Origin of the sequence: Streptomyces sp. ISL-87, assembly GCF_018614095.1 — a bacterium.
Lineage (GTDB): Bacteria > Actinomycetota > Actinomycetes > Streptomycetales > Streptomycetaceae > Streptomyces.
In genome coordinates this window covers 330-106,110 of sequence record NZ_JAGGOY010000029.1, presented here as the reverse complement: position 1 = coordinate 106,110, position 105,781 = coordinate 330, and the positions used below count along the sequence as shown (strand labels likewise).

The 105,781-nt window shown below is 71.3% G+C and carries 88 protein-coding genes, 2 tRNA genes, 5 pseudogenes and 1 riboswitch; of the genes and pseudogenes, 37 read left to right on the top strand and 58 right to left on the bottom strand.

The window, feature by feature from the left end; translation table 11 throughout:
* Window positions 1-187: 187 nt before the first annotated feature.
* Window positions 188-1,453 carry an ATP-binding protein gene (locus J7I97_RS11220; protein WP_214933358.1) on the bottom strand — a complete coding sequence of 422 codons (1,266 nt, stop codon included), beginning with the start codon at window positions 1,451-1,453 and terminating at the stop codon, window positions 188-190.
* Between the two features lie 62 nt (window positions 1,454-1,515).
* Window positions 1,516-2,193: a response regulator transcription factor gene (locus J7I97_RS11215; RefSeq protein WP_214933356.1), complete on the bottom strand. Its 678-nt coding sequence runs from the start codon at window positions 2,191-2,193 to the stop codon at window positions 1,516-1,518.
* A 494-nt stretch (window positions 2,194-2,687) separates the two neighbouring features.
* On the opposite strand from J7I97_RS11215, the gene J7I97_RS11210 reads away from it, so the two are divergent.
* From J7I97_RS11210 to J7I97_RS40245, 5 genes and pseudogenes are all read left to right on the top strand, one after another.
* Window positions 2,688-4,181 (top strand): peptide MFS transporter, encoded by a 1,494-nt coding sequence (locus tag J7I97_RS11210; protein ID WP_214933354.1) that lies wholly within the window; start codon window positions 2,688-2,690, stop codon window positions 4,179-4,181.
* Between the two features lie 278 nt (window positions 4,182-4,459).
* Entirely contained in the window at window positions 4,460-4,888 is a 429-nt protein-coding gene (locus J7I97_RS11205) for a transposase (protein ID WP_214933352.1), read from the top strand.
* 137 nt (window positions 4,889-5,025) lie between these two features.
* Window positions 5,026-5,667, top strand: a complete 642-nt coding sequence (locus J7I97_RS11200; RefSeq protein ID WP_214933350.1) for a hypothetical protein — start codon at window positions 5,026-5,028, stop codon at window positions 5,665-5,667.
* Window positions 5,668-5,982: 315 nt separating this feature from the next.
* Window positions 5,983-6,186 (top strand): annotated as a pseudogene (locus J7I97_RS40250) (transposase family protein); the annotation flags it as partial.
* Window positions 6,187-6,241: 55 nt separating this feature from the next.
* Window positions 6,242-6,358, top strand: a pseudogene (locus tag J7I97_RS40245) (helix-turn-helix domain-containing protein); the annotation flags it as partial.
* Window positions 6,359-6,394: 36 nt separating this feature from the next.
* Here the strand turns inward: J7I97_RS40245 and J7I97_RS11190 are convergent.
* The 8 genes from J7I97_RS11190 to hutU all read right to left on the bottom strand — a co-directional run bounded on the left by J7I97_RS11190 (window position 6,395) and on the right by hutU (window position 16,497).
* Window positions 6,395-7,795, bottom strand: coding sequence for a hypothetical protein (locus tag J7I97_RS11190; protein ID WP_308369231.1), 1,401 nt, complete (start codon window positions 7,793-7,795; stop codon window positions 6,395-6,397).
* Between the two features lie 221 nt (window positions 7,796-8,016).
* Entirely contained in the window at window positions 8,017-9,105 is a 1,089-nt protein-coding gene (locus tag J7I97_RS11185; RefSeq protein ID WP_374195462.1) for a hypothetical protein, read from the bottom strand.
* On the bottom strand, window positions 9,102-10,097 hold the full coding sequence (locus J7I97_RS11180; protein ID WP_214933346.1) for a DUF916 domain-containing protein: 996 nt from the start codon (window positions 10,095-10,097) through the stop codon (window positions 9,102-9,104). Before J7I97_RS11180 ends, J7I97_RS11185 begins: the two co-directional genes overlap by 4 nt.
* 17 nt (window positions 10,098-10,114) lie before the next feature.
* Window positions 10,115-10,789 (bottom strand): LPXTG cell wall anchor domain-containing protein, encoded by a 675-nt coding sequence (locus J7I97_RS11175; protein ID WP_214933344.1) that lies wholly within the window; start codon window positions 10,787-10,789, stop codon window positions 10,115-10,117.
* 200 nt (window positions 10,790-10,989) lie between these two features.
* Window positions 10,990-12,168 (bottom strand): imidazolonepropionase, encoded by a 1,179-nt coding sequence (gene hutI, locus J7I97_RS11170; protein WP_214933342.1) that lies wholly within the window; start codon window positions 12,166-12,168, stop codon window positions 10,990-10,992.
* 41 nt (window positions 12,169-12,209) lie between these two features.
* Window positions 12,210-13,553 (bottom strand): formimidoylglutamate deiminase, encoded by a 1,344-nt coding sequence (locus tag J7I97_RS11165; RefSeq protein ID WP_214933381.1) that lies wholly within the window; start codon window positions 13,551-13,553, stop codon window positions 12,210-12,212.
* Window positions 13,550-14,740 carry an allantoate amidohydrolase gene (locus J7I97_RS11160; protein WP_214933383.1) on the bottom strand — a complete coding sequence of 397 codons (1,191 nt, stop codon included), beginning with the start codon at window positions 14,738-14,740 and terminating at the stop codon, window positions 13,550-13,552. The genes J7I97_RS11165 and J7I97_RS11160 overlap by 4 nt, the downstream gene beginning before the upstream one ends.
* 74 nt (window positions 14,741-14,814) lie before the next feature.
* Window positions 14,815-16,497, bottom strand: a complete 1,683-nt coding sequence (gene hutU, locus J7I97_RS11155) for a urocanate hydratase (RefSeq protein ID WP_214933340.1) — start codon at window positions 16,495-16,497, stop codon at window positions 14,815-14,817.
* A 104-nt stretch (window positions 16,498-16,601) separates the two neighbouring features.
* On the opposite strand from hutU, the gene J7I97_RS11150 reads away from it, so the two are divergent.
* Window positions 16,602-17,942, top strand: coding sequence for a diaminopimelate decarboxylase (locus tag J7I97_RS11150; protein ID WP_214933338.1), 1,341 nt, complete (start codon window positions 16,602-16,604; stop codon window positions 17,940-17,942).
* A 62-nt stretch (window positions 17,943-18,004) separates the two neighbouring features.
* Here J7I97_RS11150 and J7I97_RS11145 read toward each other — a convergent pair whose 3' ends face one another.
* The 3 genes from J7I97_RS11145 to J7I97_RS11135 all read right to left on the bottom strand — a co-directional run bounded on the left by J7I97_RS11145 (window position 18,005) and on the right by J7I97_RS11135 (window position 19,440).
* Window positions 18,005-18,418 carry a DNA-binding protein gene (locus J7I97_RS11145; protein ID WP_214933336.1) on the bottom strand — a complete coding sequence of 138 codons (414 nt, stop codon included), beginning with the start codon at window positions 18,416-18,418 and terminating at the stop codon, window positions 18,005-18,007.
* A complete protein-coding gene (locus J7I97_RS11140; protein ID WP_214933334.1) occupies window positions 18,400-18,684 on the bottom strand; it encodes a hypothetical protein in 285 nt (94 codons plus the stop codon). Before J7I97_RS11140 ends, J7I97_RS11145 begins: the two co-directional genes overlap by 19 nt.
* A 222-nt stretch (window positions 18,685-18,906) precedes the next feature.
* Entirely contained in the window at window positions 18,907-19,440 is a 534-nt protein-coding gene (locus J7I97_RS11135) for an NUDIX hydrolase (RefSeq protein WP_214933332.1), read from the bottom strand.
* A gap of 343 nt (window positions 19,441-19,783) precedes the next feature.
* Between J7I97_RS11135 and J7I97_RS38355 the strand changes: the two are divergent.
* Both J7I97_RS38355 and J7I97_RS38350 read left to right on the top strand, forming a co-directional pair.
* Window positions 19,784-19,918: pseudogene (locus tag J7I97_RS38355) on the top strand (FAD-dependent monooxygenase); the annotation flags it as partial.
* A 251-nt stretch (window positions 19,919-20,169) separates the two neighbouring features.
* Window positions 20,170-20,928 carry an NAD(P)/FAD-dependent oxidoreductase gene (locus J7I97_RS38350; RefSeq protein ID WP_308369234.1) on the top strand — a complete coding sequence of 253 codons (759 nt, stop codon included), beginning with the start codon at window positions 20,170-20,172 and terminating at the stop codon, window positions 20,926-20,928.
* Between the two features lie 26 nt (window positions 20,929-20,954).
* Here J7I97_RS38350 and J7I97_RS11125 read toward each other — a convergent pair whose 3' ends face one another.
* The gene (locus J7I97_RS11125) at window positions 20,955-21,797 is read right to left on the bottom strand and encodes a MurR/RpiR family transcriptional regulator (RefSeq protein ID WP_214933330.1); all 843 of its coding nucleotides are present in this window, start codon (window positions 21,795-21,797) and stop codon (window positions 20,955-20,957) included.
* 731 nt (window positions 21,798-22,528) lie between these two features.
* Window positions 22,529-23,917: a cystathionine beta-synthase gene (locus tag J7I97_RS11120; RefSeq protein ID WP_214933379.1), complete on the bottom strand. Its 1,389-nt coding sequence runs from the start codon at window positions 23,915-23,917 to the stop codon at window positions 22,529-22,531.
* A gap of 134 nt (window positions 23,918-24,051) precedes the next feature.
* Here J7I97_RS11120 and J7I97_RS11115 point away from each other — a divergent pair, with 134 nt between their 5' ends.
* From J7I97_RS11115 to J7I97_RS11105, 3 genes are all read left to right on the top strand, one after another.
* Complete coding sequence (locus tag J7I97_RS11115; protein WP_308364527.1) at window positions 24,052-25,146, top strand: SGNH/GDSL hydrolase family protein; 1,095 nt, start codon at window positions 24,052-24,054, stop codon at window positions 25,144-25,146.
* Window positions 25,147-25,196: 50 nt separating this feature from the next.
* A complete protein-coding gene (locus tag J7I97_RS11110) occupies window positions 25,197-26,417 on the top strand; it encodes an acetyl-CoA C-acetyltransferase (RefSeq protein ID WP_214933326.1) in 1,221 nt (406 codons plus the stop codon).
* Window positions 26,418-26,956: 539 nt separating this feature from the next.
* A complete protein-coding gene (locus J7I97_RS11105; protein WP_214933377.1) occupies window positions 26,957-27,772 on the top strand; it encodes a hypothetical protein in 816 nt (271 codons plus the stop codon).
* Here J7I97_RS11105 and J7I97_RS11100 read toward each other — a convergent pair.
* A complete protein-coding gene (locus J7I97_RS11100; RefSeq protein ID WP_308369230.1) occupies window positions 27,756-28,157 on the bottom strand; it encodes a hypothetical protein in 402 nt (133 codons plus the stop codon). The two genes, J7I97_RS11105 and J7I97_RS11100, sit on opposite strands and share 17 nt — an antisense overlap.
* A gap of 101 nt (window positions 28,158-28,258) precedes the next feature.
* Here J7I97_RS11100 and J7I97_RS11095 point away from each other — a divergent pair, with 101 nt between their 5' ends.
* The gene (locus J7I97_RS11095) at window positions 28,259-28,489 is read left to right on the top strand and encodes a DUF4287 domain-containing protein (RefSeq protein ID WP_214933322.1); all 231 of its coding nucleotides are present in this window, start codon (window positions 28,259-28,261) and stop codon (window positions 28,487-28,489) included.
* A 142-nt stretch (window positions 28,490-28,631) separates the two neighbouring features.
* Here the strand turns inward: J7I97_RS11095 and J7I97_RS11090 are convergent, their stop codons facing one another.
* Together J7I97_RS11090 and J7I97_RS11085 are read right to left on the bottom strand one after the other, a co-directional pair.
* The gene (locus J7I97_RS11090; RefSeq protein WP_214933320.1) at window positions 28,632-29,489 is read right to left on the bottom strand and encodes a Bax inhibitor-1/YccA family protein; all 858 of its coding nucleotides are present in this window, start codon (window positions 29,487-29,489) and stop codon (window positions 28,632-28,634) included.
* Between the two features lie 136 nt (window positions 29,490-29,625).
* Window positions 29,626-29,707: transfer RNA gene (locus tag J7I97_RS11085), tRNA-Leu, on the bottom strand.
* Window positions 29,708-30,128: 421 nt separating this feature from the next.
* Between J7I97_RS11085 and J7I97_RS11080 the strand changes: the two genes are divergently transcribed.
* Window positions 30,129-30,893, top strand: a complete 765-nt coding sequence (locus J7I97_RS11080; RefSeq protein ID WP_214933375.1) for an ABC transporter ATP-binding protein — start codon at window positions 30,129-30,131, stop codon at window positions 30,891-30,893.
* Between the two features lie 69 nt (window positions 30,894-30,962).
* Window positions 30,963-33,515: an ABC transporter permease gene (locus J7I97_RS11075; RefSeq protein ID WP_214933318.1), complete on the top strand. Its 2,553-nt coding sequence runs from the start codon at window positions 30,963-30,965 to the stop codon at window positions 33,513-33,515.
* A gap of 93 nt (window positions 33,516-33,608) precedes the next feature.
* On the opposite strand, the gene J7I97_RS11070 is transcribed toward J7I97_RS11075, so the two are convergent.
* A complete protein-coding gene (locus J7I97_RS11070) occupies window positions 33,609-34,949 on the bottom strand; it encodes a cyclopropane-fatty-acyl-phospholipid synthase family protein (RefSeq protein ID WP_214933316.1) in 1,341 nt (446 codons plus the stop codon).
* A 146-nt stretch (window positions 34,950-35,095) separates the two neighbouring features.
* Window positions 35,096-36,481, bottom strand: coding sequence for an NAD(P)/FAD-dependent oxidoreductase (locus tag J7I97_RS11065; protein WP_214933314.1), 1,386 nt, complete (start codon window positions 36,479-36,481; stop codon window positions 35,096-35,098).
* A gap of 514 nt (window positions 36,482-36,995) precedes the next feature.
* Here J7I97_RS11065 and J7I97_RS11060 point away from each other — a divergent pair.
* Window positions 36,996-37,265: pseudogene (locus J7I97_RS11060) on the top strand (type II toxin-antitoxin system Phd/YefM family antitoxin).
* A 33-nt stretch (window positions 37,266-37,298) separates the two neighbouring features.
* Here J7I97_RS11060 and J7I97_RS11055 read toward each other — a convergent pair.
* The 7 genes from J7I97_RS11055 to J7I97_RS11025 all read right to left on the bottom strand — a co-directional run bounded on the left by J7I97_RS11055 (window position 37,299) and on the right by J7I97_RS11025 (window position 44,710).
* Window positions 37,299-38,270, bottom strand: coding sequence for a Ppx/GppA phosphatase family protein (locus J7I97_RS11055; protein ID WP_214933312.1), 972 nt, complete (start codon window positions 38,268-38,270; stop codon window positions 37,299-37,301).
* Window positions 38,267-38,848 carry a DUF501 domain-containing protein gene (locus J7I97_RS11050; protein ID WP_214933310.1) on the bottom strand — a complete coding sequence of 194 codons (582 nt, stop codon included), beginning with the start codon at window positions 38,846-38,848 and terminating at the stop codon, window positions 38,267-38,269. The genes J7I97_RS11055 and J7I97_RS11050 overlap by 4 nt, the downstream gene beginning before the upstream one ends.
* A 52-nt stretch (window positions 38,849-38,900) precedes the next feature.
* A complete protein-coding gene (locus J7I97_RS11045) occupies window positions 38,901-39,389 on the bottom strand; it encodes a septum formation initiator family protein (protein ID WP_214933308.1) in 489 nt (162 codons plus the stop codon).
* A gap of 90 nt (window positions 39,390-39,479) precedes the next feature.
* A complete protein-coding gene (eno, locus tag J7I97_RS11040; RefSeq protein WP_214933306.1) occupies window positions 39,480-40,766 on the bottom strand; it encodes a phosphopyruvate hydratase in 1,287 nt (428 codons plus the stop codon).
* A 270-nt stretch (window positions 40,767-41,036) separates the two neighbouring features.
* Window positions 41,037-41,759 carry a transglycosylase family protein gene (locus J7I97_RS11035; RefSeq protein ID WP_214933304.1) on the bottom strand — a complete coding sequence of 241 codons (723 nt, stop codon included), beginning with the start codon at window positions 41,757-41,759 and terminating at the stop codon, window positions 41,037-41,039.
* Window positions 41,760-41,761: 2 nt separating this feature from the next.
* Window positions 41,762-41,934: riboswitch (cyclic di-AMP (ydaO/yuaA leader) on the bottom strand.
* A gap of 276 nt (window positions 41,935-42,210) precedes the next feature.
* A complete protein-coding gene (locus J7I97_RS11030; RefSeq protein WP_214933302.1) occupies window positions 42,211-43,296 on the bottom strand; it encodes a transglycosylase family protein in 1,086 nt (361 codons plus the stop codon).
* 103 nt (window positions 43,297-43,399) lie between these two features.
* Entirely contained in the window at window positions 43,400-44,710 is a 1,311-nt protein-coding gene (locus J7I97_RS11025) for a cytochrome P450 (protein WP_214933300.1), read from the bottom strand.
* A gap of 148 nt (window positions 44,711-44,858) precedes the next feature.
* Between J7I97_RS11025 and J7I97_RS11020 the strand changes: the two genes are divergently transcribed.
* Window positions 44,859-46,043, top strand: a complete 1,185-nt coding sequence (locus J7I97_RS11020) for a globin domain-containing protein (RefSeq protein ID WP_308369229.1) — start codon at window positions 44,859-44,861, stop codon at window positions 46,041-46,043.
* 95 nt (window positions 46,044-46,138) lie between these two features.
* On the opposite strand, the gene J7I97_RS11015 is transcribed toward J7I97_RS11020, so the two are convergent.
* Both J7I97_RS11015 and J7I97_RS11010 read right to left on the bottom strand, forming a co-directional pair.
* Window positions 46,139-47,116: a nucleoside triphosphate pyrophosphohydrolase gene (locus J7I97_RS11015; protein ID WP_214933297.1), complete on the bottom strand. Its 978-nt coding sequence runs from the start codon at window positions 47,114-47,116 to the stop codon at window positions 46,139-46,141.
* A 28-nt stretch (window positions 47,117-47,144) separates the two neighbouring features.
* Window positions 47,145-47,765, bottom strand: a complete 621-nt coding sequence (locus J7I97_RS11010; RefSeq protein WP_214933295.1) for a SurA N-terminal domain-containing protein — start codon at window positions 47,763-47,765, stop codon at window positions 47,145-47,147.
* Between the two features lie 192 nt (window positions 47,766-47,957).
* Between J7I97_RS11010 and J7I97_RS11005 the strand changes: the two genes are divergently transcribed.
* Window positions 47,958-50,312 carry a YfhO family protein gene (locus J7I97_RS11005; RefSeq protein ID WP_214933293.1) on the top strand — a complete coding sequence of 785 codons (2,355 nt, stop codon included), beginning with the start codon at window positions 47,958-47,960 and terminating at the stop codon, window positions 50,310-50,312.
* On the opposite strand, the gene J7I97_RS11000 is transcribed toward J7I97_RS11005, so the two are convergent.
* A complete protein-coding gene (locus J7I97_RS11000; RefSeq protein ID WP_214933373.1) occupies window positions 50,272-50,463 on the bottom strand; it encodes a DUF397 domain-containing protein in 192 nt (63 codons plus the stop codon). The genes J7I97_RS11005 and J7I97_RS11000 overlap by 41 nt on opposite strands.
* Before the next feature lie 95 nt (window positions 50,464-50,558).
* Here J7I97_RS11000 and J7I97_RS39555 point away from each other — a divergent pair, with 95 nt between their 5' ends.
* Complete coding sequence (locus J7I97_RS39555) at window positions 50,559-50,690, top strand: hypothetical protein (RefSeq protein WP_285441064.1); 132 nt, start codon at window positions 50,559-50,561, stop codon at window positions 50,688-50,690.
* A 44-nt stretch (window positions 50,691-50,734) separates the two neighbouring features.
* On the opposite strand, the gene J7I97_RS10995 is transcribed toward J7I97_RS39555, so the two are convergent.
* The 4 genes and pseudogenes from J7I97_RS10995 to J7I97_RS10980 form a co-directional block, all read right to left on the bottom strand.
* The gene (locus J7I97_RS10995) at window positions 50,735-51,127 is read right to left on the bottom strand and encodes a hypothetical protein (RefSeq protein ID WP_214933291.1); all 393 of its coding nucleotides are present in this window, start codon (window positions 51,125-51,127) and stop codon (window positions 50,735-50,737) included.
* A 213-nt stretch (window positions 51,128-51,340) separates the two neighbouring features.
* Window positions 51,341-51,601, bottom strand: a pseudogene (locus tag J7I97_RS10990) (serine/threonine protein kinase); the annotation flags it as partial.
* 25 nt (window positions 51,602-51,626) lie between these two features.
* On the bottom strand, window positions 51,627-51,818 hold the full coding sequence (locus J7I97_RS10985) for a DUF397 domain-containing protein (protein ID WP_214933289.1): 192 nt from the start codon (window positions 51,816-51,818) through the stop codon (window positions 51,627-51,629).
* A 13-nt stretch (window positions 51,819-51,831) separates the two neighbouring features.
* Window positions 51,832-52,683 carry a helix-turn-helix transcriptional regulator gene (locus J7I97_RS10980; RefSeq protein ID WP_214933287.1) on the bottom strand — a complete coding sequence of 284 codons (852 nt, stop codon included), beginning with the start codon at window positions 52,681-52,683 and terminating at the stop codon, window positions 51,832-51,834.
* A gap of 98 nt (window positions 52,684-52,781) precedes the next feature.
* Here J7I97_RS10980 and J7I97_RS10975 point away from each other — a divergent pair, with 98 nt between their 5' ends.
* On the top strand, window positions 52,782-52,949 hold the full coding sequence (locus J7I97_RS10975) for a hypothetical protein (RefSeq protein WP_214933285.1): 168 nt from the start codon (window positions 52,782-52,784) through the stop codon (window positions 52,947-52,949).
* Between the two features lie 168 nt (window positions 52,950-53,117).
* On the opposite strand, the gene J7I97_RS10970 is transcribed toward J7I97_RS10975, so the two are convergent.
* From J7I97_RS10970 to J7I97_RS10960, 3 genes are all read right to left on the bottom strand, one after another.
* Window positions 53,118-54,620, bottom strand: a complete 1,503-nt coding sequence (locus tag J7I97_RS10970) for a serine/threonine-protein kinase (protein WP_214933283.1) — start codon at window positions 54,618-54,620, stop codon at window positions 53,118-53,120.
* Window positions 54,617-55,279: a hypothetical protein gene (locus tag J7I97_RS10965; protein WP_214933281.1), complete on the bottom strand. Its 663-nt coding sequence runs from the start codon at window positions 55,277-55,279 to the stop codon at window positions 54,617-54,619. Before J7I97_RS10965 ends, J7I97_RS10970 begins: the two co-directional genes overlap by 4 nt.
* Window positions 55,280-55,446: 167 nt before the next feature.
* Entirely contained in the window at window positions 55,447-57,534 is a 2,088-nt protein-coding gene (locus J7I97_RS10960; RefSeq protein ID WP_214933279.1) for an N-6 DNA methylase, read from the bottom strand.
* Window positions 57,535-57,747: 213 nt separating this feature from the next.
* On the opposite strand from J7I97_RS10960, the gene J7I97_RS10955 reads away from it, so the two are divergent.
* Together J7I97_RS10955 and J7I97_RS10950 are read left to right on the top strand one after the other, a co-directional pair.
* Window positions 57,748-58,527: a hypothetical protein gene (locus J7I97_RS10955; protein WP_214933277.1), complete on the top strand. Its 780-nt coding sequence runs from the start codon at window positions 57,748-57,750 to the stop codon at window positions 58,525-58,527.
* Window positions 58,528-58,621: 94 nt separating this feature from the next.
* Entirely contained in the window at window positions 58,622-59,458 is an 837-nt protein-coding gene (locus tag J7I97_RS10950) for a hypothetical protein (protein ID WP_214933276.1), read from the top strand.
* Between the two features lie 115 nt (window positions 59,459-59,573).
* Here J7I97_RS10950 and mfd read toward each other — a convergent pair whose 3' ends face one another.
* The 3 genes from mfd to J7I97_RS10935 all read right to left on the bottom strand — a co-directional run bounded on the left by mfd (window position 59,574) and on the right by J7I97_RS10935 (window position 66,693).
* Window positions 59,574-63,128, bottom strand: a complete 3,555-nt coding sequence (gene mfd, locus J7I97_RS10945) for a transcription-repair coupling factor (protein WP_214933274.1) — start codon at window positions 63,126-63,128, stop codon at window positions 59,574-59,576.
* 209 nt (window positions 63,129-63,337) lie between these two features.
* The gene (locus J7I97_RS10940; RefSeq protein ID WP_214933272.1) at window positions 63,338-65,920 is read right to left on the bottom strand and encodes an ABC transporter permease; all 2,583 of its coding nucleotides are present in this window, start codon (window positions 65,918-65,920) and stop codon (window positions 63,338-63,340) included.
* A complete protein-coding gene (locus tag J7I97_RS10935; protein WP_251049983.1) occupies window positions 65,917-66,693 on the bottom strand; it encodes an ABC transporter ATP-binding protein in 777 nt (258 codons plus the stop codon). The genes J7I97_RS10940 and J7I97_RS10935 overlap by 4 nt, the downstream gene beginning before the upstream one ends.
* 371 nt (window positions 66,694-67,064) lie before the next feature.
* Here J7I97_RS10935 and J7I97_RS10930 point away from each other — a divergent pair, with 371 nt between their 5' ends.
* Together J7I97_RS10930 and J7I97_RS10925 are read left to right on the top strand one after the other, a co-directional pair.
* Window positions 67,065-68,654 carry an MFS transporter gene (locus tag J7I97_RS10930; RefSeq protein ID WP_308369228.1) on the top strand — a complete coding sequence of 530 codons (1,590 nt, stop codon included), beginning with the start codon at window positions 67,065-67,067 and terminating at the stop codon, window positions 68,652-68,654.
* 127 nt (window positions 68,655-68,781) lie between these two features.
* Window positions 68,782-69,702: a hypothetical protein gene (locus tag J7I97_RS10925; RefSeq protein ID WP_251058704.1), complete on the top strand. Its 921-nt coding sequence runs from the start codon at window positions 68,782-68,784 to the stop codon at window positions 69,700-69,702.
* Here J7I97_RS10925 and J7I97_RS10920 read toward each other — a convergent pair.
* The 3 genes from J7I97_RS10920 to J7I97_RS10910 all read right to left on the bottom strand — a co-directional run bounded on the left by J7I97_RS10920 (window position 69,692) and on the right by J7I97_RS10910 (window position 73,211).
* Window positions 69,692-69,886: a hypothetical protein gene (locus J7I97_RS10920; RefSeq protein WP_214933267.1), complete on the bottom strand. Its 195-nt coding sequence runs from the start codon at window positions 69,884-69,886 to the stop codon at window positions 69,692-69,694. The two genes, J7I97_RS10925 and J7I97_RS10920, sit on opposite strands and share 11 nt — an antisense overlap.
* 102 nt (window positions 69,887-69,988) lie before the next feature.
* Window positions 69,989-70,879 carry a DivIVA domain-containing protein gene (locus tag J7I97_RS10915; protein WP_308369233.1) on the bottom strand — a complete coding sequence of 297 codons (891 nt, stop codon included), beginning with the start codon at window positions 70,877-70,879 and terminating at the stop codon, window positions 69,989-69,991.
* A 187-nt stretch (window positions 70,880-71,066) separates the two neighbouring features.
* Complete coding sequence (locus J7I97_RS10910) at window positions 71,067-73,211, bottom strand: SUKH-4 family immunity protein (protein ID WP_374195461.1); 2,145 nt, start codon at window positions 73,209-73,211, stop codon at window positions 71,067-71,069.
* On the opposite strand from J7I97_RS10910, the gene J7I97_RS40240 reads away from it, so the two are divergent.
* Window positions 73,210-73,470: a hypothetical protein gene (locus J7I97_RS40240; protein ID WP_374195460.1), complete on the top strand. Its 261-nt coding sequence runs from the start codon at window positions 73,210-73,212 to the stop codon at window positions 73,468-73,470. The genes J7I97_RS10910 and J7I97_RS40240 overlap by 2 nt on opposite strands.
* A gap of 72 nt (window positions 73,471-73,542) precedes the next feature.
* On the opposite strand, the gene J7I97_RS10905 is transcribed toward J7I97_RS40240, so the two are convergent.
* Entirely contained in the window at window positions 73,543-74,556 is a 1,014-nt protein-coding gene (locus J7I97_RS10905; protein ID WP_214933261.1) for an SMI1/KNR4 family protein, read from the bottom strand.
* A 230-nt stretch (window positions 74,557-74,786) separates the two neighbouring features.
* Between J7I97_RS10905 and J7I97_RS10900 the strand changes: the two genes are divergently transcribed.
* Both J7I97_RS10900 and J7I97_RS10895 read left to right on the top strand, forming a co-directional pair.
* The gene (locus tag J7I97_RS10900) at window positions 74,787-75,329 is read left to right on the top strand and encodes a YwqJ-related putative deaminase (RefSeq protein WP_214933259.1); all 543 of its coding nucleotides are present in this window, start codon (window positions 74,787-74,789) and stop codon (window positions 75,327-75,329) included.
* Window positions 75,330-75,340: 11 nt separating this feature from the next.
* Window positions 75,341-75,850, top strand: coding sequence for an SUKH-3 domain-containing protein (locus J7I97_RS10895; RefSeq protein WP_214933257.1), 510 nt, complete (start codon window positions 75,341-75,343; stop codon window positions 75,848-75,850).
* Window positions 75,851-76,377: 527 nt separating this feature from the next.
* Here J7I97_RS10895 and J7I97_RS10890 read toward each other — a convergent pair.
* Window positions 76,378-77,661 carry a sensor histidine kinase gene (locus J7I97_RS10890; protein WP_214933369.1) on the bottom strand — a complete coding sequence of 428 codons (1,284 nt, stop codon included), beginning with the start codon at window positions 77,659-77,661 and terminating at the stop codon, window positions 76,378-76,380.
* A gap of 131 nt (window positions 77,662-77,792) precedes the next feature.
* Between J7I97_RS10890 and J7I97_RS10885 the strand changes: the two genes are divergently transcribed.
* The 7 genes from J7I97_RS10885 (at window position 77,793) to J7I97_RS10855 (ending at window position 83,857) form a co-directional block, all read left to right on the top strand.
* Window positions 77,793-78,686, top strand: coding sequence for a hypothetical protein (locus J7I97_RS10885; protein ID WP_251058703.1), 894 nt, complete (start codon window positions 77,793-77,795; stop codon window positions 78,684-78,686).
* A 14-nt stretch (window positions 78,687-78,700) separates the two neighbouring features.
* Window positions 78,701-78,777, top strand: a tRNA-Gln gene (locus tag J7I97_RS10880).
* A gap of 108 nt (window positions 78,778-78,885) precedes the next feature.
* On the top strand, window positions 78,886-80,334 hold the full coding sequence (gene glmU, locus J7I97_RS10875) for a bifunctional UDP-N-acetylglucosamine diphosphorylase/glucosamine-1-phosphate N-acetyltransferase GlmU (RefSeq protein WP_214933255.1): 1,449 nt from the start codon (window positions 78,886-78,888) through the stop codon (window positions 80,332-80,334).
* A gap of 144 nt (window positions 80,335-80,478) precedes the next feature.
* Window positions 80,479-81,456 carry a ribose-phosphate diphosphokinase gene (locus tag J7I97_RS10870; protein WP_214933252.1) on the top strand — a complete coding sequence of 326 codons (978 nt, stop codon included), beginning with the start codon at window positions 80,479-80,481 and terminating at the stop codon, window positions 81,454-81,456.
* Window positions 81,457-81,682: 226 nt separating this feature from the next.
* Window positions 81,683-82,267, top strand: coding sequence for a 50S ribosomal protein L25/general stress protein Ctc (locus J7I97_RS10865; RefSeq protein ID WP_214933250.1), 585 nt, complete (start codon window positions 81,683-81,685; stop codon window positions 82,265-82,267).
* A gap of 92 nt (window positions 82,268-82,359) precedes the next feature.
* Window positions 82,360-82,950 (top strand): aminoacyl-tRNA hydrolase, encoded by a 591-nt coding sequence (gene pth / locus J7I97_RS10860; RefSeq protein ID WP_214933248.1) that lies wholly within the window; start codon window positions 82,360-82,362, stop codon window positions 82,948-82,950.
* A 166-nt stretch (window positions 82,951-83,116) separates the two neighbouring features.
* Window positions 83,117-83,857, top strand: coding sequence for an LPXTG cell wall anchor domain-containing protein (locus tag J7I97_RS10855; protein WP_251058702.1), 741 nt, complete (start codon window positions 83,117-83,119; stop codon window positions 83,855-83,857).
* Between the two features lie 82 nt (window positions 83,858-83,939).
* Here the strand turns inward: J7I97_RS10855 and ppc are convergent, their stop codons facing one another.
* Window positions 83,940-86,702 carry a phosphoenolpyruvate carboxylase gene (gene ppc / locus J7I97_RS10850; protein WP_374195459.1) on the bottom strand — a complete coding sequence of 921 codons (2,763 nt, stop codon included), beginning with the start codon at window positions 86,700-86,702 and terminating at the stop codon, window positions 83,940-83,942.
* Between the two features lie 353 nt (window positions 86,703-87,055).
* Between ppc and J7I97_RS10845 the strand changes: the two genes are divergently transcribed.
* From J7I97_RS10845 to J7I97_RS10835, 3 genes are all read left to right on the top strand, one after another.
* On the top strand, window positions 87,056-88,045 hold the full coding sequence (locus tag J7I97_RS10845; RefSeq protein ID WP_214933246.1) for a fatty acid desaturase: 990 nt from the start codon (window positions 87,056-87,058) through the stop codon (window positions 88,043-88,045).
* Window positions 88,045-88,716, top strand: coding sequence for a TetR/AcrR family transcriptional regulator (locus J7I97_RS10840; protein WP_214933360.1), 672 nt, complete (start codon window positions 88,045-88,047; stop codon window positions 88,714-88,716). The genes J7I97_RS10845 and J7I97_RS10840 overlap by 1 nt, the downstream gene beginning before the upstream one ends.
* A gap of 241 nt (window positions 88,717-88,957) precedes the next feature.
* Window positions 88,958-90,721 carry a VCBS repeat-containing protein gene (locus J7I97_RS10835; RefSeq protein ID WP_251058709.1) on the top strand — a complete coding sequence of 588 codons (1,764 nt, stop codon included), beginning with the start codon at window positions 88,958-88,960 and terminating at the stop codon, window positions 90,719-90,721.
* 86 nt (window positions 90,722-90,807) lie between these two features.
* Here J7I97_RS10835 and J7I97_RS10830 read toward each other — a convergent pair whose 3' ends face one another.
* Complete coding sequence (locus J7I97_RS10830; protein ID WP_214933242.1) at window positions 90,808-91,176, bottom strand: VOC family protein; 369 nt, start codon at window positions 91,174-91,176, stop codon at window positions 90,808-90,810.
* Window positions 91,177-91,179: 3 nt separating this feature from the next.
* Window positions 91,180-92,037 (bottom strand): trans-aconitate 2-methyltransferase, encoded by an 858-nt coding sequence (locus J7I97_RS10825; RefSeq protein WP_214933240.1) that lies wholly within the window; start codon window positions 92,035-92,037, stop codon window positions 91,180-91,182.
* Between the two features lie 161 nt (window positions 92,038-92,198).
* Here J7I97_RS10825 and J7I97_RS10820 point away from each other — a divergent pair, with 161 nt between their 5' ends.
* On the top strand, window positions 92,199-92,696 hold the full coding sequence (locus J7I97_RS10820) for a MarR family winged helix-turn-helix transcriptional regulator (RefSeq protein WP_214933238.1): 498 nt from the start codon (window positions 92,199-92,201) through the stop codon (window positions 92,694-92,696).
* On the opposite strand, the gene J7I97_RS10815 is transcribed toward J7I97_RS10820, so the two are convergent.
* The 10 genes from J7I97_RS10815 to J7I97_RS10770 all read right to left on the bottom strand — a co-directional run.
* The gene (locus J7I97_RS10815) at window positions 92,655-93,419 is read right to left on the bottom strand and encodes a response regulator transcription factor (RefSeq protein ID WP_214933236.1); all 765 of its coding nucleotides are present in this window, start codon (window positions 93,417-93,419) and stop codon (window positions 92,655-92,657) included. The genes J7I97_RS10820 and J7I97_RS10815 overlap by 42 nt on opposite strands.
* A 477-nt stretch (window positions 93,420-93,896) precedes the next feature.
* On the bottom strand, window positions 93,897-94,856 hold the full coding sequence (gene galE, locus J7I97_RS10810) for a UDP-glucose 4-epimerase GalE (protein ID WP_214933234.1): 960 nt from the start codon (window positions 94,854-94,856) through the stop codon (window positions 93,897-93,899).
* A gap of 85 nt (window positions 94,857-94,941) precedes the next feature.
* Entirely contained in the window at window positions 94,942-95,682 is a 741-nt protein-coding gene (locus J7I97_RS10805; protein ID WP_214933232.1) for a LuxR C-terminal-related transcriptional regulator, read from the bottom strand.
* Between the two features lie 164 nt (window positions 95,683-95,846).
* The gene (locus tag J7I97_RS10800; RefSeq protein ID WP_214933230.1) at window positions 95,847-97,643 is read right to left on the bottom strand and encodes a PQQ-binding-like beta-propeller repeat protein; all 1,797 of its coding nucleotides are present in this window, start codon (window positions 97,641-97,643) and stop codon (window positions 95,847-95,849) included.
* A 41-nt stretch (window positions 97,644-97,684) separates the two neighbouring features.
* Window positions 97,685-99,358: a PQQ-binding-like beta-propeller repeat protein gene (locus tag J7I97_RS10795; RefSeq protein ID WP_214933228.1), complete on the bottom strand. Its 1,674-nt coding sequence runs from the start codon at window positions 99,356-99,358 to the stop codon at window positions 97,685-97,687.
* A gap of 155 nt (window positions 99,359-99,513) precedes the next feature.
* On the bottom strand, window positions 99,514-101,313 hold the full coding sequence (locus J7I97_RS10790) for an ABC-F family ATP-binding cassette domain-containing protein (RefSeq protein WP_214933226.1): 1,800 nt from the start codon (window positions 101,311-101,313) through the stop codon (window positions 99,514-99,516).
* Window positions 101,314-101,341: 28 nt separating this feature from the next.
* Window positions 101,342-102,667, bottom strand: coding sequence for an acyltransferase (locus tag J7I97_RS10785; RefSeq protein WP_214933224.1), 1,326 nt, complete (start codon window positions 102,665-102,667; stop codon window positions 101,342-101,344).
* Between the two features lie 484 nt (window positions 102,668-103,151).
* Complete coding sequence (locus J7I97_RS10780) at window positions 103,152-104,072, bottom strand: 4-(cytidine 5'-diphospho)-2-C-methyl-D-erythritol kinase (RefSeq protein WP_214933221.1); 921 nt, start codon at window positions 104,070-104,072, stop codon at window positions 103,152-103,154.
* Window positions 104,069-104,968, bottom strand: a complete 900-nt coding sequence (gene rsmA, locus J7I97_RS10775) for a 16S rRNA (adenine(1518)-N(6)/adenine(1519)-N(6))-dimethyltransferase RsmA (protein WP_214933219.1) — start codon at window positions 104,966-104,968, stop codon at window positions 104,069-104,071. Before rsmA ends, J7I97_RS10780 begins: the two co-directional genes overlap by 4 nt.
* A gap of 85 nt (window positions 104,969-105,053) precedes the next feature.
* Window positions 105,054-105,781 (bottom strand): resuscitation-promoting factor (locus J7I97_RS10770; RefSeq protein ID WP_251058701.1); only part of this gene is annotated, 728 nt, incomplete at its 5' end.

Sequence of the window (105,781 nt, the reverse complement as noted above, 5' to 3'; positions counted from 1 at the left end):
AGTGCCGTGGCCGGAAAGGTTTGCCGGGGCGCGGCGTCCGGTGCGGTGCATCGCAAGGCGGAGGGCCGCGGCTCGTACTGGACGTACTTGCGTGGTCCGACAACGCGGCGAGGTGCCGTGCCTGGGGGCACCTCCCAGCGGTAGCTGGGGGAGCGTCGCGACCCGGTGAACCTTGCCGGCCACGGCACTAGCGCACCATCTGCTCCGGCTCCGCCCGCTCCGGCGGGGTCCGGCTCAGGAACAGCGCGAACACCGGCGGCTGGGCCTGGAGCAGCTCCAGGCGTCCGCCGTCGGCCTCGGCGAGGTCCCGGGCCACGGCCAGGCCGATCCCGGTGGAGTTCCGGCCGCTGATGGCCCGCTCGAAGATCCGGTTTCCGAGGTCGGGCGGGACGCCCGGGCCCTCGTCCGTGACCTCCAGTACCGCCTGGTTGCCGATCACCCGGGTGCGCAGCGCCACCGTGCCGCCGCCGTGCATCAGCGCGTTCTCCACGAGGGTCGCCAGCACCTGCGAGACCGCGCCCGGGGTGCCCACGGCCCGCATGCCCGTCTTCCCGGAGCGGACGATGGCCCGCCCGGCGCTGCGGTAGGCCGGCCGCCACTCCTCCACCTGCTGCTTGACGACCTCGTCCAGGTCGAAGGGCACGGCCGAGCCGGTGCGCGGGTCCCGCGAATTCGTCAGCAGCCGCTCCACCACGTCCGTGAGCCGCTCCACCTGGGTGAGGGCGATGGTCGCTTCCTCCCGCACCGTCTCCAGGTCGTCGGTGACGGTGATCTCCTCCAGCCGCATCGACAGGGCCGTGAGCGGGGTGCGCAGCTGGTGGGAGGCGTCCGCGGCCAGCCGCCGCTCGGCGGTGAGCATCCGGGCGATCCGCTCGGCGCTGGAGTCCAGTACGTCCGCGACCCGGTCCAGCTCGGGGACCCCGTACCGCTTGTGGCGCGGCCGGGGGTCGCCGGATCCCAGCCGCTCCGCCGTCTCGGCGAGGTCGGTGAGCGGGGACGCCAGCCGGTTGGCCTGGCGTACGGCGAGCAGTACGGCCGCCACGACGGCCAGCAGCGCCACGGCCCCGACCACGGCCAGGGTCCGCCCGACCTCCTTGGTCACCGTGGAGCGGGACTCCTCGACGACCACGACCTCGCCCTGCTCACCGCGTGCGGTGCCCCGGATCACGCTGTCGGGGATCCGGGCGCCCACCTCCACGGTCGGCCGCCCGGGGACCATGATCCGCGCGTGCCGGCCGGCGTCGAGCCGCTCGGCGAGCGCATCGGCGTCGATGGGCTTCTTCTCCAGCACACTCGACTCGACGATGCCCACCAGCCCCTGCGCCTCGGACTCGATCCGGTCCTGGGCGCTGCTGGTGATGCTGCGGGTCTCCACGATGACCAGGGAAACCCCGAAGACGGCGATCACGACGAGCACCACGGCGAGCGTGGAGTTGATCAGGCGGCGGCGCATGACTCAGTACGCACTCGACTCTTGTCTCGGCTCTTGTCCCGGCTCTTGTCCCGGCTCTCGTCTCAGCTCTTCTCGAAGCGGAAGCCCACGCCCCGGACGGTGGCGATGTAGCGGGGGTTGGCCGCGTCGTCGCCGAGCTTCTTGCGCAGCCAGGAGATGTGCATGTCCAGGGTCTTGGTGGAGGACCACCAGGTGGTGTCCCAGACCTCGCGCATCAGCTGGTCGCGGGTGACGACCCGGCCGGCGTCGCGGACCAGGACCCGCAGGAGGTCGAATTCCTTGGCGGTGAGCTGGAGCTCCTCCTCCCCCATCCAGGCGCGGTGCGACTCGACGTCGATCCGCACGCCGTGGGTGGCGGGGGCCTGCGCCGTCTCGTTGGCGCCGCGCCGCAGCAGGGCCCGTACGCGGGCGAGCAGCTCGGCGAGCCGGAAGGGCTTGGTCACGTAGTCGTCGGCGCCGGCGTCCAGGCCGACGACCGTGTCGACCTCGTCCGCGCGGGCGGTGAGCACCAGGATCGGGAAGCCGTGGCCCTCGGCGCGCAGCCGGCGGGCGACCTCCAGGCCGTCCATGCCGGGAAGACCCAGATCCAGGACGACGAGGTCGACGCCGCCCTGCAGTCCGGCGTCCAGGGCGGTGGGGCCGTCCTCCCGGACCTCGACCTCGTACCCCTCGCGGCGCAGAGCGCGGGCCAGGGGTTCCGAGATGGATGCGTCGTCCTCGGCGAGCAGTACACGCGTCATGTGGGTGATGGTAGTCCGCGGCGGCTGAAAGCAGGGGTGTGCCGGTACACCCCTGCCGTTCTGATGTGCTGCACTACTAAGCGCCTTCGAATGTGACCGAACGGTTCCCGCCACACCTGTGATCCATGTCTCAAGTCCTTTCATATGCCGCACTGTCGTGTCGTATGGTGACGGGACGCCTGATGCACTACCTCAGAGACCTTTGCGCCGAAAAGCGAGCCGAAGGTCTCGATTCTGTCCGGATCGATCAGGGGGTCTTGACGACTCTCCTCATCGAATCCGGTGACAGTGAATGACCTGTGGGCCGGCGCCCCGCGCGCGAAGCTGCGCGACGGAGCGTGGATCTCGGTTACGGATATCCCCTGCCCCCCTCCTCACCGGACGGGGCAGACCCCTGGGCGTGGGATGGGACACCCGTCGCCGGTGCCGGCTACCCCCCACCGGGCGCTGTTCCGCTCACGAAGCGAAGCGTCCCGACCAAGCAAGGATCGACGATGGCTTCCAGCCTGACGAAGGACTCGGCCAGTACTGGCGAGAAGACCTTCCTCGGCCACCCCACCGGCCTGGCCTTCCTCTTCATGACCGAGATGTGGGAGCGCTACAGCTTCTACGGCATGCGCGCTCTGCTCGTGCTCTACCTGGCCACGAACGTGGCCGACGGTGGACTCGGCATGAACGACGCGACCGCGGTCGCCATCTACTCCGTCTACAACGCGATGGTCTACCTGCTCGCCCTTCCGGGCGGCTGGCTGGGCGACCGCGTCTGGGGTGCCCGCAAGGCCGTCGCCGTCGCAGGTGTCGTCATCATGACGGGTCACTTCCTCCTGGCGGTGCCCTCGTCCCTCTCGTTCTTCATCGGTCTGGCGCTCATCGCGGCCGGCTCCGGTGTGCTGAAGGCCAACATCTCCACGATGGTCGGCCAGCTGTACAAGGACAAGAACGACCCCCGCCGTGACGGCGGCTTCACGATCTTCTACATGGGCATCAACCTCGGTGCCTTCGTCGCCCCGCTGACCATCGGCTGGGTCGGCCAGGAGATCAACTGGCACATCGGCTTCGCTATGGCCGGCGTCGGCATGGCCCTCGGCCTCGCCTTCTACTTCTTCGGCTTCCGTTTCCTGAGCCCGGTCTCGAACCAGGTCCCCTCGCCGCTTTCGGCGGAGGAGAAGTCCTCGGTCGTCAAGAAGGGCCTGATCTGGCTGGGCGTCGCCGTTGCCGCCTACGCGATCATCGGTCTGGCCGGCATCTTCACGATCAACTACGCCCTGTGGCCGCTGACCATCCTGGGTCTGATCCTGCCGGCGTGGGCGATCATGCGCATCAAGCGCGACAAGGACCTGGAGCCCGTCGAGCGCTCGCGGATGTCCGCGTACGTCTGGTTCTTCGTCGCCGCCGCGATCTTCTGGGCGATCTACGACCAGACCGGCTCGACGCTGTCCCTGTTCGCCAAGAACAGCACCGACAGCACCCTGTTCGGCTTCAGCTTCCCGGAGAGCTGGTTCCAGTCGCTGAACCCGCTGTTCGTGATGGCGGCCGCGCCGCTCTTCGCCTGGCTCTGGGTCGCCATGGCGCGCCGCAGCAAGGAGCCGAGCACCCTCGCGAAGTTCTCCTTCGCACTGGTCATGATCGGCGCGTCCTTCGGCGTGATGATGGTCGCCCAGGGCCTGGCCACCGGCGACACGAAGATCAGCCCGATGTGGCTGGTCTCGGTCTACTTCATCCAGACCATCGGCGAGCTGTGCCTGTCCCCGGTCGGCCTGTCGCTGACCACCAAGCTGGCGCCGCAGAAGTACGCCTCCCAGATGATGGGTGTCTTCTTCCTCGCGGTCACCGCCGGTGACTCCACCATCGCGCTGCTCCAGTTGCTCGGTGCCCCGACCGACACCCAGGGCTGGTTCGCCAGCCAGGGCGCGCTCGCCGTGCTCGCGGGTATCGCGATCTACATGTACCGCAAGAGGGTCCAGCCGCTCATGGGCGGCGTGCACTGACGCACCCCTCCTGTTCGCGCAGAACGGCCCGGCACACCCTTTGGTGTGCCGGGCCGTTCTTGTATTCCATGACGCGTCAGCCATTCAGCACCAACACAGCAGAACACGCCAGGATTGGCGGGTCTTCGAACTTGAGCGGTGTGTCGTGTCGAGTGGACGACTGGCTGTCACGTTGCGTGAGGGGCGGGGACAGTGGGGCTGGTCCCAGCAGCAGGATGCCCGTGGCCATGAGTGGCGCTGGGAGCAAGACCCCGATACCGGCAGATGGGTGCAGACGCGTGCCTGGTGGCACGTCGGCTTCACCGACGCCCTCGGAGCGGGTGGGTTGCTGGCTGGGCCAGGTCGAGGGCCGCAGCGTCGCCGACGTGCTGGCCTGGCTCGCCACCACCTCGCTGAGCTGGAGAAACAGCATTCGCCACGTCTCCATCGACGTGTCCGCCGCCTACCGCGCCGCGATCCGTACCGGCCTGCCGCACGCCACCGTCATGGTCGACCACTTCCACATCGTCCAGCTCGCCAACAAGATGCTGTCCATGGTCCGGCGCCGCACCGCCGAGATCCGCGGCCGACGCGGACGAGCCAGTGATCTGGAGTGGAAGGCATCCCGACGCCGGCTGCGCAACCGTGAGGATCTCACCGGCGAGCAGTTCGCCACGATGTGGAACACGCTGCTCGGCGAGGGCACGATCGGTTCAGATTTTGACTGACGGTATGGAATCAGCGTAGTAAGCGCTGGGCGCCGCTCCCTTGCCGTGCCGCCCCCACAACGCCCGCCCCTGGAGGCGCTCTGGGCTTCGCATGGCTGCGGCGCCTGTTGTCAGACCCGCCTTGTATCGTCGCGTGCATGGGACTTGCGATATCGGTGAGGCATCTGAACGATCTGGCCCGCCACGACCCCGAGGGAGGGGAGTCCGAACGGGCTGCCTTCGCCGTGCTCAACCAGGCGCTTGCCGGAGCAGGCGTCGACTGGTCGGAACCGGACCCCGATCCGGCCGACGATCTGCTCCACGCCAGCAGCTTTCCCTACAGCTGGCTGAACCACCTGCGCCGCGCATACGTTCTGCGGCTGTGGGGGGAGACCGTCATCCCGGCTCTCGACGTGAGTGCGGAGCAGTACACCCGGGACGATGAGAAGATCCACGACGAGGTGTCCATGCTCTCGTCACACCTGCTCTGCCACGCCGACACCGAGGGCTACTACATTCCCGTCGACATGGATGATCCACTGTTCCTCGACGAGGACTCAGGGGTACGGGGCGCCGGCATGGTCGGGTCCAGCCAGCGTTTGCGGGCGGAACTGATCGAGCTGGCGCCGGGGATCGACATCCACCCGGACGAGGACGGGACCCTCTCGGCCGAGGAACTGGACAGACTGGCCCGCACTTCGCACACCGATCCCTTCGAGCCCGAGAAGTTCGCCTGGCGCCAGCTCTACGCGGCGTGCCAGGCGAGCATCGACAGCGGCCACGCCATCGTCTTCCACTGACGGACCGCCGGTGACCGGCGGGCGGTGGTCGCCCGCGGCTTCGAGCCGTACCGCGAATGGGCGGGCCGCAGAAAGATGACGTCCGCTGCCGCTCATCACTACGCCAAGCGGACGAAGCCAGGTTTTCGAACTTGAGCGGTGTGCTGGCAAGCTGCTGACGTGGCGTCACGCTCCGTGGTTTCGTGTTGGGCGGCTCGGCCCTGAACGTAAGCCGCCGGTGGTTCTGAGTGATCATTTCTGTTCTCTACGCAGAACGATCAAGCAGGAGCCACGGGCTTGCTCGACGATACGACGTTGCTGCTCGACCCCGACGGGGTGTCCGTCGTTCGGGTGGAGTTGCTGGCCGACGGTGGGCGTCGGGTCCATCTGGTCACGGCCGATGAGGCGGCCCGGGCCTGCCCGGCCTGCGGGGTCTTCGCTACCCGCGTCAAGGGCTCCGCGACGACCCGGCCCCGCGACCTGCCGTACGGAGAGACCGGGCTGGATTTCCGCTGGCACAAGCGACGCTGGTTCTGCCGCGAACCCACCTGCCCGCGCCGGTCGTTCACCGAGCAGGTCCCGCAGATACCAGCCCGTGCGCGGGATTACCACACGGTTGCGGGCCTGGGCTGGACGACGAGTGAGGGACGCCGGCTCCACCGTCATTCAGGCCGCCCGCGACCTGCGCCTGTCCTGGCCGACTGTGATGGACGCCTTCCATGCCCAGGCCCGCGAGGTTGATCCCGGGTTACCGCGTGCCGCGCAGGCGCCGCCACGGGGTGAAGGTGAAGACCGCGGCCCCGAGCAGGATCACCGTGCCGGCGACCAGGGCCAGGGCCTTGACGCCGCCCTCGTCCTGCGCGCCGGTCTCGGCGAGGCCGCCCGAGGTGGTGCTGCCGGTGGTGGTGCTTCCGGTGCTGCCCGGCGAGCCGGAGCCGCCCGCCTGGGCGGTGGTGTCCAGCTCGAGGGAGACACCGCTGCTCGTCGCCTTGCAGGGCACGACGATGGGCGTGGCGCCCGGGGCCATGACGACGTCGATCGTCAGCTGGTCCGGGCTCAGCGTCACCTTGCCGGTCTTGCCGGGCTTGTAGGTGCCGGTCATGTCGCTCAGGTTGACCGGGGCCTGCGCGGCGATCGGCTCCGTGTTGGCGGGGCCGGTGACCTTGACCATGCCGCTGTCGGCGCCGCCGAGCTTGATGTTCATCGAGGGCTTGAGGGCCCCGGCCGGGAGCGCCGCGGGGCTGGCCATCGCGCCCTTGGCGGTCTTGACCGTGAGGTCGTAGCTGCCGCCGTTCTTCTTGGCGTTGATCGTGACCGGGGTCTTGATGCCGCCGGGGACGAAACTGCCGCAGTCGAAGGCGACCTCGACGGCCTTGCCCGGGAAGTCGGTCTGGCCGCCGCCGTTTCCTCCGGTGGTTCCGCCGGTGGTCGTGCCGCCGGTGGTGGTTCCGCCGGTGGTGGTTCCGCCGGTGGTGGTTCCGCCGGTGGTGGTTCCGCCGGTGGTCGTGCCACCCGTGGTGCCGCCGGTGGTCGTGGTTCCGCCGGTGGTCGTGCCGCCCGTCGTGGTGCCGCCCGTCGTGGCGCCGCCGGTGGTCGTGCCGCCGGTGGTCGTGCCGCCGCTGGCGCCGTCCGTGACGTTGATGGTGGCCCCTACGCCCACGCTCCCCACCGGCGCGCACTTGGTGACGAAGGTGCCGAAGGAGAAGGTGACGGCGACGTCGTACTTGCCGGGCGTCAGGGTGATCTTGCCGGCCTTGGTGAGCTTCAGCTTGCCCTTCATGGGAGACATCACCATCGGAGCCTTCTTGGGGATCTCTGGGTTCTTCTTCTCGCCCACGACCTTGAGCTCGGCCGTCCCGCCGCTCACCGCGATCCAGCCCGTGGGCTGGACCGAGTCCTTCGGGATGACCATCAAGTCCGTATTGTTCGACGCGGGCTTGACGGTCTCCCAGACCACGTCGACCTCGTCGCCGACCTTGGCCGTGGCCGGGGCCGTGATCCTGGCGGTGGTCTCGCCCTCCACCGGGTCGCCGCCGCCGGCCGGCGGAACGCACTTGACCTTGTATGTGGCCTCGGCTGCCTGGGCGGGCGAAGCCACCATGGCGATACCCGCGCCGCCGAGCAGCAGCGCGACCAGGGCCGCGCTCACCCTCCGTTGTGCTCTCACCATGACCCACGGCGGACCACAGGATCGCGTACCGTGCACTGCGGACAGTGCGTAGCGAGAACCAAGCACGTACATCCCCTTTCGCATTTCTGCTTCCCGGGCTGGTTTCAACCCGGCTGGTGCTGATCGTGGAAGACCTGAAGGGCCGCCGGTCCGTCGGGCAGCGTGAGCCAGGAATCCCTCTCTGCAGGAGGGGGGAGGATTCAAGAATGTCCCTTCGTCGTCGGATGGTTCTGAGACGGTGCGGATGTCTGTGGTGGGGTGAACCACGGCAGGACCTCGGTGGTGGCCTCAGAGGCCACCGCCGGCCTGGGGCTCGGGCCTGCGGGCGTTTCAGGGATCCGCGCGCCGCGGTGGCGGCCGGCCGCGCCCGGGGTGCGCGGCCGGACCCTGTCCACGACGGCCATGCCGATACGGAAGACCGCGGCCGGGATCACCAGCAGGAGCAGGCCCCAGAACAGCACCACCCCGTACGGGCGGTCCACGCCCCAGGGCTGGGTGGCGACCACCTTCTCGCCGTACTTGAGGAAGACGGTGTAGTCGCCGTGGGCGCCCGCGGAGAGGGCGACGTTCAGCTGGATCTCCGCCTTGCCGCCGGGCGGGATGGTGCCCTTCCACCGGACCTCCTCCCACAGGGGGGCGAACACCCCGTGGGCGGTGCCGAGTTGGAAGACCGGGTCCTTGACCGGGGCTGAGCCGAGGTTCCCGACGGTGACGGTGAACTTCCGGCTGGGCGGGGCGCCGAACCAGGTCAGCACCCCGTCGTCGCCCTTGAGGCGGACCCCGGTGAGCATGGCGAGCCGGGCGGTGCCGTCTTCGGCGGGCAGCTCGGCCACCGGGTGGTCGGTGATCTTGATCGGGGTGGCGACGGTGGACTGGTCGCCGTTGACGGAGGTGACGTTCACGACGCAGGGGCAGGGCTTGGGCGGCGCCACGACGGGCAGTCGGGCCGCGAAACGGCCGTCCTCCGCCACCGCGACCGCGGCGCCGTCGGCGTTGGCGCAGCTGTTGGTGCCGCCGATCATGTTCTGGCCGCAGACCAGCAGCATCACCAGGGTCTTGGCCCGCCAGCCGGTGCCGGTGACGCTGATCTCGGTGCCCTTGGCGGCCTCCTTGAGCGAGAGCGCCACGGCGGGCTTGCCCTCGTCGGCGGCGGCCGGGGCCGCGGGGAGCAGCGCCAGTGCGAACAGCGCCAGCCCCGCCGCGAAGAGGGCCCCGACCCTTGATCCGGCCCGGGATGCCGTCCGGGATGCCGTCCGGGATGCCGTCCGGGATCCGACCTTGGCGCTCACCTGGATGCTCCCGTCAACTCGTGTTCCGGTGCCGTCTGCCCGGCCCGTTCGGGTACGGGCGCCCCGTCCGGCGGCGGCTCGCGCCGGGCCCGCCGGGTGCGTACGAGGAACAGCGCGGCCAGCGCCACCGCGCCGAGGGCGAGCAGCCCGGCGCCGGTGCGGGCCGCGATGGCCCAGGGCACGAACCACGCCGAGGCGGCGGCCGTGGCCCGGGCGCCGCCGGGGGCGGTCACGGTGAGGGCGAGGTCGACCTTGTCGAAGACAGGTGCGCCGGGCCAGGGTTCGGTGAGCTCGACCCGCTGGCCCGGGAGCAGTTCCACCGGCAGGGCGCGGGCGCCGCGGCCCGGGACCTCGCCGAAGCGGCCCTCGGCGCGGAGCGCCAGCTCGGGGGCGAGGGCCACGTTGCCCCGGTTGACCAGGGTGTACGCGACGACCGTGCCCGCGCCCTTGCCGCGTACGGCGACGTCCTCGACGGTGAGGGCGGCCAGGGTCGGGCCGCTGACGCGCAGGTGGACCCGTACGCCCACCTCGCGGCCGCCCTCGGTGGCGACCACGGCGGCCGGGTGGTCCCCGGGCGGGGAGGCGGGCGGCACGGTGGCCGTGAAGGGGACGACGGCGCGGGTGTGGGGCGGGACCTTGACGGTCCCGGCGGCGCCGAAGCTGATCCAGGAGCCGGCGCCGGTGGACTCCGTGGCGGGGCGCACGGCGAAGGCGCCGCCCGCCGTGTTGTAGGCGTCGGCCCCGCGCAGGGTCACGGTGCGTTCCTGGTCGGTGGTGTTGGCCAGGGCCAGCCGGTCCTCCAGGACGGTGCCGGGGGTGCCCTCCAGGTAGAAGTACGGGCGGGCGGTGGCCGCGCGGCCGGCGGCGGGCTCGGCGGTCCAGCCGGGCTCGTCGGCGGCCGCGGGTGCGCCGGGGGTGCCAGGGGTACACAGGAGCGCGGCGGCCGCCAGGAACAGCACACCGATGCGCTTGAGGGCGTGGAGCACAGGCATGGCCGGGGGTGCTCCGTTCAGGACCGGGCCCGCCGGCCGCGCCGGGTCAGCCAGAGCATGCCGGCGGCGCCGGAGAGCAGCACGGTGCCGCCGAGGGTACCGAGGGCGAGGGCGGAGTCAGCGGGTCCGGTCTGCGGGAGGGTGTCGCCGCCGCTGGGCTGCGTTTCCTTGGCGGCGCCGGCGGGGGCCGTGACGTCCAGCTCGAGGGACGGTTTGGGGCTGTTGCCGGGGGTGCAGGTGGTGGTGGTCCCCATCGCCTTGATGGTGAGGACCCCGGCGGTGAAGGTGACCTTGCCGCTCTTCTTCGGGGTGTAGGTGCCCGAGAGGTCGGTGATCTTGATGGGGGTGTTGGCGGGCGCGGCCTCGGGGTTGGGCGGCCCGGAGACCGGCACGGACGCCTTCTCCGCGCCGTCCACCTGAATGACGGCGCTGGGGGTCATCGCGCCCTTGCCGAGCTCGATGGGGCTGGACGAGACGCCCTTCTGGAAGGACATCGTCAGCTTGTACGCGTCGCCTTCCTTGACGGCCTTGATGTCGATGGGTGAGACGGCCGACTTGTCCCCGATGGGGGTCTTGCAGTCGTAGGCCACGTCGACGACGGCGGCATGGGCTGCGGGGGCGGCCAGCAGGACCGCCGATCCGGCCAGCGCGGAGGCCAGCGCCAGCGCGGTGGAGCGTTTCCGGTTGGACACCTTTGTCTTCCCCTCAAGCCACAAGTTACTGACGGAACATCAGATTGGTGGCTCAAGGTACGCCCGGGACCTTGAGGAGGGAAGACAAAGGACAGGGCCGGATCAGCGGCCCGTCGGCCGCCCGGATTCAGGCCACTTCAGGGCCGCTTCGGGACGGTTCGGGGCCGCTTCGGCGCCGGTTGACGGGGATACGGGCCGATTCAGGCGGCGCGTACGCCCCGCTGCCAGACCGCGGAGACGAGCGGGACTCCGGGGCGGTAGGCGAGGTGGACGTGGCTCGGGGCCTCCAGGAGGGCCAGATCGGCGCGGGCACCCGGGGTGAGGACGCCGACGTCGGTGCGGCGCAGGGCGCGGGCACCGCCGGCGGTGGCGGACCACAGGGCCTCGTCGGGGGTCATGCGCATGTCCCGGACGGCGAGGGCGATGCAGAACGGCATGGAACTCGTATAGGACGAGCCCGGGTTGCAGTCCGTGGACAGGGCGACGGTGACGCCCGCGTCGAGGAGGCGCCGGGCGTCGGGCCACTGGGCGCGGGTGGAGAACTCGGCTCCGGGGAGCAGGGTCGCGACGGTCGTGGCGGACGCCTGGGCCAGGGCGTCCACGTCGGCGTCGGTGAGGTGGGTGCAGTGGTCGGCGGAGGCGGCTTCGAGCTCGACGGCGAGCTGCACGCCGGGCCCGTAGGAGAGCTGGTTGGCGTGCACGCGCGGGATCAGCCCGGCCGCGGCCCCCGCGGTGAGGATGGCGCGGGCTTGGTCGCCGTCGAAGGCGCCCTTCTCGCAGAACACGTCCACCCAGCGGGCGTACGGGGCGCAGGCCGCCAGCATCTCGCCGGTGACGAGGTCCACGTAGGCGGCCGGGTCGTCCGCGAAGTCGGGGGAGACGATGTGCGCGCCGAGGTAGGTGACCTCCTCGGTGTGCGCGGCGGCGATGCGCAGGGCACGGGCCTCGTCGGCGACGGTGAGGCCGTAGCCGGACTTGGTCTCGAAGGTGGTGGTGCCCTGGCGGCGGGCCTCGTCGAGGTGGCGCAGCAGGTTGGCTTCGAGTTCGGCGTCGGTGGCGGCGCGGGTGGCGGCGACGGTGGTGCGGATGCCTCCGGCGGAGTAGCTGTGACCGGACATCCTCGCGTTGAACTCGGCCGTTCGGTCGCCGGCGAAGACGAGGTGGGAGTGGGAGTCGACGAAGCCGGGGATCACGGCCCGGCCGTGGGCGTCGAAGGCCGTGTCCGCCGACGGGGCGTCGGCGGTCCGGCCTACCCAGGCGATGCGGTCGCCGTCGATGACCAGGGCCGCGTCCTGGATCAGGCCGAGGGGGCCGCCGTCGCCGAGGGCGGGGTCGTTGGTGACGAGGCTGGCGATGTTGGTGAAGACGGTGGTGGTCATGGGGGGTTCCTCTCGGAGGATTTCCTGGGGGAAGAACAACGTCAGCCGCGGACGGCCGCGATGGATTCGGCCAGGGCCGAGGGGACGTCGGGGACCAGGGTGTGCACACCGTCGCGGACCACGTGGCGGCCGCCGACCACGGTGTGGCGGACGTCCGAGGCCGTCGCGGCGAACACCGCCGTCTCGGCGCCCAGCCGCGGCAGCGGACCCGCCGTGCGTACGGAGTCCAGGGCGATCGTGGTGAAGTCCGCGAGCGCGCCCGGCTCCAGGCGGCCCGCGTCGGGCCGGCCGAGGGCCGCGTGGCCGTCGGCGGTGGCGGCGGTGAGCAGCGCGTTCGCCGTCCAGTGGCCGCGGGTGCGGCTGCGCAGGCGCTCGTTGAGCTCCATCGCGCGGGCCTCTTCCAGCAGGTCGATCACGGCGTGGCTGTCACTGCCGAGCGAGAGCGGGCTGCCGGCGTGCTGGAGCCGGACGGCCGGGCCGATGCCGTCGGCGAGGTCGCGTTCGGTGGTGGGGCACATGCAGGTGCCGGTGGTGGTGCCGCCGAGGAGGGCGATGTCCGCGTCGGTGAGGTGCGTGTTGTGGACGCCGGTGGTGCGCGGGCCGAGCACACCGTGGTCGGCGAGGAGCTGCGTCGGGGTGCGGCCGTGGGCGGCCTGGCAGGCGTCGTTCTCGGCGGTCTGCTCGGAGAGGTGGACGTGCAGGGGGGCCTGCCGCTCCTGGGCCCAGCGGGCGACGGTGGCGAGCTGGCCCGCCGGCACGGCGCGGACCGAGTGGATCGCGGCGCCGATCAGGGCGTGCTCGCGGCCCTTGAGGGCGGATACGCGCTCGGCCCAGGCGTCGGCGGTGCCGTCGGAGAAGCGCCGCTGGTGGCCGCTGGGGGCCTCTCCGAAGCCTGCGGAGAGGTAGGCGGTGTCGAGGAGGGTGATCCGGATGCCGGCGGCGGCGGCCGCCTCGATCAGGGCCTCGCCCATGGCGTTGGGGTCCGCGTAGGGGGTACCGCCGGGGGCGTGGTGGACGTAGTGGAACTCGCCGACGTTGGTGATGCCGGCCAGCGCCATCTCCGCGTACACGGCGCGGGCCAGTGCGAAGTAGGTGTCGGGGGTGAGGTTCTGGGCGACGCGGTACATGATCTCGCGCCAGGTCCAGAAGGTGCCCGAGCCGACCTGGACCGTGCCGCGCAGGGCCCGGTGGAAGGCGTGGCTGTGCGCGTTGGCGAGGCCCGGGATCGTCAGGCCGCGCAGGATCCCGGCGCCGGGGGGCGGGGTCCCGGTCCCGGTGCGGACGGCGGCGATGCGGCCGTCCGCGGATACGTCCAGGGCTACGCCCGGCTCGACATGGGTGCCGAGCCAGGCGTGCTCCAGCCAGTACGTCTTGTGCGCGGTCAGCGACACGCCAGGCCTTCCAGTACGTCGGCGAGGGCGAGGACGCCGGCCACGCAGTCGTCCTCGGCGGCGAACTCCTGCGGGGAGTGGGAGACGCCGGTGGGGTTCCGTACGAACAGCATCGCGGTCGGGACGGCGGCGGAGAGGATTCCGGCGTCGTGTCCCGCCCCCGTGCCCAGGACGGGGACGGCCCCGCCCAGGATCCGGTTCATCTCGTCGCGCAGGGCGTGCTCGAACTCGACGACCGGCGTGAAGGACTCCCGGACGATGGCCAGGTCGATCCCGTCCTGGTCGGCGCGTTCGCGGGCGGCCTTCTCGATGGCGGTGACGACCGTGTCGAGGGTGGCCTGGTCGGCGGCGCGGGAGTCGAGCCAGCCGCGCACCAGGGACGGGATCGCGTTGACCCCGTTGGGCTCGACCGAGATCTTCCCGAAGGTGGCGACGGCGCCGGCGAGGGCCGCCTCGGTGCGGGCCGCGAGCACGGTCGCCGCGTACGTGAGCATCGGGTCCCGGCGGTCGACGAGCCGGGTGGTGCCGGCGTGGTTGGCCTCGCCGTGGAAGTCGAACCGCCAGCGGCCGTGCGGCCAGATCGCGGAGGCGATGCCGACGGCGTCCCCGCTCAGGTCGAGGGCGCGGCCCTGTTCGACGTGGAGCTCCACGAAGGCGCCGATGCGGGCGAGGCGTTCGGGGTCGGCGCCGATGGCGGCGGGGTCGTACCCGGCGGCCTCCATGGCCTCGGGCAGGCTGATCCCGTCGGCGTCGCGGAGCTCGTACGCCTTCTCCTTGGTCAGCTGCCCGGCGGCGAGCCGGGAGCCGACGCAGGCGAGGCCGAAGCGGGCCCCTTCCTCGTCGCCGAAGTTGGTGACGGCCAGGGGCCTGGCGAACTCGGCGCCCCTCCTGCGGAGTTCGTCCAGGGCCGCGAAGGAGGACACCACCCCGAGGGGGCCGTCGAAGGCCCCGCCGTCGGGGACGGAGTCCAGGTGGGAGCCGGCAACGACGGCGTCGCCCGCGAGGGGGTCGCCGAGCCAGGCCCACTGGTTGCCGTTGCGGTCGGTCTCGTAGGTGAGGCCGCGGGCCTCCGCCTGCGCCTGGAACCAGGTGCGGCAGTCGGCGTCGGCGCCGGTCCACGCGTACCGGCGGTATCCGCCGCTGGCTTTGTCCCTGCCGATGGGTGCGAGCTCGTTCCACATGCTGTGGAAGCCGGTCGCACCCCGCCCCGCCGGGGCCGAAGCCCCGGCGGCCGGGTGTGCGGAGGAGTCCGTGCTCACGCGTCGCCCTCGCGCATCGGGATGCGGACGCCGCGCTCGTCCGCCACCGACTCGGCGATGTCGTAGCCGGCGTCGACGTGGCGGATGACGCCCATGCCGGGGTCGTTGGTGAGGACGCGGCGGATCTTCTCGCCGGCCAGCGGGGTGCCGTCGGCGACGGTGACCTGGCCGGCGTGGATCGAGCGGCCCATGCCGACGCCGCCGCCGTGGTGGATGGAGACCCAGGAGGCGCCGGAGGCGACGTTCACCATGGCGTTGAGGAGCGGCCAGTCGGCGATGGCGTCGGAGCCGTCGAGCATGGCCTCGGTCTCGCGGTACGGGGAGGCCACCGAGCCGCAGTCGAGGTGGTCGCGGCCGATGACCAGCGGGGCGGCCAGCTCGCCGGAGGCGACCATGTCGTTGAAGCGCTCGCCGGCCTTGTCGCGCTCGCCGTAGCCGAGCCAGCAGATGCGGGCGGGCAGGCCCTGGAAGTGGACGCGCTCGCCGGCCATCTTGATCCAGCGGTGCAGGGACTCGTTCTCCGGGAAGAGTTCGAGCATCGCCTTGTCGGTCTTGTGGATGTCCGAGGCCTCGCCGGAGAGCGCCGCCCAGCGGAAGGGGCCCTTGCCCTCGCAGAACAGCGGGCGGATGTAGGCGGGGACGAAGCCGGGGAAGGCGAAGGCGCGGTCGTAGCCGGCCAGCTGGGCCTCGCCGCGGATGGAGTTGCCGTAGTCGAAGACCTCGGCGCCGGCGTCCATGAAGCCGACCATGGCCTCGACGTGCTTCGCCATCGACTCGCGGGCGCGGGTGGTGAAGCCCGCCGGGTCCTTGGCGGCGTAGGCGGCCATGTCGTCGAAGTCGACGCCGGTCGGCAGGTAGGCGAGCGGGTCGTGCGCGCTCGTCTGGTCCGTCACGATGTCGATCGGGGCGCCCTCCGCGAGCATCTGCGGGAGCAGGTCGGCCGCGTTGCCGAGCAGGCCGATGGAGAGCGGCTTGCGGGCGTCGCGCGCCTCGACGGCGAGCTGGAGCGCGTGCTGGAGGCTGTCGGCCTTCACGTCCAGGTAGCGGTGCTCGATGCGGCGCTCGATGGCGCGCGGGTCGACGTCGATGCAGATCGCGACGCCGTCGTTCATCGTCACGGCGAGCGGCTGGGCGCCGCCCATGCCGCCGAGGCCGGCGGTGAGGGTGATGGTGCCGGCGAGCGTCCCGTTGACCCCTCCCTTACCAATTGAATGCAGCTTCGCTGCGACCGCCGCGAAGGTCTCGTAGGTGCCCTGGAGGATGCCCTGCGTGCCGATGTAGATCCACGAACCGGCGGTCATCTGCCCGTACATGGTCAGGCCCAGGTTCTCCAGGCGGCGGAACTCCTCCCAGTTGGCCCAGTCGCCGACCAGGTTGGAGTTCGCGAGCAGGACGCGCGGCGCCCACTCGTGGGTCTGCATCACGCCGACCGGGCGGCCGGACTGGACGAGCATCGTCTCGTCCTGCTTGAGGGTCTGGAGCGTGCGGACCATCGCGTCGTACGAGCGCCAGTCGCGGGCGGCCTTGCCGGTGCCGCCGTAGACGACGAGCTTGTCGGGGTGCTCGGCGACCTCGGGGTCGAGGTTGTTCTGGAGCATCCGCAGTGCGGCCTCCTGCTGCCATCCCAGGGTGCTGAGCTCGGTACCTCGCGCGGCACGCACGGGGCGGGGTCCTGACATGGCGGTGCCTCCTCCGATGTTGGTCAATCCATTCACATCCTCGCTGGATGAATAGATCCAGTCAACAGCTGCGGGCGGACGCGCCGGATGATTGGCTGAGGGACATGGCTGCCGAGACGCACACGGAAGGCGCCGCCGAGCGCCGCGACCTGGCCGTACGGGCCGCGGTCGAGCAGGGCCTGCTGGACTCCGATCCCGTCGCCTGCCTACTGGACGTGGCCGGGATCCGGGCCTCCGCCGCCGCCCTGACCGGCGCGTTCGCCGCCGCGCTACCGGCCGGCACCCCCGTCCTGCACGCCTTCGCCGTCAAGGCCGCCCCGCTCGTCCCGGTCCTGCGGCTGCTCGCCGACACCGGGCTCGGCTGCGAGGTGGCCAGCCCGGGCGAGCTGGCGCTGGCCCGGGCGGCGGGGCTGCCCGCGGGGCGGACCGTCCTGGACTCCCCCGCCAAGACGGTGGCCGAGCTGCACGAGGCGCTGGCGCTGGGCATCGCCGTCAACGCCGACAACCGGCAGGAGCTGGAGCGCCTGGACGCCCTCGTCGCGTCCGCCGCCACCGCCTCGCCGCTCGGGATGCGGATCAACCCGCAGACCGGCGCGGGCACCATCGGGGCGCTGTCCACCGCCACGGCGACGTCGAAGTTCGGGGTGCCGCTGCGGGATCCGGACGCGCGCGAATGGCTCGTACGGGCGTATGTGGAACGGCCGTGGCTGACCCGGCTGCACACCCACTCGGGCTCGCAGGGAGTGCCGCTGCCGCTGATCGCGGAGGGCGTACGGGAACTGCACGCGCTGGCCGAGGAGATCAACGCGGCGGCCGGGCGCCGCCAGGTCGACACCCTCGACATCGGTGGCGGCCTGCCGGTGAACTTCACCTCGGACGAGCAGACCCCGACGTACGCGGACTACGTGTCCGCCCTGCGCGAGGCGGTACCCGCCCTCTTCGACGGCTCGTACGGCCTGGTCACGGAGTTCGGGCGGTCCCTGCTGGCCAAGCACGGGCTGGTGCTGGCGCGGGTGGAGTACACGAAGTCCGCCGGGGGCCGCCCGATCGCCGTCACCCACGCGGGTGTCCAGCTGGCCACGCGGACGGTGTACGCCCCGGCGGCATGGCCGGTGCGGATCCTCCCGTACGACACCAAGGGCACCCCGCGCACCGGCCCCCCGGTCCCCCAGGACATCGCGGGCCCGGCCTGCTTCGCGGGCGACCTCCTGGCCACGGGACGGGAACTGCCGCTGCTCGCCCCCGGCGACGTGATCGCGATCCCGGACACGGGCGCGTACTTCTTCACCGCCCACTACGGCTACAACAGCCTCCCGCGCCCGGCGATCCACGGCTTCACCCTGTCGCCTGCCGGCGGCGCCCGCTTCACGGAGGCCCGGCCGGCACAGAGCTTGCGGGAGATCGTGGCGGAGGGGGGCGGGGGAACGGGCGATGCGTTGCTGTGAGGGGGGCGAGGTGGTGGGCGGGGTACCGGCGTATCAGTGGATATCGGCACCCGGTGAACGCCTCAGACGCCGACGATGTGCACTCGACTGCCGCAGAGTTTCGTCATGTCGTCGACATCCGAGGTGAGGAGGACTACGGGGCGTCGCTGCCGCAATGCGGCCTCCGCGACGGCTGCGTCGATCGCGTACTTGTGACCGTGGAGCCCCGCCTCCATCAGGAGCGCCGAGGCGGCTCGCGCCTCCTCGTCGCCTACGGAGATGACTCGTACACCGGAAAGAATCCAGTTCAGCCGAGCCTTGTCGGTCCGCGCATGCACAGCCTCGATGATCGTGAGTGCGCACAGCACCACTTCCATACCGCGGCTGCGCGCTTCCGCGACGAGGGCCACCACGGGCTCTTCGTCGTTGAGCAGCTTTGACAAGCCCTCGCTGTCCAGAAGCAAGGTGCCTTCGCGGGTCAGCTTGCGGCGGGCCATTCGTCACCCTCCGCAAAGACCTCGTCGAAGACCAGCCTGGCTGCCTCTTGGGACTCTGCGGTGAGAGGGCCTCGTCGCAGCTCATAGTCGGCCAGGTACTCGTCAAGGATCTGGCCCCGCAGCTCACGCTCGACCGCCGCAGTGACGAATGCGGAGAACTCGCGCTTACCCACCCGCGCCCGAATCGCCTCAGCCGTCCCCTCGGGCAACGAGAGACTCACTCTGGCCGCCGGCCCCTCGCCAATGCCGTACGTCGTCTCAGACACCCTTCCAAAGTATCAAACAAGTAGGAAACGCGCACAATGATCACGCGCCTCTCTGCCCGGCCACAGACGGCCGCCGGACACTGAGAAAAGAGGAGCGCGTAGCGATACCGGTGGCCGGGCACCTTCGCGAGTACGAGTACTACGAGCAGCTTGCGCCCCATCGCGAAGTGCCGGCCGCGGTTGCCTTGAGGCCCGTCTACGTGAGGTGCTGCCGACCCCCGGTCAGCGGATCCCTTCGTCCATCAGAACGTAGAGGAGGCCGACGAGGGAGCCACTGCTGACGATCTCGCGGCGGTCGATCATGCCGCGGATGTTCGCCAGCGGGATCCACTCGATGCGGTCCGACTCGTTCTTCTCGGTCGGCGGCCCCTCGTACGTCGCACCGTCGGCACGGAACAAGTGGTGCTGGGAGTCCGTGATGCCGTTGGCGGGCTCGGCGTAGACGAGGGGCTTCATCGGCCCCGGGCGCCAGCCGGTCTCTTCGAGGACTTCGCGGGCGGCAGCCTCTCCCGGGGTCTCGTCCGCTTCGACCAGGCCCATAGGGAGTTCCCAGGCCCAGGCGTCCGTGATGAAGCGGTGGCGCCACATCATAAGGACCTCTTGGCGGTCGTTGAGGACGGCGGCCACGGCCAGGTGGCGAAGCTTGACGACGTGGTGTTCCCAACGGTAGCCGTCCGGCGTTTCAATGTCGGTGAGCCACAGGTTCACCCACTTGTTCTCGTAGATCGGACGTTCCCCGTGGATCTTCCACTGCATCGCTGCGGCCCTCTCGATCGGCCTCCAGCATCGCAGAGCAGAGCCGGACTACGGCCAGGTTCAGGCAAATTCACGTCAGAGTGACGAGATTCCGCAAGAGATGAATCGCGCTCGGTGAGCGGGTCCCCCGCCGGTGGGGGACCGGCGGCGGCGGTGAGGCGCCCCGAGGGCGGGGAACGAGCACGTCAGGCACAAGAGGGACGCTTCTCGCGGCACCCCCAAACCTTCTCTGATACCGCCCGCTCGGCTCCCGACCCCACCTGCCGGCCCAGGTCTTGGCCCCGCCCGACAGGCTTCCGCCCTCGGCCCCACCCACGCCGTTGGCCCACCGTAGGAGGCCCCGATGACCCGCACCTCCGCACTCCCCGCCCGCACCGAGGTCGCCATCGTCGGCGCCGGCCCGACCGGCCTGGCGCTCGCCGTGACCCTCGCCGAGGCCGGCATCGGCTTCGTCCTCCTCGACAAGCAGGCCGAGGGTGCGAACACGTCCCGCGCCGCCGTCGTCCACGCCCGCACCCTGGAGGTCCTCGACGAGCTCGATCCGACGGGGAAGCTCTCCGGCGAGCTGATCGGGCGCGGAATCCCGGTCTCCCGGTTCCGGATCCGCGACGGCGCCCGCCCGCTGACGGCCATCCCCTTCGACGGGCTGCGCACCGCCCACCCGTACGCGCTGATGCCCGCCTCCGCGCCCTCGGCGGCGACGTCCACCGCCCCTACGAGGTCACCGCCATCACCCACGACGGGGACGGGGTCACCCTCACCACCGCCACCGGCGAAACCCTGCGCGCCGCCTACGCCGTCGGCGCCGACGGGATGCACAGCGTCGTCCGCGAGGCCGCCGGAATCGGCTTCTCCGGCAACGCGTACGGAGAGTCCTTCGTCCTCGCCGACGTCGTCATGGACTGGGCCCCGGGCCCCCGCGAGGTCTCCCTCGCCTTCGGCGCCGCCGGGCTCACCGTGGTCGCCCCGCTGCCCGGGGGCACCTCCCCTGCCGCAGGCCACGGTGCAGGGCACTACCGGATCGTCGCCACCGTTGCCGAGGCCCCGGCCGAGCCGGACCTCCGCTTCGTCCAGGGCCTGCTCGACGAGCGCGTCCCCGGCCAGGCCACCGTCACCGAGCTCGCCTGGTCCTCGCGGTTCCGGATCCACCACCGGGTCGCCGACCGCTACCGCGCGGGCCGGCTGCTGCTCGCCGGCGACGCCGCGCACGTGCACAGCCCGGCCGGCGGCCAGGGCATGAACACCGGCATCCAGGACGCGTACGCCCTCGGCCGGGCGATCGCAACGGGAGACCTCGACGGCTACGAAGCGCGCCGCCGCCCCGTCGCGCGGCGGGTGGTGGCCCTGACCGACCGGATGACCCGGGTCGCGACCACACGCAACCCCGCCCTGCGCGCCGTACGCAACACCCTGCTCCCGCTCCTGGGGCGCGTCCCGGCGCTGCGGCGCCGCCTCGCCACGGAACTGGCCGAACTCAACTACCGCTGACCAGCTGACTACTCGACAACCGCTGACTACTCGACGAACAGCCCCCGCGCGGCGGCCCGCGCGTCGAACGCCTCCAGCCGCGCCTGCGCGTCGGGCAGCGCGTCCGCCATCGCCTCCAGCAGCACCCGGCCGAGCAGCATCGGCGCACACGCCGTGTCGAAGGCCAGTCCGGTCCCGACCGGGGCCGGGATCAGCAGATCGGAGTGCCGGGCCACCGGGGCGAAGGCCGAGTCGGCGACCGTCACCACGGTCAGCCCGGCCGCCCGCCCGTGCTCCAGGGCCTCCGCCACCTCCCGGGGATGCCGGGGCAGCGCGAAACACAGCAGGGCCGAGGCCCCGGCGGCGACGGCCGCGTCCATCCGGTCGGCGAGCATCGAGCCGCCCTCGTCGAGGAGCCGTACGTCGGGGTGCACCTTGGCGGCGAAGTACGCGAACCCGCGCGCCTGCGAGGACGCGGCCCGCAGCCCCAGCACCGGCAGCGGGGTCGACCCGGCGAGCAGCCGCCCTGCCTCCTCGACGGGCGCGGGGTCGGCGAGCATGGCCGACAGCCGGCGCAGGTTCTCGATCTCACCCTGGACGGCCTGCTGGTATTCGTTGTACGAGGTCTCCCGCTCGGCGCCGGCCTGCTGCGCGGGGGCCACCTCCCGCAGGTGTCGGCGCAGCGCGGGATAGCCGTCGAAGCCCAGCGCCACCGCGAAGCGGGTCACGGACGGCTGGCTCACCCCGGCCAGCTCGGCGAGCTCCACGCTCGACAGGAACGGCACCTCCGCCGCCCCGCGCACCATGCAGTGCGCGATACGCCGCTGGGTCGGCGTCAGCCGGTGGCCCTCGAACAGCTTCTGCAGCCGCGCGGCCGGGCTCTCGCTCATCCCGCCCCCTCCGTCCCCGTGAAATATTCAGTCACCGAGCACTCTGCATGCGCTTATGCAGGACGGCAAGTGACGGACCACCCCTCGGGATACGGAGTCCGGCGCCCCGGCAACCCACGTTTTGAGGCGCGGGGTCCGGAGCCGAGCACCAGAGGCCCGCACAAAAACCAGCCCCGCCGGCGTTTGAGGCGCGGGGTCTGGGGCGGAGCCTCAGAGGCCCGGCGGATGCCGGGGGCGCTTGCGCAGCGGCGCCGCACAAATTCAGCCCCGCCGGCGCTTGAGGCGCAGCGGCTGCCGGGCAACGGCGGGAAATCCCGCCTCGGGGGCCAGGCCCAACCCGGTCAGCGCCCGGCAAGGGAAATGGCGGGGACCGCCGCACCCCGGTTGCCCGGGGGCGGGACGACGGCGGTCCCCGCGAAGGACACGGGCCGGGTCAGGGCCGTCCGCGTCCATGGCGTCCAACGCGGTCCGGGAGCCGCTCCGGAAGTACGTCAACGCCAGTCGGTGCTGCCGGCCGGTGCTCCCGGTTTCCCGGGTCTCCCTGCCGACAACCACCACTGTGCCGGAGCGGTGTTAAGCCGGTGCTGCCGTCACGTGTCGGGCCCGTACCGTTTGCGCGACGGGCGCGGTACCGGCCGGCCAGGCAGGCCGCCGGGGGGGCACCGGGGGGCCACCGGCGGCGGGCCGGGGCCGGAGCCCCCGCCCGACCCCTCACCGACGCGTCGCAGGGGCTACTTCGAGCCCTTGGCCAGGAACGCGAGCAGGTCCTGCCGGCTCACCACACCCGTCGGCTTGCCTTCGACCAGCACGATCGCCGCGTCCGCCTCGCCGAGCACCGCCATCAGCTCCGACACCGGCTCGCCCGAGCCGACCTGCGGCAGCGGCGAGCTCATGTGCTTCTCCAGCGGGTCCGTCAGCGAGGCCCGCTGTGCGAACAGCGCCGCCAGCAGCTCCTTCTCGACCACCGAGCCGATGACCTCGGCCGCCATCACGTCCGGGTGACCCGCGCCCGGCTTGACGATCGGCATCTGCGAGACGCCGTACTCGCGCAGCACCTCGATGGCCTCGCCGACCGTCTCCTCGGGGTGCATGTGGACCAGCGACGGAATCGTGCCGCCGGCCTTGTCCGCGAGCACGTCCCCGATGCGGGCCGCGGGACCGGCCTCCTCCAGGAAGCCGTGCCCGGCCATCCACTCGTCGCTGAAGATCTTGCTCAGGTAGCCGCGGCCGCTGTCCGGCAGCAGGACGACGACCACGTCGTCCGGGCCGAGCCCCTCGGCCGCCTTCAGCGCGGCCACGACCGCCATGCCGCAGGAGCCGCCGACCAGCAGGCCCTCCTCCTTGGCCAGGCGGCGCGTCATCTGGAAGGAGTCCTTGTCGGACACCGCGATGATCTCGTCCGTCACATCGGGGTCGTACGCGGTCGGCCAGAAGTCCTCACCGACGCCCTCGACGAGGTACGGGCGGCCCGAGCCGCCGGAGTAGACCGAGCCCTCGGGGTCGGCGCCGATGACCTTGACCTTGCCGCCGGACACCTCCTTCAGGTAGTTGCCCGTGCCCGAGATCGTGCCGCCCGTGCCGACGCCGGCCACGAAGTGGGTGATCTTCCCGTCCGTCTGCTCCCACAGCTCGGGACCGGTGGTCTCGTAGTGCGAACGGGGGTTGTTCGGGTTGCTGTACTGGTCGGGCTTCCAGGCGCCCGGCGTCTCGCGGACCAGGCGGTCGGACACGTTGTAGTACGAGTCCGGGTGCTCGGGGTCGACCGCGGTCGGGCAGACCACGACCTCCGCGCCGTACGCGCGCAGCACGTTGATCTTGTCCAGGGAGACCTTGTCAGGGCAGACGAAGATGCACTTGTAGCCCTTCTGCTGGGCCACGATGGCGAGTCCTACACCCGTGTTGCCACTGGTCGGCTCCACGATGGTGCCGCCGGGCTTGAGGGCTCCGCTCTGCTCGGCGGCCTCGATCATCCGAACGGCGATCCGGTCCTTCACGGATCCACCGGGATTGAAGTACTCGACCTTCGCAAGGACGGTGGCCCGGAGGCCTTCGGTCACACGGTTGAGCTTCACCAGCGGGGTGTTGCCGACGAGGCTGATCATCGAGTCGTGGAATTGCACCATGTTCTCCAAGGAGGGGACTCCACGGGTTCTCCGGGAGGCACCGCCAGAGTATGCGGAAAGGGATTGGCTGACCGGCAGTACGGGGCAGGTAGCTCATCGGGGCCAGGCAGAACAGCGAGGTGGCTTGCAGGGTGTCCAGAGCGAGGACTGCCCGCCGGATCGCGGCGGGCGCGGCATACGGCGGGGGCGGGCTGGGGCTCGTCGGCGCGGCCGCGGTGGGGCTGGTACTGGCTGAGGTCCAGTTTGCCAAACGGACGGTGGGAACGGGGCTGCCGGACCCGCCGCGCGCGGACGGCCTCTACGGCAGTGAGTTCGGCGGGCCCGAGCTGAGCCCCGGCCCCCTGCGGCTGGCCATGCTGGGCGATTCCACGGCCGCCGGGCTGGGCGTACGGCGCGCCCGTCAGACCCCGGGCGCCCTGCTGGCCTCCGGGCTCGCGGCGGTGGCGGAGCGGCCCGTGGAGCTGCGCAACGTGGCCCTCTCGGGCGCCATGTCGGACGACCTCGACCGCCAGGCGGGGCTGCTCCTCGACTCCGACGCCCCGCCCCCGGATGTGGCGGTGATCATGATCGGGGCGAACGACGTGACCCGCCGGATGCCGCCGACCCAGTCGGTGCGCCTCCTCACCTCGGCCGTACGCCGCCTGCGGCTCGCGGGCTGCGAGGTGGTGGTCGGCACCTGCCCGGACCTGGGCACGATCGAGCCGGTCTACCAGCCGCTGCGCTGGGTGGCCCGACGGGTCTCGCGCCAGCTGGCCGCCGCCCAGACGATCGGCGTGGTCGCGCTGGGCGCCCGTACGGTCTCCATGGGCGACCTGCTGGGCCCCGAGTTCGCGGCGAACCCGCGCGAGATGTTCGGCCCGGACTCCTACCACCCCTCGGCCGAGGGATACGCGACCGCCGCCATGGCCGTCCTGCCCACGCTCTGTGCCACGCTCGGAGTCTGGCCCGAGTCCGACCGGCTGGACCACACGCGCGACGAGGACCTGCTGCCGGTGGCCGAGGCCGCCTCGGCCGCCGCGGGCCAGGCCGGCACGGAGGTCACCGCCGCCCGCGCCCCCTGGGCCCTCCTCAAGCACCGGCGCCGCCGGCGGATGCCCACCGCCCCGGACATCGGCCAGCCGGGAGACCGCGAGGAGGCGGCCAAGGCCGTGGAAGCCAAGGCCAAGCCCGGGAAGCGACCCTCATCACACGCCAAGGCCGGTGACCTCGACGGTACGGGGCGGTAACTTCGCATGCGGTCCCGGTACGAGCCGCAACTCACCCCCTTGGAGCCCCGATGCCCGAAGCCGTCATCGTTTCGACCGCCCGCTCTCCCATCGGGCGCGCCTTCAAGGGGTCCCTCAAGGACGTCCGGCCGGACGACCTGACGGCGACGATCATCCAGGCCGCCCTCGCCAAGGTCCCCGAGCTGGACCCGCGCCAGATCGACGACCTGATGCTCGGCTGCGGCCTCCCCGGCGGCGAGCAGGGCCACAACCTGGGCCGCATCGTGGCCGTGCAGATGGGCATGGACTACCTGCCTGGCACCACGATCACCCGTTACTGTTCCTCCTCGCTCCAGACCTCCCGCATGGCGCTGCACGCCATCAAGGCGGGCGAGGGCGACGTCTTCATCTCCGCGGGCGTCGAGATGGTCTCCCGGTCGGTCAAGGGCTCCTCCGACGGCCTCCCGGACACCCACAACCCGCTCTTCGCCGACGCCGAGGCCCGTACGGCCGCCGTCGCCCAGAGCGAGGGCGCCTCGTGGCACGACCCGCGCGAGGACGGCCTGATCCCCGACGCGTACATCGCGATGGGGCAGACCGCCGAGAACCTGGCCCGCCTCAAGGGCGTGACCCGCCAGGACATGGACGAGTTCGGCGTCCGCTCGCAGAACCTGGCCGAGGAAGCCATCAAGAACGGCTTCTGGGCCCGCGAGATCACCCCGGTCACCACCCCGGACGGCACGGTCGTCTCGACGGACGACGGCCCGCGTGCCGGGGTCACCCTGGAGGGCGTCCAGGGCCTCAAGCCCGTCTTCCGCCCCGACGGTCTGGTCACCGCGGCCAACTGCTGCCCGCTCAACGACGGTGCCGCGGCGCTGGTCATCATGAGCGACACGAAGGCCCGCGAGCTGGGCCTGACCCCGCTGGCCCGGATCGTCTCCACCGGCGTCACCGGCCTCTCCCCCGAGATCATGGGCCTGGGCCCGGTCGAGGCGTCCAAGCAGGCACTGAAGCGCGCCGGGCTGACCGTCGGCGACATCGACCTGTTCGAGATCAACGAGGCCTTCGCGGCCCAGGTCATCCCGTCCTACCGGGACCTGGAGATCCCGCTGGAGAAGCTGAACGTCAACGGCGGGGCCATCGCCGTCGGTCACCCGTTCGGGATGACCGGTGCCCGCATCACCGGCACCCTGATCAACAGCCTGCAGTTCCACGACAAGCAGTTCGGTCTGGAGACCATGTGCGTGGGCGGCGGCCAGGGCATGGCCATGGTCATCGAGCGGCTGAGCTGAGCCTGAGCGGAGGGTAGGGGCCGTCGCGAAGCGGCGGCACCTGCCCGCAGCGGTGGCGAAGGTCAGCGCGACCAGGGGAGAGAGCGGCTGAGCTGAGCCTGAGCGGAGGGTAGGGGCCGTCGCGAAGCGGCGGCACCTGCCCGCAGCGGTGGCGAAGCTCAGCGCGACCACGGGAGAGAGCGGCTGAGCTGAGCCTGACCCGTTGCGGAGAGTAGGGGCCGTTGCCGTGCGAGCGACGGCCTCCTATTCGATCAAGACGGGAGCCCAGATCCCGCAAGGAATCCGCTCGATCCCTTGCGCCGTACTGACGCCGGATCTAATCCCGTCGCGGCCGACCTGTGACCGAATCTCCCCCAGGATGTGACCTTTGTCCTGGGGGATCGGCATTTGCCCAGGTCAGGTGGCATCCACCCGAGGCTCCTGGGACGAAAGACCTGTCCAATTCATGACGTAATGCACTGCATGCCATTCCCAGGTCGGGTCAAGCTGATGTAGGAAGTCGGGGGATCGAATCAATCAGGAGTTAGTCAGTGAGCGCCATGTCTCTTGCCCTGCTGCTGACCACGGCCGCTGCCACGGCCGTGGGCGCTGCTGCGCTGCACGCCGTACACGGACTGCGTAAGCAGGTCACGGCCCTGCGCGGTGAGCTGGCGGTGCCGGCGCACCCGCGTGGTGCGAGCGTCCCGCACGCCCGCAGCGCCGTGGAATCGCCCGCCGCCGAGATACGGGCCGCCGTGGCCGAAGCCCTCGCCGAGGAGCGCGAGCGCGAGCTGGCCGAGGCGCGGGCCTTCTGGGCCGCGCAGGAGGCGCGTGACGCCGCCGACGCGCCCTCTCTGCTGGGCGGTCTGCCGGGCCTGGGCGAGGACAGCCCGGTCTTCCTGCCCCGGCAGGCGGACCTGGTCGGTCTGGACCCCGTGCTCGGCGACGACCTGGCCGACGAGTACCCCGCGTACCCGGAGGATTCCGCCGAGCTGGCCGCCGCCCGCCGGCGCCACCCCTCGCACCCCGACTTCGTTCCCGTGCAGGCCTCGCACCCCGGCGCCGACCACGAGCGCACCGTCAGCCGCCTGGAGGAGCTCGCGGAGGCCCGTACGGCCCTCGCGGACGTCCGCCCCGGCCCGCTGGGCACGCTCGACGTGTACGTCTTCACCGACGGCACCACGCTCTGTATGACCCCGGGCCACCGGGAGACCGCGGAGCGTCTGGCCGAGGCCCTGCGCTCGGGCACCGCGCCGGTCCTGCTCGGTGGCTCGGGCATCTCCGGTGCCTACGCGCTGACCTTCTCCTGCGGTGACTCCGAGGACCCCGACAGCAACGTCTACATCCTCGCGGACCGCGTCATCGCATCGCTCTGACTTCCGCCTGCTCCACCAGCCGCACGGCCTCGTCCAGCATCTCGGACGGGGCCTTCGCGCTGTCCCCGCCTCCCCCGCCGTCCCCGCCGTCCCCGCCGTCCCCGCCGTCCCCACGGCCCCCGGCCGGTACGGCTCGCAGTGCCTCGGCGAGGTCCAGCCCCGCGACCGCCACCTGGTCCCCGACCACGAAGACGCCCGCGTCCGGCATCTCCCGCGCCGGAGCCGCCCCCTCCGGGGCCTCCAGCCGCTGGGCCCGGACGGCCAACTCGCGGGCCAGCTCAAGCGCCTCGGCTGCGGCCCCCCGCTGGAGGCGGCTCTGCGGGGCGGCCCTCAGCCGGTCGGCGAAACGTTCCACGGCGGTGGTCAGGGGTGAGGTATCGAGCACCCGGCCGACCTTACGCGCCGCCCGGGCACCATTGCCAACAGGCGAACTCTCCGGCACGGTGGCGTGAAGAGAACAGCACGGCGATACCTCCGGAGGCGCCCATGTCCGTAGAGTTCTCCGAGCAGACACACCGCAACATGATCGACAGAATCCCCCTCACCACCGGTCGTGAACTCACCGACTGGCTCCGTACCGTGGACGACGGCCCCTCCCTCGTCCGGTTCGAGGAGAAGGTCAGCTGGCTGCGCGGCGCGCACGAGCTCTCGTACGGCCAGGCCAAGGCGATCATCCACGAGTACGACCTGCGCAGGGCCGCGAGAAAGTTCGGCTGAGCCCCCGCCCCTCCCTCACCGTCCCCCACCCGACCCCTGTCCCCTGTTCCCCCTCCTAGACGCGGGAAGGCCCCGCGAGCGGTGTGCTCGCGGGGCCTTCCCCATGCTGTCGCGGCGCGTCGGCGCCGCCTCACCGGTACGACTAGTCGTTGCCGGAGAGGATCTGGACCAGCCGCAGCATCTCCAGGTAGATCCACACCAGGGTCATGGTGAGGCCGAAGGCCGCCAGCCATGCCTCCTCGCGCGGGGCGCCGTACGCCACGCCGTCCTCGACCTGCTTGAAGTCGAGGGCGAGGAAGCAGGCGCCGAGGATGACGCCGATGACACCGAAGAGGATGCCGAGGCCGCCGCTGCGGAAGCCGAGGCCGTCACCGCCCGCGAAGAGCGTGAAGAGCAGGTTGACGACCATGAGCAGCATGAAGCCCATGGCGGCGGCCATCACGAAGCCGTAGAAGCGGCGGGTGACGCGGATCCAGCGCATCTTGTACGCGAAGAGCACGCCCGCGAAGACGCACATCGTGCCGAGTACGGCCTGGACGACCGCGCCGGCGCCGATGTAGGTGCTGGTGGCGGAGCTGATGACGCCGAGGAAGACACCCTCGAACGCCGCGTAGCCCAGGATGACCGCCGGGGTGGGCTTGCGCTTGAAGGACTGGACGAGCGCCAGGACGAACGCGACGAGCGCGGCGCCGATGGCGATGCCGTACGACTTGTTGAGATTGGCGGCGTCGACGGGCAGGGCGATCCAGGCGATGGTCGCCGTCAGGATCACCGTGCCGAGCGTCATGGCCGTACGGCTCACGACGTCGTCGATCGTCATCGCGTTGGTGCGGACCGGGGCCTGGGGCATACCCGTCGCCGGGTCGGTCGCGTACGGGTTCGTCGCATACGGGTTTGTCGCGGTCCCGGCCTGCGCCTGGTACTGCGCGTCGAAGCCCGCGTAGCCGCCGGCGTCGCGGCTGAACCCCCGTCGCGAGAAGACCGGGTTACTGCTCCTCATCTCACTCCTCCATGGCCACCGGGCGCGGCCTTGCAACAAGAGTAATGCGTTCGCAAAGAAAGCACCCTACTGCTGAAGGAGGATCTTAGGAGAAGGCATGGCAAAGCGCAGGGGATAAAAAGGACCACTGCGGGAGTGCCCGGAGCCGGACTTGAACCGGCACGGCCCGAAGGCCAGCGAGGTTTAAGCTCGCCGTGTCTGCATTCCACCATCCGGGCAAGACCCAGCAGCCCCCGCACAAAAGCTGTGAACGGTGTGCTGAGCCTATCCGGAACGCCCTGCTCGTCAGGTGGCCGTCATTCCGATGTTGTCTGATTTTATTGGCGCTTGAGGGCCCGTCAGGCACGAGAACGCGCGGTCGGCCCCCTCCCGCCCGCGATCACCGCCGGTACGGGAATGACGGGATTTCGATGCCGTACGCCACCCCGGACGCCACCCCGCGCGCCACCCCGCCCTCCGGTCGGCGATCTCGGGGTCGCTGTCATACCAAAGGAGGAGGCTGAAGGGCCCGCGATCAGACTCGAGTGGGCCAGTGAACGGGCACCTCGGCTGATCCGGGGAGGGTGGGGGCGCGGTGAGGATTGAAGAGTCCCGCCACACCGCAGTCGCCCGCTCGTCAGGAGTCCCCCTGTGACCACCATGAACTACGCCCCGCACACCACCCAGGCCGTGGCCGCCCGCGCCACGCAGCTGTCGAAGGTGTACGGCCAGGGCGAGACCCAGGTGGTCGCCCTGGACAACGTCTCCGTGGACTTCGCCCAGGGGCAGTTCACCGCGATCATGGGTCCCTCGGGCTCCGGCAAGTCCACCCTGATGCACTGCGTCGCCGGTCTGGACACCTTCTCCGCCGGCTCCGTCCGCATCGGCGAGACCGAGCTCGGCTCCCTCAAGGACAAGCAGCTGACCCAGCTGCGCCGCGACAAGATCGGCTTCATCTTCCAGGCCTTCAACCTGCTGCCGACCCTGACGGCCCTGGAGAACATCACGCTCCCGATGGACATCGCCGGCCGCAAGCCGGACAAGCAGTGGCTGGACAACGTGATCCGCATGGTCGGCCTCTCCGACCGCCTCTCGCACCGCCCGGCGCAGCTCTCCGGCGGCCAGCAGCAGCGCGTGGCCGTGGCCCGCGCCCTGGCCTCCCGCCCCGAGATCATCTTCGGCGACGAGCCCACCGGAAACCTCGACTCCCGCTCCGGCGCCGAGGTCCTCGGGTTCCTGCGCAACTCGGTCCGCGAGCTCGGCCAGACCGTCGTGATGGTCACCCACGACCCGGTCGCCGCCTCCTACGCGGACCGCGTCATCTTCCTGGCCGACGGCCGGATCGTCGACGAGATGCTGAGCCCCACCGCCGATGGCGTGCTCGACCGCATGAAGGCCTTCGACGCCAAGGGCCGTACCAGCTGAGGGACATCCCCCTCCCCCGTCCCCGCTGACCCCGGCATTCTGCCCTCGACAATCCTGGACGCCTCCACCATGTTCCGTACCGCCCTGCGCAATGTCCTCGCGCACAAGGCCAGGCTGCTGATGACGGTGCTCGCCGTCACACTCGGCGTCGCCTTCGTCTCCGGCACCCTCGTCTTCACCGACACCCTCAGCAAGGCCCTCTCCGGCCAGTCCGCGAAGAGCTACGAGGGCGTCGCCGTCTCCGTGACCTCGTACGGCCAGGGCCGCGACGCCGACGGCCAGAAGGAGGGCGAGCCCGGCATCAGCCAGCGGACCCTCGACAAGGTCAAGGCCGTCAAGGGCGTCGACACCGCCACCGGCCGGGTCTCCGGCTTCGCCGGCGTCGGCGACGAGAACGGCAAGCTGATCGGCAACGGCTGGGCCAACAACGGCTCCAACTTCGCCCCGGTGAACGGCGGCAAGGACCCCCGCTACGCCTTCACCGACGGCGCCGGCCCGGCCACCGCCGACCAGATCGCCCTCGACAAGGAGACCGCGAACAAGGGCAAGTACAAGGTCGGCGACAAGGTCCGGGTGGCCACCAACGGCCCGGTGAAGGAGTACACCCTCGCCGGTGTCTTCACCACCGACGACGGCCAGGTCAACGCGGGCGGCAGCCTCGTCCTCTTCGACACCGCCGTCGCCCAGAAGCTGTACCTCCAGCCCGGCTTCTACTCCGAGCTCTCCGTCAGCGCCAAGGCCGGCACCTCCGCCGACCAGCTGCTCACCGACATCACCCCGCTGGTCGACGGCAAGAACACCAAGGCCCAGACCGGGGCCCAGCTCGCCGCCGACCAGGCCGAGTCCATCGAGAGGGAGATGAGCGGCATGAGCACCATGCTGCTCGTCTTCGCCGGCATCGCGCTCTTCGTCGGCATCTTCCTGATCTACAACACCTTCACCATGCTGGTCGCCCAGCGCACCAAGGAGCTGGCCCTGCTGCGCGCCGTCGGCGCCAAGCGTGGCCAGGTCGTCAACTCGGTCATGACCGAGGCCCTGGTCGTCGGCCTCATCTCCTCCACCGTCGGCCTGCTCACCGGTATCGGCCTGGCGGTCGGGATGCGGTCCCTGATGGACTCCCTCGGCGCCAAGATCCCGGCCGGCGACCTGGTCGTCGCCCCGTCGACGATCATCGCGGCCATCGTCATCGGCGTGTTCGTCACCATGGTCGCCGCCGTGTTCCCCGCCTGGCGCACCGGCCGGATCCCCCCGGTCGCGGCCATGGGCAGCGCCCACCTGCCGGCCACCATGAAGTCCCTGGTCGCGCGCAACATCATCGGCAGCATCCTCGGCCTGGCCGGCATCGCCACGGTCCTGGCCGGCGTCTCCGCGGGCGGCGAGAACGGCCGCTACAGCATCGGCGCCGGCGCGTTCTTCCTCCTCATCGACCTGATCGTGCTGCTCCCGCTGCTGTCGCGGCCGCTGATCGCCGGCGTCCGGCCGCTGCTGGAGAAGGTCTTCGGGGTGCCCGGCAAGCTGGCCGCGCAGAACGCCGTCCGCAACCCGCGCCGTACCGCCGTGACCGCCGCGTCCCTCGCCATCGGCCTCACCCTCGTCACCACCCTGTCGGTGCTCGGCATCACCATGGGCAAGGCCGTGGACCGGATGAGCACCGACAAGATCAAGGCCGACTACAAGGTCTCCATGGCCATGGGCGGCGGCAGCCTGGACAGGTCCGTCATCGAGGCCCTGGCCAAGGCCCCGGGCGTCAAGGCGGTCTCCCCGCAGACCGCCGGCTACCTGAAGATCGGCGACGAGTTCAGGTCGGCCTCCGGCGTGAACCCCGCCGCCATCGGCCAGATGCTGAACGTCGACGTGGTCAGCGGCTCGCTGAGCAGCCTCGGCAAGGGCGAGGTCGCGGTCGCGGAGAAGACCGCCGAGAAGAACAAGCTCGCGGTCGGCAGCTCCCTCCAGGTCCAGTACGACGACGGCAAGAAGGAAACGCTCAAGGTCGGCGCGGTCTACAAGGACCTCGAAGGACTGCTCTCGCCCTACGTCCTCGACGACAAGATCCTCGGCGCCCACTCGGAGGACCCGTACATCCCCGAGGTCTACGTCAACACCACGGGCGGCGAGTCGAAGGCCGGTGAGAAGGCCGTCCTCGACGCGCTGGGCAACAACCCGGCGATCTCCCTCGCCACCCAGCAGGACATGCGCAACGAGATGGGCGGCGTCGTCAGCCTGGCGCTGAACATCATGTACGGCCTGCTCGGCATGGCGCTGATCATCTCGGTGCTCGGTGTCGTCAACACCCTGGCGATGTCCGTCTTCGAGCGGACGCAGGAGATCGGCATGCTCCGGGCGATCGGTCTGGACCGGAGCCGGGTCAAGAACATGATCCGCCTGGAGGCCGTGGTCATCTCGCTCTTCGGCGCGGTCCTCGGCATCGTCGTCGGCGTCTTCCTCGCCTGGGCGGTCGGCTCCACGCTCAGTGAGTCGGTACCCGGCTACGAGCTGGTCCTCCCGTACGAGCGGATCGGGATCTTCCTCCTGCTCGCCGGCGTGGTCGGCGTCCTGGCGGCCATGTGGCCCGCCCGCAGCGCCGCCCGGCTGAACATGCTGACGGCCATCAAGACCGAGTAGGAGCGGCAGGCAGACCGACAGTCAGGCGGGCAGTGACACGGAAGGGCCCCAACACGCCCCGGGGCCCTTCCCGTTCCCGTCCCCCATGCGGGGCTACGCGCCCCAGGTGCGCAGCCGCAGCGGCAGCCCCAGCTCACCGGGCGGCGCGGGCCGCACCGCGAGGACCTGGTTGACGCCGAGCCGGTTGTGTTCGAAGCCGAGCGCGGAGGCCGCCATGTACAGCAGCCACACCCGGGCCCGCCCGGGCGAGGTGAGCCGCACCGCCTCGTCCCAGTGCTCCTCCAGCCGCGCCACCCACGCCCGCAGGGTGAGCCCGTAGTGCTCGCGCAGCGCCTCCACGTCGCGGACCTCGAAGCCGGCCCGCTCCAGCTCTCCGACCGTGGTGCCGAGCGGGGACAGCGCCCCGTCGGGGAAGACGTACGCGTCGATGAACTCGTCGATCCGGTACGCCGCTTCGTCGGGCTCGGGAGGCCGGGCGATCTGGTGGTTCAGCAGGCGCCCGCCGGGGCGCAGCAGGGCGTGCAGGGTGCGGGCGTATTCGCGGTAGCGGTCGGCGCCGACGTGTTCGGCCATGCCGATCGAGGAAATGGCGTCGTACGGGCCGTCCTTGACGTCCCGGTAGTCCTGGACCCGGATGTCGACCAGGTCGGCCAGGCCCTCCTCGGCGACCCTCTTACGGGCGTACACGGCCTGCTCCCGCGAGAGCGTGATGCCGGTGACCCGGGCGCCGTACTCGCGGGCCGCGTGCAGTGCCATGGAGCCCCAGCCGCAGCCGACGTCGAGGAGCCGGTCTCCGGGCTTCAGGGCCAGCTTGCGGGAGACCAGGTCGAGTTTGTCGCGCTGGGCGTCCTCCAGGCTTCCGCCGGGGCTCCAGTACGCGCAGGAGTACACCATCGAGGGGCCGAGCACCCGCTCGTAGAAATCGTTGCCGACGTCGTAGTGGTGGCTGATGGCCTGCCGGTCGGCCTGCCGCGTGTGGCGCGGCCCGCTGCGCCGGGGCACCTCCTCGCCGGGCGGCGCGGGCGGGGTCCACGGCCGGGACATCGCGAGGAGTTCCCGTACCGCTGCCCGCCGCGCGGGGTCGCGCAGCAGTCCGGCCAGCCCGCCGGGACCCACCCCCGCGGGGGCCGTCAGCGGCTCGTCGGCGGGCGGGCGCGGGAGCGGGGTGCGTTCCCAGAACAGCACCGCCACGCGGTCCAGCAGTTCGAACAGGTCCCCCTCGACGGTGATCTCGCCCGCGACCCAGGCGCGGGCCAGGCCCAGCTCGCCCGGCTTCCACAGCACCCGGCGCAGCGCGCGGCGGTGGCGGACGAGGAGGACGGGCCCTGTGGCCGGGCCGGCCTCGCTGCCGTCCCAGGCGCGGATGCGCACGGGCAGGGGGGCGCCCAGCAGGGTCTCGCAAAGAACGGCCAGCCGCGACGCGGCGTCGGTCATGGCGCACCTCCAGAAAGGCTCCGGCCCAAGCCTTTACCCCACCCGGGGCCCGGGTAAGCAGCAGGAAACGCCGAAGGGGCCGCCCGCACCACGGATGGCGGGAGACCCTTCGGGATCGTGCTGTGTTTACCGGCGGTCGGCCCGGGTCAGGAGGCCTTGGCCTTGGCGGCCGGAGCCGAGGCGGCGGACGGAGCCGGCGCCGGCTTGGCGGCCTCGTAGAACTCCTCGCGCGGGCTCTCCAGCGCGCCGAGGGAGACGACCTCGCGCTTGAGGAACATGCCGAGGGTCCAGTCGGCGAAGACGCGGATCTTGCGGTTCCAGGTCGGCATGGCCATGCCGTGGTAGCCGCGGTGCATGTACCAGGCGAGCCGGCCCTTGAGCTTGATCTTCACCTTGCCCATGACGATCATCGCGACGCCCTTGTGGAGGCCGAGGCCCGCCACCGCACCCTTGTTGGAGTGCGCGTACTCGTGCTGCGGGAAGCCCCGCATGCCCGAGATGACGTTGTCGCCGAGGACCTTGGCCTGGCGCAGCGCGTGCTGGGCGTTCGGCGGGCACCAGGCGTTCTCGACGCCGGCCTTGCGGGAGGCGACGTCCGGGACCTGGGCGTTGTCGCCGGCGGCCCAGATGTAGTCCGTGCCCTGGACCTGGAGGGTCGGGGCGCAGTCCACGTGGCCGCGCGGGCCGAGCGGCAGGCCGTAGCGGGCCAGCGCCGGGTTGGGCTTGACGCCCGCGGTCCACACGATCGTGTTGGAGTCGACCTCGAGGCCGTTCTTCAGCACCACGTGGCCGTCCACGCAGGAGTCCATGGAGGTGCTGAGGTAGATCTCGATGCCGCGCGACTCGAGGTGCTCCTTGCCCCAGGTGCCGAGCTTGGGCCCGACCTCGGGAAGGATCTTGTCGGCCGCGTCCACCAGGATGAAGCGCATGTCCTCGCGCTTGATGGTGGTGTAGTACTTCGCGGCGTCGCGGGCCATGTCCTCGACCTCGCCGATGGTCTCCGCACCGGCGAAGCCGCCGCCGACGAAGACGAAGGTGAGGGCCTTGCGGCGGACGTTCTCGTCCGTCGTGGACTCGGCCTTGTCGAGCTGCTCAAGGACGTGGTTGCGCAGGCCGATGCCCTCTTCGACGCCCTTCATGCCGATGCCCTGTTCGGCGAGGCCGGGGATCGGGAAGGTGCGGGAGACGGCGCCGAGCGCGATCACCAGGTAGTCGAAGGGCAGCTCGTACGCCTCGCCGACCAGCGGCGTGACGACGGCGACCTTGCGGTCCTGGTCGATGGTGGTGACCCGGCCGGTGAGAACCTCAGCCTTGGGCAGCACGCGTCGCAGCGGGACGACGACGTGCCGAGGCGAGATGCTGCCTGCGGCCACTTCAGGGAGGAAGGGCTGGTAGGTCATGTACGAGCGCGGGTCGACGACCGTGACGGTCGCCTCGCCGTAGCGCATCTTCTTCATGATGCGCTTGGCTGCGTACAGGCCTACGTACCCACCTCCTACAACGAGGATCCTGGGACGCTCCGTGGTGCTCATGGAACGAGTATCCAGCACCCAAAGGGGTGTCGCTCGTGAGCCCCTTCACAAGGTGTCCGGGAGCCTCTGCTACACTCCGCCGCCCACGTGACCGAGGTCATGGCGCGAGAGGGGAACCAGGGTGTATCGGGAGTCGTTGTTCACCCGTCCTGAACTGGCCTCTCAGGCCGAAAACGGAGTAGACCACCGGCTTCGTGGATACCTACCGCCAGGACCCGGCGGTCTCCACGGTTCGCACGAACGCGCGCAAAAAAGGGGCCCGATGCCCCCGGGAGCGCCCCGAAGGACCCTCGCCTTGGCACATCAGGCCCCTTTTCCTTGTGAAGAACTTCACGAAGTTCATCTGCCCGACGGGACCTAAGACCCCCGTAAGGCCCCCGGAAGGGCCCTCCGAGACTCCACGAGGCCCCCGCCAGGCGCCGGACCAGGCGATCCCGTTCCACCATCTCGGGGTAACCCGCCCCCCGTTGCCGCCGCAGCAGCACGTGTACACGTCGGCGCGCACACTATCGGCATGAGTGAGAACGTTGTGACCGTGCGTGAAGCCTGAGCCCACCTCGCGGACCACATCAACCGCGCCGAGCAGGGCGCTCCGGCCATCATCACGCGGAACGGCGCCCCGGTGGCCGCCCTGGTCCCCATCGCGGACTTCAACGCGCTCGAAGAGGCGGCCGACGAACTGCTCTCACGCGAGGCGGAGGCCGTGCTCGCCGAAGGCGGACCGACCGTGACCATGAGCGAGCTCCTCGCCGCACTGACCGACACGGAAGCGGCGCTCCAGTGAACTCACCGGAGCGCCGCCGTTCAGTGCAGCAGGTCAGGACCGCTGCTTGTCGGCCTCGACCGCCTCTGCGGTCCTGATCGCGATTCCGTCGAGGATGTCGTGCTCGGAGACGACGACCTCCGAGGCGCCGATGCGGTCCATGATGGCGAGGAGGACCAGGGCGCCGGCGCCGATGACGTCCACCCGGCCCGGGTGCATCACGGGGATCGCCGCGCGCTCGGCGTGGGTCGCCGTCAGCATCCGCTCGCTGATCTCGCGGACCTTCTCGTAGGGGATCCGGGAGTGGTGGATCAGCGACGATTCGTACTCCGGCAGCCCGAGGGCGATCGCGGCGACCGTCGTCACCGAGCCGGCCAGGCCCACCAGGGTGCGGGCCTCGCCCAGCGGGACCGTTTCGGCGGCCAGGTCCAGCGCCGCCTCGATGTCGGCCCGCATGGCGGCGATCTGCGCCTCGGTGGGCGGGTCGGTGACGACCCCGTCGACCAGCAGGTGGCGCTCGGTCATCCGTACGCAGCCCACGTCGACCGAGCGGGCCGCCCGGACGTGCTCCTCGCCGACCACGAACTCCGTCGAGCCGCCGCCGATGTCCACGACCAGGAAGGGCTTTTCGAGGTGGTCGGTGCCGGTCAGCTCCCTGGTGGCGCCGGTGAAGGAGAACTCCGCCTCCTGGTCCCCGGAGATCACCTCGGGCTCGACGCCCAGGATGTCCAGGACGCCCTGGACGAACTCGTCCCGGTTCTCGGCGTCGCGCGATGCCGAGGTGGCCACGAAGCGCACGCGCTCCGCACCCAGTTCCTTGATGACCGCGGCGTACGCGCGGCAGGCCGCGAAGGTGCGCTCCAGCGCCTCCGGGGCCAGCCGGCCGGTCTTGTCCACGCCCTGGCCGAGCCGCACGATGACCATGCGCCGGTCCAGCTCCACCAGCTCGCCGGTGGCGGGGTCGCAGTCCGCGACCAGGAGGCGGATGGAGTTCGTACCGCAGTCGATGCCCGCGACCCTGGTCACGCGTCCGTCTCCTTCTCCGTCTGGCCGGCGTTCTCCGACTTGTCGGCGTCCTCCGACTTGCCGGCGCACGGGGTGACGCAGGGGCCCTTGGCCCACCACTCCGGCAGCATCGCCAGGGCCTCGTCACCGAACGGGTTCACACCGGGACCGGCGGCCAGCGAGTGGCCGACCAGCACGTGCAGGCACTTCACCCGGTCCGGCATACCGCCGGCGCTCGGGAAGCCCTGGAGCACCTCGATGGCATCCCGGCGCCGGATGTAGTCCTCGTGCGCGGCCTGGTAGGCGGCGGCGAGTTCCGGGTCCTCGGCGAGCCGGGCCTGCATCTCCTTCATCACGCCGTTGGCCTCCAGCGTGCCGATCGCGGAGGCCGCGCGCGGGCACGTCAGGTAGTACAGCGTGGGGAAGGGCGTGCCGTCGGGGAGCCGCGGGGCGGTCTCCACCACGTCCGGCTGGCCGCAGGGGCAGCGGTGCGCGATGGCGCGCAGCCCGCGCGGGGGGCGGCCGAGCTGCTGCTCGAACGCCTCGATGTCCGCGTCGTTCGGCTCGGTCCGGTCGGTCTGGGGCGGGGGCGTCTGCATGCCTGGAGGAAGTCTCTTCGTTGTTCCGGTCGGATGGGTGCTGCGTACGTGCTCAGTCGCCGGGGCGGTCGGTCTTGTCGACGCCGTCCCAGACGTTCGAGTACCAGGGGCGGTCGGACGCGGCCTGTCCGGTGCGGTGCCGCTCCGCGGCCTCGGCCCCCGGGTCCTTCATGATGTAGCCGATCTCGCCCGGCCGCAGGAAGTGCAGGTGCTTGCGCGCCTGCTGCTCCGCGTAGGCCGGGTCCTGCCAGCGGGCCTTCTCGTCGCGGAGCTCTTCGAGGCGCTTGCGCGCGTCCTCGGCGGCCCGCTGCTGCTCCGTGATCTCCGAGCGCTGGGATACGTATTGGCGCATCGGATACGCGAGGGCGACGACCAGCGTACAGAGGACCAGCACCAGCAGTGCGGCCCGGCCGGTGAGCCGGCTGCGGCGGACCTGGCGGCGTGACTGCGAGCGGTAGACGTGGGCCGCGGTCCGCTCGCCCAGCTGCCGGAGCCTGGTCGCGGTGGAGAAGGTGGAGAACCGGTCCCGGTTCCCGGCCATTGATCCGCCTCCCCTATATGCGCCCTACGCAATACGTCCCCGCACACGGTACGGGACCGAGTGCGGGGACGTACGGAGGCTGGATCGTGATTAGCCCTTGAAGCGCGGGAAGGCGGAACGGCCCGCGTACACCGCGGCGTCGTCGAGGATCTCCTCGATGCGCAGCAGCTGGTTGTACTTGGCGACGCGGTCCGAGCGGGCCGGGGCGCCGGTCTTGATCTGGCCGCAGTTCACGGCGACGGCGAGGTCGGCGATGGTGACGTCCTCGGTCTCACCCGAACGGTGGGACATCATGCACTTGAAGCCGTTGCGCTGGGCCATCTCGACGGCGTCCAGGGTCTCGGTCAGCGAACCGATCTGGTTCACCTTCACGAGCAGGGCGTTCGCGGAGCCCTCCTCGATACCGCGGGCCAGGCGCTCCGGGTTGGTGACGAAGAGGTCGTCGCCGACGATCTGGACCTTGGTGCCCAGGCGGTCGGTGATGGTCTTCCAGCCGGCCCAGTCGTCCTCGAACAGCGGGTCCTCGATGGAGACCAGCGGGTACGCCTCGACGAGCTCGGCGTAGTAGTCGGTCATCTCGGCGGCCGAGCGGGACTGGCCCTCGAACTCGTACTTGCCGTCCTTGTAGAACTCGGACGCGGCGACGTCGAGCGCGAGCGCGATGTCCTTGCCCGGGGTGTAGCCGGCCTGCTTGATGGCCTCGAGGATGAGGTCGAGCGCGGCGCGGTTGGACTCCAGGTTCGGGGCGAAGCCGCCCTCGTCGCCCAGGCCGGTGGAGAGACCCTTGGTGTGCAGGACCTTCTTGAGGGTGTGGTAGACCTCGGCACCCCAGCGCAGCGCCTCGGAGAAGGACTCCGCGCCGATCGGGGCGATCATGAACTCCTGGATGTCCACGTTGGAGTCGGCGTGCGACCCACCGTTGAGGATGTTCATCATCGGAACGGGCAGCAGGTGCGCGTTCGGTCCGCCGAGGTAGCGGAAGAGCGGCAGGTCCGAGGCCTCGGACGCGGCGTGCGCGACGGCCAGGGAGACGCCGAGGATCGCGTTGGCGCCGAGCGAACCCTTGTTGTCGGTGGCGTCGAGGTCGAACATGGCCTGGTCGATCAGGCGCTGCTCGGTGGCGTCGTAGCCGACGAGCTCCGGGCCGATCTGCTCGATGACGGCCAGGACGGCCTTCTCGACGCCCTTGCCGAAGTAACGGTTGGGGTCACCGTCACGCAGCTCGATGGCCTCGAATGCACCGGTGGAGGCGCCGGACGGAACTGCAGCACGGCCGGTGCTGCCATCGTCGAGGCCCACCTCGACCTCGACCGTGGGGTTGCCTCGGGAGTCCAGGATTTCCCGGGCTACGACGACGTCGATGGACGGCACGAGCATCTCCTTCTGGGATGTGACGCTGGGTGTGCGGTGGCGTCAGGCCGTGGGACGGCCTTGCCGACTAGAGCCTAACCGGCTCCGGGCAATCGGCCGGCCGACCGCCCGGGTCCTGGGACGAAAAAGGGCCCGAATACCCCTCTTCCATGACATAGGACTCGCGGCGATCAGCTCCCGGCGGGCGAAACGCAGCCGCCCGGCGCGTGAAGAAGACGCGCCGGGCGGTGGGAAACGTGCGTGTCGCGCAGGCCCCCGCGGTTGTTACCGCGAGATTCAGCTGAGGTTCAGCTTCTGACCGGGGAAGATCAGGTCGGCGTCCGAGACGATGTCCTTGTTCAGCTCGAAGAGCTTCTCCCAGCCGCCCTTGACGCCGTTGGCCTCGGCGATGGAGCCCAGGGTGTCGCCCGACTTGACCTCGTAGGAGCCGTTGCCGGTCTTCGGGGCCTCGGTCTTCGGGGCGGTCTTGGCCGGGGCCGGGGCCTCGGAGCGCTCGGAGCGGGTGACCGGGGCCTCGGAGCGCTTCGTCTCCTTCTTCGGCTCGGCCTTCTTCTCCTGCTTCTTCTGCTCGGGCTTGGGCTTCGGCTTGGTGACCTCGGCGCCGCCGCCGCTGTACGAGGAGTTCGACAGGCCCACGCCACAGGACGGCCAGGCGCCCTTGCCCTGGCCCTTGAGGACCTTCTCGGCGATGGCTATCTGCTGGGACCTGGAGGCCTGGCTGGCCTGCGCCGCGTACGCCTTGCCGCCGTACGCGGCCCAGGTGGAGGACGAGAACTGCAGGCCGCCGTAGTAGCCGTTGCCCGTGTTGATGGACCAGTTGCCGCCGGACTCACAGGCAGCGACGCGGTCCCACTCGGAGGCGGTCGCAGCGGAAGCGGTGCCCGCGGCCATCAGGGGGGCCGCGACGGCCACACCCGCGACACCGGCGAGCGTGACGATGCGGGCAGTCCGCTCGATGGCCGTACCGCGGCGGTGCTTGCCCTTGCCGGAAAGCAGCATGGAGTTCTCCTCACCGACGCCTACGAGGTGAGCTGTCGGGTTCGGGCGAGTGAGTTGCCCGGCCGCGCGACCTAGCGCGCGGCTTAACCCCTAGCCGGTTCCGTGGCCATCTCTCAATGGCCGGTCCCGGCGCCTACCTTGGTTCCCCCGCTCCTGCCTTCGGCGCTTTACGCGACGACTGTTCTCTCCGTCCGCCGGCAGGATTCGGCGATGCGGTCGAAGAGGCCCGCGGTGGCGGGCGATTCAGAAGGTAGACAGGCCTCTCCCCGATGTTCAACAAGGAACATCGGGGAGAGAGAGCCCCTACTTGCGTACTTCGCACCGGTATTTGCGCAGGTGAGGGCGGGGTTTTCGGGTGCCTCCGGGCGAGACACGCCAGTTGACCGGAAGAGACACATGTCTCACTTACGGATATCCGACATTACTAACTTTCCGGATGCCCGAAGTGCCCTTATTGCTTGGTTAGATCCAGATTCTGGCCGGGCTTGATCAGGTTGGCGTCGCCGCCGATGACCTGCTCATTGGCCTCGTAGAGCTTGCTCCAGCCGCCCTTGACCCCCTTGGCATCCGCGATGGCGGCCAGGCTGTCGCCCTCCTTCACGATGTACGTCGGGTCCGACGCGGCGTCAGGTGTGACGGGCGCCTCGACGGCGGGCGTACCGCGGTGCTTGCCGCTGCCCTCGCTCGTACCGGCGGCCGGGGCCTGCGGGGTGGCGGACGGGTCGGCGGAGGCGTCGGGGGCGGACGGGATGCCCGGTGTGCCCGAAGTGCCCGGGGTCACGGGAGCCGTGGGGTCGCCCGGGGTCGTGGGGGACGCGGTCGGGCCGCCCGGAATCACCGGGGTCGTCGGGGACGCGGTCGGACCGCCCGGGGTCACCGGGGTCGTGGGGGACGTCGTCGGGTCGCCCGGGGTCGTCGGAGCCGTCGACGGGAGGTCCGGATCGGGCATGACGGGCAGTCCGAGCGGCGGGGCCATCGGGACGTCGGGCAGTCCGAAGGCGGGCGAACCGGACGGGCTCACGCTCTGCGTCGGGGCCCCGAAGTCCGTGGACGGCGCACCGGAGCCGGTGGACGGCACGGAGTCGTCGGGGCGGGACGGGCTCGGGGAGACCGCCTTGGCGTCGCTGGAGTGGCCGCGGCCCGGGTCCACCTCGGCCGAGGGGCCCTCCTTGGTCAGCCCGGCCGGGGACGCGCACAGCGGCCACGCCTCGGGGCCCTGGGAGGCCAGCACCCGCTCGGCGACGGCTATCTGCTGCGACCGGCTGGCGAGGTCCGCGCGCTCGGCGTAGGTCGTGCCGCCCGCGTTCTGCCACTCCTCCTGCGTGAACTGGAGTCCGCCGTAGGCGCCGCTGCCGAAGTTGGCGCTCCACGCACCGCCGCTCTCGCACTCGGCGACCTTGTCCCACGTGGAGGTGTCTGCGGCACTCGCGTTGGTCGCCGCGAGCAGCGGCAGGGCCAGAGCGGAGCCTGCGACTCCGGCAGTGACGACAATCGCGGGCACCTGACGGGGGCGTCTGTGGCGGCCGTTCGAACGCATGAGACTGCACCTTTCGCATAACGGCGGGGTAACGGCAGAACCTAGCGGCCTTCGAACGATTGTCACAAGTTCGGTCGGAAACTGACTCCAGGTCAGAGGGGCTTCAAACGTTTCGAGGTGTGAAGCGAACAGGAAGAGTGCGCAGGCCACGCATGATGAGCCCGCCGCGCCAGCGCAGCTCCTCGGCCGGAACGGCGAGTTCCAGATCTGGCAGACGCGTCAGCAAAGTCGCAAGCGCGGTCTGTCCTTCGAGCCGGGCGAGCGGAGCGCCCAGGCAGTAGTGGATTCCGTGCCCGTATCCGAGGTGCTGGTTGTCGGTGCGGGAGAGGTCGAGGGTGTCCGGTTCGGCGAACCGCTCGGGGTCGCGGTCGGCGGCCGCGAGGACCACGAGCACCGGATCGCCAGCCGCGACGTCCTGGCCGCCGAGGGTCAGCGGCTCGGTGGCGAACCGCCAGGTCGCGAGCTCCACGGGGCCGTCGTAGCGGAGCAGCTCCTCCACGCCCGTCTCCAGCAGCCCGCTCTCGCCGGCCGCGAGGGAGGCCTGGAGGCGCTCGCGCTGGTCCGGGTTCATGAAGAGGGAGTGGACGCCGTTGCCGATGAGGTTCACGGTCGTCTCGAAACCGGCGAAAAGCAGGATGAAAGCCATGGCGGTGGCCTCGGCCTCCGTCAGGTGGTCGCCGTGGTCGCTGGCGCGGATCAGGTCGGAAATCAGATCGTTGCCCAGATCGTCCCGTTTGCGGTGAATGAGTTCACCGAGATAGGTCCGCATCTGCTTCACCGAGCGGGCGACTCCGCCGCGCGGGCCCCCGCCGTGTCGGATCATCATTCCGGCCCAGTCGCGGAAGTCGTCCTGGTCCTCGCGCGGTACGCCGAGCATCTCGCAGATGGCGTAGATGGGGAGCGGGAAGGCGAACTCGTGGATGAGATCCGCCTCCCCCTTCGCGACGAACTGATCGATGAGGTGGTCGGTCAGCTCCTGCACCCGCGGGGTGAACTCGGCGACCCTGCGCGGAGTGAACGCCTTCGACACCAGCCGCCGCAGCCGGGTGTGGTCCGGCGGGTCGATGTTGAGCAGATGCGTCATCAGCTCCGCCTTGCGCTCCCCCGGAATCCCGGTCTTGCCCTTGGCGTGCGCCGGCTCCGCGTGGTGGGCCGGATTCTTGCTCAGGCGCTGGTCGGCGAGGGCCTGGCGGGCGTCGGCGTACCGGGTGACCAGCCAGGCCTCGACCCCGCTCGGGAGCTTGGTGCGGTGCACCGGGGAGTGCTCGCGCAGCCAGGCGTAGGCCGGGTAGGGGTCGGTCGCGAACTCCCAGTCGAACAGGGTCGGGCCCTGGGGGGCTTCGGCGGGGGCTTCGGCGGGGACGTCGGCGGGGACGTCGGCGGGGACGTCGGCTGCGGGGGTCTGCTCATGCACCCGCCGACCGTATCCCGGCCCCCACGCGCCATCCCATATGGGCGGTTCGTCGCGGCTGTCCGTAAATCCGCCCTGACTTGACGTCACCTTCCCCGACATTCCTACTTTCGGTTTTGTGGATGTGAGGATCTTGAAAAGCAGCTTCGCGGTGGTGGAGAGACGGGCCGAGCACGCGGTCAAGTTCTTCTACTCCCACCTCTTCTGGCACAACCCCGGGATCCGTGACCTCTTCCCGGCCTCCTTCGAGGACATGGAGCGGCAGCGGGACCGCCTCTTCGCCGCGCTCACCCACGTGATCGCCCACTTCGAACACGAGACGCTCCTCCCCTATCTCCGCGACCTCGGCCGCGACCACCGCAAGTTCCGGGCCGGCCCCGAGCACTACGCGGCCGTCGGCTCCAGCCTGCTCGCCGCCCTCGCCGAGACCTCCGGCGAGGCCTGGACCCCGGAGGTCGAGAAGGCCTGGTCCGAGGCCTACCAGGTGATCGCCGACGCGATGACGGCCGGCGCCGAGGAGAGCAAGGACCCGCCCTGGTGGGACGCGGAGGTGGTCCGCCACCTCCAGTACGGAGAGGACATCGGCGTGCTGACCCTGCGGCCGCACGCCCCGCTCCCCTACCTGCCTGGCCAGTACGTGAGCGTGAGCAGCGCCCGCGTCCCGACCACCTGGCGTACGTACTCCATCGCCAACGCGCCCCGCCCCGACCACACCGTGGACCTGCACGTCAGCCGGATCGAGCAGGGCCGGCTCAGCACCGCCCTGGTGCGCGAGGTCCGGCCCGGCGAGATGCTGCGGCTCGGCGCGGCCGGCGGTCAGCTGACCTTCCGGCGCACGGACCGCCCGGTCAGCCTCATCGCCGCCGGCACCGGCTGGGCGCCGATCCGGGCCATGCTGGAGGAGCTCTCCGACCACCCTCCCGATCAGGACGTACGGCTCTTCGTGGTCGCCCGGGACGCCGCGCACCTCTACGACCGGCCGCTCATCGACACCCTCGCGGCCGCCTTCGGCTGGCTCGGCGTCACCTACATCACGCCCGCCCCCGGGCAGCACCCCAACCAGGCCACCGACCGGCTGACGACCGCACTCGGCAACCGGGGCATGTGGCCCGACCAGGACGTCTACCTCAGCGGGCCGCCCCTGTTCATCGAGGAGACCGCGTACTTACTGGAGGAGCTGGGAGCGCGGCCCGGCCGTATCTTCTACGACTCGGTACCCGCCGGCGGCAAGGGCAGCGGGCCGGGCGGGCGCCCGCTGGGGTTCGGCGAGTGGTTCCTGCACCGCCCGTCCCCGCACTGGCACAACCCATCGGGCCGCGCACCGCGCGCCCACTGAACGATCCGCGCACCCGCACAGCCGCTGCTGAAGGCCAGGGAGACGGAGGCCTGCCTTCCGGATCAGGGCGGGCCCGCGGCGTCCGCGGACACCCCCTAGTCGCCGACGCCCTCGGCGGCCCGGATCGCGTCCCGGTAGACGCGGGCCGCCGCGCGCAGCGCGGTCTCGGGGTCGACCCCCTCCGCCTCGGCGCGCGCCGCCAGCTCCAGCAGTTCGTACCCGATGCCCTCGCCGCGGGGCAGCTCCACGGGCACCGCTCCCGTCCGGGCCCGGCCGACGAGCTTGGCCGCGAGTGCGAGGCCGGGCTGGCCGAGCGGGATCCCGTCGGTGACCGACTCGCGCTGCTTCTCGACCGCCTTCGTGCGCAGCCAGTGCGCCTTGACCTCTTCCGGCGTGCTCGCCTGCGCGTCGCCGAAGACGTGCGGGTGCCGGTGGATCAGCTTCTCCACCAGGGTCGCGGCCACGTCGTCGATGGAGAACGGCTCCTCGCCGTCCTCCTCGGCGATCCGGGCGTGGAAGACCACCTGGAGCAGGACGTCGCCGAGCTCCTCGCGCAGTTCTTCCCGGTCGCCGGCCTCGATGGCCTCGACCAGTTCGTATGCCTCCTCGACCCCGTACTTGACCAGGTCCCGGTGGGTCTGCCGGGAGGACCACGGGCACTCGCGCCGGATCCGGTCCATCACCAGGACCAGGTCGAGCAGGCGGGCGCCGGGCAGGTCGTAGGAGCCGGGCAGCAGTTCAAGATCGGGCATGCTGACGCGTCCGGAGCCTGCGAGGCGGGCCAGCCCGTCGGTGAGGCGCTGGTCGCCCTCGCCACTCGGGATTACCACGACGGTGCGCCCGCCGGTGCAGAACTCGACCAGCGTGTGGGCGTCGGGGACCTCGTGCGCCACCTCGACGCCCGCCTCGCGCAGGTACGGCAGCTGCGGGTGGTCCCGGTCGGCGCACCACACCCGGTCCGCGGCGTGCAGGGTCTGCCACGCCGGCCAGGACAGCAGGCCGGGGGCGACCCGGTGGCTGGCGGTGAGCAGGACGATGCGGCCGGTGGGCTCGGCGGGCGTGTGGTCGTTCACCCTCCGAACCTACCTCCGCGCGAACGGGTCAGGCTCCGGCGGGGGCCTGCTCGGGCCGGGTGCGCTGGGTGATCCACGCGGTCTCCCCGTCGCCGAGGGCGATCTGCTTGACGTCCCAGTCGCCGTAGCGCGGGTTCACCGTGATGTGCAGCGCGTCCGAGGCCTTGGCGAGCGGGGCCAGGACGGCCTCCTTGCCGAAGCGCTCCGAGAGCTTGCCGAACAGCAGCGTGAACCGGATGTCGTCGTCGATCTGGCCGGGGGCGAGCGGGATCTTCTGCGCCAGGGCCCGCTGCTCCAGCTTCCGGGCGCCGCCGTCCTGGCCTGCGTCCTCGCGGAAGTCCTCGACCTCCTTCGTGCTGACGGAGATCCCGGCGTCCTTGGCGGCCTTCTCCAGGACCCGCAGCTGGATCATCTTGTTGAGCTTCAGCCGCTCCAGGTTCGGGGTGCTCGCGACGAGCTGGGCGGCCTGTTCGGAACGGTTCTGCGCGGTGCGGACGTCGTTCACCTGGTCCTGGAGCGCCGAGGTGGTGATCCGTTCGCCGCCGACCACGGCCGCGGTGCCGGGGCGGGTCTCGCCCGAGCAGGCGGACAGCAGGGGGGCCGCCACGAGCAGGGCGGCGGAGACGGAGAGCGCTGTGCGACGGTGCAAAGGAGCCTCCAGGGCCGGGAGATTGTGCGTCGATGCACAAGGGCCGTGCGGTGATCGATGGTATGCAGTCAGCGTGATCCGAGCCACTGGTTCGACCAACGATTCCCCTGGTGTTGGGGTACGCGTCTGTTTATGTCGCAGCCACCCTGCGGCCACCCCTCGTCCGCCCTGCGCTGGGAGGGTCGGCCCACCATGTCGACACCGCACCCCTCCCCGCGGCGCCACAGCCTGCTCGGCTCGGCGCTCGCCGCCCTGATCACGGCCGCGGCCATGTGTGCCGGAGACGCCGTCGCGGGCGTCTACCCGTACGGGCCGCGCCATCGCAGCATCAACGACCTCGGCAATCAGTTCGTGCCCTTCCACGCGCACTTGTGGGACATGCTCCACGGGCGCGCGGAGGGCGGGCTGCTGTTCAACTGGCAGTCCGGCTACGGCACCAGCTTCCTGCCCGACTTCGGGACGTACCTGACCAGCCCGTTCGCGGTCCTGGTGGGATTGTTCCCGCGCCAGGACATCGACCTCGCGGTGTACGTCGTCACCGTGCTGAAGATGGCGGCCGCCGCGGCGGCGATGGCCTGGCTGCTGCGCACCCACCGGCGCGGACCGTGGTGGGCGGCGGGGCTGCTCGGGGCCTCGTACGCGCTGTGCGGCTGGTCGGTGATCGAGGCCTCGTACAACCCGATGTGGATGGACGGGCTGATCGCCTTCCCGCTGCTGTGTCTGACGGGTGAGTGGGCGCTGCGGGGCCGCCGGCTCGCGCTGGGGACGCTGGTCGTCGCCGTCTGCTGGATCGCGAACTTCTACACGGCGTACATGGCGACGCTGGGCGCGGCGTTGGTGCTGGTGGTGCGGGTGGTGCTGACGCGCGAGGGGGTACGGGACCGGCTGCGGGTGATCGGACGTGCGGCGGGGACCACGCTGCTGGGCATCGCCCTGGCGGCTCCCGTCCTCGCGCCGCTCTTCCTCAGCTCGGGGCAGGCGTACCCGGGGCTGGTGAGGGAGTTCCAGCCGGTGTCCTGGGCGGACACGTTCGCCCGGCTGCTGCCGGCGACGTACTCCTTCTCCTCGCCCGCGATCTTCGTGGGGACGGGGACGCTGCTGCTGGTGGCGGCGCTGCCCTTCCACCGGGCGGTGCCGCTGCGCACCCGGCTGTGGTGGGCGGGGCTGGCGGTCGCGGTGCTCCTCTCCTTCCAGTGGACTCCGACGCACCTGGCCTGGCATGTGTTCGCGACCCCGAACGGGAGCCCGTACCGGCAGACGTTCGTACTGGCCGGCATCGTGGTGATCGCCGCGTGGACCGGGCTGGCGGCGGGCCCGCCGGGGCTGCGGGCGCTGGCGGCGGGCGCGGGCGTGCTGGCCGCGGTGGTGGTGTGGGCCGGCGCGAGCGAGCTGGTCACGGCGTGGAGCTACGGGCTGTTCTGCGGCGGGCTGGCCGTCGCGGCGGGCGCCTGGTGGGCGCTGCGGCATTGCCGGCTGGTGCTCCCGGCGGCGGGCCTGCTGGCCCTGGTCCTGCTCGGGCAGGCGGCGGCCACGACGGCCTGGGGCATGCAGGGCAAGCTGGGCGGCCTGGACGACTACCCGTCCTGGGGCGCTGCCCACACCGCGCGCGCCGATGCCCTGGCCGGCGCCGAGGGCTGGCCCGCGTACCGGACGGACCCGAGCCGGCCGGCGCTGTCGGGCAACGACCCGATGCTGCTGGGCGGGGAGGGCGGCGCGTACTACAGCAGCCACACCCCGGACGTCTTCACGCGCACGATGGTGGCGCTCGGGGCGGGCTGGACCTCGCGCGGGCGCAACGTCCAGAGCATCGACAACCCGGTGACGGACGCCATCTTCTCGGTCGGCGCCCGCCTCCAGCCGGACGGCTCGATCGCCCGGGCGGAGGTCCCGCCGCTGATCACCACGCGCCCCGCGGGTCCGGAGCCGACGTACACGGACAACCCCTTCAAGAACCAGGAACTCCTGCTGGGCGCCAAGGTCTACGAGGACCCGGTCGCGCCGGGCATCTGCCGCGCGGGCACGGAGGCGTTCCTCTGGGCCCCGGAGTACAACGCGTACGCCCGCCTCACGGGCGGCCGCGGCTTCCGCCTGGACGGCAACTCCCCGCGCAACCGGGCGGCCGTCCAGCCGCTGGGCGTCTCCCGCGGGCCCGCCTCGGCCCTGCACTTCGACTCGGAGCCGCCGCCGCGGTGGATCCTGTCCTGCCTCGACCGCGCTGCGTTGACGGCGGCGACCGGGCAACTGCGCGCCACGGCGGGCACCTCGCTTAAGGTCGGCTCGTCGGGCATCAGTGCCACCGTCGCTCCGGGCACCAAGGGCACGGCGATCCTCTCCTCCCCCGCGATCGCCGGCTGGACCTGCAACGACCGCCCGGCCTCGGCGTACCTGGGCCTGGTCGCGATCCCGCTGGACGGCCGCACCACCACCATCACCTGCACTTTCCGCCCCCCGGGCCTCCTCCCGGGCGCCGCGGTCGCGGCGACGGCCCTGGTGGTCCTTCTGGCCCTCAGCTCCGGCCGAGCCGCCCGGCGACGACGGCGCCTATGAAGGTGCGCAGGGCGTGAGCACTTGCGGCGACGACGGTCTCGGGCACTTTGCTGTCGCGGAGGCGGACGGCGCCGTCGGGAGCGACGGCGACGCAGACGCAGTTGGCGGCCTCCGCGCTGTACGAGGACTTTCGCCAGTCGTGCGGCCCCAGCCCTCGCGGGCAGAACTGCCCAGTTGGCTACGCGAGTACCTCCGACTCCGTGGAGCCCGTGACGCTGAGGTTGAAAGGCGGGTGCGGTTCAGTTCTTGACTTTCGCCGGCGCCACGGACGCGATCCTCGCGAACAACAACGTCACGGGCACGGCGATCGTGAAGATCAGCGCCGGCGACGGGTACTGCAAGACGTCGGGCTGCGGGGACTGGGTCAAGGCGGGCTGACCGCTGACGGCGGTGAAGACCGGGCCGGTCTTCACGTTGGGGTACTACTTGACCGGGGCCAGGCAGAGGACGAACTTCTCCTGGTCCCACTGCTGCGCGAGGGCGGCCTCGCCGGTCTCGCCGCAGACATTGACGTCGAAGGTGTTCTCGACGACCTTGACGACCTTGAAGTTGGCGTCCTTGTCGCCGCACTCCTTGGTCGACACCTTGGGGTCATTCTCACTGCCGGTCACCTGGACACAGTCGCCGGCCTCGGCGTGCACGGGCGAGTTGAAGAAGTAGGAGATACCGAGCTTCACCACGACGGCGGCGACGATCAGCACGACCACCCTGAGGACCTTCATCCCCTTGCCGCCCTTCTTCGCAGGCGCGGCGGGCTCGGCGGGCGGCGGGACCTGCTGCGGGTCGGCAGGGTGCGGCGGAGGCGGGGTGGCCATGGGCTGTCCTCAAATACGGTTGGGTGATCGAACGCGCGTACGCTACACGCCCCGACACACCCAAACCGGACCAATGCCCTCCGCTTCCTGATGAGATGCGAAGTCGTGATCCGGCCGCCCCGACCCACCCCGCCGTTCCCCCCTCATTGGGGGCGACGGCGATGCAGACGCAGCTGGCGGCCTCGGCGCTGTACGAGGACTTTCGCCAGTCGAGGTCTGGCGGACCTCCGTGGGGAAGGGGCGCGCGGGGCCGTGCAGGCGTTCCACGTCGAAGAGGAGGCGGCCCAGAGTGTCGTGGGCCGCCGGGCGGTCGCCGAGGGAGAGCAGCAGGTGGGCCATGCGGCAGCGGACCACCAGGGGGAGGCCCGGGTCCGGGTTCGCGTAGTGGTTCTCGAAGAGCGGCAGCAGCGCGCGGTACTCGGCGAGGGCTGCCGCCGGTTCGCCGAGCTGCTCCAGGCACTGGGCCGCGTCGTAACCGATGCAGCACCCGGCCTCGCCCTCAGCTCCGGCCGAGCCGCCCGGCGACGACGGCACCTATGAAGGTGCGCAGGGCGTGAGCACTTGCGGCGACGACGGTCTCGGGCGCTTTGCTGTCGCCGAGGCGGACGGTGCCGTCGGGAGCGACGGCGACGCAGACGCAGTTGGAGCCGTCGCCGCTATAGGAGGACTTCCACCATTGACACGTGGGCATTTCGCGCCCCTTCTCAGATCTCTTGGACGAGCCGATGAATGAAGTCGCGTGACTCGGCCGGCTTGATGGCGGCTCCCTCCACGCGGTCGAGAACGGACCGGAACTTGACGAGCTGGGCCTCGGCATCGAGGAACTCGCACCCGAAGTGCGTATCGACCTGCACGGTGTCGAGCTGAGGCACCGGGCCGGACGCATAGTCAATGGACTGCCCCGTGCCAGGAAACGCGCTGCCGCCGAACGGGAGCACCCGGACGGTGATGTTGTCGCGCTCGCTCATCTCGATGATGTGCCGGAGCTGCGCGCGGGCGACCTCTCGGCCGCCGAAGCCCATGCGCAGGGCCGCTTCATGGATCAGCGCTGTGTACCGGACGGGCTGATCGCTGTAGAGAATCCCCTGCCGCTTGATGCGGTGGGACAGCCGGTGTTCCACCTCGTACGGCAGCAGAGGCGGAGCCACCTCCCTGAACAGTACCCGTGCATGGTCCGTCGTCTGCAGCAATGCAGGGATGTGGATGACGAGAGCGACCCGCAATTCGCGGGCGTGATGCTCAAGTTCGGCCAGGTCGACGAGGGCGGCCGGGAGATACTCACGGCACTCGTCCCACCAGCCACGGGTCCGTCCCCCGGTCATCGCGCAAAGCGCCTCGACCAGTGCTTCGTCTGCGCAGTCGTAGCTTCGGGCGAAGGCGCGTACGCGCTCGGCACTCACCGGATAGCGGCCGGACTCGATGCTGCTGATGCGCGCCTGGCTGATACCGAGGAGCGCTGCGGCACCGGTCGAGGTCAGGCCCGCGTGTTCCCTGAGTTTCCGCAGCTCGATGCCGAGCCGCTGCTGGCGGAGGGTTGGGGTCGTACTGGGGGGCACGGCTCTCCGTTCTGCACACACATCTGTACGGACAGGTCACCCACTAGCGGTCACTTTGGGTAGTTCCCTGTAAACCAGTAGCAAGTATCCGAGGCGGGATGACACACGAAGGGACCGGTCCCTTCGTGTGCGGGCTGTGCGGGCTGACCGTGCTCAAGGCCGTCACTGCCCGCCGCTCCCGCCGAGGCCCGACGGCCGTCGCGCCCGTGTCGGCGCAGGCGCCGGAGCCGGCCGACCCGCTGGTGGGTGAGCGCCAGAACGCCTGACGGCGGGTATCCCACTCGTCCGGGCGAACACGCCCTTCCCGCGGCGAGTCCCTGGAGGTCACCGTCAGCGGAACAGCCGTAGCCCAGCTTGTTCCCGTCACCGCGACGCAGTCCCTGCTCGACCCGCAGGCCTGCCCATCGCCTCGCCGGGGACGTGACCCGACCGGATTACCGGACCTGGCCCAACCAGTGGAGGGTGCGGCGGACCTCCGCCGGGAAGGGGTGGGTCGGGCCGTGGAGGCGTTCGGCGTCGAAGAGGAGCCGGGCCAGGGTGTCGTGGGCGGCCGGGCGGTCGCCGAGGGAGAGCAGCAGGTGCGCTATCCGGCGGCGGACCTCCAGGGGCAGGCCCGGGTCCGGGTTGGCGTAGTGGTTCTCGAACAGCGGGAGCAGCGAGCGGTACTCGGCGAGGGCGGCCGCAGGTTCGCCCAGCTGCTCCAGGCACTGGGCCGCGTCGTAGCGGAAGCGCAGCGACTGGGCGTCGCCGGCCGGGAACTCGTCGGCGAGGCGGCGCAGCTCGGGCAGAGCCCGGCGGTACTGGCCGTCGTCCATCAGCGTGGCGGCGTACTGCTTGCGCAGCGAGCGGACCACCGGGGAGTGCTCGCCGTGCTGCGCGGCCGCGGCCGGGAGGATGCCGCCGAGGATGTCCACGGCCTGGGTGAGGCGGCCCTGGTCCAGGAGCTGCTTCGCCTCCTCCACGGCCGCCGGGATGTCCGTCTTCGGCGGCGCCGGCGGGGCGGACGGCTGCGGTGGGATCACGGCCGCGCGGTCCGGCCAGGGGGCGTGCGGGCGCAGGAAGGGGCGGGTCGGGTCGAGCGGGCCGGAGGGGGTGCCCTGCTTGGGCAGCAGCGGGACGAGCGCCTCGTACAGCTCCTGGGCGGAGGCGGGCCGGTCCTGCGGGTCCTTCGCCAGGAGGTGGAGGAGGACCGCCTCCAGCTGGTGCGGGATCTCCGGGCGCAGGCGGCGCACCGGCTGCGGGGGCTCGTACAGGTGCCGGTGCAGCACCCCGAGAGCGGTGGACCCGGCGAACGGCACGTTGCCGCTGAGCAGTTCGTACAGCAGGACGCCGAGCGCGTAGAGGTCGGTGGCCGGGCCCACCGCGCCGCCCATGGCCTGCTCCGGCGCCATGTACGCGGGGCTGCCGATCGGTGAGCCGGTGCTGGTGAGGCGGGTGGTGTCGGTGTCCATCACCGAGGCGACACCGAGGTCCAGGACCAGGATGCTGCCGTCCGGGCGGACCATCACATTGCGCGGCTTCAGGTCGCGGTGCACGATCGGCACGGCGTGCACGGCCGCCAGCACCGCGCACAGCTGCGCGACCACCGCGACCGCCCACTGCCAGGGGTACGGGCTGTGCTCCGCGAGGTGGTCGGCGAGGTCGGAGCCCTCGACGTACCCCATGACGAGGAAGAGCTCGTCGCCGTCGCTGCCCGCGTCGTGCACGGTGACCAGCCCGGGGTGGTCCACCTGCGCCGTGACCCGGCATTCGCGCACGAAGCGGCGGCGCAGCTCCTCGGCGACGGTGCCGGGGCCGGCCACCTTGTCGGGGCGCAGCAGCTTGACGGCGACGCGGCGGTCCAGGCGCTGGTCGTACGCCGTCCAGACCTGGCCCATGCCGCCCTGGCCGAGGATGGTGGCGAGCTGGTAGCGCTCGCCGATGATGCGCTCGGTCACTGGCCCTTGTCCTGGTACGGGTTGCCCTGGTTGGGGTTGCCCTGGTTCGGGTTCTGCTGGGGGTGGGGCGTCTGGTTGCGCAGCAGTTCGCTCAGCTCGTCGAGTTCGGCGCGGACCTGCCCGATCCGCGGCTGCGGGACGGGCGTCGGCGGCGGGGTCGGCTCGGCGGCCGGGGCCGGGCCCGGGACGGGGGTCGGGGCGTGGGCCGACACCGCGGACGGGTTCTGCGGGACGGTCTGCGCCCCCACGGGCGGGTAGCCGTAGCCCGCGCTCTGCCGCGGCGGCGCGTACGGCGAGGCCGGCGTCGGCGCCTGCGCCTGCGCGGGGTACCAGTGCCCCTGCCCCTGCCCCTGCCCCGCGAGCGCGCCCGCCGCCTTGGCCTCGTAGTGCCGGATGTCGGCGACGAGGAAGTACACGCAGGTCGCGAGTCCGGTGGCGATCGTGCCGAAGGCACCGACGTTGCCCTGCCAGCCGCTGGTGTCGGGCGTCGGGTCGGCGCCGATCAGCGCGACCCAGCCGACGGCGAGCACGCAACTGGCGCCCAGCAGCACCCAGTCCCGGGTCTTACGGGTGACCAGCGCGAGCCGCAGCATCGTGCCCCAGGCCATGAAGCCGCAGCTCAGAAGGGGCAGCAGGGTGAACAGCACACGCAATGTCACCACGCCCGCGGTACTGGGCCGGGGACCGTGCTGCGGCGGGAGGCCGGGGCCGTGCATCGCTGCTCCTGACGGGCCGTGCGGAAAGGGATTTCGGGTCTGACCGCATAGAGCGTATACAGCCTTTCCGCCTGTCAGTGAGGGGATGCGCGCAACCGTTGCAGGGTCGGTCACCCAGGCGTGACCGAACCGTCCGACAGACCGTCGTACAGGCCTTGTACGAGTTGCTCCCCGAGCCGCCCCGCCAGCCGCAGCGCGTCCTCGAACTCGGCGAGCGCGCGGAAGCGGTCACCGTAGCGCTGCTGATCGGCCAGCGGCAGCCGCGGCAGCTGGAGCCGGCGCACATCCAGCCGGGTGGCGGTGGAGGCGTGGCTGCTGGCCCGGCGGTTGTTGGCGGTGCCGCGCAGGAATCCGGCGAGGAACCAGGGGTCGAGCGCGGCCGGGTCGGGGCGCAGCAGTTGCAGGTTGCGGCCGAGGACCGCGCCCGCGGCCGCCTCGCCGACGACGCGGGCGATCCCGGCGCCGCCGACGACGGGGACGATCACGTCGCCGGGTTCGGTGAGCACCGGCTCGTCGGCGGTGGGGGCCAGGGCGCCGGAGGGGCCGCTTCCGATGTACACGTCGTGCTCGGTGAGGACCGGGGCCTCGCCGGTGCCGCTGCCGGTGCCGGTGCGCAGCAGCAGTGCGCCGGCCCGGGCGAGTTCGCCGATGGTGGTCAGCGGCAGCCGGGCCGCGCCCTCGCCGGCCGGGGCGGCGGGCGGCGCGGGCGGGGTGAGCCGGGCCGCCTGGCCGAGGGTCTCCTCCAGCCGCTCCCGCACGGCGGCCAGTTCGGCCGGTCCGCCGCCCGCCGCCGGCGGCGGCAGGTGCCGGGCGGGGGTCAGGTCCACCTCGTCGTCCAGCAGCTCGATGACGGGCACGGTCCGGCTCACGCCCGGGACCTCCGCCACCGCGCCGGTCCGGTCGTACGCCGTCCAGGCCGCCAGCACCGCGCTGTGCACGGCCGGCCACGCGGCCCGGCCCTGCCCCTCGGCCGTGAGGCCGGCGGCGAGCCCCGCGGTGTCCACGAGGAGCAGCCCGGCCGGGGGCGCCGCGTGCGGGGCGGGCTTGCGCAGCACCCACAGGTGGAGCGGGATCCCGTACGGCGGCGCGGCCCCGGCGGGCAGGGCGACGACGGCCCGCAGCGCGCCCCGGCGCAGCAGGTCGGCGCGGATGCGGCGGCCGGAGCGGCGGGCGGCGACGGCGGGCGGCATCAGCAGCACGGCGGTGCCGCCCTCGCGCAGGTGGGCCAGGGCGTGCTGGACCCAGGCGAGTTCGGATTCGGTGCGGGCGGGGAGCCCGTACTCCCAGCGGGGGTCGTAGGCCAGCTCCTCGTGGCCCCAGTTGCGTTCGTTGAACGGCGGGTGGCACAGCACGGCGTCCACGGCGGGCTGCGCGAAGGCATCGGCGCGCAGGCTGTCGGCGGCGGCCGCCCGGACCTCGGCGGCGCTGTGCAGGGCGAGGCGGAGCCCGGCGAGGGCGGCGAGTTCGGGCGAGGCGTCCTGCGCGGACAGGGCGGTGGCGCCGGTGACGGCCCGCAGCAGGGTGCCGGTGCCGCAGGCCGGGTCGAGGACGGTGCGGGCGGTCGGCCCGGCGACGGCGGCCATCAGGGCGGCGCAGTCGTCCGGGGTCAGCGTGTACTGCCGGGGGTTGGCTTCGAGATGCCGGCCGAGCAGGAACTCGAAGGCGGTGCGGGCGCCGAGTTCGGCGGCCAGCTCGGCGGCGCCGCGCAGCAGCGGCATGGCGGCGGGCCGCAGCGAGGTGGTGCCGAGCGGGTGCCGGGGGCCGAGCCGCGCCGTGAGCACCTGGTCCAGGACGGGTGGCAGCAGGGCGGCCACCCGTTCGTCGGGGACGGCGGCCAGCTCCAGCCAGTCGGTGGGTCGCTCCCGTACGACGAGCAGCGCGGCCCCGACTTCGACGAGCGCGGCGACGGCCCCGGCGGGGTGGGCGGTGACCTGCTGCCAGACGCGTTCGCGCAGCGGGACCTCGGCGAGCTTGCCCTGGGCCCGCAGCCAGTCCTCGATCTCGGCCAGGGCGAAGGAGGGGCTGGTCTCGGTGCCGCCGACCGGCTTGGGGAAGTCGGCATGGCGCCGGCGCCAGTTGCTCACGGCGGCGCGGCCGACACCGGCCAGGCGGGCGATCTCGGCTGCGGTGACCTCGGGGGCGGTGACCTCGGGAGCGGGGGCCTCGGGGGCGGGGGCTGCGGCGTTCTCCTCCAACATGCGGCGAGCATACCCGTACACACGCCAGAGACCGCTTCACAGCGGGAACCGAACAACCTCCGTGAATCTTGTTGACTCGGTTCACAAGATTTGTTGTGATGAGCCTCGTCAACGGCGAGAGCCGCGACCGCGAGGAGCACCGAGGCGGGCACGCCCGGCACGGCGGGCAAGAAGCCGGACCACGGGCTGCACCGACTGGAAGAAGGACAACTGATGCGTACCACCGGAACCAGACCGACCGACGTCATATCGACCGGAACCAGACCGGCCGGAACCAGACCGGCCGCCGCCGCGGCCACCGCGGCCACCGCCGCCACCCTGTTCGCCCTGACCGCGCTCACCGGCTGCCTCCCCGGCGGCGACAGCGGCCCCTTCGCCGGCCTGTCCGCCTCCAAGGTCGCCGACAAGTCCGTGACCGCCCTGCGCACCGCCTCCTCCCTGACCGTCAAGGGCACGGTCCGCGACGAGGGCAAGCCGATGCGGCTGGACATGGCGGTGAGCAAGTCGGGCGACTGCAAGGGCAGCATCTCGATGGCGGACCAGGGCTCCTTCGAGCTGATCCGCAATGCCGACTACGTCTACATCAAGGCCGACGAGGCCTTCTACCGGACGCAGGTCAACGACCTGCCGAAGGATCAGGCCGACGCGGCGGTGGCCATGCTGGCCGGCCACTGGGTGAAGTCGAAGGCCGCCGGGGAGGACTCCAAGGAGCTGTCCGCCCTGTGCGACCTGGACGAGCTGACGAAGGAGTTCGACGACAGCTCGGGCGCCAAGAAGGGGAAGGTGGTGAAGGAGGGCGGCCAGGACGCGCTCACACTGACCACCAGCACCACCGACGGCACCGAAGAGCTCTACGTGGCCACCCACGGCACCCCTTACCTGCTCCGGGCCGTCGAAACCGGCAAGGAGCCCTCCGACATCTCCTTCTCCGGCTTCAACGAGCCGGTCAAGGCCGAGGCCCCGACGGGGGACGTGGTCGACGCCGACGGGTGACGGACGCCTCCGGTCCGCGCCGCGGAACCCGCGGGCGCTCGGCCGAACCCGGCGGCTAGGCTCGGCAGTCGACGGTATTTCAGGGGGGAATCACATGCGCAGCCGCACCATAGCCGCCACGGCCATCGGTACCACGGCCCTGCTCGGGCTGACCGCGTGCGCGGGCGGTGAGGACAAGGCCGCCGCCCTCGGCCGCACAGCCCGGGCCTCGGCCGCCGCCACGGCCCCGGCGCCCTCGGGCTCCGCCGCGGCCCCGGCCAAGGGAGCCGGGCTCACGGACCTGTCGGGGGCCGAGATCCTCACCCAGGCCTACGAGGCGACCCGCAAGGCCGAGTCCGCCCACGTCACCGCCACGGTGCCGTACGAGGGCGAGCCGATGAAGATCAACCTCTCCCTCGACAAGAAGGGCAACTGCAACGGCGCCATCCGCCTCCAGGGCATGGGCAAGCTGGACATCATCAAGTCCACCGAGCTCGTCCACTTCAAGGGCGACGAGGCGTACTGGCGGGGCGCGGCCAAGCTGAAGAGCACGCCGAAGAAGCAGACGGACCAGATGGTCGCGACGCTCGCCGACCGGTGGGTGAAGATACCCGCCTCCGACCCGCGGGCCGCTTCGATGACCGGCAGCTGCGATCTGGACAAGCTGATGGGCGGCTTCGACAGGAGCAGCCCGCTCGCCCGCAAGGGCGGGACGGCGACGGTCGAGGGCAAGCCGGCGATCGCGGTCACCTCTCCGACCAAGGACGGGACCCAGACCGACTACGTCGCCACCCAGGGCACCCCGTACATCGTGAAGTCCACCATCACCGGGGGGACCGACGGCGAGGCCGTGTTCTCGGAGTTCGGCACCCCGGTGGACGTGACCTCCCCGAAGGACTCCGACGTCCTCGACCTGGGGAAGCTGGGCGGAGCCCCCGGCGAGGCGGTCTGAGCTAAAGCGGCCGCGGCGGTGGACCGAAAGGTCCCCCGCCGCGGCCGTCTCCGTATGTACGGACGGTCTACGCCTCTACGCCTCTACGCCTCTACGCCTCTACGCCTCTACGCCTCTACGAGCCGAGGATCGTGGTGAGGAACTCCCCCGTCCAGGCCAGCAGTTCCCGCCCGACCAGCGGCTTCCCGCCGACCTTCGCGGTCTTCGGGCGCGGGATCAGCACTTGCGAGGTCGCGGGCTTGAGCACCGCCCCCGGGTAGAGCCGCTTGAGCCTCAGCTCCTGCGATTCGCGCAGCTCCACCGGCCCGAAGCGGACGTTGGGGCCCTGGAGGGTGATGTCGCCGACCCCGCATGCCCGCGCGAACATCCGCAGCCCGGCCACCATCAGCAGGTTCTCCACCGGCTCCGGCAGCTTGCCGTAGCGGTCGGTGAGCTCCTCGCGCACCGCCTTGACGTCCGCCTCCGAATTCGCCGAGGCGATGGACCGGTACGCCTGGAGGCGCAGCCGCTCGCCGGGCGCGTAGTCGTGCGGGACGTGCGCGTCGACCGGCAGCTCGATCTTGACGTCCAGCGGCGGCTCCTCCTCCACCCCTCCCTCGACCGCGGCCCGGTAGTCGGCCACCGCCTCACCGACCATGCGGATGTACAGGTCGAAGCCGACGCCCGCGATGTGGCCGGACTGCTCGCCGCCGAGCAGGTTGCCCGCGCCGCGGATCTCCAGGTCCTTCATCGCCACGTACATGCCGGCGCCCATCTCGGTGTGCTGGGCGATCGTCGCGAGCCGCTCGTGCGCGGTCTCGGTCAGCGGCTTCTCCGGCGGGTAGAGGAAGTACGCGTACCCGCGCTCGCGGCTGCGTCCCACGCGCCCGCGCAGCTGGTGCAGCTGGCTGAGGCCGAAGTTGTCGCCGCGCTCCACGATCAGGGTGTTGGCGTTGGAGATGTCGATGCCCGACTCGACGATCGTCGTGGAGACGAGGACGTCGAACTTCTTCTCCCAGAAGTCCACGACGACCTGTTCCAGGGCCTGTTCCGACATCTGCCCGTGTGCCGTCGCGATCCGCGCCTCGGGCACGATCTCACGCAGCTTGGCGGCCGCCCGGTCGATGGACTCGACCCGGTTGTGGATGTAGAAGCACTGGCCCTCGCGCAGCAGTTCACGGCGGATGGCCGCGCCGATCTGCTTCTCCTCGTACGGGCCGACGAAGGTGAGCACCGGGTGCCGCTCCTCCGGCGGGGTGGTGATCGTCGACATCTCGCGGATGCCGGTCACCGCCATCTCCAGGGTGCGCGGGATCGGCGTCGCGGACATGGTCAGCACGTCGACGTTGGCCCGGAGCTTCTTCAGCTGCTCCTTGTGCTCGACGCCGAACCGCTGCTCCTCGTCGACGATGACCAGGCCCAGGTCCTTGAACTTGGTCTCCTGCGAGAACAGCCGGTGCGTACCGATGACGATGTCGACGGAGCCCTCGCGCAGGCCTTCCAGGGTGGCCTTGGACTCGGTGTCGCCCTGGAAGCGGGACAGCGCCTTCACGTTGACCGGGAACTGGCTGTAGCGCTCGGAGAAGGTCCCGAAGTGCTGCTGCACCAGCAGTGTGGTGGGCACCAGGACGGCGACCTGCTTGCCGTCCTGGACCGCCTTGAAGGCCGCCCGGACCGCGATCTCGGTCTTTCCGTAGCCGACGTCGCCGCAGATCAGGCGGTCCATGGGGACGGACTTCTCCATGTCCTCCTTGACCTCGGCGATGGTGGTGAGCTGGTCGGGCGTCTCCGCGTACGGGAAGGCGTCCTCCAGCTCGCGCTGCCAGGGGGTGTCGGGGCCGAAGGTGTGGCCGGGGGCGGCCATCCGCGCGCTGTACAGCTTGATCAGGTCGGCGGCGATCTCCTTGACGGCCTTCTTGGCGCGCGCCTTGGTCTTGGTCCAGTCGGCGCCGCCGAGCCGGTGCAGGGTCGGGGCCTCGCCGCCGACGTACTTGGTGACCTGCTCCAGCTGGTCGGTGGGGATGTACAGCCGGTCGCCGGGCTGGCCGCGCTTGGCGGGGGCGTACTCGACGAGGAGGTACTCGCGGGTGGCGCCCTGCACCGTGCGCTGCACCATCTCGATGTAGCGGCCGACGCCGTGCTGCTCGTGGACGATGTAGTCGCCGACCTCCAGGGTGAGGGGGTCGATGGTCTTGCGGCGCCGGGCCGGCATCCGGCCGAGATCCTTGGTGGCGGTGCGCTGGCCGGTCAGGTCGGTCTCGGTGAGGACGGCGAGCTTGAGGGCCGGGTCGACGAAGCCGTTGTCGAGCGAGCCGCAGGCGACGTGGACGAGCGACGGCTCCAGGGCGCGCAGGTCGGACTCCAGCCGGGCCGCGATGCCCTCGCCGCCGAGCACCTCGACGGTACGGGCGGCCGGGCCGTGGCCCTCGGTGAGGTAGACGGTGTGCCAGCCGTCGGCGATCCAGCCCTTGGTGTCGGCGAGCGCGCGGGCGGTGTCGCCGCGGTAGGCGTCGGGGGCGTGCATGCCGAGCTTGAGGACCGCCGGCTCGCCGGCTGATGTCACCGTGCCGCCCGCCTCCTCGTCGGCGGCGAAGGGGGACACCGACCACCACATCATGTTCAGCTCGCGGGCCCGGTCGCGGACGTCCGCGATCCCCCGCAGGGAGGCCGCGCCGACGTCGATCGGGGCCTGTCCGCCGCCGGCGGTGGCCGCCCAGGAGGCCATCAGGAACTCCTGCGAGGTCGCCACCAGGTCGGCGGCGCGCGTCCGCACCCGCTCCGGATCGCACACCACGGCCATCGACCCGGCCGGCAGGACGTCGATCAGCAGCTCCATGTCGTCGACCAGGACCGGGGCCAGGGACTCCATGCCCTCTACGGCGATCCCCTCGGCGATCTTGTTCAGCAGCTCGCCGAGCTCGGGGTGCTCCTCGGCCAGCGCCGCGGCCCGCCCCCGCACCTCGTCCGTCAGCAGCAGCTCGCGGCAGGGCGGGGCCCACAGCCCGTGCTCGGCGACCTCCAGGGAACGCTGGTCGGCGACCTTGAAGTAGCGGATCTCCTCGACGTCGTCGCCCCAGAACTCCACGCGCAGCGGGTGTTCCTCGGTGGGCGGGAACACATCGAGGATGCCGCCGCGCACGGCGAACTCCCCGCGCTTCTCGACCAGCTCGACCCGCGCGTACGCGGCGGCGGCCAGTGCCTCGGTGACGCCCCCCAGATCGGCGCTCTCCCCCTGCCGCAGGCTCACCGGCACCAGGTCCCCCAGCCCCTTGACCTGCGGCTGGAGCACGGACCGGATCGGCGCGACCACGACGGACACGGGACCGGCGGCCGGGTCGTCCTTGCTCGGGTGCGCGAGCCGGCGCAGTACGGCGATCCGCCGGCCCACGGTGTCGCTGCGCGGCGAGAGCCGCTCGTGCGGCAGAGTCTCCCAGGACGGGTACTCCGCCACCTCGTCGGGCGGCAGCAGGCTGCGCAGCGCGGCGGCCAGGTCCTCGGCCTCGCGCCCGGTGGCGGTGACCGCGAGCACGGTCCGCTCGGTCCGCCGGGCCAGGGCGGCGATCGTGAAGGGCCGCGCGGCGGGCGGGCCGACGAGGTCCACGTGCATCCGGTTGCCGTCCCCGGCCGCGGTGACCGCCTCGGCGAGGGCGGGGTCCCGGGTGACGGCGTCAAGCAGTCCGTGCAGGCTCATGAAGGAGGCTTTCCATCCGGTGAGGTGGCAACGCGAAGGACCCGACACGCGCGCGGGCCGGGGGTTCCACCCTACGACGGGCCACTGTCACCCGCGCGAGGGATTGAGTCCCCGGAGGAGTGAAGGGCCACCGTGCGAACGCCGTCGGCCCCGGCCCGCCCGATCAGGGCGAGCCGGGGCCGGGGCGCTCCCCCGTACGACCTGCGCAGCTACTCGCTCGCGATCGCGTTCAGTACGTTCATCCGACCCGCCCGGAAAGCCGGGACCAGGGCGGCGAACAGGCCTACGAAGGCCGACGCGACGAACACGCCGAGGATCGTCGGCCACGGGATCTCCAGCACCTTCAGGCCCTGGAGGGAGAGCAGCCGCTGCGCGGTGGCGCCCCAGCCCATGCCCAGGCCGAGGCCGATGAGCGCCCCGAAGAGGGCGATGACCACCGACTCCAGGCGGATCATGCGGCGCAGCTGGCGGCGGGAGAGGCCGATGGCGCGCATCAGGCCGATCTCGCGGGTCCGCTCGACCACCGACAGGGCCAGGGTGTTCACGACACCCAGCACCGCCACGACGATCGCGAGGGCGAGCAGCCCGTAGACCATGTTCAGCAGGGTGCCGACCTGGTCCTTCAGGGCCTGCTTGTAGTCGGCCTGGTTGAGCACCTTGTACTGCGGGTACTCGGCCAGCGCCGCCTTGACCGCCTTGTACGCGGCGTCGTCCTGCCCGTCCTTCGCGGTGGCCAGCAGCATGAAGGGCCGCGGCATCCGGTCGGCCGGGACGTTGGCCTCGGCGACGGCGGTGCTGATGTACTTCATGCCCTTGTCGAGGTTGCCCTCGTCGCTGGTGATCGCCGCGACCTTGAGCTTGACGGTCTTGCCGCCCGTGAAGGCGACCGTCAGCTCGTCGCCGAGCTTGATGTGGTGCTCGGTGGCGTACAGCGAGCCGACCGACATCGCGTTCGCCCCGTACGCCGCCGGGTGCTCGCCGGCGATCATCTTGCGGCGGATGTCCTTGGCGTAGGTGGGGTCCTGCGCCCCGAGGCTGTCCTTGTCGGTGCTCCCGTCGGGGGCGGTGATCTTCGCCTCCACCTCCCGGTACGCCGTCACGTGGTCCAGGCCCTTGGTGGTGCGCAGCAGCTGCTCCGCCTGCGGCATGACCGGCTGCCCGTTCTGGGACTGGACGATGTAGTCCGCGCCGACCGACTTGTCGAGCTCGTCGGTCGCGGAGGCCACCATCGAGGAGCCGACCACAGACAGGCACGCGACCAGCGCCAGTCCGATCATCAGCGCGGCACCGGTGGCGCCGGTGCGGCGCGGGTTGCGCAGCGCGTTGCGCTCGGCGAGCCGGCCGACGGACCCGAAGGGCCGCAGCACCGGAGCGGACAGGGCCCGGACCACCAGGCCGGCGAGCAGCGGGCCGATCACGACGAAGCCGATCAGGGTGAGCAGCACGCCCAGCCCCAGCCACAGGGCTCCGGGCCCGGCCTGCTCGGCGCCCGCGGCCAGGAAGAGGGCCGCACCGCCGATGCCGGTGAGGACCAGGCCGATGGTGGCGCGGACCCGGCCGGCCCGCTTGTCGCCGGGGGTGCCGGCGTCGCGCAGGGCCGCCATCGGGGAGACCTTGCCGGCCCGGTAGGCCGGGATGACGGCGGCGACGATGGCGACGATCACGCCGATGACCAGGCCCACGACCGGGGTGGACACGGCGATGGTCAGGTCGTCGGTGGACAGGTGCATACCCATGGAGCCCATGAGCTTCATCAGGCCGATGGCCAGCCCCACGCCCGCGGCGACCCCGAGGACCGAGCCGACGACGCCCAGCAGGAACGCTTCGAGGACGACCCCGGACAGGATCTGGCCGCGATCGGAGCCGATGGCGCGCATCAGGCCGATCTCGCGGGTCCGCTGGGCGACCAGCATCGAGAACGTGTTGAAGATCAGGAAGATGCCGACCACCGCGGCGATCAGGGCGAAGCCGAGCATCACCCACTTCATGACCTTGAGGAACGAGCCGACGTCCTTGCGGTTGGCGTCCGCGGACTCCTTCGCGGTCTGGAGCTTGTACGTACCATCGCCGACCGCGGCGGCGACGTTCCGCTTGAGCTGGTCGTCGCTCACCCCGTCCTTGGCGGTGACGTTGACGTGCGTGAACGTGCCGGCGGCGCCGAGCAGCTTCTCCTGCGCGGTGGCGGTGTCGAAGTAGACGATCGCCGCTCCCGGGTTGGTCACGGTGAAGGTGGCGATACCGGTGATCCTGGCGCGGATGTCGCCGGTGACGGCGATGGTGCGCAGCTCGTCACCGAGCGCCAGGTGGTGCTTTTCCGCGGTGTCCGCATCGACCATCACCTCGGCCGGACCGCGCGGGGCGTGACCGGAGGTGATCTTCATCGACTTGAGCTCGTTGTCGTTCCAGTTGCCCGCGATGGTCGGGGCACCGGTGGTCGAGCCCATGTTCTCGTTCTTGGAGTTGACGACCGTGACGGACAGCGAGACGACGCCGCCCTCGGCGGACTTCACGCCCTCGGCCTTCTTGACCTGCTCGACGACGGAGCCGGGCAGCGTCTCGGGCTTGCCCCGGACCGGGGAGTCCTCCCCGGCCTCGGCCGCCTTCGGGCTGACCGTGACATCGGAGCCGGTGACGGCGAACAGCTTGTCGAACGTGGTGTTCATGGTGTCGGTGAACACCAGGGTGCCGCAGATGAAGGCCACGGACAGCAGGATCGCGACGGCGGACAGCGCCATGCGCCCCTTGTGCGCCACGAAGTTGCGGCGCGAGGTCTTCAGGACGGTATTGCTCATGACGTCCGCCCGCGCGCGTCGAAGTCCTTCATGCGGTCCAGGACGCCTTCAGCGGTCGGCCCGTGCATCTCGTCCACGATCCGGCCGTCGGCGAGGAAGATGACACGGTCCGCGTACGAGGCGGCGACCGGGTCGTGGGTGACCATGACGATGGTCTGGCCGAGCTCGTCCACCGAGCGCCGCAGGAAGCCGAGGACCTCGGCGCCGGCCCGGGAGTCCAGGTTTCCGGTCGGCTCGTCGCCGAAGATGATCTGCGGGCGGGCGGCGAGCGCGCGGGCCACGGCCACACGCTGCTGCTGGCCGCCGGAGAGCTCCGTCGGGCGGTGCTTGAGCCGGCCCGAGAGACCGACCGTCTCCACGACCCGGTTCAGCCACTCCGCGTCGGGTTTGCGGCCCGCTATGTCCATGGGGAGCGTGATGTTCTCCAGGGCGTTCAGCGTCGGCAGCAGGTTGAACGCCTGGAAGATGAAGCCGATCCGGTCGCGCCGCAGCCGGGTGAGCTTCTTGTCCTTCAGCCCGGTGATCTCGGTGTCGTCCAGGTGGATCTGGCCGCTGGTGACCGTGTCCAGCCCGGCGAGGCAGTGCATGAGCGTGGACTTGCCGGAGCCCGAGGGGCCCATGATCGCCGTGAACTGGCCGCGGTGGATGTCCACGTCCACCTCGTCGAGGGCGACCACCCGGGTCTCACCGGAGCCGTAGGCCTTGACGACCTTGCGGGCCCGGGCCGCGACGGCTTCATGCCCTCCAGTACCCCCGTGCCTGGTTTCGGTCATAGCCGTTGTCACGGTGCTTCCCCTCGTTCGTTGCGGTTCGTCGTTCGCTGCGGTTCGTCGTTCGCTGCGGTTCGCGTGAAGTCTGCGGTCGCGGGGGTGTCCGGCGCACTGGTGCGCGTCCCCCTGCGGGCCCTGGTGCTGGCCCCACCCCCGCGACCGGGTTCGTAGGAACCCGTTGTCCGTAGGAACCAGTTAAGGACGTCGCAAAGCCATCCTCCTCATCCGCCGGGACGAAAGGGCCCTGGACCCTTGTGAGGAGCAACCCCTAGGGGATCTCCACCCTTTGGGGGAGCAGCCCTGGGGGATACCGCCGGTACGCCCAGGGTGAGAAGGTGGTCCCCGCACTTGTGTGCACGGTGAAAGGACTTTCGGTGGGGACAGCGGAGAGCGGCGACGGCGTACCCGGGGAGACCGTTTCGGCCAACGGCCACCCGGCGCCCGCGGCGCACACGGCACCCTCGGCGCCCTCGGCGCCGGCCGGGCGGCCGCCCGCCGCCGTCGTCCTCTCCCTGATGCTCGGCATGAGTCTCGTCGCCCTCGACAGCAGCATCGTCGCCACCGCCGTCCCCCAGATCGTCGGCGACCTCGGCGGCTTCTCCGTCTTCTCCTGGCTCTTCTCCGGCTACCTGCTCGCCGTCACCGTCACCCTCCCCGTCTACGGGAAACTGTCGGACACCCTCGGCCGCAAACCCGTACTGCTCTTCGGCATCGGCCTGTTCCTCGTCGGCTCCCTGTTGTGCGCGCTCGCCTGGAACATGGCCGCCCTCATCGCCTTCCGCATCATCCAGGGGCTCGGCGGCGGCGCCCTCCAGGGCACCGTCCAGACCCTGGCCGCCGACCTGTACCCACTGAAGGAGCGGCCGAAGATCCAGGCCCGGATGTCCGCCGTATGGGCCACCTCGTCCGTGGCCGGCCCCGGCATCGGCGGACTCCTCGCCACCTACGCGGACTGGCGCTGGATCTTCCTGCTCAACCTGCCGCTGGCCGCCCTGGCCCTGCTGATGGTCGCCCGCCACCTGACCGAACCCGCCCGCTCCGCCGGCCGCCGCGGCCCCATCGACTGGGCCGGCGCCCTCGGCGTCTTCGCGTGCGGCGGGCTGCTCCTCTTCGCCCTCGTACAAGGCGGTGTCGCCTGGCCCTGGCTGTCCGCGCCCTCCCTCGGGCTGCTGGGCACCAGCGCGGTGCTGGCCGCCGTGGTGGTCCGCGTGGAACGCCGGGCCGAGGAACCGATCCTGCCCGGCTGGGTGTGGCGCCGGCGCACCATCGCCGCCGTCAACCTGGCCATGGGGTCGCTCGGCCTGGTGATGGTCGCCCCGATGGTGTTCATGCCGACCTACGCCCAGTCCGTGCTCGGCCTGGGCCCCACCGGCGCCGGGTTCGTGATGTCCGCCATGACCCTGAGCTGGCCCATCTCCGCCGCCTTCAGCCAACACGTCTACCGGCGCATCGGCTTCCGCAACACCGCGGCCGTCGGGGTCTCGCTGGCCGCCGCGATCCTGTTCGCCTTCACCCTGCTGCCCCGTCCCGCCGAGGCCTGGCAGCCCGCGCTGATCATGCTGCTGCTGGGCGCCGCCCTCGGGCTGTTCCAGCTGCCGCTGATGATCGGGGTCCAGTCCACCGTGGGCTGGGCGGAACGCGGAACCGCGACCGCCTCGGTGCTGTTCTCCCGGCAGGTCGGCCAGAGCATCGGGGCAGCCCTGCTGGGGGCCGTCGCCAACGCGACCATCGCCGCCAGGCTGGCGCACGCCCCGGTGCAGGGACTCCCGGGCGGGCTGGACGATGTGGCCAAGGCCGTGGACGAGCCGGGACTGCTGCCCCGGGCGGCCGCCGACTACCTGCGCGAGGCCGTGGCCACCGCTGTGGAGCACATCTTCCTCTGCGCGACGGCCGCCGCCGTACTGGCGCTGCTGGTGCTGCTGCTGGTCGCGCCCCGGCGGTTCCCCGTACTGCCGGAGGAATAACGCGCGGCGGCAGGGAACGGCGAGGGCAGCGAGGAACGGCGAGGGGCGGCGAGCCCGGGGTGTCGTGGTTGTCATGGCCCGGACGACGGGGTATGTCTGGGCCAGAGACCTTTACCCGGGGGGACGAATGGCTTCCGCACTCTTCGCACTGGCGTTACTGGCCGCCTTGGCCGCACCGATCGGCCTGCGCCTGTACCGCAACCCGGGCTTCATCACCGGCCGCGACGGCCGGCTGTCCACCTCCGTCACCCTGGCCCTCGCCTGGACGGTGATCCTGGTCTGGCTGCTGCTCGCGATCCTCGCCTACGGACTCACCGCGGGCGGCGGCGTCGGCTGGTTCCAGGGCGATCCCGGCCCGCTGTCCTCGCTGACGACGGTGTACCTGCCGCTGCTCGGGGGCCCGTACGTGGCCCTGATCGCCGCCAAGACGATCGTCGGCATGCGCGTCGAGAGCGGAACGATGGCCAAACCCGCCCCGAAGCCGACCGCGTCGGGCCGGCGGCCCCTGCGGGAGCTGATCGCCAACGACAGCGGACGCACGGACCTGATGGACCTCCAGTACGTCGCCCTCAGCGTGGTCACCATGCTGTACGTCGTGCTGTTCTTCCTGGCGGACGTGGGCGCGGGCCTGCCGAGGCTGCCCGACGAGATCTGGGCCCTGACGGGCGCCCCGGCCGGGGCGTACCTGGTGAACAAGATGGCCACCCGGGGCAACCCGGTGATCACACACGCCGCGGTCTCCGGCGGGATCCTGAGGGTGGAGGGCGCCGGCTTCGCCCCCGACCCCTCAGGTACCCCGGCCCGCCTGACGGTGGACGACACCGTCCTGCCGGCCGAACTGGACCCCCTGACCGGCTCCCTGACCGCCCCCCTGCCCGAACCGGCCACCACCCGCCCGTTCACGGTGGTGGTCACGGCCCGCGGCCTGCGCAGCGACCCGTACCGCTACGAGCCGACCCGCGCACCGGCAACCATCCCGGCGCAGCCCAAGCCGGAGCCGGAGCCGCAGCCCAAGCCGGAGCCGCAGCCGCCGGCTGCTAGCGGATGAGGAGCAGGGCAAAGGCCAGTACGGCGACCACGGCCGCCGCGATCCCCGCGATGCGCGACACCCGGCGGCGCGAGGGGAGTTCCACCACCTCCACCCCGCCGGCCGCCGCGGGAAAGGCGTAGAACACCTGGTCCGGCCGGCCCTCCAAGGCCACCCGGGCCAGCGGCAGATGACGGATGTCCACCCGCCGTGCAACCTCGCCCGCCCTAGAATAAAACCGCGCCTGACGGCCACTCAACCGACATCCGGCGTGTGCGCGTCGCCGGGGCGCAGCGACCCGGCCGGGTCAGCCCTCCGCAGGGGCCCGCCCCGTGAGGGCGGCGAGGCTGGAGCGGACATGGCTCATGTGGGCCCGCATCTCCTCCTGCGACTCCGCGTGCTCCCGCAGGATCCGCTCCGTCTCCCGGCCCACCCGCTCCTCCCGCACCCGCGCCTCCGCCAGCAGCTCCGCACCCCGCGCCTCCGCGTTCTCCTGCCCGTGCCGCGCCGACTCCTCCGACTCCGCGAAGCCCCGCCGCGCCTCCGCCAGCCGGGACTGCGCGACCAGCTCCAACTCCGCGTACCGCGCCTCCAGCTCCGCCTCCCGCTCCGCCAGCTCCCGCTCCGCCGCGTCCCGGCGCTCCACCTGCTCCTGCTCGCGTTCCGCCAGCAACGCCTCCGACCGCCGCCGCATCTCCGCCAGCGCCGCCTGCGCCTCCGCCCGCCACGCCCCCGCCGCGTCCCGCGCCTCCGCCCGCAGGGCGTCCGCCTCCCGCTGCGCCCGCAGCAGCAACTGCCGGGCCCGGACCTCCGTCTGCTCGCGCACCGCCTCCGCGTCGTGCCGCGCCAGCTCCGCCACCCGGTCGGCATGCGCCTCGGCCGCACCCTGGATCGCCAGTACGTCCGCCCGCGCGTCCATCCGTACCTGCTCCGCCTCCTCCTCGGCCAACAGCAGGATCCGACGGGCACGCTCGCTCAGCTCGTCGTACGTCTGCGGAGCGAGCGAGGACACCGCCACCCGCAGCCGCCCCGCCTCCGCCTCCATCCGCTTCGCCAGAACCGTCAGCCGCGCCACCCGCTCCCAGGCCTCGTCCCGACTGCCCGACAGCCGCGCGAGATACCGGTCGACCTCGTCCATGCGGTAACCGCGACCACGCACGGTCGCGAAACCACCCTGCGGTCCGCCCTGAGGTGACATGGGTGCACTCATCCTGGAAGCGCCTCTCTCGCGGGGATTCCTGTCAAGGATGCGTCATTTGCACGCAGAAGCCGGAATGGCCGGGCCGAGACCCCCAACGAGGGTCTCGGCCCGGCCATTCAAGTGATCACCGGATCCGCATCGGATCAGCCCGTATCAGCCCGTTTCAGGCCATTCCAGCCTGCGATCAGAGCAGGCCGTCCCACATCTGCTCCAGCAGCACCGACCACCAGCTCTCCGGCGAAGCCAGCGCCGCACTGTCCAGGCCCGCCAGATTCGTCTGGAAGTCGACCGTCCAGCGCCCCGCCTGCTCCGGCGTCAGATGCTGGCGCAGCCGCCACATCTGACCCAGCATCGCCAACGACCGCGCGAACTGGGGCAGGCTCGAATTCACGAACTGCGGCGGCACCGGAGCACCACCGGGCCCGGCCTCCACCGGGACCGCCACTATGTGCGCCGTCCCGTACTGCACACACAACGCCTTGCCGAAGTCACTGCCCACGACAAGGTACGAGCCCGCGTCGGACGCCGGCTGCACCTGCCGCTGCGCCGCCAGCTCGGCCAGCGTCGGCACCGGCTGACCCGGAACCGCCTGCGCCCAGAAGAACGGACCGAAGTCCGTCGGCAGACCCGCCCACACCAAGGTCTGCGCCACGATCTCCGGCACACCCTGACGGGACACCGCCCGCTGGTCGAAGCGGAACACGCCCTGAGGGCCGAACGCCCCAGCCAGCTCCGAGCCGATCGCCTCCAGCGGAATCGCCGGCTGAAGCGGAACCTGCGCCAGCGGCGCCCGTACCGGCGCGGGGCGCGCCGGACCGTCCGCCACCTGGTGCAGCTCGCCCTGATGCGTGATCAGGTGCCGCATGCCCTGCTGGCGGCCCGCGTGGTCCTTGCCGTACGGGGCCACGCTCGTGATCCGGACCTGCGGCCAGGTCTCCCGGATCATCCGCGCGCAGTAACCGCCCGGCAGCTCACACGACTCCAGCTCCGTGTGCAGCTCCAGCACCTGCTGCGGCGGCACGTTCATGGCGCGCAGCTCGTACAGGATCTGCCACTCGGGGTGCGGCGTACCGGGCGCCGAGCGGCGGATCAGCTGCTGCTCGGAGCCGTCGGGCGCCCGGTAGCGCAGCACCGCCTGGTAGCCGGGGCCGACCGTGGGCGCACCGGTGGGCGCGGGGCCGGGACCCTGAGCCACGGGACCGGGACCCTGCGGCGCGGGACCGGGCGGACCGGGCGGCTGCGGTACGCCGGGACCCGCCAGCATCGTCGCGGCGTGATGCGCCCCGCCACCGGGGGCGCCGGGGGTGCCGGGCGCACCCGGGGCACCGGGCGGGCCGGGGGGCTGGATGACGGCCGGACCCGCCAGCATCGTCGCCGCATGATCGAGCCCACCACCCAAAGACCCCGGCGAACCGGGAGGACCAGGAGGACCGGGAGGCGTCGGCGCACCGGGCGCACCCGGCGGGCCGGGGGGCTGGATGACAGCCGGACCCGCCAGCATCGTCGCCGCATGATCGAGCCCACCACCCAAAGACCCCGGCGAACCGGGAGGACCAGGAGGACCGGGAGGCGTCGGCGCACCAGGTACACCGGGAGGCCCGGGCGGATTCGGCGCACCGGGCGGACCGGGCGGCGCGGGCGGCTGGATGACGGCCGGACCCGCCAGCATCGTCGCCGCATGGTCGAGCCCGCCACCCAGCGGCGTCGGCGGACCGGGCGGCGCGGGCGGCTGCCCCGCACCCGGCGCACCCGGCGCACCGGGCACACCGGGCGGACCCGGCGGCGTCACAGCCGCCGCACCCGGCCGGTTGATCCGGGCCTTGCTCGTCGGCGCGTCCGCGATATCAGCCGCATCGGACCGGACAGCCGGAGCGATCGCGGTCGCGGGCAGCTGGCTGCCTCCCGGAATCAGCGTGGTCTTCGCCTCCGCGGCGACCCCGGACCTCGGCGCGTCCTCCAGGTCCGACCCGGACAGCGGCGGCGCGAACACGGTCGCCGGCAGCGGTACGGACGCGTCGTCCGCACCCGGGTTCACATCGGTACCGGCCCACGGCGTGGACCCGACCGGGACCCCGTCGTTCGCGGTGGGCTCGTACGGAACCGCACCCCCACGCCGCGGCGACGCGGAATCGGCCGCATCCACCGGAACCGGAGCCGGAGCCGGGGCGGGAGCCGGAGCAGACGCAGCAGCAACCGGAGCCGGAGCCTGAGCCTGAGCCGACGGAGTCGAAGAAGCAGAGGAAGCAGAGGAAGCAGACGGAGTCGAAAAAGCCGGCGGAATCCCCGCCCGGTCCGCCGCCTCCTGCAACCACTCCGGCGGACTCAGCATGAACGAAGTCTGCTCCGAGTCGATCCGCGGCATAGGCACCGAAGCCTCCGCCACCGGCGCGGCCGCCGCCCCGTACTCCTCCTCGTACCGCCGGATCACCTCACCCACCGGCAACCCCGGCCACAGCGTCACCTCCCCGCTGTCCCGCGCGATGACCAGCCGCTGCCGCCCACCACCGGACACCGGACCCGCCGCACGGTCCTCCGCCCACACCACGAACCCGAGCCCGAACTCCCGCACCCGCACCTCCCGGTGCTGATACGCGGGCACGTCCCCGTTGATCCACTCCTCGGCGCGCTCCTGCGCCTGCGCAAACGTCACCATCGCGCCGTCACCCCTCCACCGGCGCGGAACCCGCCGCCGGAACCGAACCTGCCACTGGAACCGAGCGTGCGAATCCGCCGTCCACCATCAGACCGGCCACCGTCTCCAGCTCAGGCGGGTTCCCCGCCAACCGCTCAAGAAAGGCATCGAAATCGGCACCGCACGGCAACAACAGCCGCTCCACACGCTCCTGCACCGACCAACCGTCCTGGTCGCGCGCATCGTCGTACGGGGAGAACCACACCGAGCCGATGCCCTCACCCTTCACCTTCACCGCGAGCAGCCCGCCCTGCACGAAGGCCACACACAGGTAGTCCTTCGTCAGGTGGTCCCGCAGACACTTGTTGACGTACACCAGGTCATTGACCGCCGCCTCCTCACGCACCGTGAAGAACGGCTGATCCACCAGCAGACCCAGATCCACGTCCAGCCCCGCACCCACCGGCGCACAACCACCCGCCGCCTTCAGGAACGAGCGGTACGCCTCCGGCAGCCGGTACCCGAGATCCTCCTCAAGGCCCTGCACCTGCTGCTCCGACACCGACACCACCGACTTCGGCAGCCCCAGATGCACCGGACGCACCTCCTGCAACGGCCGCGTACCACGCTTCACGTGGTCCACCGGCGCCGTCGCCAGCCCCGCGTGATGCCGCAACAACGCCTTCACCTCGACCGGCACCAGCTCCATACGGCGAGATCCAGCCACATGGTGCCAAGTCCAGCCGTGCGGCGTCGCCACCGGACCGACCGTGTCCCACAGCTCATGCCCGGCCGCCCGCATCGCCGCGTTCGCGGACACGCAGTCCGTCAACCGCAGCTCATCGACACCGAACCCCTCCGGCGGCTCGGCGATCTCCACCGCCGCACGCGCGTAAGGCGAGAAGTCGGGATGTCCGTTGCCGTCCATCCGCACACCGTGGGGATGCCGGGCAGCCCGGACCGGGTCCGGGAAATGCACGACCTGCCCCGAATAAGCGGCGTTGGGTGGCGCGGCCTGCTGCCCGAGCCGACCTGTCGTCATGGCGGTAGCCCCCTGCTGGATCTGGCTGGTTCACCACAGCCTATGTGCTCCGGCAAGAGCCTCACCCGCCCGCAAGCCCCGCACACGCACGAGGGCCAGGAACATCCGAATTGATACGAATATTCGACCCCGCTTCCACACGACAGAGGACATTTGACAGGCTGTCCCCGCAGCACGGGGGCGTGCGCGACAGCGGCCACCACCGCCGCCACGGGAGGGAACACACGACCATGCAGAACACGGCCACACGCAGCGAACCGACCGACAGCGGCCACACCGCCACCGCGGCCGGCGACCCCCGCCTGCGCTGGAGCACCACCGACGGGCACACCACCCCCGTCCTGCGCTTCCGCCGCGACGGCATCCTGCCCACCGTCGCCGCCGCCCTCTCCGTACGCGGCGAAACCCTCACCGGCACCGCCGGCAAGGCCGACCAGCCACCCGTGCTGCACCCCCTCGTCCAGGACTTCCTCGACACCCTCACCAGCGGCCAGCGGGAACGCTTCACCGGCCGATGCCCCGAAGCGATCCTGCTCTCCCGCCACCTCACCGCCACCGAAGCCGCCCGCAGCAAGCGCGCCTCCCGCAAACCGCTCACCGCAAGCGAAGCCCGCCGCTCACTCAAAAACGCCAAGATCACCGCCCGCCGCATCCGCGAAGACGGCGACCCGCTCCACGGCAGCTACGCACCCCCCTGCCGCTCCTGCGACGCCCTCCTCGCCCACTTCGGCGTCCGCGCCGTCGACCTCACCCCTGCGCCCGAGAAGGCCTGACCGCCACCACCATGACCGTCTCCTCCGCCTCCTACGACCGCTCCTCGGCCACCCGCTTCCCCGTCGCCGTGGACTCCGCCCTGCGCACCGCCGGCTGGGAACCCGGCCGCTGGGACATCAAGCAAGCCGAATACTGGGCCGACGCCCTACGCGACCACACCACCCCCGCCGGACACCGCCACACCGTCTTCCCCGCGGCCGTCGAAGCCTGGGCCGAATTCGGCGGCCTGCGCATCACCGCCCCCGGACCCGGCCGCCAGACCGCCCCCACCCCCCTCCACCTCGACCCCCTCACCGGCCTCCACATGGCCCGCACCTTCGCCGACCTCGGCCGCGCCCTCTCCACCCAGCTCTGCCCCCTCGGCATCGACGCCGACGGCGGCACCCACCTCGCCCTCGACCGCGAAGGCCGCGTCTACGGCATCGACCACACCGGCGACTGGTACCTCGGCGCCAGCCTCGACGAAGCCCTCACCCTCCTCCTGACCGGCCTCCAGCCAACCCGCCTCACCACCGGCTAACCCCAACCCGGAAGCCACCCCCGGCTTCCGGCCCACCCCCACCCGGAAGCCACCCCGGCTGCCGGACCACCCCCACCCGGCACCCGGCACCCGGCACCCCGCTTCCCGCTTCCCGCTTCCCGCTTCCGGCTTCCGGCTTCCGGCTTCCGGCTTCCGGCTTCCGGCTTCCGGCTTCCGGCTTCCGGCTTCCGGCTTCCGGCTTCCGGCTTCCGGCTTCCGGCTTCCGGCTTCCGGCTTCCGGCTTCCGGCTTCCGGCTTCCGGCTTCCGGCTTCCGGCACAGACCACCACCCAGGCGCGCCCGCCGCTGCCCACGCCGCAGGCGACCACTCGCGCCACGCAGGCCACGCAGGCCACAGGCTCCGCACAGGCCGCACTCGCCTGCTCGGCAGGCAACCCAGGCGCGCACAGGCCGCGCAGGCCGCGCAGACGGCAGACCGCGCAGGCCGCAGACCGCGCAGACGGCAGGCGCCGCACAGGCCGCGTAGACGACAGGCGCCGCGCAGGCCGCCCCCGCCTGCTCCTCCCCCTACTCCTCCCGCCAGCTCGGCAGCACCGCCGACACCCGGAACCCACCCGCATCCGTCGGCCCCGACACGAACACCCCACCCAGCCCGAGCACCCGCTCCCGCATCCCCACCAGCCCGTTCCCCCCACTGGGCAACCCAGGCACAGCAGCCTCCCCGTCACACGGCCCGTTCTCCACCTGCATCGCCACCTCCCCCTCCCGATGCGCCAGCCGTACGACGACCCGCGCACCCGGCGCATGCTTGTGGCAGTTGGTCAACGCCTCCTGCACCACCCGGTACGCCGCCTGCTCCACCTCCGCCGGATACGCCTCCCCCGCGCCACCCCGCACATCCAGCTCCACGACCATCCCCGCCGCCCGCGACTGCCCCACCAACGCCTCCAGCTCACCCAGCGAAGGCCCGTCCTCAAAACCCCCCGCCAAACCCACCGGCACGGGCACAGGCACAGGCACCACCGACGCCGCCGCCGGCTTCGGCGACTCCGCCCGCAGCACCCCCAACATCTCCCGCAACTCCGTCAGCGCCTGCCGCCCCATGTCCCCGACCAGCGCCGCATTCCTCGCCGCCTTCACCGGATCCTTCACCGCCACGGCCTGCAACGCCGCCGCATGCACCACCATCAACGACACCCGGTGCGCCACCACGTCATGCATCTCCCGCGCGATCCGCGTCCGCTCCTCCGTCCGCGCCCACTCGGCCCGCTCCTCCGCCCGGTCCGCCAGCAGCGACAACTCCCGCTCCAACGAATCCGCCCGCTCCTGAAGGCTCTCCATCAGACGGCGCCGCGCCCCGACGTACAGCCCGAGCAGCACCGGCGGCACGGTCAGCGCCACCGCCACGAACACGGACAGCAGGATCACGAGCGTCCGGTCGGCCTCCACGTCCCCACGGGTCCGCAGGTACATCACGACGAACGTGGCGGCCAGCGACATCGAGGCCAGCGTCGCGGTGATCCGCCGGGGCACCTCGAAGGACGCCAGCGTGTACAGGCCCACCACCGCGAGCAGGAACCCCATCTCCGCCGGCGTCACCGCGATCGCGACCAGCACCACCGCGATCGGCCAGCGCCGCCGCAGCACGAGGGTGGCTCCCACCAACACCCCGAACAGCACCCCCACGGCCACCGGCACGTGCGCCTCGCGAGCGAACGGGATCCCCTCCAGTCCGCACTCAACGGCGGACACCACCCCCAGCCCCACGTCCAAGGCGACCCCCCGCCGCCTCTCCCACCACCAGGGCCCGTCCCGCCCTGTCCCGCCTTGCTCTTCCCCCGTACTGGTCATGCCGTCCAGCGTACGCAGCGCCCCCAGCACACAGACGAACTGAATTCCTGCAAACCGGCGGTAATCGCACGTACGGCTGAATAGTCCGCTGGCCGGGACCTGAGTCCCACATTCCGGACGACATTGGCGACATGACCGAAATCCGACGTCGCCCGGGCGACGGCACCGGCGGCCTCCGCACGGGCGCCACCAGCTACGAGGCCCTGCGCGAGCAGGCCGTCACCCTCCGCCGCGAGGGCCTCAGCCGCCGCCAGATCCGCGACCGCCTGCACGTCCACAACAACAACATCCTGAACAGCCTGCTGGAGGGCGAGCCCGCACCGGAATGGACCAAGCGCCCCAACGCCAAGGACGACCTCCGCGCGAAGGCCCGCGAGCTCCGCCTCCAGGGCCTCACGTACGACGAGATCCAGGTCGAGCTGGGCTGCTCGAAGAGCTCGATCTCCCTCTGGGTCCGCGATCTCCCGAAACCGGAGCGGCACCGCTCCCCCGAGGAGGCCGCGGAGATCTCCCGGCGCGGCTGGGAGAAGACCTTGGAGAGGCGCGAGGTCGAACGGCAACAGACGAAGCGGGCGGCGGCCGCGGAGCTGGGTTCGATGTCGGAACGGGAGCTTTTCCTCGTCGGTATCGGGCTTTATTGGGCCGAAGGCCAGAAGAGCAAGCCGTACGCACGGCGCGAGCGGGTGATCTTCGTCAACAGCGACCCGGACATGATCCGGCTCTTCCAGGCGTGGCTCAACCTCCTCGGCGTCGCGCCCGAACGCGTGCAGTACCGCCTGATGATCCACGAGTCCGGAGACGTCGCCGGAGCCGAGCAGTACTGGGCTGACCTCGTACGAGTCGACCATTCGTACCTGCAACGGACGACGCTCAAGAAGCACAACCCGAAGACGGTCCGCAAGAACGTGGGCGCCGACTACCGGGGTTGCCTGGTGGTCGGTGTGCTCGACAGCGCCGACCTCTACCGCCGAATCGAAGGGTGGTGGTCGCAGATGGCAGTGGAGGCAAGCCGCATGAACGCGTAGGCTGGCCGCTGCAATCCCGGGTTGCTCTGTCGGCAGGGGCGACCACACTTTGAATGTGGGTACGACGCAGGTTCGACTCCTGCCCCGGGAGCTCTGAAGCTCGGGTCCTGACCACACGGTCGGGACCCGGCTTTATTTACGGCCCCCCACCCCCCGGTATCCTTCACGGGTCCACCACCCAAAGCCGAAGGGCACACCCGTGAGCGCCAACCGCCCGGCAGCCGTCGTCGTACTCGCAGCGGGTGAGGGCACCCGCATGAAGTCGACCACCCCCAAGGTCCTGCACGAGATCTGCGGGCGGTCGCTCGTGGGACACGTCGTCGCCGCCTCGCGCGAGCTGGACCCCGCGCACCTCGTGGTCGTCGTCGGCCACGCCCGCGAGCAGGTCACCGCGCACCTCGCCGCGATCGACGCGGGCGTCCGCACCGCCGTCCAGTACGAGCAGAACGGCACCGGCCACGCCGTCCGGATGGCTCTCGAAGAGCTCGGCGGCGAGATCACCGGCACCGTGGTCGTCGTCTGCGGCGACACCCCGCTGCTGACCGGCGAGACCCTGGCCCAGCTGACGGCCACGCACGAGGCCGACGGCAACGCCGTCACCGTGCTGACCGCCGAGGTCCCGGACTCCACCGGCTACGGCCGCATCGTCCGTGACGCCGCCACCGGCGCCGTCACGGCGATCGTCGAGCACAAGGACGCCACTGACGCGCAGCGCGCCATCCGTGAGATCAACTCCGGTGTCTTCGCCTTCGACGGTGCCCTGCTCAGTGACGCGCTCGGCAAGGTCCGTACGGACAACAGCCAGGGTGAGGAGTACCTCACCGATGTGCTCGGGATCCTGCGCGAGGCGGGTCACCGCGTCGGTGCGGCCGTGGGTGCGGATCACCGGCAGATCCTGGGGATCAACAACCGGGTGCAGCTGGCGGAGGCGCGCGGTCTGCTGAACGCGCGGCTGCTGGAGCAGGCGATGCTGGCCGGCGTGACGGTGGTCGACCCGGCGAGCACGTTTGTCGACGTGACGGTGACGTTCGGGCAGGACGCGCTGGTCCACCCGGGTACGCAGCTGCTGGGCGCCACGCACATCGCGGAGGGCGCCGAGGTGGGTCCGAACACGCGGCTGAAGGACACCCAGGTGGGTCCGGGGGCCCGGGTGGACAACACGGTGGCGGACACGGCCGTGATCGGTGAGTCGGCGAGTGTGGGTCCGTTCGCGTACCTGCGTCCGGGTACGAACCTGGGCCTGAAGGCCAAGGCGGGCACGTACGTCGAGATGAAGAACGCGACGATCGGTGAGGGTACGAAGGTGCCGCACCTGTCGTACGTGGGCGATGCGACGATCGGTGAGTACACCAACATCGGTGCGGCGAGCGTCTTCGTGAACTACGACGGTGAGCACAAGCACCACACCACCGTCGGTTCACATTGCAAGACGGGTTCGGACAACATGTTTGTGGCGCCTGTCACCATCGGGGACGGTGCCTACACGGCGGCCGGCTCGGTGATCACGAAGGATGTGCCGGCGGGTGCGCTGGCTGTGGCGCGGGGCCAGCAGCGGAATATCGAGGGCTGGGTGGCTCGTAAGCGTCCGGGTAGTGCTGCTGCTGCGGCGGCGCAGTCGGCGGTCGGTGAGGACGCCGAGTCGCGCTGAGGCGCCGCTGAGGTGAACTGACCGGAAACGGGTACGTCGGGGACGGCGTACCGTGATAGTGCACGCAATTCGGCTGGCTCACCGTGTGCGGGACGGACGCACATGGGGGCGAGCAGCTTTCAACACGTCTGAGGAGACTGTGCTGTGACCGGGATCAAGACGACCGGCGAGAAGAAGCTGATGCTCTTCTCCGGCCGCGCCCACCCCGAGCTGGCCGAGGAGGTCGCGCATCAGTTGGGTGTCGGCCTCGTGCCGACCAAGGCTTTCGACTTTGCGAACGGTGAGATCTACGTTCGTTTCCAGGAGTCGGCTCGTGGCGCGGACTGCTTCCTGATCCAGAGCCACACGGCTCCGATCAACAAGTGGATCATGGAGCAGTTGATCATGATCGATGCGCTGAAGCGCGCGTCGGCACGCTCCATCACCGTGATCATTCCGTCCTACGGGTACGCCCGTCAGGACAAGAAGCACAAGGGCCGCGAGCCGATCTCGGCGCGGCTGGTCGCGGATCTGCTGAAGACGGCGGGTGCGGACCGCATCCTGACGGTCGACCTGCACACCGACCAGATCCAGGGCTTCTTCGACGGCCCGGTCGACCACCTTTCGGCTCTGCCGGTCCTCGCGGACTACGTGGGCGCCAAGGTGGACCGGTCCAAGCTGACGATCGTCTCCCCGGACGCCGGCCGTGTGCGTGTGGCCGACCGCTGGTGTGACCGTCTGGACGCGCCGCTGGCCATCGTGCACAAGCGCCGTGACAAGGACGTCGCCAACCAGGTGACCGTTCACGAGGTCGTCGGTGAGGTCAAGGGCCGCGTGTGTGTCCTGGTCGACGACATGATCGACACGGGTGGCACGATCTGCGCCGCGGCCGATGCGCTGTTCGCGCACGGCGCCGAGGACGTGATCGTGACGGCGACGCACGGCATCCTGTCGGGTCCTGCGGCCGACCGTCTGAAGAACTCGAAGGTGAGCGAGTTCATCTTCACGAACACGCTGCCGGATCCGTCGGATCTGGAGCTCGACAAGATCACGGTGCTGTCGATCGCTCCGATGGTGGCGCGTGCGGTGCGTGAGGTCTTCGAGGACGGCTCGGTCACGAGCCTGTTCGAAGAGCAGCAGTAAGAGCAGCAGTAAGAGCAGCGGTAAGCGCAGCGGTAAGCGCAGCAGTAACAAGCACCACAGAAGATCCTTTTGAAGTGCGGCCTTCCCGCCGGGTAGACTTTCGAAGTTGCTCGGCGAGGGAGGCCGCACTTTTGTGTGCGGGGCTCCGTTATCGACGCGCTCTTCGTAGCAGGCCGTTTCGGCCGGGTGACTGTCGTCCATTTCCGTCACCCCACGAGGAGTGAGCATGTCCGAGGTCAAGCTTTCCGCCGTTTCCCGCACCAACTTCGGCAAGGGCGCTGCCCGCCAGGCCCGTCGCGACGGCCAGGTTCCCGGTGTCATCTACGGTCACGGCACCGCCCCGAAGCACGTTGACGTCGAGGGCCACGGCCTGTTCATGGCGCTGAAGACCGCGAACGTCCTGATCTCCCTGGACATCGCGGGCGGCGGCACCGAGCTGGTCATCCCGAAGGCGATCCAGCGTCACCCGGTCAAGCGCACGCTGACCCACGTCGACTACCTGATCGTCAAGAAGGGCGAGAAGGTCACCGTCGAGGTCGCCGTCGTCACCGAGGGCGAGCTGGCCGCGGGTTCGAACATGCTGGAGACCCTCCTCAACACCATCACGGTCGAGGCCGAGGCCACGCACATCCCGACCGAGGTCACGGTCTCCATCGCGGGCCTCGAGGCCGGCGCCACCATCCACGCCAAGGACCTGGTCCTGCCGGCCGGCACCACGCTGGCCGTCGACGGTGACGTCGCCGTTCTGCAGGTCGTGGCCCCGCAGGCCGAGGAGCCGGCCGCCGAGGCTGCCGAGGGCACCGAGGCCTGAGCCTCGCCCTTCTCCCTCAGCACTTGCTGACCGACCGCCGTCCGGCTCCACTGGAGCGGGACGGCGGTCGTCTTCGTTAAGGAGCTCTTTTGATGTCGGACGACGCGGCGCCCTGGTTGATCGTCGGGCTTGGGAACCCGGGCCCGGACTATGCGGGCAACCGCCACAACATCGGGTTCATGGTGGCCGACCTGCTGGCGGACCGGATGCGTGGGAAGTTCAAGGCGCACAAGTCGCGGGCTCAGGTGGTCGAGGGCCGTATCGGTGCGCCGGGGCCGGCGAACCGGCGGGTGGTGCTGGCGAAGCCCATGTCGTACATGAATCTGTCCGGTGGGCCGGTGACGGCGCTGCGGGACTTCTACAAGGTGCCGCTGGACCGGATCGTGGCGGTCCATGACGAGCTGGACATCGACTATCCGACGCTGCGGTTGAAGCTGGGCGGTGGGGACAACGGGCACAACGGTCTGAAGTCGATGACGAAGTCGATGGGCTCTGACTATCACCGTGTGCGCTGCGGTATCGGTCGCCCGCCTGGGCGTATGCAGGTCGCGGATTTCGTGCTGAAGGATTTCTCGTCGACGGAGCGCAAGGAGCTGGACTGGTTCGTGGACCGGGCGGCGGATGCTGTGGAGTGCCTGATCCAGGAGGGTCTGGAGCGGGCGCAGTCGGCGTACAACTCCTGACCGCGGGCGACCTGTAGGGATATCGTTACTTCGGACAATCGGCACGTCCGATAGCAACTCCGTACGAATACCTGCGAGTGCCTCTTGACCTGGGCGGGTGCGGCTCAGCATGCTGAGCCGCCATCCCCCACGGCACAATCCCCTCTCTTTCATCAGAGGTACCACCATGCCCATTTCCAGGAACCGTTGGGCTGCCGCGACGCTCCCCGTCGCGGCCTCGCTGCTCCTCGCCGCCGGCGCCGCTCCCGCCTTCGCGGCCGACGACACCTTCACCCGCCAGGTCCACCAGACGCTTCCGCTCACCGCCACGTCGAACGGCGTGAAGAACGAGAAGGAGTGCGCGGACATACCCGCGAACCAGGACGGCTGGCACTTCGTGCTGCCCGGCAACTCCACCACGTTCGTGAAGCTCACGGTCACCTTCGAGCCCGGTGGGCAGAAGGTCGTGACCGTCTTCGGTCCGCCGTCGGACAAGCACGCCTACGTGGCGTCCGAGCCGGGTGCGAAGCTGACGGCGGCGTCCGCCGAGCTCAAGGGCGCCGACGTCCCGTGGTTCAACCTGTCGCACACCTGCCCGGCCACCACGAAGCCGAGCCCCTCGACGTCGACGTCGCCGAGCACCTCGCCGTCGACCTCGGTCTCGCCCAGCTCCAGCACGTCGGCCTCGCCGTCCGTGTCGAAGACCGCGAGCCCGTCGGTCTCGGCGAGCGTGTCGCCGTCGTCGGGCGCCCCGACCTCCCCGGCCCCGTCGGCTTCGGTGGCCGCCGTGGGCGGTTCCACCGGGGGTGACCTCGCGAAGACCGGTTCCGACGCTCCGATCGGGCTGCTCGCCACGATGGCGGGTGCGCTGATCGCCGCCGGTACCGTCCTGGTGGTCCGCCGCCGCAAGGCCTCGGCCCAGGGCTGAGCCCCGTAGCTCCGGGCGGTAACGCGAAGGGGGTCCTCCGCGCCACTGTGGCGCGGGGGACCCCCTTGTCGTGCGTACGGGCTCAGCCGGTGTTGCGCAGGCCGGCGGCGACGCCGTTGACGGTGAGCAGCAGGGCTCGGGCGAGGAGCGGGTCCTGGTCTTCGCCGCGGGCGGCGGCTGCGCGCTGGCGGGCGAGCAGGGAGACCTGGAGGTAGGAGATGGGGTCGAGGTAGGCGTCGCGGACGGCGAAGGTCTGCTGGAGGACGGGGTGGGAGTCGAGGAGCTTCTTGCCGCCGGTGATGCGCAGGACTTCGCGGACGGTGAGTTCGTGCTCGGCCTCGATGCGGGTGAAGACGTGCTTGAGGTGGTCGGGCACGAGGGTGTCGACGTAGTGGCGGGCGATCCGCAGGTCGGTCTTGGCCAGTGTCATTTCGACGTTGGACAGGAAGTTGCGGAAGAAGTGCCAGCGTTCGCCCATTTCGGTGAGGGCGTCTTCCTGGCCGGCTTCGCGCAGGGCCTTGAGGCCGGAGCCGACTCCGTACCAGCCGGGGACGATCTGGCGGGACTGGGTCCAGCCGAAGACCCAGGGGATGGCGCGCAGTCCGTCGAGGCCGGCGCCGGAGTCGGGGCGGCGGGAGGGCCGGGAGCCGAGGTGGAGGTCGGCGAGCTGGTCGACGGGGGTGGCGGCGAAGAAGTAGGCGGGCAGGTCGGGGTCTTCGACGAGGGCGCGGTAGGCGGCGTGTGCGGCGTCGGAGACGGTGTCCATGGCCGCGTCCCAGCGGGCGAGGTCGTCGTCGGACTGGCGGGGTGCGGTGTGCAGGGCGGAGGCCTGCAGGGTGGCCGCGACGGTCAGTTCGAGGTTTTCGCGGGCCAGGGACGGTACGAGGTACTTGTCGGAGATGACCTCGCCCTGTTCGGTGACCTTGATTTCGCCTTCGAGGGTGCCCCAGGGCTGGGCGAGGATGGCGTCGTGGGAGGGGCCGCCGCCGCGGCCGACGGTGCCGCCGCGGCCGTGGAAGAGGCGCAGGCGGACGCCGTAGCGGTGGGCGACGTCGCGCAGGCGGCGCTGGGCGCGGTGGATCTCCCACTGGCTGGTGGTGATGCCGCCGAACTTGGAGGAGTCGGAGTAGCCGAGCATGACCTCCTGGACGTCGCCGCGGAGGGAGACGAGGCGTCGGTAGGAGGGGTCGGCGAGCATCTGGTCGAGGATGACGTCGGCGGCCTTGAGCTCGTCGGTGGTCTCCAGGAGGGGGACGATGCCGATCTTGGCCCAGCCCGCGTGGAGGTCGATGAGTCCGGCTTCGCGGGCGAGGACGGCGGCGGCGAAGACGTCGTCGGCACCCTGGCACATCGAGATGATGTAGGACTCGATGACTTCGGGGCCGAACTTCTCGAAGGCGTCCTTGATGGCGCCGAATACGCCGAGGGTCTTCTGGCCGGCCGCGTCGAGGGGTGCGGGGGTGGGGGCGAGGGGGCGGCGGGAGCGGAGTTCCTTGGCGAGGAGCTTGCCGCGGTAGTCGCGCGGCATGTCGGCGTAGCGCCAGGATTCCTCGCCGAGGCGGTCGAAGAGCTGGCCGAGGGCGTGGTGGTGGGCGTCGGCGTGTTCGCGTACGTCCATGGTGGCGAGCTGGAGGCCGAAGGCGGCCAGCGTGCGGATGGTGCGGTCCATGCGGCCGTCGGCGAAGAGCGCGCCGCGGTGTTCGCGCAGGGAGGTCTGGATGAGGGTGAGGTCGGTGAGGAGCTCGGCGGTGCCGAGGTAGTCGCGGCCTTCCTCGTGGGGGGTGCCCTTGGCGAGGCGTTCGCGGGTGTTGACGAGCTTTTGCCGGATGCAGGTGGCCTTGAGGCGGTAAGGCTCTTCGGCGTTGAGCCGCTTGTAGCGGGGGCTGATCTCGGGGAGGCGTTCGAGGTCGGCCTGGAGGGAGGCGAGGAGTTCCTCGGTGGCTCCGGTGTAGCGGATGGAGTTGGAGAGGAGTCCGCGCAGGTAGTCGACGAGTTCGAGGGCGTCGGTGATGCCGTGTTCGTGCTGGAGGATCAGGACGTCGCGGGTGACGTCGGGGGTGACGTTGGGGTTGCCGTCGCGGTCGCCTCCGATCCAGGTGCCGAAGGTGAGGGGGCGGGTGCCTGGGGGCAGCTCGACGCCGACGCGCTGGAGTTCCGCGGCGAGGTCTTCGAGGACGTCGCCGACGGCGCCGGCGTGGAGTTCGTCGAGGTAGTAGATGGCGTTGCGGGCTTCGTCGGCGGGCTCGGGGCGCACGACGCGCAGTTCGTCGGTCTGCCAGACGAGGTCGATGTTCTCGGCGAGGCGCAGGTCGTGGCGGCGGCGGTCGCCGGCGCCGGTGACGGGCTCTTCCAGGAGGGCGGCGATGCGGCGCAGCTTGTTGAGGACGCTGCGGCGGGCTGCCTCGGTGGGGTGCGCCGTGAAGACGGGGCGGACGTTGAGGTTCTTGACCGTCTCGCGCAGGTGTTCGGGGTCGGCGTCCTTGAGCATGTCCGCGGTGCGGGCGAGGAGGCTGCCTTCGGCGGCGCGGTGGGCGCGCAGTTCCTTGCCGCGGTGTACCTGTTCGGTGACGTTGGCGAGGTGGAAGTAGGTGGAGAAGGCCCGTACGAGCTTGGCGGCGGTCTCCAGGTCGGTGTCGCCGAGCAGTGCGGCGGCGGCTTCGCCGTCGGTGCGGGTGAGGGCGCGCACTTGTTCGACGAGGTCGAGGAGGTCTTGGCCTTCCTGGCGGACGAGGGTCTCGCCGAGGAGGTCGCCGAGGCGGCGGATGTCCGCGCGCAGCTCCGCGTTGGCGGCGCCGGCGGTGGTTGCCGTGGCGGTGGTGGAGGGGGCCTGGTCAGCACTGCTCACAGGTGCGGCTCCTTGCAGTGTTCGAGCGCTACTGGGAGTGGGCGCCCGGGTGCGCGCGGCGGCGGCGTGGCGCCGCCACCTGATGCGCAGCTCGGGCTGCCCGTGCGGACCGCGCTGTCCGACGACACCAGGATAGGCGGCTCGTACTCGTGCCTCGGTAAACCCGCTCCTGGCGAGTGGGGGTGTGATCGGCGCGGCGGGTCGGTGGGCGGGTCGCGGGGGGGCGCTTTCAGTCGGCCGCGCTCCCCTTGCCGGGGGCTGGAGCTTTGCCATACTTACGTTGCCGTAGGTTACGGGCCCGTAGGTCTGTGATCAGGGCGCCTGCCGACTCCTCACCCCCCAGGGGAAGCCCCATGAACCTCAGTCCCGACCTGATCGAGGGCGCCTCGGCGCCATCGGATTCCTCAGGTTCCTCCGACCCGTCCGCGACGCGCGGCGGCGAGAACAAGCGGTCCATTGAGCAGATCGCACTTCTGTTGTTCATTACCGTGCCCTTTGTGGCGTTGCTGGCGGCGATTCCGCTGGCCTGGGGCTGGGGGGTGAGCTGGCTGGACGTAGGTCTGATGGTGTTCATGTATTTCCTGGCCTGCCACGGCATCACCATCGGCTTCCACCGCTATTTCACGCACGGTTCCTTCAAGGCGAACCGGACCCTGCGGATCGTGCTCGCGGTGATGGGGTCGATGGCGGTGGAGGGTCCGCTGGTGCGCTGGGTGGCGGACCACCGCAAGCATCACAAGTACTCCGACCACGAGGGCGACCCGCATTCGCCGTGGCGGTTCGGTGAGACGGTGCCGGCGCTGATGAAGGGCCTGTGGTGGGCGCACATCGGCTGGCTGTTCGACGAGGAGCAGACCAATCAGCAGAAGTACGCCCCGGACCTGATCAAGGATCCGGCGATCCGGCGGGTCTCGCGTGACTTCGTGTGGTGGACGATCGTGTCGCTGGCGATCCCGCCGCTGGTGGGCGGTCTGGTGACGATGTCCTGGTGGGGCGCGTTCACGGCGTTCTTCTGGGGCTCGCTGGTGCGTGTGGCGCTGCTGCACCATGTGACGTGGTCGATCAACTCGATCTGTCACGCGGTGGGCAACCGGCCGTTCAAGTCGCGGGACCGTTCGGGCAACGTGTGGTGGCTCGCGGTGCTGTCGTGCGGGGAGTCCTGGCACAACCTGCACCATGCGGACCCGACGTCGGCGCGGCACGGTGTGCTGCGCGGCCAGGTCGACTCCAGTGCGCGGCTGATCCGCTGGTTCGAACAGCTGGGGTGGGCGTCGGACGTGCGGTGGCCGTCCGCGGCCCGGATCGAAGCCCGGCGCAAGGAAAAGATGTCGAACGCGGCATGATGGGGGACGTGGCGATCGACGGCAGCAGTTCCAGCAGCGACAAGCCCCGGCGTGGCCGCCGGGTCCGGATGACGGGCGCCGAACGGCGTCAGCAACTGCTGGACATCGGCCGCGCCCTGTTCGCCGAGAAGGGCTTCGAGGGCACGTCGGTGGAGGAGATCGCGGCGAAGGCCGGGGTCTCCAAGCCGGTGGTGTACGAGCACTTCGGCGGCAAGGAGGGCCTGTACGCGGTCGTCGTGGACCGGGAGATGCGCCAGCTGCTGGACGGGGTCACGGGGGCGCTGACCGCGGGGCATCCCCGGGAGCTGCTGGAGCAGGCGGCGTTCGCGCTGCTGGACTACATCGAGAACTACACGGACGGGTTCCGGATCCTGGTCCGGGACTCGCCCGTGGCCCAGTCGACGGGTACGTTCGCCTCGCTGATCAGCGATATCGCGACGCAGGTCGAGGACATCCTGGGCATGGAGTTCAAGAACCGGGGCTTCGATCCGAAGCTGGCGCCGCTGTACGCGCAGGCGCTGGTCGGGATGGTGGCGCTGACCGGGCAGTGGTGGCTGGAGACGCGCCGTCCGAAGAAGGCGGAGGTCGCCGCGCACCTGGTGAACCTGGCGTGGCACGGGCTGGACGGCCTGGAGGCGAAGCCGCATCTGGTGGGCCGCCGCAAGAGCTGAAACCCGGTGGTGAACGCGCGGGTGCCCGGGCCGGGAGGCCCGGGCACCGGCATGTTCTGAACGTGATCAAAATTGGGTGGCTAATAACTACTGTCACTCGCCTCCCGGATGTACTCTTCGGTTACTTCCCGGGGGGGAACGGCAACCTCACTGTGCTGCGCTGTACTTTCGCGCGCCTTCGAGCGAATGCGTTCAACCCGGTTTCGCCTGATTTTTTCACCAGGGAGACCTCTTGTCTTTCATGCGCTCCAAGCGCTCCGGCCGCATCGCGGCCTGCACCGCCGTCGCGCTCGCCGCGGGCATGCTGCTGGCCGGTCCGGCGTCCGCCGACACCGCGCCGAAGGCTGCCGCCGAGCTTCAGCGGCCCACCGCGAACGAGCGGGCGGGCGGTGTGCTGCCGACGGGCGCGCCGACGTCCGGCGCCGCGAAGCAGCAGAAGCAGACCCTCCAGCGCAGCGCCGACGGCACCGCCGGGGTCGCGACCGCGGGCGCGATCGCCAAGCCCCGCTTCGATGTGAACGGCGACGGCTCCGACGACATCCTCTACCGCGGGTTCAGCGGCAGGTCGTACCTCAAGACCTCGGGCCCGAACGACACCCCCGACGCGGAGTACTGGGTCGAGAAGGCGCGCAGCGAAGAGGACTTCAAGGACGTCATCCCGGCGGGCGACCTCGACGGCAACGGCCAGCCGGAGCTGCTCCAGCTGTCGATCGACGGGACCCTGACGGTCGTCGAGGCCTCCGTCACGGGCACCAGCTACCCGAAGTGGTCCGACGACGGCTGGCGCATCTACAACAAGCTGATCGGCGCCGGTGACCTGACCGGCGACGGCAAGCCGGACCTGCTGGCCCGCACGTACGGCGGCGATCTGTACCTGTACCCGGGCAACGGGCAGACCTCGACCGTGCCGTTCGGCGCGCGGATCGCGGTCGGCGGCGGCTGGGACATGTTCGACAAGATCCTCGGCGGCACGGACTTCGACGCCGACGGCACCCCGGACCTGCTGGCGACCACGCCCGACGGCGACATGTTCTTCTACCACGGCAACGGCAACGGCACCTTCGCCGGCCGCGTGAAGAACGGCTACGGCTGGACGATGTACAACCAGCTCCTGCCGCTGACCGACAATGACGGCACGGTCTGGGTGCTGGCCCGCGAGCTGAGCGGCCAGACCTGGCTCTACCGGGGCAAGGGCAACGGCCAGCTGGGCGACCGCGTCAAGTGGGGCGCGAACTGGCAGTACACCTCGCTGTTCGCCGGCCAGGGCGGAATCCCCGCCCACGGCAAGTCCGAGGCCATGGCCCGCACCAGCGGCGGCACCCTCTACGGCTACTGGGGTCAGGCCAACGGCAACTTCCAGGACCGCGAGCAGATCGGCGAGTCGGGCGGCTTCCCGACGTCCTTCCCGCTGATCCTGACCTCCTCGCTGGACAGGACGTCGGCCGGGGACCTGCTGTACATCTACCAGGGCGGCCTGTACAAGGGCGACACCCTGATCGGCGGCGGCTGGGGCAGCTTCAGCGCCGTCCTCGGCGTCGGCGACCTGAACGGCGACGGCTACGGCGACCTGCTCGGCCGTGACGCCTCCAACGTCCTGTGGTTCTACCCGGGCCAGGGCGACGGCATCCACTTCTCCTCCCGCGTGCGGGTCGGCGGCGGCTGGGACATCTACAACAAGCTGATCGGCGCCGGCGACGTCACCGGCGACGGCCGCGCGGACCTCGTGGCCCGCGGCACCGACGGCACCCTGTGGGTCTACTCGGGCACCGGCTCCACCAGCCGGCCGCTGAACGACCGCGTCAAGATCGGCACGGGCGGCTGGAACGGCTTCAACAAGCTCGCCGCCGTCGGCGACATCACCGGTGACGGCCGCGCGGACATCGTCGGCGTCGACTCCTCCGGCACGGCGTACCGCTACTCGGCCACCGGCCGCCAGGGTACGAGCACCTTCAACGGCCGCGGCGTCATCGGTGGCGGCTGGAACACGTACAAGGAACTCTTCTAAGAGCTCCCCGCATACGCGACGGCGCCCCGCCACCGGAGATCCGGTGGCGGGGCGCCGTCGCGTATGCGGTATGTCGGTTCAGTTCATCAGGTCAAGTCCCACGGCTCCAGGAACTCCAGCCGGTTGCCCACCGGGTCCTCGGAGTAGAACCGGCGGTGTCCCGGCAGCTCCCCGTCCCACACCACCGTGGCGCCGCGCTGCTCCAGTTTGCGCGCGTACGCCTCGATGCCGGTGACCCGCAGCCCCGGGTGGGCCTTTCGGGCCGGCCTGAAGTCCTCCTCCACGCCCAGGTGCAGCTGCACCGGCCCGGCGGCGAACCAGCAGCCGCCGCGGGCCGCCAGGACGGGAGGTTTGGGGATCTCCGTCATGCCCAGGACGTCTCTGTAATACGCGCGCAGCCGGTCCTCCGCACCGGGAGGGGCGGCGAGTTGGACGTGGTCGACGGCGGTCAGCACCGGTCAGGCCTCCTTGCGTGCGACGGCGAAGATACGGCGGAACGGGAAGACCGTGCCGCGCGGCCCCGCCGGGTAGGCCGCGCGCAGCAGGTCGCGGTATTCGGCGAGGAAGGCGGCCGCGGCGCCCTTGTCGTCGCCGAGCGCGGTGAGCACCGGGCGCAGTGCGGTGCCCTTGACCCAGTCGAGGACCGGGTCGGGGCCGGCGAGCAGTTGGTGGTAGGTGCTTTCCCAGATGTCGGCGGCGCACCCCAGTTCGGTGAACCGGGCCAGGTATTCGGCGGGTTCGAGGTGGTGGATGTAGCGCGCGCCGTGGCCGGCCAGCCGGTCCCGCCAGCGCGGGGTGTCGCAGAGCTCGGCGAGCAGGGCGTGGCTGGGGGCGTTGAAGTTGCCGGGGATCTGGAAGGCGAAGGTCCCGCCGGGGCTCAGGCTGTTGATCCAGGCGGCGAAGGAGCCGGGGTGGCTGGGGACCCATTGGAGGGCGGCATTGGAGATGATCAGGTCGTACGGCTCCTCGGGGAGCCAGGTGCCGAGGTCCGCGTGGCGGAAATCGAGGCTGCCCCCGCCGGCGGTGGGGCCCGCGTACTCCTGCTCGGCGCGGTGGAGCATCTCCGGGGAGAGGTCGTAGCCGGTGATGCGGGCCTGGGGCCAGCGGTCGGCGAGGAGGACCGTGACGTTGCCGGGGCCGCAGCCGAGGTCTGCGATCCGCGGGGCCCGGGTGGGGAGCTCGGGTATGCGGGTCAGCAGGTCAAGAAAGGGGCGTGTGCGGTGTCCGGCGTGCCGGAGGTACTGCTGGGGGTCCCAGGTCGGTGCGGATGGGGCAGTGGCCACGGGGATCCTGGCCGATGCGATATCGGAATGCATGTTCGAGCCTCCCTGCTGGCGGAGCTGTCGGAAGCGGAAGCTGTTCCGGCCCCCTCCCTGCCCCATGCTGGCCCAAAATATATCTCGACGTCAAGATACTTATAATCGAGAAAGTTGATGTGAAGAGACTTCATATCGACAGACCCCTTACAATGATCGGCATGGAGGACGAGGTCGACCGACTGGTTGCGGCATGGCGGCGGGAGCGCCCTGACCTCGACGTGGAACCGCTAGAGGTGCTGAGCCGCGTCAGCAGGCTCGCGCGCCACCTCGACCGCGCCCGCAGGCTCGCCTTCTCCGAGCACGGCCTGGAGCCCTGGGAGTTCGACGTCCTGACCTCGCTGCGGCGGGCCGGCGCGCCGTACCAGCTTTCACCCGGCCAGCTCCTGACCCAGACACTGGTCACCTCCGGCACCATGACCAACCGCATCGACCGCCTCGCCAAGAAGGGCCTCGTCGAACGGCTGCCCGACCCCAGCGACCGGCGGGGGGTCCTGGTCCGCCTGACGCCCGAGGGCCGCGACCGCGCCGATCAGTCCCTCGCCGGACTGCTGGCCCAGGAGCGGGCGATCCTCGCCCAGCTCTCCCGGGGTCAGCGCGGTGACCTCGCGGGGCTGCTACGCCAGCTGACCGCTCCGTTCGACAACATCCCCGGCTAGCTCCGCCGGCCGTACGCCGGCCCGCCGGGCCAGTGCCACCGCGGCGAGCGTCGAGTGCACCCCGAGTTTGCCCAGCACGTTCTGCATGTGGGTGCGGACGGTGTGCGGGGACAGGAACAGCCGGGCCGCCACATCCTTGCGGCCGAGTCCCGCCACCATGCAACGCAGCACCTCGTGTTCGCGCGGGGTGAGCGACTCGACCAGCCGTTCGCTGTCGGTACGGTGTTTGCGCGCCGCCGTCAGCTCGCGCAGCACCCCGGTGAGCAGCGCGGGTGGCAGGTGGGTCTCCTCGCGCAGGACGCCCCGGATCACGGCGAGCAGCCGGGACAGCGAGGAGTCCTTGGCCACCCATCCGGAGGCCCCGGCCTGGAGCGCGACGGCGGCCCGGCGGGGATCGTCGCGCTCGGCGAGGACGACGGTGCGCACTGCCGGGTGGGTCACGCGCACCCCGGCGACGAGCGCGATCCCGTCCGAGCCGGGCGGTGGCCCGGATCCCGACTCCCGCTGGGCGGGTACGACCCCGGCGGCGGCGCCGAGGTCGGCGTCCACGAGCAGGACGTCGAAGCGGCGGCCTTCGGCCACCGCGCGGTCGAGACAGCGCAGGGCGGCGGGGCCGCTGCCGGCCGCGGACACGTCCACGTCCGGCTCGGCCGCGAGCGCGGCCGCGAGAGATTCGGCGAAGATGCGGTGATCGTCGACCACGAGAACCCGGATACGAGCCATAAAACCCCCAAGGGTCGGGGAACGGACGGCTGCGGGTACGGCGCCCGGACCGGGTGATCCGCAGCTGCCGCGGCCGCCGCCGAGACACCTCTGCACTACCCCGGACCGGACGTCGTACCCGACTTGTCTCGACCCCTGAATCAACACCGGCCCCCACCGGTGTCACGCATCAGCGTAGGGCCGGGGAAGTCCCGCGGTTGGCCGAATAGCAGAAGTTTTTCACGCGGTTTTCCGGCGCAGGCACCCAGAACCGGCTTTGTGATGGCTGGAATTCACCTCTCCCGAAGGTCCGGAACAGGGTTTTTCGTCCGGCGCGTGCCATGGGCAGTTGCACGGGTGCATTTCACCCGGCGTACGCACGCCGGGCGCCCGCGCAGAGCGCTCACCAGGGGCGCATCGCGAAATGCGCGCGCCCCCCACACCGGTCGGTGCGGGGGGCGCGTGCAGAGAAGTGCGGGTCAGAACGGACAGGACGGGTCAGTAAGCGTGCCTGCGCGCGAAGTTCCAGGCGTCCGTGACGATGCCGGTGAGGTCGGAGCGGGTCGGGGTCCAGCCGAGCCGCACGTGCGCCGTGTGGGCGGAGGCAACCAGCACGGCTGGGTCGCCGGGGCGGCGCGGGGCGACGATCTCCGGGATCTCCCGGCCGGTGACCTTGCGGACGGACTCGATGACCTCGCGGACCGAGAACCCGCTGCCGTTGCCGAGGTTGCACACCAGGTGCTCGCCGGCCGCCGCGACCCGCAGCGCGGACAGGTGGGCCTGCGCCAGGTCGGCGACGTGGATGTAGTCGCGCACACAGGTGCCGTCGGGAGTCGGATAGTCGTCGCCGAACACCGAGATGGACTCCCGCTGCCCCAGGGCGACCTGGAGGACCAGCGGGATGAGGTGGGTCTCCGGGTCGTGCCGCTCGCCGAACTCCTTGTACGCGCCCGCGACGTTGAAGTAGCGCAGCGAGACCGCGGCCAGGCCGTGCGCCGCGCACTCCCCCGCGATCATGTGGTCCACGGCGAGCTTGGACGCGCCGTAGGGGTTGGTGGGCGCGGTCACCGAGGTCTCGGTGAGCGGGCCTTCGTCCGGCTCACCGTACGTGGCGGCGGTGGAGGAGAACACCAGCTTGCGCACGCCCGCCTCGCGCATCGCGGTCAGCAGGGCGAGTGTGCCGCCGACGTTGTTGTCCCAGTACTTGCCGGGATTCGCGACGGACTCGCCGACTTGCGAGGAGGCCGCGAAGTGCAGCACCGCGTCGTAGGAGGGGTCCAGGAACCCGGCGGCGTCCTGGATGCGGGCGTCGATGAATCCGGCGCCCTGCGGGAGGCCCGCGCGGAAGCCGGTGGTGAGGTTGTCGACGATCACCACCTCGTGGCCGGCCTCCAGGAGGTGGGCGGCAACGACACTGCCCACATATCCGGCGCCGCCGGTGACCAGGTATTTGCTCACTCGCTACTGCCTCTCGCGGGGGAACGCACGCCAATGCGCGTGCTGGTGACTGGCATACCGGATTCGGCCCCGCCGGGGAAATCCCTCAGGCGGACGCAGAGGGCGTCGGCGGGAGCGACGTGGAGAGCGAAGTGGGGAGCGGCGGGGACAGCGTCGCCGCGAGCGGTCCCGCCCGGTCCAGCAGGCCGGTACGGGCGGCCAGCGCGGCCGCCTCCAGCCGCGAGCCCACGCCCAGCTTCATCAGCACCCGCTGGACGTGCGTGCGCGCGGTGCTCGGCGCGATGGCCATGCCCGCGGCGATGAGCCGGGTGTCCTCGCCCTCGGCGACCCGGACCAGCACCTCCACCTCGCGCGGGGTGAGCAGCCGCAGCAGTCGGCTTCCCTCGTCGTCGGGCTGCGCGGCGGGGTTGAGCAGCTCCGCGAAGGCCCCCTGCAACAGCTGCGGGGAGATGGCGACTTCCCCCGCCCGCGCCTTGGCCAGCGCCCGCTCCACGCCCTCGATGCGCTCGTCCTGGCGTACGTACCCCGACGCGCCGGCGGCGAAGGCGGCCGCGATCCCGCGCGGGCTGGGCACCGGGCCGAGGACGACGACGGCGATCTGCGGGCGCTCCCGCTTGATGCGGACGACTGGTTCGAAGACCCCGGGCTCGGCGGGGGTGGCGGTGCCCAGCAGGCACACCTCCGGGGCCCGGCTGATGACCAGTTCCGCGGCGCCCGCGGCCGGGGCGGCCGCGGCGAGCACCCGGTGCCCGCGCAGCTTCAGGGCCGAGGCGAGCGCCTCCGCCAACAGCCGGTGCTCGTCGACCACCACGACACGTACGCCCATTGAGGAACCCACCCCCCACCCTTCTGACCCGGAAGCTACACGCTTGTTCGACGTGGTGAGGCGGTTACCGCGCAGAAGCCCCCGGAAGGACGGACCTTCCGGGGGCTTCGGCGTTCTGCTGTTCGACGCGTCACGCGTCGTGCGCGTCGTACGGGTCGTACGGGTCAGCTGGCGGTGAAGGAGACGAAGAGGTAGTCCGGCTCACCGGCGGACGAGGACGGCTTGCGCACGTACGGGCGGGCGATGAAGAGCTTGCCGTTGTGGTACTGGTATTCGGCGGCGTCCGTCGAGTAGTGCGTCTCGGCGCGCTGGGACTCCTTGTTCGCCGGGTTCTCCATCAGGAGGGTTTCCTTCATCGTCTTGCCGTCGATGCTGACGATCTGGCCGCCCTTGTCGTACGGGGGCACCTTGTAGGCGATGATGTTCGACCCGTCCATCCGCAGCGGGAACATGGTGTACCGCTCACCGGCGTCCGCGCGGTCGCTGGTCTGCTTCCCGGTCTCCAGGTCGAAGGAGACGATCTCGTTGGTACGGCCGACGGCCGACTGGCCCTGGTGCTCGTACGAGGGCATGTAGATCTTGCCGTTGCCGACCACCATGTGGGTGCAGTCCTCGACCTCGGTCGAGCCGCACTGGGGGTTGTAGTTGCCCGAGGACAGCCCGATGCGCGCCTTGAGCTGGCCCGCGTCGTCGACGACGAAGAGGTCACTGACGCCGGTGGCGTTCTTGGCGGTGTTTCCGACGTTCGCCGCGACGATCAGCGGCTTGGTGGAGACGATCTGGGCCCACTCGATGCCCGGGGAGAGCTTGTACGTGGACTTCGGCGCGCCCGACGTCGGGTCGAGCGCCTGCGCGAGCATGGTCTGGTTCCCGCTGCGGCCGCACCTGCGGAGCACGGCGAGGGCCTCGCCGCCGCCGTAGCCGAGGTCGTAGCAGCCCTCACCGTCGACCTTGGGCGTCCAGAGCGGCTTGCCGTCGGTGAGGTTCCAGGCGGCGCCGCCGCTCAGGCCGCCGGCTGCGACGGTCTGGCCGCTGATGGTGACTTCCGCGAAGGTCACGGGCGCGTCGCCGCCGGTCGGGGACTTGGCGGTGGCGGACCACAGGAGCTTGCCGCTCTCCAGGTCGATGACGCCGACCTGCTTGCACGCGGGGTACTTCTTGGCGGCCGTCGGCAGGGCCTCGTCGAAGAGGATGGCCGTCTTCTTCTCGGAGACCCACCGGCTGGCGCCGCAGACGTTGGCGGGGAGCGGGATCTCCCACTTCTTGCCGCCGTCGACCAGGTTGTACCCGACGATCTTCGTCACGTCGGACTTCGCGTAGGTGGTGTCGGTGATCCAGGACCCGTGGACGTCGACCTGCTCCTCCGGAGCCGGGCTCGGGACATTGAGCAGGGTCTTCGACTTGGGGTTGGCGGGCACCTTCTCGGAGCCGCCGACGGAGGCCTGGCCCTTGTCGTCGGGCTTGCCGGTGGGGTCGGGGTCGGCGCTGTTGTGCGTGCCGCCGCCGGAGCCGTCGCCGGAGACGTACCAGACGCCGCCGCCCACGATGAGGACGATGGCGAGCAGCGCCGCGCCGACGATCATCAGCTGGGTGCGCTTGTCGCCGCCCCCGCGCGAGCCGCCCGCGCCGCCGGCCGATTCCGGGGTCGTGGAGACGTGCATGGGCGTGGTGGCCGGGCCGAACGGCTGCTGGGCACCGGGCTGCTGCGGATAGCCGTAGCCGGCCTGCGGGTAGCCGTAGGCGGGCTGTCCGCCGTCCACGGCGGTCGGTGCGGCGGCCGGCGGCTGCTGCGGGGGCGCCGGAGGTACGGGCGGCGCGGAGGGCGGCGCGGGCGGCGGCACGGGCGCGCCGAATCCACCGGGCGGGGGTTTCTGCGGGGCTCCGAAGCCGCCGGGCGGCGGATCCTGGGGGGCTCCGAAACCGCCGGCGGGCGGCTGGCTGGGGGGCGGCGGGGTACTCATCTGGTGCTACTGCCTCTCGGTGGGCGGCTGGGCGGACTCGTTCACTTGCCGAAGACCATGAGGAGCTTCTCGTCCTTGCCCTTGGCGCTCAGGCGGGAGGCGGAGATGAAGAACCGGCCGTCCACGTAGTCGATGTTCGGGGAGAAGAACGAGCTCTCGATCGGGGCGGCGGGGCCGGACGGGTGGCGCAGCAGCGCGGTGGGCTGGCCGCCGGCGGCCGGGATGGAGATGATCTCGCCGCCCTGCTCGTACTCGGCCTTGCGGTAGGCGATCACCTTGCCGTCCGCGGCCTTGAGTACTTCGAGGGTGCGCTTGTCCCCGGCCGGGGTGCGCCACTTGACCTTGCCGGTGCCCAGGTCGAAGGCGACGATCTCGTTGGCGGTGCCCGCCTCCGGGGAGGTGGCCAGGTAGAGGGTGTTGGAGTCGACGACGGAGGTGCCGCAGCCCTGGAGGGTGCGGTCGCGCTGGCCGCAGTTGACGGCGAAGCTGCCCTCGCCGGAGACGCCGGTGCGGCGCTTTCCGTCGGGTCCGAGGACCAGGATGGAGCGCTCCTTGCTCTTCTCGTTGCCGACGTCGAGGACGATCGGGTCGACGGAGTAGACGCTGTTGACCTCGAAGCCCTTGGGGAGCCGGTAGGACCAGGTCTTCTTGCCGGTGGCCGGGTCGGCGTCCTGGACCTCGACGGTCCGGTCCTCGTCGCGGCAGGTCGCGATGGCGATCAGCTTGTTGTTGCCGGCGGCGTAGGCGGAGGGCTGGCAGCCCTCGGGGCCGTTGCCGGAGAAGAGCCGGTCGCCGGTGCTGATCTTGTAGACGCTGCTCTTGATGAGGCGGTTGACGGCGACGACGTCACCGGTGATGGTCAGGCTGGCGTCGCTGATGATGTCGAACGCGCCCTCCTTGGCCACCTCCTTCGTCCAGCCTTCCTTGCCCGTCTTGAGGTCGATCATCTTCATCTGGTTGCAGGTGGCGATGTCCGAATCGCTTTCCCGGATGAGGATGATCGTCTTGCCGTCGGCGGTCGTCTGACCGGACACGGCGCAGACCTCGGTGGGGAAGTCGAGCTTCCACTTCTCCTTGCCGTCGGTCACGGAGTAGCCGACGAGGGACTTCCAGACGCTTTTTGCGACGGTGTCGCCGACCACCCACTGGCCCTTGGACCCGACGCCCGAGCCGGGTCCGTCGATCTTGCTGCTCTTAAACCAGAGGACCTTGTCCTCGCCCTGCTTGCGGCCCGCGTTGAGGTCGCCCTCCTCGCCGCTGCCGTTGCCGCTGCCGTCTCCGGTGTCGGCCGAAGCCGAGGCGGACGGCTTGGCGTCGACGGGCGCGGAGCTCTGCGCGACGGGCGGCTTGAGGTCGTCGCCGTCGCCCTTGAGGAAGGCGAAGTAGCCGCCGGTGCCGAGGAGGAGCACGCCGGCGACCGAGGCGGCGATCAGGACGGTCGTCCTGTTCTTCTTCGGCGGCGCGCCGGGAGCGCCCTGGGGCGGGCCCGGGGGCATGCCGGGCATGCCGGGCATGCCCTGCGGCGGGGGCGGGTACGCGTAACCCGGCTGCGGCTGCGGGGCCTGCTGGGGCTGCTGCGGCTGCGGGGCCTGCTGGGCGTACGGGTTGTCGGCCGCCTGCGGGTAGCCGTACCCGGGCTGCTGCGGCGGGCCGGGGAGGTGCCCGTAACCGGAAGGCGGAGGCGGCTGGTTCGGCGGCTGGGGCGGCTCGGTCATCAGCGCATACCTTCGAGGTTGGGTGGTGGTGGAGGATGACCTTTCTATCACTGACGGCTCTCATACATCGGGCCGGTCCGACCCCTGTTCCCAAGGGAGGACCGGCCCGTGACAACGCCGTTATCAGGTCAGTTGGCCCCTGTAGGCGGTGAAATCTAGGCCTCCTCGGCCAGCTCCAGCCAGCGCATCTCCAACTCGTCCCGGTCTGCGATGAGTTCGCGCAGCTCCGCGTCGAGCTTGGCGACCTTGTCGTAGTCGGTGGAGTTCTCCGCGATCTGGGCGTGCAGGTTGCTCTCGCGGTCCGACATCTTGTTGAGCTGCCGCTCGATCTTCTGGAGCTCCTTCTTCGCGGCGCGCGAGTCACCGGAGGCCGAGGACTTGGCGGCGGCGGCCGGGACGGGCGCCGGGGAGGCCGCCTCGATCATCCGCTGCCGGCGCTCCAGGTACTCGTCCAGACCCCGCGGCAGCATCCGCAGGCTCGCGTCGCCGAGCAGTGCCATCACCGTGTCGGTGGTGCGCTCGATGAAGAACCGGTCGTGGGAGATCACGATCATCGAGCCGGGCCAGCTGTCGAGGAGGTCCTCCAGCTGGGTCAGGGTCTCGATGTCCAGGTCGTTGGTGGGCTCGTCGAGGAAGAGGACGTTGGGCTCGTCCATCAGCAGGCGCAGGATCTGCAGCCGGCGCCGCTCACCGCCGGAGAGGTCGCCGACCGGCGTCCACTGCTTCTCCTTGGTGAAGCCGAACTGCTCGCACAGCTGACCGGCCGTCATCTCGCGGCCCTTGCCGAGGTCGACGCGGTCGCGGACCCGCTGGACGGCTTCCAGGACGCGCAGCGACGGGTCGAGCTCGCCGACCTCCTGGGAAAGGTAGGCGAGCCTGACGGTCTTGCCGACGGTGACCGAGCCGGCCGCGGGCTGGACCTCGCCCTGGGTGCGGGCGGCCTCGGCGAGGGCGCGCAGCAGGGAGGTCTTGCCGGCGCCGTTGACGCCGACGAGGCCGACGCGGTCGCCGGGGCCCAGGTGCCAGGTGAGGTGCTTGAGCAGCACCTTGGGGCCCGCCTGGACGGTCACGTCCTCCAGGTCGAACACCGTCTTGCCGAGGCGGGCGTTGGCGAACTTCATCAGCTCGGAGGTGTCGCGCGGCGGCGGCACGTCGGCGATGAGCTCGTTGGCGGCCTCGATGCGGTAGCGCGGCTTGGAGGTCCGGGCGGGGGCGCCGCGGCGCAGCCAGGCCAGCTCCTTGCGCATCAGGTTATGCCGCTTGGACTCCTCGGTGGCGGCGATCCGCTCGCGCTCGGCGCGGGCGAAGACGTAGTCGCTGTAGCCGCCCTCGTACTCGTGCACGTCACCGCGCTGGACGTCCCACATGCGGGTGCAGACCTGGTCGAGGAACCAGCGGTCGTGCGTGACGCAGACGAGGGCGGAGCGGCGCTCCTGGAGGTGCTTGGCCAGCCAGGAGATGCCCTCGACGTCGAGGTGGTTGGTGGGCTCGTCGAGGACGAGGAGGTCCTGGTCGGCGATGAGCAGCTTGGCGAGCGCGATCCGGCGCCGCTCGCCGCCGGAGAGCGGGCCGATGACGGTGTCGAGACCCTGCCCGAACCCGGGCAGGTCGAGGCCGCCGAAGAGCCCCGTCAGCACGTCCCGGACCTTGGCGTTGCCGGCCCACTCGTGGTCGGCCATGTCCCGGATGATCTCGTGCCGGATGGTGGCCGCGGGGTCGAGGGAATCGTGCTGGGTGAGTACACCCATGCGCAGTCCGCCTGACTGGGTGACCCGGCCGGTGTCGGGCTCCTCCAGCTTGGCGAGCATCCGGATGAGGGTGGTCTTGCCGTCGCCGTTGCGGCCTACGACACCGATCCGGTCCCCCTCGGACACGCCGAGGGAGATGCCGTCGAGCAGGGCACGGGTTCCGTACACCTTGCTGACTGCCTCGACATTGACCAGATTGACGGCCATCAGACGCGCTCCAGAGAAAGGGTGTGGATCAGCCCCTCAGCCTAACGCTCCGGGGCGAGGCGGACCGTTCCACGAGGAGCCAGCCGCCCAGCGCCATGCCGATCGCGGCGGGCGCGGTGACGGGCAGGGCGATCAGAGTGGCGCTGTGGCCGTCGAGGAGGCCGCCGAGGCCGGTCATGGACAGATCGAGGACGCCGAGGAGGCAGACGGTGATCCCGGCGGCGGCGCGGGGCCCGGACCCGGGTTCGGTGATGCTGCTGCCGCCCGGGGCTTCGAACCTCTTGAACGCGGCGACGAGTACGCCGGTCAGCGCGGCGGCGGCGACGATCCGGACCGGGGCCTGCGCCCACCAGGCGGCGGTGGCGGGCTCGGGGAGCCGGATCCCGAGGGCGAGCTGGGCGGCGTACACGGCGAGCATGGCGGTGAGGTGCCAGAGGAAGGCGGTCATCGCGATCCCGTTGGCGGCGACGACCCCGCGCCACACCCGCGGCCGGGCCAGCCAGGCGGTGGCGGGCCCGGCCAGCAGTTGTACGGCGCCCACCAGCCACATCCCGTGCGCGAGCAGGGCGAGGCTGGGCGGGGCCATGTTGGACACCTTCTCGCCGGGCATCCCGACCATGGACAGCGGATACGGGCCGAAGGCCACCAGCAGCACGGCCCCCGCGAGCCCGGCGGCGGCGAGGACGGCGGGCCGGGTGATGCGCCCGTCGGCGCGCAGGAAGCCGAGCTGGTGGACGGCCAGCCAGACGAAGGCGAAGTTCAGGAACTCCACGTACGGCACCCCGAGCGCGAACCGCAGCACGTCGACGAGGGCGGCGGCCGCGGCCAGCCCGGCGAAGGCACCCCACCCGTGCCGCTCGTGCAGCTTCAGCAGCGGCGGGGTGAAGGCGACCATGGCGAGGTAGATCCCGATGAACCACAGCGGCTGCGTGACCAGCCGCAGCGCGGCCCCGGTCAGCCGCCCGTGGCCGCCGCCGGCGAGCTGCACGGCGAGCGCCCCGGCGGTCCAGAGGAGCACGAAGGCGAGGGTGGGCCGCAGCAGCCGCTGAAGGCGGGCCCGCAGGAACGCGGCGTACACGGGCCGCCCGTCGGCCTTGCGGCTCAGGGACCGGTACGACAGGGCGTGCGAGAACCCGCCGACGAAGAAGAACACCGGCATGATCTGGAGCCCCCAGGTGAGCACCTGGAGCGGTGGCACGAGGGCGAGCAGATTCCCTATGCCGTCACTGCTGACGGCGGCCATCAGCCAGTGCCCGAACACCACGGTCCCGAGCGAGGCGACCCGCAGGAGGTCGATGTACCGGTCCCGTGACCCGGGGGTGGCCGCGGCCATTTCGCGTGCGCTGGCTGTCATGCGGCTACGGTCGCCCGGCGACGGGCCGCTCCGACAGGGCGCGGATACTCACTTCCGGCCTAGGTACCGGCCGGCCGCCGCATCGCCCGGCGGGGCGTGTCCCCTGCGGGGCACGGTGGGGGGCGCCGGCCTCCCGTGCGGGGGCACACCCCGAGTTCGACCAGCCCCTGCCGGGGTGAGCGCCTGCAACGCGGGGGGACCGTGCCCTGCGGGGCTGTCCCCTACCCGCCCTTCCACCGTTCCCTGGGGCTCCGCCCCAGACCCTCCCGCGCAGCTACCGCTGGGACCCCCACGCCTCAAGCGCCACTCACGCCGCCAGGCCACTCCAGCCTCGCCGGCGTTTGAGGCGCTGGGGGTCCCCCCGGACGGAGTCTGGGGGAGGGTCCGGGGGCTGGCCCCCGGCGGCGGTGCCGCACCCGGTCTGCTGCTCCAGCCTCGCCGGCGTTTGAGGCGCCGGGTGGAGCCAGGAGGCGGTGCCGCGGGGTCAGGACGGCAGGACAGTGGCGCCCGGCGCCGGGGACGCCGCCACGCGGGTGGCACGGCAGGTGCCCGAGGCGTCCAGCGCGGCGGCGACCTTCGCGGCGGCTTCCTCGTCGCGGACCAGGAACGCCGTCGTGGGGCCCGAGCCCGAGACCAGCGCGGCCAGCGCCCCGGCGTCCGTCCCCGCGGCCAGCGTCCCGGCCAGCTGCGGGCGCAGCGACAGGGCCGCCGGCTGGAGGTCGTTGGCCAAGGTCACGGCCAGCGCGTCCGGGTCGCCCGAGGCGAGGGCGGCGAGCAGCACCGGGGAGGCCTGCGGCGCCGGGATGTCCCAGCCCTCGGCCAGCCGGTCGAACTCGCGGAACACCGCCGGGGTCGACAGCCCCCCGTCGGCGACCGCGAACACCCAGTGGAACGCACCCGCCGGGACGGGGGTCAGGATCTCCCCGCGGCCGGTGCCCAGCGCCGCCCCGCCGAGCAGGCTGAACGGGACGTCGCTGCCCAGCTCCGCGCAGATGTCCAGGAGCTCCCGGACCGGGGTGTTCAGCCCCCACAGGGCGTCGCACGCCAGCAGGGCCGCCGCCCCGTCCGCGCTGCCGCCGGCCATACCGCCGGCGACCGGGATGTTCTTCGCGATGTGCAGGTGGACGTCCGGCGACAGCCCGTTCCGCGCCGCCAGGATCTCCGCCGCCCGCGCGGCCAGGTTCGTACGGTCCAGCGGGACCTGGCCGGCGTCCGGGCCGGCGCAGGTCACCGTCAGCTCCACGGCCGGGGTGGCGGTGACCTCGTCGTACAGGGACACGGCCAGGAAGACGTTGGCCAGGGCGTGGAACCCGTCCGGGCGGGCCGCGCCCACCGCCAGCTGGACATTGACCTTCGCGGGCACGCGGACCGTGACCGGTGTGGGAGGGGCGACGGAGTTGCTCACAGCGCGGGCCTCTCCGCCGCCGGCTTGTTCTCGGCGATCGCGGCGAACTCCTCCACCGTCAGCGACTCCCCGCGCGCCTGCGGCGAGACACCGGCGGCGACGAGCGCCGCCTCCGCGCGCGCCGGCGAGCCCGCCCACCCGGCCAGCGCCGCCCGCAGCGTCTTGCGGCGCTGCGCGAAGGCCGCGTCCACGACGGCGAACACCTCCGACTTGGAGGCGGTGGTCTTGATCGGCTCGGCCCGCCGCACCAGCGACACCAGACCCGAGTCGACATTCGGCGCGGGCCAGAACACGTTGCGGCCGATGGACCCGGCCCGCTTGACGTCCGCGTACCAGTTGGCCTTGACGGAGGGGACCCCGTACACCTTGTTGCCCGGCTTGGCGGCGAGCCGGTCGGCGACCTCCGCCTGCACCATGACCAGCGTCCGCTCGATGCTCGGGAACCGGTCGAGCATGGTCAGCAGCACCGGCACGGCCACGTTGTACGGCAGGTTCGCGACCAGCGCGGTCGGCGGCGGACCGGGCAACTCCGTCACCAGCATGGCGTCGGAGTGCACCAGCGCGAAGCGGTCCTTGCGCTCCGGCATCCGTGCCTCGATGGTGGCGGGCAGCGCGGCGGCCAGGATGTCGTCGATCTCGACGGCGGTGACCCGGTCCGCGGCCTCCAGCAGCGCGAGCGTCAGCGACCCCAGGCCCGGCCCGACCTCGACGACCACGTCGTCCGGCCGGACCTCGGCGGTGCGCACGATCCTGCGGACCGTATTGGCGTCGATGACGAAGTTCTGGCCCTTCTGCTTCGTCGGGCGTACCCCGAGCGCGGCGGCCAGTTCTCGGATGTCGGCCGCGCCGAGAAGGGCGTCACTGGTTTTATCGGGCTGCTGCTCTGCGGTGCTCACCGGTAAAGCGTCTCAGATCGGCCTGGGTTTCCTGAATGCGATCCCGGTGTCGTGGGATCGCCTGGGTGGCGTTCCGATGGATCGATCAACTGCGATACAGCCTGCGGCCGCAGTGCGGCCACGGAGCCGCGCCCCGTTGTACGTAGAGCTTCTTGGCCCGGTACGTCTGCTCCGCGCCCGACGCGTCCTGGGGGCGGCCGCTTCCGCCGAGGCCCTGCCAGGTGCGTACGTCGAACTGGTACAGCCCGCCGTACGTGCCCGAGGCGTCGGTGGCGGCGGGCCGTCCGCCGGACTCGCACCGGGCCAGCGCACCCCAGTCGAGGCCGTCCGCCCCGGCGACGGAGGTCGGCAGCGGCCTCGTGCCGACCTTGACCAGTTGGGTGACGGGCTCGCGGACGATCTCCTCGGTGATCCGGCGGGGCTTCTGCCGTACCCCGTTGACGGTGCGCAGGCTGTACGTGACCCTGCGCGCCCCGGGCCGGCCGGCCCGCTCGACCACCTCGGTGCCGGTGAACAGGGTGGAGTCCTTGACCTTCTCGGTCTTGTACGGGATGCGTTCCTCGCGGACTTCGCGGGTGCCGGTGATGCGGAGCACGGTGACGGTCTGGCCGTCGCGGGGGAAAGAGGCCGGGGGAACGGAGATGCTGTCCTGGTCGCGCAGGGTGATGCCGGCCTGATCGAGGGCCTCCTGGACGGTGGCGGCGTTGGTGCGGATGGTGCGTTCGCGGCCGTCGGCCATGAAGGTGATGCTGCGTTCGGTGCGGACGCTGAGGGTCATGCCGGCGCGGGGGACGGGGGCGGCGCGGGGGGCGG

Bases quoted from the DNA above. Each gene is read 5' to 3' on its own strand.
- J7I97_RS10835 (WP_251058709.1), top strand. From the start codon at position 88,958: ATGCGCTCCAAGCGCTCCGGCCGCATCGCGGCCTGCACCGCCGTCGCG.
- J7I97_RS10820 (WP_214933238.1), top strand. From the start codon at position 92,199: ATGGAGGACGAGGTCGACCGACTGGTTGCGGCATGGCGGCGGGAGCGC.
- J7I97_RS11150 (WP_214933338.1), top strand. From the start codon at position 16,602: ATGGCTGCCGAGACGCACACGGAAGGCGCCGCCGAGCGCCGCGACCTG.
- J7I97_RS10865 (WP_214933250.1), top strand. From the start codon at position 81,683: ATGTCCGAGGTCAAGCTTTCCGCCGTTTCCCGCACCAACTTCGGCAAG.
- J7I97_RS11080 (WP_214933375.1), top strand. From the start codon at position 30,129: ATGAACTACGCCCCGCACACCACCCAGGCCGTGGCCGCCCGCGCCACG.
- J7I97_RS10995 (WP_214933291.1), bottom strand. From the start codon at position 51,127: ATGGCCACCCCGCCTCCGCCGCACCCTGCCGACCCGCAGCAGGTCCCG.
- J7I97_RS10940 (WP_214933272.1), bottom strand. From the start codon at position 65,920: ATGAGCAATACCGTCCTGAAGACCTCGCGCCGCAACTTCGTGGCGCAC.
- J7I97_RS10910 (WP_374195461.1), bottom strand. From the start codon at position 73,211: ATGCTGAGTCCGCCGGAGTGGTTGCAGGAGGCGGCGGACCGGGCGGGG.
- J7I97_RS11200 (WP_214933350.1), top strand. From the start codon at position 5,026: ATGGGACTTGCGATATCGGTGAGGCATCTGAACGATCTGGCCCGCCAC.
- J7I97_RS10885 (WP_251058703.1), top strand. From the start codon at position 77,793: ATGACCGAAATCCGACGTCGCCCGGGCGACGGCACCGGCGGCCTCCGC.
- J7I97_RS10855 (WP_251058702.1), top strand. From the start codon at position 83,117: ATGCCCATTTCCAGGAACCGTTGGGCTGCCGCGACGCTCCCCGTCGCG.
- J7I97_RS10905 (WP_214933261.1), bottom strand. From the start codon at position 74,556: ATGACGACAGGTCGGCTCGGGCAGCAGGCCGCGCCACCCAACGCCGCT.
- pth (WP_214933248.1), top strand. From the start codon at position 82,360: ATGTCGGACGACGCGGCGCCCTGGTTGATCGTCGGGCTTGGGAACCCG.
- J7I97_RS11045 (WP_214933308.1), bottom strand. From the start codon at position 39,389: ATGGCCGGGAACCGGGACCGGTTCTCCACCTTCTCCACCGCGACCAGG.
- J7I97_RS11210 (WP_214933354.1), top strand. From the start codon at position 2,688: ATGGCTTCCAGCCTGACGAAGGACTCGGCCAGTACTGGCGAGAAGACC.
- J7I97_RS10890 (WP_214933369.1), bottom strand. From the start codon at position 77,661: ATGACCAGTACGGGGGAAGAGCAAGGCGGGACAGGGCGGGACGGGCCC.
- J7I97_RS11075 (WP_214933318.1), top strand. From the start codon at position 30,963: ATGTTCCGTACCGCCCTGCGCAATGTCCTCGCGCACAAGGCCAGGCTG.
- J7I97_RS11145 (WP_214933336.1), bottom strand. From the start codon at position 18,418: ATGGCCCGCCGCAAGCTGACCCGCGAAGGCACCTTGCTTCTGGACAGC.
- J7I97_RS11090 (WP_214933320.1), bottom strand. From the start codon at position 29,489: ATGAGGAGCAGTAACCCGGTCTTCTCGCGACGGGGGTTCAGCCGCGAC.
- J7I97_RS11050 (WP_214933310.1), bottom strand. From the start codon at position 38,848: ATGCAGACGCCCCCGCCCCAGACCGACCGGACCGAGCCGAACGACGCG.
- J7I97_RS10915 (WP_308369233.1), bottom strand. From the start codon at position 70,879: ATGTCACCTCAGGGCGGACCGCAGGGTGGTTTCGCGACCGTGCGTGGT.
- J7I97_RS11030 (WP_214933302.1), bottom strand. From the start codon at position 43,296: ATGCGTTCGAACGGCCGCCACAGACGCCCCCGTCAGGTGCCCGCGATT.
- J7I97_RS10955 (WP_214933277.1), top strand. From the start codon at position 57,748: ATGCGTACCACCGGAACCAGACCGACCGACGTCATATCGACCGGAACC.
- J7I97_RS11035 (WP_214933304.1), bottom strand. From the start codon at position 41,759: ATGCTGCTTTCCGGCAAGGGCAAGCACCGCCGCGGTACGGCCATCGAG.
- J7I97_RS10900 (WP_214933259.1), top strand. From the start codon at position 74,787: ATGCAGAACACGGCCACACGCAGCGAACCGACCGACAGCGGCCACACC.
- eno (WP_214933306.1), bottom strand. From the start codon at position 40,766: ATGCTCGTGCCGTCCATCGACGTCGTCGTAGCCCGGGAAATCCTGGAC.
- J7I97_RS10805 (WP_214933232.1), bottom strand. From the start codon at position 95,682: ATGGGCGTACGTGTCGTGGTGGTCGACGAGCACCGGCTGTTGGCGGAG.
- J7I97_RS10800 (WP_214933230.1), bottom strand. From the start codon at position 97,643: ATGAGTACCCCGCCGCCCCCCAGCCAGCCGCCCGCCGGCGGTTTCGGA.
- J7I97_RS10895 (WP_214933257.1), top strand. From the start codon at position 75,341: ATGACCGTCTCCTCCGCCTCCTACGACCGCTCCTCGGCCACCCGCTTC.
- J7I97_RS11215 (WP_214933356.1), bottom strand. From the start codon at position 2,193: ATGACGCGTGTACTGCTCGCCGAGGACGACGCATCCATCTCGGAACCC.
- J7I97_RS11105 (WP_214933377.1), top strand. From the start codon at position 26,957: ATGTCTCTTGCCCTGCTGCTGACCACGGCCGCTGCCACGGCCGTGGGC.
- J7I97_RS10790 (WP_214933226.1), bottom strand. From the start codon at position 101,313: ATGGCCGTCAATCTGGTCAATGTCGAGGCAGTCAGCAAGGTGTACGGA.
- J7I97_RS10985 (WP_214933289.1), bottom strand. From the start codon at position 51,818: ATGCCCACGTGTCAATGGTGGAAGTCCTCCTATAGCGGCGACGGCTCC.
- J7I97_RS10845 (WP_214933246.1), top strand. From the start codon at position 87,056: ATGAACCTCAGTCCCGACCTGATCGAGGGCGCCTCGGCGCCATCGGAT.
- J7I97_RS11070 (WP_214933316.1), bottom strand. From the start codon at position 34,949: ATGACCGACGCCGCGTCGCGGCTGGCCGTTCTTTGCGAGACCCTGCTG.
- J7I97_RS11005 (WP_214933293.1), top strand. From the start codon at position 47,958: ATGTCGACACCGCACCCCTCCCCGCGGCGCCACAGCCTGCTCGGCTCG.
- J7I97_RS11180 (WP_214933346.1), bottom strand. From the start codon at position 10,097: ATGCCTGTGCTCCACGCCCTCAAGCGCATCGGTGTGCTGTTCCTGGCG.
- J7I97_RS40240 (WP_374195460.1), top strand. From the start codon at position 73,210: ATGAACGAAGTCTGCTCCGAGTCGATCCGCGGCATAGGCACCGAAGCC.
- J7I97_RS10950 (WP_214933276.1), top strand. From the start codon at position 58,622: ATGCGCAGCCGCACCATAGCCGCCACGGCCATCGGTACCACGGCCCTG.
- hutI (WP_214933342.1), bottom strand. From the start codon at position 12,168: ATGACCACCACCGTCTTCACCAACATCGCCAGCCTCGTCACCAACGAC.
- J7I97_RS11125 (WP_214933330.1), bottom strand. From the start codon at position 21,797: ATGAGCGAGAGCCCGGCCGCGCGGCTGCAGAAGCTGTTCGAGGGCCAC.
- mfd (WP_214933274.1), bottom strand. From the start codon at position 63,128: ATGAGCCTGCACGGACTGCTTGACGCCGTCACCCGGGACCCCGCCCTC.
- J7I97_RS10785 (WP_214933224.1), bottom strand. From the start codon at position 102,667: ATGACAGCCAGCGCACGCGAAATGGCCGCGGCCACCCCCGGGTCACGG.
- J7I97_RS10840 (WP_214933360.1), top strand. From the start codon at position 88,045: ATGGGGGACGTGGCGATCGACGGCAGCAGTTCCAGCAGCGACAAGCCC.
- J7I97_RS11095 (WP_214933322.1), top strand. From the start codon at position 28,259: ATGTCCGTAGAGTTCTCCGAGCAGACACACCGCAACATGATCGACAGA.
- J7I97_RS11065 (WP_214933314.1), bottom strand. From the start codon at position 36,481: ATGAGCACCACGGAGCGTCCCAGGATCCTCGTTGTAGGAGGTGGGTAC.
- J7I97_RS10825 (WP_214933240.1), bottom strand. From the start codon at position 92,037: ATGCATTCCGATATCGCATCGGCCAGGATCCCCGTGGCCACTGCCCCA.
- J7I97_RS10960 (WP_214933279.1), bottom strand. From the start codon at position 57,534: ATGTTGGAGGAGAACGCCGCAGCCCCCGCCCCCGAGGCCCCCGCTCCC.
- J7I97_RS11220 (WP_214933358.1), bottom strand. From the start codon at position 1,453: ATGCGCCGCCGCCTGATCAACTCCACGCTCGCCGTGGTGCTCGTCGTG.
- J7I97_RS10795 (WP_214933228.1), bottom strand. From the start codon at position 99,358: ATGACCGAGCCGCCCCAGCCGCCGAACCAGCCGCCTCCGCCTTCCGGT.
- J7I97_RS10815 (WP_214933236.1), bottom strand. From the start codon at position 93,419: ATGGCTCGTATCCGGGTTCTCGTGGTCGACGATCACCGCATCTTCGCC.
- J7I97_RS10935 (WP_251049983.1), bottom strand. From the start codon at position 66,693: ATGACCGAAACCAGGCACGGGGGTACTGGAGGGCATGAAGCCGTCGCG.
- J7I97_RS11110 (WP_214933326.1), top strand. From the start codon at position 25,197: ATGCCCGAAGCCGTCATCGTTTCGACCGCCCGCTCTCCCATCGGGCGC.
- J7I97_RS10925 (WP_251058704.1), top strand. From the start codon at position 68,782: ATGGCTTCCGCACTCTTCGCACTGGCGTTACTGGCCGCCTTGGCCGCA.
- J7I97_RS11160 (WP_214933383.1), bottom strand. From the start codon at position 14,740: ATGTGGAACGAGCTCGCACCCATCGGCAGGGACAAAGCCAGCGGCGGA.
- J7I97_RS10975 (WP_214933285.1), top strand. From the start codon at position 52,782: ATGACACACGAAGGGACCGGTCCCTTCGTGTGCGGGCTGTGCGGGCTG.
- hutU (WP_214933340.1), bottom strand. From the start codon at position 16,497: ATGTCAGGACCCCGCCCCGTGCGTGCCGCGCGAGGTACCGAGCTCAGC.
- J7I97_RS11135 (WP_214933332.1), bottom strand. From the start codon at position 19,440: ATGCAGTGGAAGATCCACGGGGAACGTCCGATCTACGAGAACAAGTGG.